Genomic DNA, 103,050 nt, shown 5'->3' with positions numbered 1-103,050 from the left:
GTACTTCCCTCCGCGAATGTCCCCCGGCCTGCGGCCTCCTCCTTGATTTCGCTGCGGGAAGCACCCGGTGGCCTGGGCACAAGGCACGCTGCGGGTGCTCGCCGATCAACGACTGCACTGAACACGCTCACGCCGATGGGGCGCCTTGCGCAGCGAAATCAAGGAGGAGGGCGAAGCCCGGGGGACATTCGCGGAGCAAGGTGCCCCGTCGGCGGGAGCGTCGCCCTGAAGGCGCCCGAACTCCTGGCTAGAACTTAGGGTTTACCCCTGCGTACCGGTACGCAGTCCCGCGGCGGGGGCCCTACGGACGACAGCGCGCCCCCGGCGGACCAGACTCCCCGGCACGGCTTTCCGCGGGCTTCGCGGGGGCTGCAGCCAGAGACAAGGACCCCCCGCATGACCGCCATTGCCAGCAGCAGCACGAGCGCCGGCGCTTCCAGCCCGGACGCGACCCGCGACACCACCCCCTACACCTTCGAGGAAAAGCGCAAGCGCATCTTCGCCATCTTTGCCGCTTCGTCCGGCAACCTGGTGGAGTGGTTCGACTTCTACGTCTACGCCTTCTGCGCGATCTACTTCGCGCCCTCGTTCTTCCCCAAGTCGGACCCGACGGTCCAGCTGCTGAACACCGCCGGCGTGTTCGCCGCCGGCTTCCTGATGCGCCCGATCGGCGGCTGGCTGTTCGGCCGGCTGGCCGACCGCAAGGGCCGCAAGACGTCGATGGTGACCTCGGTCGTCATGATGTGCGTCGGCTCGCTGGTCATTGCCTGCCTGCCCACCTACGCGCAGATCGGCGCCTGGGCGCCCGCGCTGCTGCTGGCCGCGCGCCTGCTGCAGGGCCTGTCGGTCGGCGGCGAGTACGGCACCACCGCCACCTACATGAGCGAAGTGGCGATGCGCGGCCAGCGCGGCTTCTTCTCGTCGTTCCAGTACGTCACGCTGATCGGCGGCCAGCTGCTGGCCGTGGTGGCCGTGGTGGTGCTGCAGCAGCTGCTCACCGAGGCCGAGCTCAAGGCCTGGGGCTGGCGCATTCCCTTCGTGCTGGGCGCCCTGGCCGCCGTCGTGGCGCTGATGCTGCGCCGCACGCTGACCGAAACGGCCAGCACCAAGACCCGCGCCGCCAAGGGCGCCGGCAGCGTCGCGGAACTGTTCAAGCACCACAAGCGCGCCTTCCTCGTGGTGCTGGGCTACACGGCCGGCGGCTCGCTGATCTTCTACACCTTCACCACCTACATGCAGAAGTACCTGGTGAACTCGGCCGGCATGTCGATCAAGACGGCCAGCAACGTGATGACGGCGTGCCTCTTCCTGTACATGTGCATGCAGCCGCTGTTCGGCGCGCTGTCGGACCGCATCGGCCGGCGCAGCAACATGCTGCTGTTCGGCGCCCTGGGCGCGCTGATGACGGTGCCCGTGCTGAGCAACCTGCAAAGCGTGAGCAGCCCGCTGATGGCCGGCGTGCTGATCACGCTGGCCCTGGCGGTGGTGAGCTTCTACACCTCGATCAGCGGCATCGTGAAGGCCGAGATGTTCCCGCCCGAAGTGCGCGCGCTGGGCGTGGGCCTGTCGTACGCGGTGGGCAATGCCATCTTCGGCGGCAGCGCCGAGTACGTGGCGCTGGGCCTGAAGTCGATCGGCCACGAGTCGTATTTCTACTGGTACGTGACGGCGATGATGGGCGTGGCCTTCCTGGTCAGCCTGCTGCTGCCGAAGCAGGCCACCTACCTGCACAACGACAAGTAAGCGCAGCGGCGCTTCATCAACGAACCCGGCCTTGCGCCGGGTTTTTTACGTGCGTTGCAACGCGCGCGTGACCATGTCGTTGGGCGCCAGCCGCAGCAGGTGCGGCAGCAGGCCCAGGGCGCGATCGCGTTCGCCCGCATGCAGCAGGCCGTTGGCGCACACCGAGAGCGTGTCGGCCAGCTCGGGGTGGTCGGGCGCGGTCTTCAGCAGGATGCGGCAGAGCTTGTCGGCGTCGCCGAACTGGCGGATGCGCGCGAAGCGGCGCGCCAGCCGGGCCATGTCGTCGGGCTTCAGGCGCACGCCCGGCTTGGCCTGGTCGAGGTAGGTCGTGAAGCTGGCGTGCTGCAGCGCCAGCGTGTCGGCGTCGGTGGCGGGCAGGCGGAAGATGCGGCGCGCGGCCTGGTGGAAGTCGTCGCTCGCGGGCTGCAGGCGCGCGGTGTGGAACCAGGCGCGCAGCGTGTCGGTGTCGCCGGGGCGCAGGGCGGCGGCGGCGCGCCATTCAACGCACGCGGGCTCGAACTTCATGGCCGCCGACAGCTTGCGCGCGGCGGCCACGTGCTGGTCGAAGCGGTGGTCGTCGGTCACCATTTCCGACTTCACCGTCTCGGGCGTCTTCACGCGGCCCAGCCACATGGCGCCGGCCATCAGCGCCGCGCCCGTCAGCAGGCCGCCCAGGTGGGCCATGTAGGCGATGCCCTGGCCGCCGATCCAGTGCTGCACCAGCTCGTTGGCGATCCAGGCCGGCAGCAAGAGCAGGGCGGGCGCCGTGACGTAGTTGAAATAGAAGAACAGCTGGTAGAAGAAGCGGATGCGCCGCAGCCGGTACATCACGGCGTACATGCCCATCAGCGCCGAGATCGCGCCCGAGGCCCCCAGCCCGTAGCCGCCCTTGCCCGCATAGGCCCAGCCGGCCAGCAGCGCGGAGCCCACGCCGCCCAGCAGGTAGAAGCTCAGGTAGGTGCCGCGCCCCAGCGCCAGCTCGACCGAGAAGCCGAACAGGAAGAGGAACAGCATGTTGCCCAGCAGGTGGCCCGTGCTGCCGTGCAGGAAGGTGGCGGTGAGCCAGGTCCAGGGCTTGAACTCGGCGTCCTTGCCGTAGTCCTGCGACCAGCGCGCGGTGAACGGCGCGGGCAGCATCGCCTCGTACTGGCGGCGGTCGCGCTGCCATTCGTCGAAGCGCGGGTTCGCGGGCGTCACGACCTGGTCGGCGCGCAGTTTCTTCAGGAAGGGCTGGTCGTTCTGCAGGCCTTCGAGCAACTGCGGGTAGGCCTCTTCATGCGCCAGCATGCGGCGCGCCAGCTTGCCGCGCTTGGGGTCGGTTTTTTCGAGCCACTCGACGAAGGGCGGCAGCTCCAGTTCGGGCAGCACGCTCTGCACGTAGAACTGCGCCGCGCGCTCGCGGCCGTTTTCTTCGCTGCGCTGCGGCCCCCAGAACACGAGCATGTTCAGGAGGATCAGCAGCACCGTCATCCACGGCGGGTTGCGCCAGCTCGGCTTGTTTTCGAGCGGGATGGCGTAGAACATGAAGCGCGGCCCTCGTGGATGTGGCCGCGGGCCTCAGCCCAGGCGGGCGCGGTGGCGGGCGACTTGCGCTTTGACCTGCACGGGCGCGGTGCCGCCCAGCACGTTGCGGGCGTTGAGCGAGCCGCGCAGGCTCAGCACGTCGTACACGTCCTTCTCGATGTTCGGATTGAACTGCTGCAGCACCGACAGCGGCAGCTCCGACAGGTCGACCTGGTGCGAGGTGGCGGCCTTCACGGCGTGGGCCACGGTCTCGTGCGCGTCGCGGAAGGGCAGGCCCTTCTTCACGAGGTAGTCGGCCAGGTCGGTGGCGGTGGCGTAGCCGCGCAGCGCGGCGGCTTCCATGGCCTGCGGCTTCACGGTGATGCCGCCGATCATCTCGGCAAAGATGCGCAGGGTGTCCTTGAGCGTGTCGACGGTGTCGAACAGCGGCTCCTTGTCTTCCTGGTTGTCCTTGTTGTAGGCCAGCGGCTGGCCCTTCATGAGCGTGATGAGCGCCATCAGGTGGCCGACCACGCGGCCGGTCTTGCCGCGCGCCAGCTCGGGCACGTCGGGGTTCTTCTTCTGCGGCATGATCGACGAGCCGGTGGTGAAGCGGTCGGCGATGTTGATGAAGCCGAAGTTCTGGCTCATCCAGATGATGAGCTCTTCGCTCAGGCGGCTCACGTGCACCATGCACAGGCTGGCGGCGGCGGTGAACTCGATCGCGAAGTCGCGGTCGCTCACGGCGTCCAGGCTGTTCTGGCAGACGCTGTCCATCTTCAGGGTGCGCGCCACGAGCTCGCGGTCCAGCGGGTAGCTGGTGCCGGCCAGGGCGGCGGCGCCCAGCGGCAGGCGGTTGACGCGCTTGCGCACCTCGCCCATGCGCTCGGCGTCGCGGCTGAACATTTCCACGTAGGCCAGCATGTGGTGGCCGAAGCTCACGGGCTGGGCCACCTGCAGGTGGGTGAAGCCGGGCAGGATCACCTCGACGTTCTTCTCGGCGATGTCGACCAGCGCCTTCTGCAGCTCGACCAGCAGGTCGCCGATGAGGTCGATCTCGCCGCGCAGCCACAGGCGCACGTCGGTGGCGACCTGGTCGTTGCGGCTGCGGCCGGTGTGCAGGCGCTTGCCGGCGTCGCCGACCAGCTGGGTCAGGCGGGCCTCGATGTTCAGGTGCACGTCTTCGAGGTCGAGCTTCCATTCGAAGCTGCCGGCCTCGATCTCGCCGCGGATCTGCGCCATGCCGCGCTCGATGGCGGCGTGGTCCTGCACGCTGATGATGCCCTGGGCCGCGAGCATGCCGGCGTGCGCCAGCGAGCCCTCGATGTCGGCTTGCCACAGGCGCTTGTCGAAGAAGACGCTGGAGGTGTAGCGCTTCACCAGGTCGCTCATCGGTTCGGAGAACAGGGCCGACCAGGCTTCGGATTTCTTGTCGAGTTGGTTTTGGGTCATGGGAGCCGTCCAGGAAGGCAATAATGGGTTGGTCACCCGATGGATCTGATGTCTGCGATGCGCAACCCGGCGATTTTATCGGCCAGCTCCCCCTCCACGTCCGCTTCGTCCCCGGAACGTGCGCGCGCGCCTGTGCGCGGCGGCCCGGCGCTGTTCGACGCCTGCCAGATCGGCGTGGTGCTGCGCACCGTGGTGTTCGTCGAGGCGGTGGTGGCGGTGGCCACGCTGTTCGTGGTCGGCACCTTCGGCGAATGGCTGGTGCAGGCGGCCACGGTGACCGGCGGCGCGCTGCCCGCCACGCTGCTGTGGCTGGTGGCGGCCTGCGGGCTCAAGAAGCAATTGCGGCGCCTGCCGCCCCCGGGGCAGTACGCCGCGGGCGCCGTGCTGGGCGCCGTGGCCTCTCTTTATGGCTGCGGCCTGCTGCGCCTGACGGGCGTGATCGCCAGCGCCCCCTGGCTGGCCAGCGCGCTGGCCGGCGCGCTGTTCGCGGGGTTGGTGATGGCGGCGATGGTGCTGCGCGCGCGCGGCCAGACGCCGGCCGCCACCACGGCCCGGCTCGAAGAGCTGCAGTCGCGCATCCGCCCGCACTTCCTGTTCAACACGCTCAACAGCGCCATCGCGCTGGTGCGCGAGGAGCCGGCCAAGGCCGAGACCATGCTCGAAGACCTGGCCGAGCTGTTCCGCCAGGCGCTCACCGTGCCCGGCGAATCGGGCACGCTGGCCGACGAGATCGCGCTGGCCGAGCGCTATCTGGCCATCGAGCAGGTGCGCTTCGGCGAGCGCCTGCGCATCCGCTGGGACCTCGATGCCGCTGCCAGCGACGCGCGCCTGCCGCCGCTCCTGCTGCAGCCGCTGGTCGAGAACGCCATCAAGCACGGCGTGGAGCCCAGCCCCGAGGGCGGCAAGCTGCGCATCCGCACCGAGCGGCGCGGCGGCATGGTCGTGATCGAGGTGGTCAACAGCCTGCCGCCGCTGCGCTGGGCCGACGAGCCGCTGCCGCGCGGCCACGGCATCGCCCTGGACAACGTGCGCGAGCGGCTGCGCCTGCTGCACGACATGCAGATGCAGTTCAGCGCCGGCATGGACCAGAAGAACTACCGCGTACGCATTGCCATCCCCGCCGAATCATGAGCCTCAAGACCCTGATCGTTGACGACGAAGCCCTGGCCCGCTCGCGCCTGCGCACGCTGCTGCGCGACTGCACCTCGCCCGCCGCCGAGGTGACGGCCGAGGCCGCGCAGGGCGAGGAGGCGCTGGCGCACCTGGCCGCGATGGACCTCGACCTGGTGCTGCTCGACGTGCACATGCCCGGCATCGACGGCATCGAGGTGGCGCGCGCGCTGCGCCACCGGCCCGACGCGCCGGCCGTGGTGTTCGTGACGGCGCATGCGAGCCATGCGGTCACCGCCTTCGAGCTGGAAGCGGTCGACTACCTCACCAAGCCCGTGCGCGCCGAGCGGCTGCAGCAGGCGCTGCAGAAGGTCGAACGCTTCCTGAAGGAGCGCCGCGCCACCCAGCCGGCCCCCGAGGCCACTCCCGAGTGCGTGCTGATCCAGGACCGGGGCCGCGCCGAGCGCGTGCCACTGTCCGAGGTGCTGTACCTCAAGTCCGAATACAAGTACCTCACGGTGCGCACCGCCACGCGCAGCCACATCCTCGATGGCTCGCTGAACGATTTCGAGGAGCGCTACCCGAACCGCTTCCTGCGCGTGCACCGCAATGCGCTGGTGGCGCGCTCGGCCATCCGCGCGCTCGAGCGCTACGACGACGGCGAGGACGCTGATGGCTGGGCGCTGCGGCTCGATTCGGTGCCCGAGCCCGTGGCGGTGTCGCGCCGCCAGCTGGCCGCGGTGCGCGAGATGCTGAAGGAATCGCGATGACCGACGACACCCCGGCCGGCCCGAAGCCGGCGCCTGAACGGCCGGTGGCTGCGGATGAGCCGCCGCCTGCGCCTGCACCCGCTCCGGCGCCGCCGCCGCCGGTCGAACCCGTCGAGCCCGCTGCGCCGGTCGAGGCGAGCGCGACCGCCGAAGAGGCCACCTCCGCCCTGCGCAGGCGCTTCGTGCTGCACATGCCGGTCGACGTGCGCAGCGCCTCGCTCGTGGTGCTGGCCGTGCTCGCCAGCGTCTTCGCGCTGCGCTGGGGCCAGGCCGTGTTCGTGCCGCTGATGCTGAGCCTGCTGCTGAACTACGCGCTGTCGCCGCTGGTCGAGCGCCTGCACCGCTGGTACGTGCCGCGCTGGATCGGCGCGGCGGCGATCCTGCTGGGCCTGTTCGGCGGGCTCGGGTGGACGGGCTATTCGCTCTCGGGCAGCGCCTCGCAGCTGCTCGACTCGCTGCCGGTCGCCGCGCAGAAGCTCGGCCAGGCCATGCGCCGCGATAAGAACGCCAGCGCCACGCCGCTGGACAGCGTGCAGCAGGCCGCCGCGCAGCTCGAGAAGGCGGCCGAGGAAAACTCCGCGCGCGTCGCCTCGCGCAAGGGCGTGGCGCGCGTCGTGATCGAGCGGCCGGGCTTCAACGTGCGCGACTACCTGGTGAGCGGCACGGTCGGCCTGCTCAACGCCATGGGGCAGCTCACGCTGGTGGCCTTCCTCACCTACTTCGCGCTGTGCTCGGGCGACACCTTCCGGCGCAAGCTCATCAAGATCACCGGGCCCAGCCTGCAGAAGAAGAAGGTCACGGTGCACGTGCTGGACGACATCACGCGCAACATCGAACGCTACCTGCTGGTGCAGATTTTGGTGAGCGGGCTGGTGGGGCTGACCACCGGCCTGGCGTTCTGGCTGCTCGGCGTGGAGAACGCGGCCGTGTGGGGAATCATCGCGGCCGTCACCAACCTCATTCCGTACATCGGCTCGGTGATCGTGCTGGTGGCGGCGGGGCTCATGGCCTTCCTGCAGTTCAGCAGCATCGAGATGGCGCTGCTGGTGGGCGGCGTCTCGCTGGCCATCCACACGGTGGTCGGCAACCTGCTGATGCCCTGGCTCACCAGCCGCACCAGCCGCATGAACCCGGTGGCGGTGTTCGTGGGCGTGATCTTTTGGGGCTGGCTGTGGGGCATCTGGGGCCTGCTGCTGGGCATCCCGATCACCATGGTCATCAAGTCGATCTGCGACCGGGTGGAAGACCTGCAGCCGATCGGCGAACTGCTCGGCGAATAAACCGGCCCTTCAAACCCTTCAGGAGGGGGCATCGTCCGATGCTGTAAATTATTGCGAATCAATTCGCAATAATTAAATGCCCGACGTTTCATCCGCTTCCTTGCCACCCGGGGCCGGCGCCCCGGCCCGGCTGCTCTCCATCGACGCGCTGCGCGGCCTCGTGATCCTGTTCATGCTGTTGGACCACGTGCGCGAGACCTTCTACCTGCACCACCAGGTGCCCGACCCGATGCTCGTGGCGCAGACGCCGCCGGCGCTGTTCTTCGGCCGCCTGCTGGCGCACCTGTGCGCGCCGGTGTTCGTGTTCCTGACCGGGCTGTCGGCCTTTCTCTATGGTGCGAAGCAGGCGGACGGCCGCGCGGCGGCGTCCTCGTTCCTGTGGAAACGGGGCCTGTTCCTCGTGTTGCTGGAGGTCACGGTCGTCAACTTTGCGTGGACCTTCCAGTTCCCGCTGGCCACCGTGTTCCTGCAGGTGATCTGGGTGATCGGGCTGTCGATGCTGGCGTTGTCGGCGCTGGTGTGGCTGCCGCGCCGGGCGCTGGTCGTGTTGGGCGTGGTGCTGGTGGCGGGGCACAACCTGCTCGACGGCGTGCACTTTCCCGTCGGCCATGTGCTGCACGTGCCCTGGGCCGTGCTGCATGACCGGGGCTGGATCGAGGTGTCCGACGCCTTGAGGCTGCGCACGTCGTACCCGCTGCTGCCGTGGATCGGCGTGATCGCGCTGGGCTATGTCGCCGGGCCGTGGTTCCTGCCCGGCGCCGATGCGCCGCAGCGCCAGCGGCGGCTGCTCGCGTGGGCCGTGGGCCTGCTCATTGGCTTCGTGGTGCTGCGCGCACTCAATGCCTACGGCGACAAGCCCTGGGCAGCAGGCGACAGCGCGCTGACGACCGTGATGGCCTTCCTCAACGTCACGAAGTACCCGCCGTCCTTGCTGTTCATCGCGCTGACGCTCGGCGCGGGGCTGTGGCTGCTGCGCCTGTTCGAGCGCCGGCAGGGCGCGGCCTGGCTCGCACCGCTGGCCGTGTTCGGCGCGGCGCCCATGTTCTTCTACGTGCTGCACCTGTACGTGCTCAAGTTCCTCTACCTGGGGGCCGAGGCGGTCTGGGGCCCCAATCAGGGCCGCTTGTTCGGCTTCGACGCCGTCTGGATGGTGTGGCTGGTCACCGGGGTGCTGGCCTTTGCGCTGTATCCGGCGGTGCGCGCCTTCGCCGCCCTGAAGGCACGGCGCCGCGACATCGCGTGGCTCAAGTACCTGTGAAGGGCCGGCGATGAAGCGGGTCTGCGGCGCGGCCCTCGCGATGCTGGGCACGTCCGCCCTCGCGGCCGAAGGTGGCGGCTTCGTCGAGGACACGCGCTGGCGCGTGCTCCAGCGCAGCGTGTACGAGCACCGGAGCTACCTGCACGGCGATCGCAGCAACGGCGGGCGCAATGCCTCGCTGCCCCGGGCGCGGCGCAGCGACTACGCGCAGGAGTGGGGCTACGGCGTCATGGGCACCCTCGCGTCCGGCTTCACGCCGGGCTGGATCGGCTTCGGCGTGGACGCGCATGCCTCGCTCGCGCGCAGCCTCGACGGCGACGATCTGCGCGTCGGCAAGATCCGCATGCTGCCGGTGGACGGCGCGGGCTACGCGCAGCACGGCATCGCGCGCGGCGGCGTGGCGCTGAAGGCGCGCATCTCCGCCACCGTGCTGACGGTGGGTGAGCAACGCGTCAAGACGGCGGTCTTCAGCGCGTCCGATTCCCGCCTGCTGCCCGAGACCATGCGCGGCTGGCTGCTGACGAGCCGCGAGTTCGACACGCTCACGCTGCAGGCCGGCCGCTTCACCGGGTCGACCGACCGCCATGCGCGCGGCACGAACCACCCGTTGATCGTCAATTACCTCGACCCGAAGTCACCGCGCGGCGACGTGTTCGACTTTGCCGGCGGCACCTGGAAGGGCAGCGCTTCGCTGTCGCTCACGGCCTATGTCGCACGCCTGAAGGACACCTGGCGCACCGGCTACCTGGGCGCCCAGTACACGGTGCCGCTCCCGGAGAAACGCGCACTGTCCTTCGACCTGCAGGTGTACCGCAGCAAGGACACGGGCCGTGCGCTGGCCGGCCCGGTGGACAACACCACCGCGAGCCTCATGACCAGCTACGCCCACGGCCCCCACCGTGTGGGCCTGGGCTGGCAGAAGGTCGCGGGCGACACGCCGTTCGACTACGTGACGCGCGGCGCCGTCTGGCTCGGCAATGCGGCGCAGCTGTCCGACTTCAATGCGCCGCACGAGCGGTCGTGGCAGCTGCGGTACGAAGTGGATGCCGCGCGTTGGGGAGCGCCCGGGTTGAGCCTGGGCGCGGCCTACATCCGCGGCAGTGGCATCGACGGCAGCCGGGTGCCGCCGCGCGGAGGCTACGCATGGCTGGGCTACGGGCAGGGCGGCCGGCACTGGGAGCGCGACCTGTGGCTGCGCTACACGGTCCAGCAAGGCAGCGCCAAGGGCCTGGCCCTTCTGCTGCGCTACGGCGAGCACCGCAACAACAAGGCGCAGGCCGAACTCAACACGCGCCAGATCCGCGTCGCGCTGGAGTACCCGATCGGCAACGACTGAGCGGGCGGCGCTGTCAGGGGGCCGTGACGGGCAGCTTCTTCACGAAGGTCGCGGCGGGGTCGAGCGGCTGGCCGTCGCGCGTGCGCAGGTCGATTGGCGCTACCGGCTCACCGTTTTCGCGCTCCAGCAGCACCGAATGCGGCTCGCCGGGCGCGAACAGGTTCGCCTCGCCCCAGTGCCGCAGGCCGACCACCACGGGAAACAGGCCGCGGCCCTTGGCCGTCAGCGCGTACTCCTGGTAGAGCGAGCCGTCCGAGGCCGGCACGAGGTCGAACACGCCTTCCTGCACCAGCCACTTCAGCCGGTCGGCCAGGATGTTCTTGGCCACGCCCAGGCTCTGCTGGAACTCGCCGAAGCGCCGCATGCCGTCGAAGGCGTCGCGCACGATCAGCAGCGACCACTGGTCGCCGACGATCTCGAGCGCGCGCGCCATCGGGCAGGCGTCGAACCTCAGACTTTTTCTCCTGGCCATCGTGTGTTTCCTGTGCGTCCCTGGGATGGCGGGATTAGACCGTAGCGTTGGATTGGTTGCAAATTAAAACCGATGCGACTAGCATCCGAATGGTTTTAATTTGAAACCTGAAATGGCCATGACTGTCCCAGCAAACATTCCCTCCGGCGGCGACGCCGTGCCCGGCTTGCGCGCCAGCCCCGTGCGCGTGGCCGTCGTGCAGTTCGACCCGCAGGTCGGCGTCGAGAACCTCGCGCGCAACGCCGCTGCCGTGCGCCAACAGCTCGAAGCTGCGGTGGCCGGCGGCGCGCAGCTCATCGTGCTGCCCGAGCTGGCGACCACCGGCTACTGCTTCAGCGGCCGCGCCGAGGCCTTCGCCCACGCCGAGCCCGTGCCGCACGGCCCCACCGTGCAGGGCTGGGTCACGTTCGCGGCACAGCACGGCGTGTACCTCGTCGGCTGCCTGGCCGAGCAGGACGGCATGCAGCTGTTCGACACCGCCGTGCTCGTCGGCCCCGAGGGCTACATCGGCCGCTACCGCAAGACGCACCTGTGGAACAACGAGAAGCTGTGGTTCACGCCCGGCAACGAGGGCTACCCGGTGTTCGAGACGAAGATCGGCCGCATCGGCCTGCTCGTGTGCTGGGACATCTGGTTTCCCGAAGCGCCGCGCATCGTGGCGCAGCAGGGCGCCGACATCATCTGCGTGCCCACGGGCTGGGTCTGGACGCCGCCACCGCTGTACGACGCCAGCGGCGTGTGCATGGCGGCCTACCTGACGATGACGGCTGCGCACGCCAACAACGTCTTCATCGCCACCGCCGACCGCGTGGGCCGCGAGCGCGGCACGGGCTTCATGGGCAACTCGCTGATCGCGGGCACCAACGGCTGGCCGATGGGGCGCATCGCCGGGCCCGAGGAAGAGACCATCCTCTATGCCGACGTCGACCTGGGCGCCGCGCGTTCGGCGCCGATCTGGACGCCGCTCAACGACCTGCACCGCGACCGGCGAACCGATCTGTACGACGCGATGCTGGGCTATCGCGGGGCGCAGGCACTGCCGCGCTAAGGCGGGCAAAACGGACGATCATCCACGGCCCGAGCAGCGCCCCGAGCCCGACCGAGCTCCACGCCGCGACCCACGCGTACGTGCTGCCGAAGCCGAACCGCGCCTGCCCCCAGTCGAGCGCCAGCCCGAACACCCACGGGCTGAGCGCGCCCGCGCCGAAGCCCATCACCGAGCGCACCGAGAACGCCACGCCGAGCCGGCGCGGCGCCACCACGTCGGCCAGCGCGGTCGAGTAGACCGACGAATCGGCGATGGCCAGCAGGTTGTACAGCGCCGCCATCGCGGCCAGCGCCCACAGCGGGCAGGTCCACATCCAGCCGAAGGCGAACGACAGGCTCAGGCTCGCGAGGGTGGCGACCATCATCACGCGCGCGCGGCCCAGCCGGTCGGAGGCCGCGCCGCCCACCACGCTGCCGAACACGCTCACGAGGTGCGCGAACGCCGCCAGCGCGATGCCCGCGGCCGGCCACGCGGTCGCGCCGCCGCGGGACGAGGCCATGAGGTAGGCGGGCAGCCAGGCCCACAGCGCCATGAGTTCCCAGCAGTGGAAGGCGTAGGCCCAGTTGCCGGCCATCGCGGGCCGGTCGCGCACGGTCGCGTTCAGCGCCTGCAGCACGCCTTCGCGCGGCGCGCCGGCGACCCGTGGCGCAGGCGGTGCCATGCGTCGCAGTGCGAGCTGGGCCAGCAGCACGCCCATCACCGTGCAGCCCGCCGCCACCAGCAGCCCGGTGCGCCAGTGCGCCACCACGCTGAACCCCGCCACGACGGCGAGCGACAGCGCATAGCCCATCGACGCCGCGCCGAGGAAGAGGCCCATCGCGCGCCCGCGCACCGCCGGCCCGGCGTTGAGCGACAGCAGCTGCAGCCCCGGCGTGTACGAGGCGCCCGCACACAGGCCTGCCAGGCCGTACAGCAGCAGGGCCGAACGGTGGTCGTGTGCGAAGAGGGCGAAGGCCAGCGAGGCGGCCGCGCCGATCGCGCCGCCGACCGCGAAGATGCGGTGCGGGCCGAAGCGGTCGGCCAGCAGGCCCACGGCGAACAGCGAGCTCATGTAGCCCACGTGCCAGGCGCTCTGGATCGAGCCAGCCTGCGCGGCCGTCATCTGCCAGTCGTCGCGCATGAACGGCAGCACGCCCGAGTAGGCGGTGACGATCATTCCCTGCAGCAGCCGGCTCGCGCACAGCAGCGCGAGCCATCCGCGCTGCGGCACCGCCGGGGTGAGGTCAGCGCAGTGCACGCTGCATCAGCACGGTGTCGACCCACTGGCCGAACTTGAAGCCGACGTGGCGCAGCACGCCGACCGTCTCGAAGCCCAGGCGCGCGTGCAGCCGCTGCGAGCCCGCGTTGCCGCTGTGGCCGATGCACGCGACCATCTGCGTGAAGCCGGCCTCGGTGCAGCGGTGGATCACCGCCTGCAGCAGCGCCGTGCCGATGCCGTGGCCGTGCATGTCGGGCGCGACGTAGATCGAGTCTTCCACCGTGTGCCGGTAGGCCGAGCGCGCGCGGTAGGGGGCGGCGTAGGCGTAGCCGGCGACCTCGCCATTCTTCAGCGCCACGAGGTAGGGCAGGCCGCGTTCCTGCACGTCGATGCGGCGCGCCTGCATCTGCGCGACGCCGGGCACTTCTTCTTCGAACGAGCACAGGTCGTGCTGCACGTAGTGGCTGTAGATGGCCTGCACGCGGGTCATGTGGTGGGGCTCGGCATCGGCGATGTCGAGCGTGGCGAGAGCGAGGGTGGGAGAGGACATGGGTCGATCTTGACGAGCCAGGATCGATAAGTGAAGCTTGGTCAACCTATGCAGCGCATAAGGAATACTTTGGAAAAGAACCTCAACCTCGACCAGCTCGCCACCTTCGCCCTGGTGATCGACACCGGCAGCTTCTCCGCCGCGGCCGACCGGCTCGGCCTGTCGCAGCCGGCCGTGAGCCTGCAGGTACGCCAGCTCGAACGACGGCTGGCCGTGCGGCTCATCGAGCGCGTCGGCAAGCGCGCGCGGGCCACGCCGGCTGGTGCGGAACTGCTGCGCCATGTGCCGCAGATCGAGGCCGCGGTCGAGAACGCCGTCGACGCGGTGGCCGACCACGCGCGCGGCGTCACGGGCCGCGTGCGGCTGGGCACGGGCGCCACGGCCTGCCTGTATTTCTTGCCGGCAGTGCTGCGCCAGTTGCGCGAGGAATTCCCCGCGCTCAGCGTGGTGGTGAGCACCGGCAACACCGACGAGCACGTGCGCAAGGTGGAAGACAACAGCATCGACCTCGCACTGGTCACGCTGCCCGCGGCCGGGCGTTCGCTGAGCGTGATCCCCGTGTGCGACGACGAGTTCGTCGCCATCGGCCGCGCCGACCTCGCGCCGCTCAAGGCCCGCGTCACGCCGGCCGACCTCGCGACGCTGCCGCTGGTGCTGTTCGAGCCCGCGGCCAACACGCGCAAGCTGGTCGATCGCTGGTTCGCGGCCGAGGGCCTGCAGCCGCAGCCCGTGATGGAGCTGGGCAGCGTCGAGGCGATGAAGGAGATGGTGGCCGCGGGGCTGGGCTACGGCCTGGTGCCCGGCATGTCGATGGCGGGGCGCGGCGCCCACCCGGCGCTGAAGGCCAGCCGCCTGGCCCCGCGCATGCACCGCACGCTGGCGGTGGTGATCCGTCGCGACAAGCCGCTCAACAAGGCGCTGCGCACGGTGCTCGAGGCGATCGTGGGGGCCGGGAAAAACCCCGGCCCGCCGCTAGGAGTCCTTACTCTGGAATGGCCGCCAGCGGCGCCGCGCCGCCGCGTGCGCGGCCCAGCGTGCCGACGATGAGCGCGGCGATCAGCACCAGCACGCCGCTGAGCACCATCGTGGGCGAGATGCCGCGGCTGTCGACCATCAGGCCGCCGATCAGCGCGCCCGAGGCGATCGCCACCTGGAAGCCCGTCACCAGCAGGGCCTGGCCGGCTTCCTGCGCGTCGGGCACGGCTTCCATCATCCAGCCGGTGAGCGCCACCGGGATCAGGCCGAAGGCCACGCCCCAGATCACCACCACCACCGCGCCGGCCACCATGCCGGTGCCGATCAGCGTCGACAGCAGCAGCGCCGTGGCGAGCATCAGCGCCGCGAGCAGGGTGGTGCCGCGCACGCTGCGCGCCACCAGGCTGCCGCCGAGGAAGGTGCCGATGAAGCCCACTGCGCCGTAGACCAGCAGCAGCGTCGAGACCGCGTTGGCCTGCAGGCCGAACACCTGCTGCAGCAGCGGCTTCAGGTAGGTGTAGGCCGCGAAGTGACCGGCGATGAAGAACAGCACCGCGAGCAGGCCGACCTGCGCCATGCGGCGCGTGAGCGGCGTGAGCAGGTCGCGCGCACCGATGGCGCGTTGCGGCGGAATCGCGGGAAGCAGCCACAGCTGCACCAGCAGCACGGCCGCGGCCAGCGCGCCGGTCACGGCGAACGAGGCGCGCCAGCCGAACATCGTGCCCAGCCACGAGCCCGCGGGCACGCCGAGCACCGTGGCGGCCGACACGCCGGCCAGCACCAGCGACATGGCGCGTGCCTTCGAGGCGTCGGGCACCAACTGCGTGGCGGCGGCGGGCGCGAAGGTCCAGAAGCCGCCCACGGCCAGGCCGAGCATCAGGCGCGCGACCAGCATGGTCGTGAAGTTGGGCGCGAACGCGGCCAGCAGGTTCGAGGCGATCAAGAGCAGCGTGAGCGCGATCAGCACCGTGCGCCGGTCGAGCCGGCCCGAGGCGACGATCAGCGCCGGCCCGGCGAAGGCGGCGAGCACGCCGGGCATGGTGATCATCAGGCCGGCCGTGCCGTCCGACACGTTCAGGCCGCGCGCGATGTCGGTGAGCAGGCCGATGGGCATGAACTCGGTCGACACCATCGCGAAGGTGCCGACGGCGATGGAGCCGACCGCGAGCCACGCGGAGCGGGTGGGGGCGGCCACGGCGTCGCGCGCGGGCGCCGCCAGGTCGTCGATGCAGGGGGTGCTGCCGGAAGAATTCATCATGGAGATGCAGTCCTTGAACGCATCGGCGATGAAGGCGCCAATGCCGGTGAGGGGGCATTGGAGTGTGCGAGCCGGCCGCCTTGCGACCAAGGGGCGGTGGAGCAGTAGACAGTTTCCCTGCGGCGAACAATCGACCCCCTTGGTGACTGAAGCCATCCGGGGCGGCGGCGATGGCGCCTTTCGCCATCACCGTTTCTTGGAGTTGCCGAGACTAAGTGTGGGCAGGGCGCAACTGCAGCGCCTGTCCGTCGGCCACGAACGATTCGTCGACCAGCACGCGAAAGGCCGTGCCCTGCACGAACTTCGGCTGCGCGACGGCCGGCGAGAGAAATTCGATGTCGAGCGAGACCGGCGTGCCGCGCGCGAGCGATGTGCCCTGCGGCACGCGCCAGCGCGCCGAGAAGCCTTCGGTATCGAGCACCAGCGCGCCGCGGTACTCGCCGGGGCCCAGCGGCACGTCCTGCGCCGGCACGGAGGGGCGGCGGAAGGTGAGTTCCACGGCCAGGTGCGGCGTGAACTCGGGCAGCGCGTCGAAGCCTGCGGGCGGCGCCTGCTTCGGCGTGCGGCGCGGCAGCTTGCCGATGAGCCACCCGATCACGTTGCCGATGATCGGCACCCACAGCACCATCAGCAGCGTGGCGATGTCGCGCGTGGTGGTGCCGGGCGCCGCGTAGTGCCGCACGACGCCGCCGCCCACGGCCACGCACAGGAGGATCAGGACGATGACGCGTCGGCGGAACTGGATTTTGGTCATGAATGCGCGGGGTGAAAGCGGGTCCGGACCATAACCTACGCCGTCATCTGCCCCTTGCCTGCCGCTTGAGCGACCCGCAGCACCGCATCCGCCGGCAGCGCCTGCCAGTCGATCCATTCGCCCACCGCCACATGGTGCGTGGGCGCGGCGGCGCCTTCGACGGTGCCCCATTGCAGCGTCAGCCGGTGCGTGCCGAGCCGCAGCGCGAGCTCGAAGCCCGGCCAGTGCGCAGGCACATGCGGCGTCATCGACAACTGCCTGCCCTTCACGTTCAGGCCCAGCAAGGTCTCGACGGCCGCGCGGTGCAGCCATGCGGCCGAGCCGGTGTACCAGCTCCAGCCGCCCCGGCCCACATACGGCGCGGCGCCATAGACGTCGCCCGCCATCACATAGGGCTCCAGCTCGTAGACCGGACCGCGCGCGGGGTGCTGCGAACGGTGGGCCGGACTCAGGCCTTCGAAGCTTTGCCACGCCGCTTCATGGTCGCCCTGCAGCGCCTGCGCCATCAGCGCCCACACGGCGCCGTGCGAGTACTGGCCGCCGTTCTCGCGCACGCCCGGCGGGTAGGCCTGGATGTAGCCTGGGTTGTGGGTCGACTGGGCAAAAGGCGGCGCCAGCAGCCGCAGCAGGCCGGCTGGCTCGTCGTGCAGGTGCTTGCCGATGGCGGCCATGGCCGGGCCGGTGTGGGCCGCGTCCGAGGCGCCCGAGAGCACCGACCAGGCCTGCGCGATCAGGTCGATGCGGCACTCGCTGTTGATGGAGGAGCCCAGCGGCGCGCCGTTGTCGAAGAAGGCGCGGCGGAACCAGGCGCCGTCCCAGCCGGCGTCGTGCAGCGCGGCGATCCAGCCCGTGCGTGCTTCGGTCCAGCGCGCGGCGCGTTCGTGTTCGCCGCGCGCTTGCGCGAGGGGCGCGAAGCGCTCGACCACGCTGCACAGGAACCACGCGAGCCACACCGATTCGCCGCGGCCCTCGTGGCCGACGCGGTTCATGCCGTCGTTCCAGTCGCCGGTGCCCATCAGCGGCAGGCCGTGCACGCCGGTCTTCAGGCTGCGGTCGATGGCGCGCGCGCCATGGTCGAACACGGTGGCCATGCGGCCGCTGTTCTGCGGTGCGTAGTAGGCGTCTTCGGCGCCCTCGGGAATGCCGGGGCCTTCGATGAAGCCGACCATCTCGTCGAGCAGCGAGGCGTCGCCCGTCACCTCGACGTAGTGCGCCGACGCGTAGGGCAGCCACAGCAGGTCGTCCGAGAAATGCGTGCGCACGCCGGCGCCGCCGGGCATGTGCCACCAGTGCTGCACGTCGCCTTCGGGGAACTGGCGCGCCGCGTTCACGAGGATCTGCGCGCGCAGGCGCGGCGGGTCGGTGAGCGCGAAAGCCATCGCGTCCTGCAGCTGGTCGCGAAAGCCGAAGGCGCCGCCGGCCTGGTAGAAGCCGGCCTTCGACCAGAGCCGGCACGCCAGCGTCTGGTACACGAGCCAGCGGTTGACCAGCGCATCGAACAGCGGGTCGGGCGTGCGCACCTGCAGGCGGCCCAGCAGCTCGTCCCAGAAGCCGCGCACCTGCGCCAGCGCCTCCGGCACGTCGCGCTGCCGCCAGCGGCGCGCAAGCTCGAGCGCCGCGTCGGCATTGCCCGCGTGGCCCAGCACGAAGCTGAAGCGCGCGGTTTCGCCCGCCGCCACGACGAACTCGCCGCCAATCGCCGCACAGGCATCGAGCCCGCTGCCGGCGCGCCGTGCCAGCGTGTTGGGCACCTCGACGATGCCGCGGCCGGCGAAGAACTCGCTGCGGTCGCAGGTCCATTGCGTGGCCCCGGTCGTCGCGCCCTGCAGGCCTGCGAGCAGCAGGAAAGCCGCGCTGCCGCCGAAGCCCGCGCTCGATTCGCGCTGCTGGCCGAACACGGCCGGCTGGTCTTCGGGCTTCCAGCAATGCACGGTGCGCCGTTCGCCGCGCGCAGCGCCCAGTTGCCACTCGACCATCGCGAGCGCGCGCAGGCGGCGCTGGCCGGCGCCTTCGTTGCGCACGCGCACATGCACCAGCTTGACGGCCTCGTCGCGGTCCGCGAAGAAGGTGGTTTCGAGTGCGAGGCCGCCGTGGCGGCACTCGAAGACGGTGTAGCCCTGGCCGTGCCGCACGCGGTGGTGGGTGGCGCCATCGCTGCCACCGGCGGGCGTGAGCGGCAGCATCTCGCGCGTCGCGACGTCCTGCAGCAGGTAGTGCTCGAAGGCCGGGTCCTGCACGGGGTCGTTCGACCACGGCGTGACCTGGTGCATGCGGCTGTTGCCGGCCCAGGTGTAGCCGGTGCCCCACTCGGACACCTGGAAGCCGAAGGTGGCGTTGGCGATCACGTTGATCCACGGGCGCGGCGTGCGGCGGTCGGGGCTGACCTCGAAGCGGAACTCGCCGCTCTCGGCGTCGAAGTCGCCGGTGGGGGCTGTGTGGGTCGACGAGGTTGCCTGCCGGTTCAACAGCGGCGTGCGGTGCTGAACCGGTGCGCTGCTGTCGTCGGCGATCGTCGGGCTGCGTGCCTCATGCAGCGCCGCCACCTGCACTTCGAGCGCGCGGCCGTCGGCCGTGAACACCACGCGCGCCAGGCTGGAGAGCGCGGCCTTTTCCGACGGCACCACGTCCTGGTCGCGCAAGAGGTAGAAGCCGGCGGTGTCGTTGCGCGGAAAGCTGTTCTGCGTCTGCTGTGCGACGCGCGTGCGCAGCATCTCGATCTCGCGCTGCAGCGGCATGAGGTACGAGTTGGGTTCGCTGTTGAGCACCACCAGGTCGCAGGCCACGCCGCCGAAGCCCCACCACGGCTGCGCGCGCAGCAGCGTGTTGATCAGGCCCATGCCGTTCATCGAGTGGATGTAGACCAGCACGATGGGCTTGTCGCCCGAGATGCCGAAGCGCCAGATCTGGCGCAGGTCGATCAGCCCGCGGTCGCGCATCACGCGCGGCGTGGTGTAGGTGAGGATGGTCGTCAGGTCCTGCAGCGCCAGGTTCTGCGCGGGCGCGATGCTCAGGTCGCGCAGCCGCACCTGCGCCAGCGTGGCCGCCATGCGGGTGGCGCGCTCCACGTGCATGGGCTGCAGATAGCGGTCGATGCAGGGCATCAGCGCCTCGATGCTTTCGTCGGCGGCGGTGGCGAAGCTCAGGCGCGCGGTGGTGCCCGGCGCGATCGACAGGCGCACGCGCAAGCAGGCGATGGGGTCCAGGCCGTTCACCGGCTTGCCTTGGGCCGTGAGCGGTTGCCTGTCGAGCGCAGGGTCGGCCAGCGTGCGGTTGCGGCCGATGAAGGCGCGCCGGTCGGTCATGCAGTCGATCGACAGCACGTTGGCATCGACCGAGGCCACGAAGTGCACCGCGGCCACCACGGCATCGCCATGCAGGCGCGGCTTGCGCGACAGCAGCAGCGCGCGCCACGTGGGCTCCCAGCGCGACTCGACGAACAGGTTGGCAAAGGCCGGATGTGCCTCGTCGGCCTTGGGGTTCGACAGCACCGGCTCGAAGTACGAGACGAGTTCGAGCGTGCGCGTTTCGTCGCCCGAGTTGTGCAGCGTGATGTGGCGCAGCTCGGTGTCGTCCTCGGGGCTGATGAGCACCGTGGTGCGCACCTGCAGGCCGGGGCCGGTCGCATCGAACTGCACCTGGTCGGCCAGGAAGCGGGTGCGGTAGTGCCAGTCGACACCGGGCGCGGGCAGGGCGGTGAGCGAGGTGAGCTCGGCTTTCCCTTCGTCGCGTACATAGAAGAAAGTGCCGTAGCTGTCGCGCAGCGGATCGTCGCGCCAGCGCGTCACGTTGAACGAACGCCAGCGGCTCACGCCCGCGCCGTTGGCCCGCAGCGCCACCGTGTAGCGGCCGTTCGACAGCAGGTGCGTGGGCTGGAAGCCCGGCCCCGTCGGATCGACCACGCGCGGCTGGAACAGCGGCGCCAGCTCGGCCTGGCTGGGCTCGGGCGGCGTGCGCGGGTCGGCGCTGCCGATGATCTGGCGTGGCGTGCGCTCGTGCAGCAGCGACTCGTGCGCCTGCACCAGCGCGGCGCTGCCGAACCAGCGGCGCGGCGCGTCGCCGCGCAGCACGTTGCACAGCGCCACCAGCGACATGCCCTGGTGGTGCGCCATGAAGTTGCGCACCACGGTGAAGTCCTGGCCCTCGGCCTGGCGCGAGGTGGTGAAGTCGATCGCGTCGTGAAAACCGAACTCGCCGCGCGCGCCGAGCGATTCGAGCAACTCGAGGTTGCGCACCGCCGCTTCGGGCGCGAACGGCGCGGCCATGAGGCTGGCGTAGGGCGCCACCACGCGGTCGGTCGGCGGCGTGCGCCGCAGCGCCAGGCGCGGCACGCCGAAGGGCGAGTACTGGTACGCCAGCGAATGGTCTTGCGCGAAGTAGGCCGACTCGGACACGCCCCACGGCATGTTCTGCGCGCGGCCGAAGGCCTGCTGCTCGGCGATGGCCGCGGCGTTGGCCACCTGCAGCAGGCCATCGGTGGGCTCGGTCATCACGAGCGCGGGCATGAGGTACTCGAACATCGAGCCCGACCACGACTTCAGGCTGGGCTGGAAGCCCACCAGAAGGAACGGCCGGCCCAGCGCCATCCAGTGGCGGCGCGGCACGTCGCCCTTGGCAATCGCCAGGAAGCTCAACAGGCGCGACTCGGAAGCCAGCAGGTCGTAGTAGCTCGCGTCGAGCACGTTCTCCTCGACGCGCAGGCCGATGTGGAACAGGTGGCGCTTGGCGTCGTAGAGGCCGCTGAAATCCATGCCGTCGTGCAGCGCGCCGCAGCGTCGGGCCAGTGCTTCCAGTGCGGGGGCTTCGTGGGGCTGGCAGCTTGCTTCCGATGCGAAGGCGCGGCAAGCCTGCGCCACGGCCACGAGGTGGCCCGCGAAGTTGCCGCTGTCCACGCTGGACACATAGTCGGGCGGCAGCGGCTTGAGCGTCTGCGTGTCGTACCAGTTGAACAGGTGGCCGTTGTGCTTGTGCATGCGGTCGACGGTGTCGAGCGTGGCCGTGAGGCGCGCCAGCAGGGCTTGTGTGTCGATCCAGCCGAACTCGCGCGCGCAACAGGTGGCCAGCAGGTACATGCCGATGTTGGTCGGCGAGGTGCGGTGCGCGAGGGTCGGCTGCGGTTCGAGCTGCAGGTTGTCGGGCGGCAGGTGGTGGTCGTCCGGGCCGACCACGTGCTCGAAGAAGCGCCAGGTGTCGTGCGCCAGCGTCTCGAGGTAGCTGCGTTGCGCGGGCGCGAGCGGGTCTTCGGCCTGCGCGTCGACACGGCTGCCCCACCAGGCCGCGATGGGCGCCAGCGACCAGAGCACGAAGAGCAGGGGGCCGAGCACCGGCCAGGCGCTCCAGTTGGCGAGCACGGCCAGCACCAGGCACACCGCGCTGCTGAGGGCCGCGCTGCGCACGAAGGGCTTCAGGCGCTGGCTCGATTGCGCCTGCGCCTGGTCGGCCGTCGTCCACTGCAGCAGGTGCCTGCGGCTCACGACCAGCCTCCAGGTGGCGAGGAAGGCCGCGTCGAGCAGCAGGCGCGTCTGCGCCGCCAGCTGCACGAACTGCCAGGCCGCGCCGGCCAGGGCGCGCAGCAGCTCGACCGCGCCCGCGTCGAAGAAGTGGCGCAGCTCGATGGCGCGCCGTGTCGGCACCAGGCCGGCCAGCGCGCCCAGCAAGGGGCCCAGCGTGAGCGCCGCACCGACGGCGGCCAGCGCCCAGCCCAGCGGCATGGCCTGCGTGAAGATCACCAGCACCAGCAGCGCGAAAGACGCCGGCACCACCAGCGACCGGCGCAGGTTGTCGCTCATCTTCCAAAGGCCCAGCGCGTCGATGCCGAAACGGCGCGCGCGCCACATCAGCGGCAGCAGCTGCCAGTCGCCGCGCACCCAGCGGTGCACGCGCGAGGCGGCCACGCCGGCATGGTGCGGATGGTCTTCGACCAGCACCACGTCGCTGACCATCGCGCAGCGCGCGACGCTGCCTTCGAGCAGGTCGTGGCTCAGCACGGCGCTGTCGGGCAGGCGGTCGTTCAGCGTGGCGTGCACGGCGCGCACGTTGAGCAAGCCCTTGCCGGTGAAGGAGCCGCTGCCGAACACGTCCTGGTAGATGTCGGAGGCGCCGCTGCCGTAGGGGTCGAGCCCGCACTGCCCGGCGAACACCCAGTGGAAGAAGGAGCGCTCGCTGCGCATCGGGAACGGCGTGACGATGCGCGGCTGAAGAATGCCGAAGCCCGCGACCACGCGCCGGCTCGGCATGTCGATCTCGGGCGCGTTCAGCGGATGCGCGGCAATGGACACGAGGTCGCGCAGCGCGCCGGGCGGCAGGCCCGTGTCGCTGTCGAGCGTCAACACATAGGGCGTGCGGCCGGGCGCGAGCTGCTGGCCCGGTGCGAGCGGCAGAAAGCCGCTGGCGTCGCCGCTGGCCAGCAGGCGCATCAGCATTTCGAGCTTGCCGCGCTTGCGCTCCCAGCCCATCCAGCGCTGCTCGGTCTCGCTCCAGCTGCGCGGACGGTGCAGCAGCAGGAAGCGCGGCGCGGTGCCATCTGCTGGCGGGTACTTGGCGTTGAGCGCTGCGATGCGTTGCTGGGCGTCGTCGAGCAAGGGCGCGTCGTCGGGCATCGCCGCTTGCGACGCGTCGGCCCAGTCGGTCAGCAGCGCGAACTGCGCGTGCGTCTCGCGGTTGGCGAGCCAGTGCAGTTCGAGCCGGTGTGCGAGCCTGGCGTTGTTCGCGGTCGAGCCCAGCATCGTGGGCATGACGACGAGCGCGCGGTGCCGTTCGGGAATGCCGTTCGCAAAATCGAGGCGTGGCAGGGCCTGCACACGCACCGACTCCGCCATGATGCGTTGCGCCAGCGCAATCAGCGCTTCGGACAGCGGCCACGCGAGCAGCAGCAACGCCGCGACCGTGGTCCAGTCGCCGCGATGCGGCAGGCTGTGCACCACGGCCGCCAGCAGCAGCGCCGTGCCGAGGGCGACGGACCCCACGTAGACAGGCAGGCGCCAGCCGCGATGGCTGCGCGCGGGCCGCGTGCTTGCGGTGCGTGTGGCTTGGCCCGGCGTTGCGTTCGCCTGCAGCGATGCGATCAGCGCGGGCCGGCCCTGGCCGAAGAGGTAATAGCCCGCAGTGCCGTCGGCGCGGTCGGTCTCGGCACCGGCTTCGTCGGCCGGCGCGCCCCCCGCCAGCGTGACCACGGCCTGCGCCACTTCGCGCTCGGGCCGTTCGGTGCTGCGCGCCACCTGCTCCATCGCATGCGTGATCTGCTGGCGCGTGAGTTCGCTCTCGTTCGCGAAGCTCGGCAGTTCGCGCAGCACGCGCAGCGAGCGGCTCACCGGTTCGATGAGGTCGCTCCATTCGACCTGGCCGATCATGCGCAGGGTCGTGATGATGTTGCCGACCGTGAGGTTGGCCGCGGCCTGCGCGTTCTGCGCGTCGCCGATCAGCGCCGGGCCGTTGGGGCAGTGCTGTTCGGTCCAGCGCACCAGCGCGGGCATGTCGTCGCCGTGCTCGACGGGCAGGCGCTGCCACAGCTGGGTGAGGTAGCTGTCCTGCAGGCCGTGGCTCTGCAGTGCGCGGTAGAGCACGTCGAGGTCTTGCACCGAGAGGTGCGGCGCCGCGTCCCAGGCCGCATGCGCGATCTCGCGCGCGACCTTGTTCTCGGCAATGCGCTCGGCCACGCGGCGCAGGTTTTCGAGCAGCACCACGCGCAGGGTGGTGGGCAGCGCCCACAGCTCGCCGAGCATGAGCTCGTCGATGTCCTGGTAGGCGTTGAGGAAGGCCGTGAACAGCGTCTTGTTGAGCACGCTGTCGGTGTGCGCCACATAGGCCCACGCAATGCCGTACACGCGCGGCAGCCCCGCCAGCGGCGGCGTGACGAGCTTGGGCAGGCGCGCGTAGTAGCTGCGCGGCACGCCGTCATGGATCTGCTGGAGCTGCGCCTCGACGAGGTGGAAGTTGTCGAGCAGCCATTCGGCCGCCGGCGACACATAGCGCCCGCTCAGCGAGATCAGCGCGATGTAGTCGAAGGCGGCGCGCAGCGACTCGAGGTTTTCGTCGACCCGCGGAAAGAAGGGCGCGCCTTCGCGCGCGCGGTGGTGTTCGTCTTCCACCACCTGGGCACGGGCCAGGCTGTGGCCGTGCTGTTCGAAACGTTGGGCGCCGAAGAGTTCGGCGCGAATCGGGAGGGCTACCGGGTCGTGCGGACCGAGCAGAAGGGTCCGGGCGTAGTGACTGAGCCCTTGGAGGCGGTCGACGACGGCAGCGGCGCTCAAGTGACCGCGAACAGGCCGATGCCCAACACCACGGCCACGCAGGCCATCGTGACAATGCGGCCCGCAGCGAGCGCGCGCACACGTTGCATGTGGCTTCGCAGCGAGAACCATCGCCCGTGGGCACGTGCACAGTGGTGCATGTGGGAAGCCAGGGCTTCGAAATCGCTGCCGACGAAATCGATCTGAGAATGGGAAAGGGACTGCGGGACGGACATTGCAACGGGCTCCTGTGAAACGACTTCGAGCTGCCGCGCGATTGCGAGAACTGTGAACGTGTCCCGACCGTACCCTTTTAAATGACCTTACAGGTACCTCATTGCCGACAGCGCACGTAGGAAAGGGCGCACAAGGCGCCCTTTGTCCATGGAGGCTGTGTGCAGGTCAGCCCGTGTTGCGCAGCCCCGCCGCCACCCCGTTGATCGAGATGTGGATGCCGCGCTGCAGCCGCTCGCCGCCGTCGCCCGCGCGGTAGCGCCGCATCAGCTCGACCTGCAGGTGGTGCAGCGGGTCGATGTAGGGGAAGCGGTGGCGCACCGAGCGCTGCATCTCGGCATTGCCCTCGAGCCGCTGCTTGGCGCCCGTGATGAGCGTGAGCGCGTCCGAGGTGCGTTGCCATTCGGCCTCGATCATCGAGAACACCTTCTGGCGCAGCTTGCGATCGGTGACCAGCTCGGCATAGCGCGAGGCCAGCGCGAGGTCGCTCTTGGCCAGCACCATGTCCATGTTCGACAGCAGCGTGCGAAAGAACGGCCACTGCACGTACATGCGCTGCAGCAGCGCCTGGCGTTCCTTCTTGCCCGCGGCGGTGCCGGCGGCGGCCAGGAACTGCTCCACGCCCGAACCGAAGCCGAACCAGCCCGGCAGCGTGAGGCGGCACTGGCCCCAGCTGAAGCTCCACGGCACGGCGCGCAGGTCGTCGATCTTGTGGCTCGGGTTGCGCGAGGCGGGGCGAGAGCCGATGTTGAGTTCGGCGATCTCGCGGATCGGCGTGGAGCCGAAGAAGTAGTCGCCGAAGCCCGGGGTCTCGTACACCAGCTTGCGGTACGCGGCCATGCTCGCGGTCGAGAGTTCGCCCGCGGCCGACAGGAAGTTCGCCGGTGCCGACTTGCCCTGCGGCAGCAGCGTGGCCTCGAGCGTGGCGGCCACCAGCGTCTCCAGGTTGCGCCGGCCGATCTCGCGGTTGGCGTACTTCGAACCGATCACTTCGCCCTGCTCGGTGAGGCGGATCTGGCCGCGCACCGTGCCCGGCGGCTGCGCCAGGATGGCCTGGTAGCTCGGGCCGCCGCCGCGTCCCACCGTGCCGCCGCGGCCATGGAACATGCGCAGGCGGATCGGGTTCTTTTTCTTCTTGTTCAGCTCGTCGAACAGCGACACCAGCGCGATGCCCGCGCGGTACAGCTCCCAGTTGCTGGTGAAGATGCCGCCGTCCTTGTTGCTGTCGGAGTAGCCGAGCATGACGTCCTGCTCGGCGCCCGAGCGTTCGATGAGCGCCTGGATGTTCGGCAGCGCGTAGAAGGCGCGCACGATGGGCGCGGCGTTGCGCAGGTCTTCGATGGTCTCGAACAGCGGCACCACGATGAGGTCGCAGGTCGCGTTGCTGTCCATCGCACCGCGCAGCAGGCCCACTTCCTTTTGCAGCAGCAGCGCTTCGAGCAGGTCGCTCACCGTTTCGGTGTGGCTGATGATGTAGTGGCGGATGGCCGCCGCGCCGTAGCGCGCACGCGCGGTGCGTGCGGCCGCGAAGATGGCCAGCTCGCTTCGGGCGAGCGGCGAGTAGTCGGCATCGGGCACGCGCAGCGGACGCGCGTCGTCGAGCAGCTTGAGCAGCAGCGTCTGCTTGGCCTCTTCGGCCAGCGACGCATACGAGGGCTCGATGCGCGCGGTGGCCAGCAGCTCGGCGATCACGGCCTCGTGCTTGTCGGAGCTCTGGCGCAGGTCGACCGTGGCCAGGTGGAAGCCGAACACTTCCACCGCGCGGATCAGCGGGCGCAGGCGCGGCGCAGCGAGCACGGTGCCGTGCTTCTCGACCAGCGATTCCTCGATGGTGCGCAGCTCGGCCAGGAATTCCTCGGCGTTCGCATACGGGTTCTGCGGCGCGACCGCATGGCGCGCGGCCTCGCCGCCGCTGAGCTCGCGCAGCGTGGCCGCCAGGCGCGCGTACACGCCGGTGAGGGCGCGGCGGTAGGGCTCGTCCTTGCGGTGCTCATTGGTGTCGGGCGAACGCTCGGCCAGTGCCTGCATCTCGACCGACACATCGACCAGCGTGGCCGACAGCGACAGCTCGCCGCCCAGGTAGTGCACCTCGGTGAGGTAGTGGCGCAGCGCGAGTTCCGACTGGCGGCTCAGCGCGTACTCGAGCGTTTCGGCCGTGACGTTGGGGTTGCCGTCGCGGTCGCCGCCGATCCACTGGCCCATGCGCAGGAAGGGCGCGACCGAGGGCGTCTGCCCGCCTTGCACCAGCGCCTTCTCGAGGTCGGCGTACACGCGCGGGATCTCGCGCAGGAAGGTGGCTTCGTAGTAGCTCAGCGCGTTCTCGATCTCGTCGGCCACCGTGAGCTTGGAGAAGCGCAGGATGCGCGTCTGCCAGATCTGCGTGACGCGGATGCGCACCTGGGTTTCGTTGTCGGCCAGCTCGATGGGCGAGAGCGCGTCTTTTCCGCCCGCGTAGGCGTTCTGGCGCAGCTTGATCTCGTCGCGCGTGGTCAGCAGCAGGGCGATGGCGCGCTCGGCGTCGAGGATGCTCTTGCGCTGCACTTCGGTCGGGTGCGCCGTGAGCACGGGCGACACGTAGCTGTGGGCCAGCGAGGCGACGATCTCGTCGGGCTTGATGCCGGCCTTGCGGATGCGGGCCAGGGCGGTCTGCAGGTCGCCGTCGGCCTGCACGCCTTCGCGCTCGGCCTCGGTGCGGCGGCGGATCTGGTGGCGGTCTTCGGCCAGGTTGGCCAGGTGGCTGAAGTAGGTGAAGGCGCGGATCACGCGCACCGTTTCGGCGGCGCTCAGGCCCTTGAGCAGGTTCTTCAGCGCGCGGTCGGCGGCATGGTCGGCGTCGCGTCGGAACGACACCGACAGGGTGCGGATCTTCTCGACCAGCGCGTAGGTTTCGTCGCCCTCCTGCTCCCGGATCACGTCGCCGAGGATTCGGCCCAACAGCCGGATGTCGTCGATCAATGGCTGGTCTTCGGTCTGGCGGCGCTTGGCGGGAGATGCAGGAGTCTTGCTGGCTTTCATTCGATGTTGTTCCTGGGGACTTGAATGGACGCGCCGCCTCCGTTGCTGCGGCGCAACATGCTAGCATTCCAGAGGTCAGAAACCATGTACTTTTTTGGGAGCGATCTTGAGCAACATCGTGATCGCCACGCGCGAAAGCCGGCTGGCCCTGTGGCAGGCCGAACACGTGCAAACGCTTTTGCAAGAACGAGGCCACAGCGTCAGCCTGCTGGGCATGACGACCCGCGGTGACCAGATCCTGGACCGCACGCTGAGCAAGGTCGGCGGCAAGGGCCTCTTCGTCAAGGAACTCGAAGCCGCGCTCGAAGACGGGCGCGCCGACATCGCCGTGCATTCGCTCAAGGATGTGCCGATGGAGCTGCCCGAGGGCTTCACGCTGGCCTGCGTGCTGGAGCGCGAAGACCCGCGCGACGCGCTGGTGTCGCCGCGCTACGCCTCGCTCGACGCACTGCCGCAGGGCGCGGTGGTCGGCACCTCGAGCCTGCGCCGCGTGGTGCTGCTGCGCGCGCAGCGGCCCGACCTGCGCATCGAACCGCTGCGCGGCAACCTCGACACCCGCCTGCGCAAGCTCGACGAAGGCCACTACGACGCCATCGTGCTGGCGGCGGCCGGGCTCAAGCGGCTGGGTCTCGAAGACCGCATCCGCGTCGCCTTCGACCCCGACACCATGCTGCCCGCCGCAGGGCAGGGCGCCCTCGGCATCGAGGTGCGTGCCGACCGCCAGGATCTCATCGACCTGCTGGCGCCGCTGGCCCACAAGGGCGACTGGCTCAGCACCACCGCCGAGCGCGCCGTGAGCCGCGCGATGGGCGGCAGCTGTTCCATGCCGCTCGCGGCCCATGCGCGCCGCCAGCCCGACGGCACGCTGCGCATCGATGCCGCCTGGGGCGACCCGGAAGGCGATGCGCCGCTGGTGCGCGTGCACGCGCAGGCCGAGGCCGGCGACTTCGCGGGGGCCGATGCCCTCGGCCAGCACGCCGCCTGGTTGCTGCGCGACGCCGGTGCCCACTGATCACGGTGGGCGCCGAGCGATGCGCGCGGGGCCTGTCATCGTCACGCGGCCGGCGCACGAAGCGGCGGCGTGGGTTCGCGATTTCCAGTCGGCCGGTCTCGAGGCCGTGGCGCTGCCGCTGATCGCCATTGCGCCTGCGCTCGAGGTGGAACCGCTGCGCGCCGCCTGGGCGCGGCTCGCGGACTACGCGGCGCTGATGTTCGTGAGCGCCACCGCCGTCGATCACTTCTTCCAGCACCGGGGCACCTCGACCCTCGCCGGTTGCCGCTTCTGGGCCACCGGCCCCGGCACCGAGCGCGCGCTGCTGCGCGCCGGCGTGCCGCCCGCCGCCATCGACGCCCCACCACCCGGCGCCACGCGCTTCGACTCCGAGGCGCTGTGGGCGCTGGCCCACGGGCAGGTGTCGCCGGGCGTGCGCGTGCTCATCGTGCGCGGTGGCGACGAAGCCGGCCAGCCGGCCGGGCGCCAATGGCTGGCCCGCGAGATCGACGCCGCCGGCGGCGTGCGCGACACCGTCGTCGCCTACCGGCGCCTGGCGCCCGCGCTCGACGAGGCGCAGCGCCGCATCGCGACCGAAGCCGCAGGCGGACACGGCGTCTGGCTCTTCAGCAGCTCGGAAGCCATCGGCAACCTGCAGCGCGCCATGCCGGGCACCTCGTGGCAGGCCGCGTGCGCCATCGCCACCCATGCACGCATCGGCGAAGCCGCGCAGGCCGCGGGTTTCGGGGCGTTGCGTGTCTGCACACCCCTGCGGGAAGCGCTGATCGCGTCGATAGAATCCTTCGCATGAGCGCCGCGTCCCCGTCCGACGACCTTTCTCCCCCTTCCGCCGCCCCGGTGCAGGTGCCCGCCACGGTGGCGCCGCACCAGACGCCCGCCGCCCAGGCGGCCGCGGCCACCCTGCTGGCACGCATCGGCATGGGCCTCGTGGCCCTCGTGGCGCTGATCGCGCTGCTGTCGACCATCGCGTTGTGGCAGAAGGTCGGCGGCATGAAGGAACAGCTTGCGCGCCAGAGCGCCGAGGCCACCGCCCAGTCGATGGAAGCGCGCACGCTGGCCCGCCAGGCCAGCGACACGGTGCGCGATGCCGCCGCCCGCGTGGCGCTCATCGAGACCCGCGTGGCCGAAGTCGCGCTGCAGCGCTCGCAGCTCGAAGAACTCATTCAAAGCCTCTCGCGTTCGCGCGACGAGAACCTGGTGATCGACATCGAATCCGCTGTGCGCCTCGCGCTGCAGCAGGCGCAGGTCACTGGCAGCCTCGAGCCGCTGCTCGCCGCGCTCAAGGCCGGCGACCTGCGCATCGCACGCGCCGCGCAACCGCGGCTCGCGCCCGTGCAGCGCGCCATGCAGCGCGATGCCGACCGCCTGCGCAGCAGTGCCAGCACCGACAGCGCCGAAGCCCTGCAGAAGCTCGACGAACTGGTGCGCAGCGTGGACGACCTGCCCACGCTCAATGCGGTGGCCGTTCGCGGCAACGGCGTCAACGCCTGGCGTCCCGAACCCATTCCCGCCGATGCGCCCTGGTGGCAGCGTGTGCTGCTGACCATCCGCGGCGAGGCCCGTTCGCTGGTGCGCGTGGGCCGCATCGAGAGCCCCGAGGCCGTGCTGCTGGCGCCTGAGCAGTCGTACTTCCTGCGCGAGAATCTCAAGCTCAAGCTGCTCAACGCGCGGCTGTCGCTGTTGTCGCGCCAGATGGATGCCGCGCGTGGCGAACTGGGCCAGGTGACCGCGTCGCTCAACCGCTATTTCGATCCGGCCTCGCGCCGCACGCAGGCCGCGGCCACGCAGCTGCAGCAACTGCAGCAGCTCGTGCGCAGCACGGAGCCGGTGCGCATCGACGACACGCTGGCCGCGCTGACCACCGCGGCCGCAGGGCGCTGATCCGCTCATGCGCGCTGCAATCTGGCTCCTCGCGCTGTTCGCCGTCGCCGCGGCGGTGGCGCTCTTCGCCGGCAACAACCAGGGCACGATCACCGTGTTCTGGCCGCCGTGGCGGGTCGATCTCTCGCTGAACCTCGTGCTCGTGATCCTGCTGCTGACCTTCGTGCTGCTGCACGTCGCGTTGCGCGCGCTCGCGGCGCTGTTCTCGCTGCCCACGCAGGCGCGCCACTGGCGGCTGCAGCAGAAGGAACGCATGCTGCACTCCGCCTTGCTCGATGCGATGGTGCAGCTGATTGCCGGCCGCTTCTCGCGCGCACGCAAGGCCGCGCAGGCTGCGCTCACGCAAGAAAAGACACTGGCCGCGCTCGGCGCCGACCTGCCGCAGGCGCAGCAGGTGCGGGTGCTGTCGCACCTGCTGGCCGCCGAAAGCGCGCAGGCCCTGCAGGACAAGGCGGCGCGCGATGCGCACCTGCAACAGGCCCTCAACGAAAGCGCCGACCGCACCGTGCTCGCGAGCCCGGAAACCCGCGAGGGCGTGCAGCTGCGCGCCGCCCGCTGGGCGCTCGACGACCGCGACCCCACGGCCGCACTCGCACGGCTCGAAGAACTGCCACAAGGCGCACAGCGCCGCACGCTGGCGCTGCGGCTGAGGCTCAAGGCCGCGCGGCAGGACCGTCGCACGGTCGAGGCGCTCGACACCGCGCGCCTGCTGGCCAAGCACCGGGCCTTCTCCGACGCGGCGGCGCAAAGCATCGTGCGCGGCCTCGCGACCGAGCTGCTGACCGGCGCGCACGATCCGGCGCAGCTGCTGCGTGCGTGGTCTGAACTCGATTCCGCCGAACGGCAGATGCCCGAAGTGGCGATCCACGCGGCCCAGCGCATGGTCGCGCTGCGTGGCGACCTGGCGCTGGCACGCGGCTGGCTGCTGCCGGCTTGGGAGCGGATGGTGGCGAACCCGCGCGGCCTCGGCGACGGGCTGCGCGTGAAGCTCACGCGCGCACTCGAAGCGGGGCTCGACTCGGTGGATGCCGACTGGCTCGCACGCATCGAAAGCGCGCAGCGCAACAACCCGCGCGACCCGAACCTGCAGTACCTCGCCGGCATGGCCTGCATGAAGCGTCAGCTGTGGGGCAAGGCCCAGCAGCTGCTCACGCAGGCCGGGCTCGGCCTGCAGGACCCCGACCTCTACCGGCGCGCCTGGCTCGCGCTGGCCCAGCTGGCCGAGGCGCGCGAAGACCACGCGCAGGCGGCCGACGCGTGGAAGCGCGCGGCGCAGGTCGACAGCACGCCCTGAGCGTTGCCTCGGTCCGCCGGCTTCAAGAGCACGCGGATTCCTTGGCGGTCGCCAGGCCCGTCGTTCGCACCGACGACTTGCCATTGCCGAAGATCAGCAGGCTGAGGCCGGCCAGCACCCACACCCCGATCCCGCCGTAGAGCATCACCCAGCCGAAGCTGTGCACCAGCGCCGCATGCACGGCGGCGCCCGACGGGTCGGCCTGCGCCAGCGCTGGGAACTGCTCGGGCAGTGAGGCGAAGCTGCCCGCCGCGACTTTCTCGGCCAGCGCGCGCAGCTGCTCTGCATCGAGCGATGCCGACAGGGCGCTCTTCAGATGCGAGTGAATCCCTTCGAGCAGCAGGAACCCCATCAGCGCAATGTTGATGGCCAGCGTGATCAGCCGCGCGCTCATGTCCATGCCCGAGGCCATGCCCGCGCGCGCGCTCGACACCGAACCGGTGGTGGTGTTGGTCACGGGCGTGTTCGTCAGCCCCAGCCCGATGCCGGCCAGCAGGCAGCCGGGCAGCAGCGTGAGCCAGCTCGCATGCGCCATGCCGCTGCCCCAGCGCATCGCGATGAAACCGAGCCCGATCACGAACAGCCCCGCCGGAATGACCACGCCGGGCCGGTAGCGCATCGACAGCCGCTCGGCCAGCGGCGGCAGCACCAGCGTGGGCAGCGTGTAGGCCAGCAGCGCCGAGCCGGCCGTGACGGCGTCGTAGCCCAGGCCGCTCTGGAAGTAGATCGGCAGGTAGATCATGAACGGCCAGAAGCTGAAGTTCATGCCGATGGAGCCGACGATCGAGCCCGAGAAATTGCGGATGCGGAACACCGAGAAGTCGAACATCGGGTGCGGGTTGATCTTTTCCACCCACACGAAGACCGCGAAGCAGGCCAGCGTCGCGACGAGGATGCCCACGGCCATGGGGCTCGCGAAGCCCAGGCCCGGCCCCTGCGTGATGAAGTACGTGAGGCCGAACACCGCGAGCGACAGCGTGACGATGCCCGGCAGGTCGAGTCGCTTCGCGTCGGGGTCGCTGGACTCTTCCACGCTGCCCATCACGAGTGCCAGCGCCACCACGGCCAGCGGCACATGGACCAGGAACACCCAGTGCCAGCTCGACAGCGCCACGATCGCGCCGCCGACGATCGGCCCGAAGCCTAGCCCCATGCCGAACACCACGCCCCAGATGGCGAAGGCCTTGCTGCGTTCCTTGCCTTCCTGGAACTGGTGCGACAGCACCGCGAGCTGGCAGATCAACATCGCGCCACCGGCCAGGCCCTGCAGGAAGCGGCTGACGATCAGCACCGGCGCGTTACCCGCGATGCCGCAGGCCAGCGAGGTGGCGCCGAACAGCACCACGCCGACGATCAGCACGCGCTTGCGGCCGTAGCGGTCGGCCAGCGTGCCGGCGGCCATCAGCACCGTGGTGCAGGCGATGGTGTAGGCGTTCATGATCCACTGCATGTCGCTGAAGTCGCCATGCAGTGATTTTTCGAGCGTGGGAAGAATGACCGGCACGCTGGAGATTTCCAGGCCGAACATCAGGGCAATCAGGCAGACCGCGGACAGGGCGATCCGGTTCTTGCCGGCAGGGGAGAGGGACATCGGACGGTTTCCAAAAAGGCAGAGCGGCCGATTCTGGTGAAACCCTCTTCATGATGGAAATGATTTGATTTCCTAGAATTCATTAGAAAACATCATTTATCCAGGATCGCCATGGACTTCGACCCCACGCTGTTGCGCGCCTTCGTGGCCGTCAAGGAAACCGGCGGCTTCACGCGCGCCGCCGAGCGCCTGCACCTGACCCAGTCGGCCATCAGCCACCAGATCCGCAAGCTCGAGGAGCAGGTGGGCCGGCCGCTGCTGCACCGCACGACGCGCCGCCTCACGGTGACGGAGGACGGAGAAGATTTCCTGCGCTACGCGACGCAGATTCTGGACACGCTCGATGCCATGACGCGGCGCTTCCAGCCCTCGCCGATCTCGGGTGTGGTGCGCTTCGGCGTGCCGGACAACTTCATGGGCGACCGCCTGCCGCCGCTGCTTTCGCAGTTCGCGCGCGGGTTTCCGGCGGTGCGCATGGAGGTCTGCGTGAGCATGCACACCGACTTGCGCGCAGCCATCCGCGCCGGCGAGCTCGACCTCGCGGTCGTGATGTCGCCGCCCGACGTGGTGGAGGGCACCTGCCTGCGGCGCACGCAGCTGGTGTGGGCCGCGGCCGAGGCCTTCGAGGCGCCGAAGGGCGCATCGCTGCCGCTGGCCTTCTTTCCGAAGCCGTGCGTCAACCGGCAGGTGGCCGGGTCGGCGCTCGACCTCGCGTCGTCGCTCGACTGGCACGTGGTCTTCACCTCGGCCAGCCCACAGGGCATTCGCGCGGCGGTGCTGGCGGGGCTGGCGGTGACGGTGCTCACGCGCGAAGAGGTGGAGCCGGGCATGAAGATCGTCGACGGCCGCTACGGCCTGCCGCCGCTGCCGAGCGTGAACTTCTCGCTGATCTGGAGCGAGAACGGCAAGACGCCGTGTGCCTGCCGCTTCGGGCAACTGATCCTGGAGATGCCGGACCTGCCCGGCGTCGAGGCGCTGCCGCAGCAGGCCTGAACTCCGAAGCAAAAAAAACGGCGCCACGAAGGCGCCGTTTCATTTGCGAGGAGGCAGGGCTCAGAGCGAGCGCTGCTGTTCCTGCGGCTGCTGTTGCTGTTCGAACGGCAGCGACATCGAACCGAGGTCGCGGCGGGTTTCGACCAGCACCAGCGGACCTTCGTCGAGCACGATCACCGGCGGGCGTTCGCGCGGCACGTGCACCGGCTTCGGCTCGGCGGCGATCGCGGCGCGCGCCTGCGCGATGCGCTCGGCATCCGAGTTGACCCACTGCAGGCCCGAGCTTTCGGCGATCTGCGCGAGTTCGTTCAGCGGCAGTTCGAAGGCCTGCACCTTGGGCAGTGCGCGGCCGTTGCCGGCGGGCGCTGCTACCGCTGCGGGCTTGGCCGCGGCTTCGACCACGATGGGCGCTGCTGCGACAGGTGCCGGTGCGGGCGCAGCGGGGCGCTCGAAGCGCGGCTGCTCCTGCACCTGCGGTGCGGGTTCGCGCACTTCGACAGCGGTGGCCACCACAGCCACGGCAGCGGCTTCCGCCACCAGCGGCAGTTGCTGCTGGGGCTGGCGCTCGGCCTGGCCTTCGGCAGCAGCCACGGCGCCTTCGGCGACCGGTGCGGCTTCCACGCCGTTGGCTTCGTTGCCACCGTTGCCGGCGTCGTCACGCGGACCGCGTTCGCGGCGGTCACGGCCGTAACGGTCACGCGAACGGCCGCGGCGCTCTTCGCCTTCGCGGCGCGGGGCTTGCTGCTCGTTGCCTTCGTTGTTGTTGCCTTCCTCGGCATCGCCAGCGGCAGCCGATTCGGCCACGCGTGCGTCGCCTTCGTTGGCTGCAGGTGCGTCGTTGCGGCGCTCGCGGCGGCCGTCGTTGCGCTCGCCGCGCGGGCCGCGCGACTCGTCGCCACGGCCGTTGCGGGGCTGGCGCTCGCCGTCGCCGGCGGGTGCTGCTTCATCGCGCGGCTGTTGCTGCTGCGCGTCGCCGTTGCGCTCACCGCGCTCGTTGCGTTCGCCGCCACGTTCACCACGCTCGCCACGTTCACGGCGCTCGCCGCGGGCGCGCGGTGCGCGTTCCGCTGCGGCATTGCCGTTCTCGTCGCCGCCGGGTGCCGGCTGCTGTTGCTGCGCATCGAGGTTCAGGTTGCCGTCGAGCAGGGCTTCGGCCGGCGCGTTGCGGCCTTCGCCACCTTCGCGACGCTCGCCGCGACCGCCACGGCGCTGTTCGCCGTCGCGCGGGGCGCGTGCTTCGCGCGGTTCGCGTTGCTCGCGTGCCGGGTTGGTGCTGTCGTTGCGCTGCTCGGTGTTGCGAGCCTCGCCGCGGCGTTCACCGCCTTCACGGCGCTCGCCGCCGCGTCCGCCACGGCGGTCGCCGTCGCGTCCACCCGAGCGGCCGCCGCCTTCGCCACGGCCTTCGCCGCCGCGTCCGCCGCGGCGCTGTTCGCCGTCGGCGCCGCGCGCACCGCGCGTTTCGCCGTCACGGCCCGGGCGACCGCCTTCGCGGCGGGGCTTCGGTGCTTCGACCGGAATGGCGCTGGGGGCCGGTGCCGGTGCGGGCGCCGGCGAGGCGCCGCCGAAGAAGCTCTTGATCCAGGCCATGAAGCCGGTCTGTGCCGGGGCCGGAGCGACCACTACGGGCGGGGCCACCGGCGCGGGAGCAGGCGCAGCGCGCACCGCTTCGGGCTTGGGCGGCACCACCGGTGCGGGTGCGTCGGGCAGCACGCCCTTGATGACCGGCGTCTGCTTGTTGGTGGGTTCTTGCGAACGGCGCGTGACCGAGGTCGGGTCTTCGATCTCGTCGGCCATCTTGTAGCTGGCTTCGATGTGATCGAGGCGCGGATCGTCGTGCTTCAGGCGCTCGAGCTTGTAGTTCGGCGTTTCGAGCGTCTTGTTGGGCACCATCAGCACGGTGACGCGCTGCTTGAGCTCGATCTTGGCGATTTCGGGGCGCTTTTCGTTCAGCAGGAACGAAGCGACTTCCACGGGCACCTGCACATGCACGGCGGCCGTGTTGTCCTTCATGGACTCTTCCTGAATGATGCGCAGGATCTGCAGCGCGCTCGATTCGGTGTCGCGGATGTGGCCCGAGCCGCCGCAACGGGGGCAGGGGATCGACGAACCTTCGGACAGCGCCGGCTTCAGGCGCTGGCGGCTCATTTCCATCAGGCCGAACTTGCTGATCGAACCGAACTGCACGCGGGCGCGGTCCTGGCGCAGCGCGTCGCGCAGGCGGCTTTCGACTTCGCGGCGGTTCTTCGACTCGTCCATGTCGATGAAGTCGATGACGATCAGGCCGCCCAGGTCGCGCAGGCGCATCTGGCGGGCCACTTCGTCGGCGGCTTCGAGGTTGGTGCGGGTGGCGGTTTCTTCGATGTCGCCGCCCTTGATGGCGCGGGCCGAATTCACGTCGACGGACACCAGTGCTTCGGTGTGGTCGATCACGATGGCGCCGCCCGAGGGCAGCTGCACGGTGCGGGCGTAGGCCGACTCGATCTGGTGCTCGATCTGGAAGCGGCTGAACAGGGCCGCGTCGTCGCGGTAGCGCTTCACGCGGGCGGCATGCTCGGGCATGACGTGCGCCATGAATTGCTGCGCCTGGTCGTAGATGTCGTCGGTGTCGATCAGGATGTCGCCGATGTCGTGATTGAAGTAATCACGGATGGCGCGGATGACGAGCGACGATTCTTGATAAATCAGGAAGGCGCCCTTGCCGCCCTTGGCCGCGCCGTCGATGGCGGTCCACAGCTTGAGCAGGTAGTTCAGGTCCCACTGGAGTTCGGGCGCCGAGCGGCCGATGCCGGCGGTGCGCGCGATGATGCTCATGCCCTTCGGGTACTCGAGCTGGTCCATCGCCTCCTTGAGTTCGGCGCGGTCGTCGCCCTCGATGCGGCGCGACACGCCACCGCCACGGGGGTTGTTGGGCATCAGCACGACATAGCGGCCGGCCAGCGAGATGAAGGTGGTGAGGGCGGCGCCCTTGTTGCCGCGTTCTTCCTTTTCGACCTGGACGGTGAGTTCCTGGCCTTCACGGATCACGTCCTGGATGCGGGCCTGGCTGGCCGACACGCCTTCGGCGAAGTACTGCTTGGAGATTTCCTTGAACGGCAGGAAGCCGTGGCGGTCTTCGCCGTAGTCGACGAAACAGGCTTCGAGCGACGGCTCGACGCGGGTCACGACCGCCTTGTAGATGTTGCCCTTGCGCTGTTCGCGCCCTTCGATTTCGATTTCGTAGTCGAGCAGTTTCTGCCCGTCGACGATGGCCAGGCGGCGTTCTTCGGCCTGCGTGGCATTGATCAGCATCCGCTTCATGATGCGTTGTCCTTATATGTATCGTTCTACCGGCTCATGACGAGCCAACGATGCACGGACGACGCCCGCGAAACCAGGGAATTGCCGCTTGGCCCCGGATGCTGTGACTGCCGCGCCAGGCGCGAGCAGGCCTCTCGAGCGTCAGCTCAAGAAGACAGCCGGGGTGGGGGCGCGTGGATGGGCGCGAGCCAGATTCGGTGTTGGGTGGCTGCCTTTTTGACAGCCGGTTGCGCAAGGGTGGCGCGCACTGCGGGCGATTCAATGCCTGAGGCGACTGGTCGAAACCAGGTCGACCAGCGCAGGCATATTTGAATCAGCAGCATCAACACAACAAGGGACTCGCTTCGATCCGCCTGCAGCTTGGAAGCTGCAGGCTGGGTATTCCGTATCGGTGTTTCGTGGGTGTCGGCTTGACTTGGGTGCCTGGCCTGCCACTTTGCGCGATTGCGCGGGGTTTGCGGGCTGGACGCCAAAGCGGCATCGACCTCACAGCATGGTCGTCAGTGCTCTAAACTTCTGTCTAATCAAGCACTTACACGACCGCGCTGGTGAAAAACATTATAGGTGCGAAGAAAAGCCCCGCGGGGGCTCCAAATCCCGCGGATCGACCCGCGGGCGCCGACACCGGCACGCCGCACGCCGCCATCCACTTCCTGACCGTCGACGCCGAATCCGCCGGGCAGCGGCTCGACAACTTCCTGTTTCGCCATCTGAAAGGCGTGCCGAAGACGCACGTCTACCGGATCATCCGGTCGGGCGAGGTGCGCATCAACAAAGGCCGCGCCCAGGCCGAAACCCGGATCGAAGACGGTGACCTGGTCCGGATTCCGCCGGTCCGCATATCGCCGCGCGCCGAAGAGGGCGCCACGCCGCCGGCGCCGGCGCGCGAATTCCCGGTGTTGCTAGAAGACGAGGCCGTGCTGGCCATCGACAAGCCCGCCGGTGTCGCGGTGCACGGCGGCAGCGGCGTGAGCTTTGGCGTGATCGAACAATTGCGCACGGCGCGCCCGGGCGCCAAGTTCCTGGAACTGGTGCACCGGCTCGACCGCGAAACCTCCGGCATCCTGCTGGTCGCCAAGAAGCGCAGCGCACTGGTGGCATTGCAGGACCAGTTTCGCGAGCGCGAAACCGGCAAGACCTACCTGGCGCTGGTCGAAGGCGACTGGCCCGCCAACAAGAAGGTGCTCGACGCGCCGCTCGCCAAGTACCTGCTGCCCGACGGCTCGGGGGCCGGCGCGGGCGAACGCCGCGTGCGCGTGGTCGCCAAGGACCACCCCGACGCCATGCGGGCCGTCACGCTGGTGCGCGTGCTGGCCCGCCTCAGCCTGCCGGGCGACGCCACGCCGCTGTCATTGCTGGCGGTGACCATCAAGACCGGGCGCACCCACCAGATCCGTGTGCACCTGGCCTCGGCCGGGCATCCGATTGCCGGCGACGACAAATATGGCGAGTCCGATCGGCAGCGCGCCTTGCACAAACTCGGCCTCAAGCGCATGTTCCTGCATGCGTGGCGGCTGCAATTCAACCACCCGGCCAGCGGCGAGCGCATTGCGCTGCAGGCCGGACTGCCGCCCGAGCTGCATGCGCTGATGTCGCGTGCGGCGCTCGAGGCGATGGCGCAACACCCCACCCCCACGGCCCATGACTGATTCTTCCGCCCGCCCTGCACGTTCCCCGCGCTTCGACCTGATCGCCTTCGACTGGGACGGCACGCTCTACGACTCCACCCGCCTGATCGTGCGCTGCATCCAGGCGGCCGTGGTCGATGTCGGCGGTGCCAAGCCCAGCGAGGACGATGCCGCCTGGGTGATCGGCCTGGGCCTGGCCGAGGCGCTCGCGCGCGCGGCGCCCGACGTGCCCAAGGAAAAGTACCCCGAGCTCGGCGCCCGCTACCGCTACCACTTCCTGCAGCACCAGGACGACCTCGTGCTGTTCGACGGCGTGCTGCCCATGCTTGATGCGCTGCGCACGCGCGGCCACAAGCTGGCCGTGGCCACGGGCAAGTCGCGCCGCGGCCTCAACGAGGCCCTGAAGACGGTGGCGCTGCGCGACCGCTTCGACGCCTCGCGCACCGCCGACGAAACCTTCGGCAAGCCGCATCCGCGCATGCTGCTCGAACTCATGGAAGAGCTCGACGTGCCGGCCGAGCGCACGCTGATGATCGGCGACACCACGCACGACCTGCAGCTGGCGCAGAACGCCGGCTGCGCCAGCGTGGGTGTGGGCTTCGGCGCGCATGCGTCGTCGACCTTCGACGAATTCAAGCCGCTGTACGTGGCGCAGTCGATCGCCGAGCTGCAGGCTTGGCTGCTCGACAACGCCTGAGGGCCAAGGCATGAGCGACTCGCGCATCCCGCTGTGCAATGCCTCGGACCTGGTCGAGGGTGGCAACGCCGTGCCCTTCGACGTGGTCCACGGCGGCGAAACCTGCCGCGCCTTCGCGGTGCGCTTCGAGGGCCTGCCGCATGCGTACCTCAACCGCTGCAGCCATGTGGCGATGGAGATGGACTTCCAGCCCGACCGCTTCTTCGACGACAGCGGCCAGTGGCTGCTGTGCGCCACCCATGGCGCCGTCTACAAGCCCGACACCGGCGAATGCGCGGGCGGACCGTGTCGCGGCGGGCTCGTGAAGATCGCGCTGAGTGAAGAAGACGGCGTGGTGCACTGGCATACTGACTGGAACCTCCAACCTCTTTCCTTCTGACATGACCGATCCGAACCGCAGGGAACCCCAGGGTTTCGAACCGCTGGAGCCGGCCGTCCCCCTCACGACATCCCAAGACAGCCCCCGCACCATGGCCCAAGACCCCACGCAGCGCCCCGGGTGGGAGCGCGCCACGCTCGAGAAACTCGCGTTCGCCTCCCTGAATGAGCAGAAGGCCACGCGCCGCTGGAAGACCTTCGTGCGCCTGGGCTGGCTGGCCTTCTTCGTGTTCCTGGCCTGGTTCGCGTTCTCGCGCAGCACGCCCAGCACCGCCAAGACCACGGCCCACACGGCCGTCGTCGAGATCAAGGGCGAGATCGCCAACGGCGGCGATGCCAGCGCCGAGTTCGTGATCGCCGCCATGAAGACGGCCTTCGAGGACGAGGGCGCCAAGGGCGTGGTGCTGCTGATCAACTCGCCCGGCGGCAGCCCGGTGCAGGCCGGCATCATCAACGACGAGATCAAGCGCCTGAAGGCCAAGCACAAGAAGCCGGTCTACGCGGTGGTCGAGGAAACCTGCGCCTCGGCGGCGTACTACATCGCCGCGGCCGCCGACAAGATCTTCGTCGACAAGGCCAGCATCGTCGGCAGCATCGGCGTGCTGATGGACGGCTTCGGCTTCACCGGCGTGATGGAAAAGGTCGGCGTCGAGCGCCGCCTGCTGACGGCCGGTGAAAACAAGGGCTTCCTCGATCCGTTCAGCCCGATGAACGACGCGCAACGCGCGCATGCGCAGTCGATGCTCAACCAGATCCACACGCAGTTCATCAACGTGGTGAAGACCGGCCGCGGCGACCGCCTCAAGCTCGACACCCCGGGTCTGTTCAGCGGCCTGTTCTGGAGCGGCGAGCAGGCCGTCGAGTTCGGCCTGGCCGACCAGCTGGGCAACGTCGACTTCGTGGCACGCGAGGTGATCAAGGCCGAGGAAGTCATCGACTACACGCGCCGCGACAACGTGGCCGAGAAGCTGGCCAAGAAGTTCGGCGCCGCCATGGGCGCGGCCTCGGTGAGTGCGCTGAAGACCTCGCCGGCGCTGCGCTGAGCGCGGCTTTTGTCAGGCGGCGCTGCTGCCGCCGCTGCCGGTGAACCGGGCCGAGGCTGCCAGCGCGGCGGCAAAGGCCACCACCACATAGAGCGCGGCGGTCAGCGAGCTGACCCGCGCCAGCAGGCCGATCACCGCGGGCCCTGCCATGAACCCCAGGTACGCGATGGCCGACACGGCGGCAATGCCGTTGGCAGGCGCCACGCCCGGCACGCGGGCCGAGGCGCCGAACAGGATCGGCACCACATTCGCGAAACCAACGCCGACGCCTGCGAAACCCAGCAAGGCGAGCCAGGGCAGGTCGGTCAGCAGCACCAGCGTCATCGCCCCCGCCGCGAGCAGACCGCTGCCGCGCAGCAAGGCCGTGGGTGAGAAGCGGGCGCGCATCGCGTCGCCACCGAAACGCGCAGCCGCCATCGCGGCGGAAAAGCTCGCATAGGCCAGCGCGGCCTGCTGCTGCGGGCTGCCCAGTTCTTGCTGCATGTAGAGCACGCTCCAGTCGTAGATGGCGCCCTCGGCGATCAGCCCCAGCGCGGCCAGCACGCCGAGCACCGCGAGCACGCCGCGCGGCAGACGAAAGCTATGGTCCGTTGCGGCCGCGCCGTCGGCGGGTGCGGCCGGCGTGGGCAGCATGCGCGTGGCTGCGATCGCGACCACGCCGATCATCACCACGGCCACCGTCCACAAGTGGGTCTGCGGCGCCATGCCGGCGGCCAGTGCCGCGCTGCCGCTCGCGGCGCCGACCATGCCGCCGAGGCTGAACATGCCGTGCATGCCGCTCATCAACGGTTGGCCACCGCGCAGTTCGAGCTGCGCGGCCTCGGTGTTGATCGCCACATCGAACACGCTGGTGACCAGGCCGAACACCGCCAGCAGGCCCAGCAGCGCGGCATAGCCGGGCATCGCGATCAGGCCGGCGATCAGCAGTGCGTAGACGCAGCCGCACAGCGCGGCCATGCGGCGCGGGCCGTGGCGGCCGATCCAGCGACCGGCGCTCGTCAGCCCAACCATTGCTCCAGCGCCCGCCGCAAGCATGGCGAGCCCGAGCTGCGCCTCGTCGATGGCGTAGTGCGCCTTGACCGTCGGCACATGCACGCCCCAGGTCGCGAAGATGAAGCCCGACGCGAAGAACTGGGCGCGCGACGCCCAGCGCGTACCGGCTGTGACGCCCGGCCCCACCGTCAGCGCCCGATGGCGAACACGGCGGGCAGGCGCTCGTCGGTCGTGGCCTGCGGCTTGGCGGCGCGCCAGGCCTTCACCGTCTCGCTGCGCACCTGCGCGGTGGCGAGCGTCAGGCCGCGCGCGACGGCGAGCCGGGTGTTGTGCTGCAGCGTCTGCACCAGCGCCTGCAGCAGGGCGGCGTTGCGGTACGGCGTTTCGATGAAGAGCTGCGTCTGGCCGGTCTTGAGTGCGAGCGTCTCGAGCTCGCGGATGCGCGCCTGGCGTTCGCCGCCATCCTGCGGCAGGTAGCCGACGAAGGCGAAGTTCTGTCCGTTCAGGCCGCTTGCTGCGAGGGCCAACAGCAAAGACACCGGTCCGGTGAGCGGCACGACGGTGATGCCCAGGTCGTGCGCGGCGCGCGCCACCGACGAGCCGGGGTCGGCCACGGCGGGCATGCCGGCTTCGCTCAGCAGGCCGACGTCGTGGCCTGCGAGCGCGGCAGCCAGCAGCGGGCGGGCGTCGAACTGGCCGGCGTGGTCGCCTTTCTTGTGCACTTCGCGCGGCAGTTCCTGGATGTCCTGGGCCTGCAGCGGCGCGGCCAGTGGCACGACGGCATCGATGCGCTTCAGGTAGGCGCGGGCCGACTTGGCGTTCTCGCAGATCCAGTGCGTGATGCCGGCGGCGGCCTGCAGCGTGCCCAGCGGCAGGGCGTCCTGCAGCGGGGCCTGGAGATCGCAGCCGAAATCGAGCGGCGCGGGGACGAGGTAGAGCTTGCCTTTGGCGGTCACAGCAGGTCGACCCCCGCGGCGCGCAGCATCCGGCAGGTGCGGATCAGGGGCAGGCCGACCAGCGCGGTCGGATCGTCGCTGTCGATGGCGTCGAGCAGCGCGATGCCGAAGCCCTCGCTCTTGGCGCTGCCGGCGCAGTCGTAGGGCTGTTCCGCTAATAGATAGCGCTCGATGGCGGCGTCCGAGAGGTCGCGGAACACCACGCGCACGGGGGCGATGTCGCGCTGGACGAAGCCCGTCGCATGGCAGACGACGGCCACGGCGGTCTGAAAGATCAGCGTCTGGCCGCGCATGCGGCGCAGCTGGGCGGTGGCCCGTGCGTGGTCGCCGGGCTTGCCGAGCGCTTCGCCCGCCAGGTCGGCGACCTGGTCGGAGCCGATCACCACCGCCTCAGGAAAGCGCGCGGCCACGGCATTGGCCTTTTCCAGCGCCAGGCGCTCGGCCAGCGCGCGGGGCGTCTCGCCTTCGAGCGGGGTTTCGTCGACTTCGGGGGCGTGCACCTCGAAGGGCAAATGGAGGCGGGTGAGCAGTTCGCGCCGGTAGCGCGAGGTCGAGGCGAGGATCACGGTGCGTTGCATGCAGCGATTGTGCGTGAGCGACCGGACCCGACCGGCTCGACGGGTTGCTCGCCTGGGAGGCCGGCCGGCGCGCTAGACTGGGACGGATGAAGAGAGAATTTGCCCCCGAAAGGCTCAATGTGCCCGCGTTCACCGCGGCGGCTGCCACGCTGGATGGTGCCGATCCGGTCCCGGGTTTCGCACGCCTGGTCGCCGAACTGGCGACGCCGGCCACCGATGCCGTGGTCCGCTGGGAAGCGACCGGCGAAGAGCGCCCCGGCGCCGACGGCAAGGCAACGCCCTGGCTGCATCTGGACGTCGAAACCACCGTGCCGCTGGTCTGCCAGCGCTGCCTGTCGCCGGTCGATACCGAACTGTTCGTGGACCGCTGGTTCCGTTTCGTGGCCGACGAGGCCACGGCCGAGGCGGAAGACGAGGAATCCGACGAAGACTTGCTGGTCGTCAGCCGCGACTTCGACCTGCGCGGGCTGATCGAGGACGAATTGCTGATGGAAATCCCCGTCATGCCGGTCCACGACGTGTGCCCGACGCCGGTGCGCCTGTCGTCCAGCGACGACGATTTCCAGGCGGCCGAAGAGGCCAAGCCGAACCCCTTCGCCGTGCTCGGTGCGTTGCGTCCGCGCAAGCCCGAAGAGGGCAAGTAGCCCTTTCTCTCTGGCTGGGCTATAATCATGGGCTTCGCGCGCGCCGCCGTGAGCAGCAATGCATACAAGGCAAAGGCAGAACGTGGCATTCCATGCATGCCGCCGGAGCTTTCGCCTCATTGCCACCGCTTGAGCCCGCATCCAGTCACCCACCTAACCGTCCAGGAGCCATCATGGCCGTCCAGCAAAACAAGAAGTCGCCTTCCAAGCGCGGCATGCACCGTTCCCACAACGCCCTGGGCGTGCCCGGCATCGCTGTCGAGCCCACCACCGGCGAAACGCACCTGCGCCACCACATCAGCCCGAACGGTTTCTACCGCGGCCGTCAGGTGCTCAAGAACAAGTCCGAAGCCTGATCTCGAATCCCAAGGCCAAGGCCCGAAGCTACTTTTGCTGTAGCGTCGGGCCTTTGTTTTGATGGCTGCGCCTTTTTCTCCCGAACTCACTGCTGCGCCCGCCGCAATCACGCTCGCCGTGGATTGCATGGGGGGTGATCATGGGCCGCGTGTCACGCTCGCGGCCTGCCGCGCGTTTCTCGAGCGGCACAGCGAAGCCTCGTTGCTGCTCGTCGGTGCACCGGCCGCATTGGCGGGGTTCGCCGACCATCCGCGCGCCCGCATCGTGCCGGCCAGCGAAGTGGTCGGTATGGACGATCCCATCGAAATCGCCCTGCGCAAGAAGAAGGACTCTTCGATGCGCGTCGCGATCCAGCAGGTCAAGGATGGTGCAGCGCAAGCGGCCATATCTGCCGGCAACACGGGCGCATTGATGGCGATCGCACGCTATCTTCTCAAAACGCTCGACGGCATCGACCGTCCGGCCATCGCGCCGCAGCTGCCCAATGTGAAGGGCGGGGCGACCACCGTGCTCGATCTCGGTGCGAACGTCGATTGCGACGCCGAAGACCTGCTCCAGTTCGCCGTGCTGGGCTCCGCGCTCGTTTCGGCATTGACCGGCAACGAATCGCCTTCGGTCGGCTTGCTCAATATTGGTGAAGAAGCCATCAAGGGCAGCGAAACCATCAAGAAGGCCAGTCAACTGCTGCGTGCAGCTGCCAACTCCAAGGATCTGAACTTCTACGGCAACGTCGAAGGGAACGACATTTTCAAGGGTACGACCGACATCGTCGTGTGCGACGGATTTGTCGGCAATGTGGCGCTGAAGGCCAGTGAAGGCGTTGCGTCGATGATCGGCGAGTTCATTCGCGTCGAGTTCTCGCGAAACATTCTCACGAAACTGGTGGCTATTGTTGCTTATCCGGTTTTAAAAGCGTTCAAAGGTCGTCTGGATCACCGTCGCTACAACGGTGCGGCCTTGCTGGGTCTGCGCGGGCTGGTGTTCAAGAGCCATGGCTCGGCCGACGAAGTGGCTTTCGGCCATGCGTTGGATCGCGCTTATGATGCCGCTCGCAACAACCTGCTCGATCGCGTGCGGGCCCGCATCGCCCACGCCGCGCCTTTGCTCGCGCGGCAGGAGTCGGCGGCGCCGGCCGACGCGACAGCCCTTCACGCTTGATGACCCCTTTTTCGCGCATTACCGGCACCGGCAGCTACCTGCCCCCCCGCCGCGTCACCAATGACGACCTTGCCAAGGATCTGGCGACACGCGGCATCGAAACTTCCGATCAGTGGATCGTCGAGCGCACCGGCATTCACGCGCGCCACTTCGCGGCGCCCGATGTCAGCAGCAGCGATCTCGGCCTCGAAGCCGCGAAGCATGCACTGGAAGCCGCCGGCCGCAAGGCGAGCGACGTCGACCTGATCATCGTCGCGACCTCGACGCCGGACATGGTGTTCCCGTCGTCGGCCGCGATCCTCCAGCATAAGCTCGGCATTGCCGGCTGCCCGGCCTTCGACGTCCAGGCGGTCTGCAGCGGTTTCGTCTACGCACTGACGGTGGCCGACGCGATGATCCGCACGGGCACCGCGCGCTGCGCGCTGGTGATCGGCGCCGAAGTGTTCTCCCGCATCCTCGACTTCAACGACCGCACCACCTGTGTGCTGTTCGGCGACGGCGCGGGCGCGGTGGTGCTCGAGGCTTCCGACGAACCTGGCATTCTGGCCAGCGACCTGCATGCGGACGGCAAGCACGTCGGCATCCTGTGCGTACCCGGCCATGTGTCGGGTGGCAACGTGCTCGGCACGCCGCTGCTGCACATGGACGGCCAGGCCGTCTTCAAGCTGGCGGTCCGCGTGCTCGAAGACGCCGCGCGCGCCACGCTCGCCAAGGCCGGCAAGACCGAGGCCGACATCGACTGGCTGATCCCGCACCAGGCCAACATCCGCATCATGGAAGGCACAGCCAAGAAGCTGAAGCTGCCGCGCGAAAAGCTGGTCGTCACGGTGCACGAGCACGGCAACACCTCGGCCGCCTCGATCCCGCTGGCGCTCGACGAAGCCGTGCGCTCGGGCAAGGTGAAGAAGGGTGAGACCCTCATGCTGGAAGGCGTGGGCGGTGGCTTCACCTGGGGCGCGGTGCTATTGAATCTGTAGTGCGTCGCGGCGCCCCGAAGCGGGCGTCGGCGCGGTGACGAAGAAACAACAATGAAATCCTTTGCTTTTGTCTTTCCGGGTCAGGGCTCGCAGGCGGTCGGCATGCTCGACGCCTGGGGCGATCACCCGGCCGTGGTCGAGACCTTGCGCGAAGCCTCCGAAGCGCTGGGCGAAGACATCGGCGTGCTGATCAAGAACGGCCCCAAGGAAGAACTGGCGCTCACCACCAACACGCAGCCCGTGATGCTGGTGGCCGGCGTGGCCGCATGGCGCGCCTGGCTGGCCGAGGGCGGTGCCACGCCGTCCGTGGTGGCCGGCCATTCGCTGGGTGAGTATTCGGCGCTGGTGGCCTCGGGCGTGCTCACGCTCTCGCAGGCCGCGCCGCTGGTGCGTTTCCGCGCGCAGGCCATGCAGCAGGCCGTGCCGGTCGGCGTCGGCGCGATGGCGGCGATCCTCGGCATGGCGTCCGACAAGGTGGTCGCCGGCTGCGCCGAAGCCACCGCCACGTTCGGCCCCGGCAGCGCCGAAGTGGTCGAGGCCGTGAACTTCAACGATCCGATGCAGACCGTGATCGCCGGCAGCAAGGCCGCGGTCGACAAGGCCTGCGAGCTGCTGAAGGCCAACGGCGCCAAGCGCGCATTGCCGCTGCCGGTGTCGGCGCCGTTCCATTCGAGCCTGATGAAGCCCGCGGCCGAAGCCCTGCGCGAGAAGCTCGCGAGCGTGGCGTTGGCTGCGCCGCAGATTCCGGTGCTCAACAACATCGACGTGGCCGTCGAGACCGATGCCGACCGCATCCGCGACGCCCTGGTGCGCCAGGCCGCCGGTCCGGTGCGCTGGGTCGAGAGCGTTCAGGCCTTGAAACTGCGCGGTGCAACCGCCATCATCGAGTGCGGTCCCGGCAAGGTGCTGGCCGGCATGGTGAAGCGCATCGCCCCCGAACTGGAAGCCGCGTCGGTGTACGACCCGGCCACCCTCGCGGACGTCCGACAATCGCTCGCCGGCTGAACGCCGCCAGGCCCCGATACTTTTTCTCTTTTATGAGCACTCCCAAATTCGAAGGCCAGGTCGCCCTGGTCACCGGCGCAACGCGCGGCATCGGCGCTGCCATTGCACTCGAACTCGCGCAGCGCGGCCTGAAGGTCGTGGGCACCGGCACCACCGACGACGGCGCTGCCAAGATCACACAGGCGCTGAGCGCGTTCGACGGCCGCGGCCGTGCGCTCGACGTGAACGACGGCGCTGCCGTCGAAGCCCTGATCGACGAGATCGTGCAGGCTTACGGCGCGATCCATGTGCTGGTCAACAACGCCGGCATCACGCGCGACACGCTCGCCATGCGCATGAAGGATGACGACTGGGATGCGGTGCTCGACACCAACCTCAAGGCCGTCTTCCGTCTCTCGCGCGCGGTGATCCGCCCGATGATGAAGCAGCGCTATGGCCGCATCATCAGCATCACGAGCGTGGTGGGCGCGTCCGGCAATGCCGGCCAGGCCAACTACGCGGCCGCCAAGGCCGGCGTGTCGGGCATGACCCGTGCGCTGGCCCGCGAACTCGGCAGCCGCAACATCACGGTCAACTGTGTCGCGCCGGGCTTCATCGAAACCGACATGACGGCCAGCCTGCCGGAAGCCCAGCAACAGGCGCTGCTCTCGCAGATCCCGCTGGGCCACCTGGGCAAGCCGGCCGACATCGCGCATGCGGTGGCCTACCTCGCATCGCCGCAGGCCTCGTACGTGACGGGGCAGGAGCTGCACGTCAACGGCGGCATGCACATGTAGCCGAAAGGCGCAATCTTTTTCCGTACCGGAGCGCGGGGCAAATGCCACGGGCCGCCCGGCTAAAATCCACCAGTTACCTACAACCCTTAGAGGGAATCAAATGAGCGATATCGAAGCACGTGTCAAGAAAATCATCGCCGAGCAACTCGGCGTGGAAGAGTCCCAAGTGACGAACGAAAAGGCTTTCGTGGCCGACCTCGGCGCTGACTCGCTCGACACGGTCGAACTCGTGATGGCACTCGAAGACGAGTTCGGCATCGAGATCCCGGACGAAGACGCCGAGAAGATCACGACGGTGCAGAACGCCGTCGACTACGCCACCAAGAATCAAAAGGCCTGATCGGCCAGCTGACACTGCAACGACGGCCGGCGGCTCTTTTTTCAACCGCCCGCGCCGCTCGGCAGCTGTCCAGCGCTTCCAGAAAGGTTTGCCGGCATGACCAAACGCCGCGTCGTCGTGACCGGACTCGGTTGCATCGCTCCTGTCGGAAACACCGCAACCGAATCCTGGACCAACCTGTTGGCCGGGAAGTCGGGCATTGCGAACATCACCGCGTTCGATGCAAGCGCCTTCGCCTGCAAGTTCGCCGGTGAGGTCAAGGGTTTCGACATCACCCAATACATCTCGGAGAAAGAAGCGCGTCACATGGACCGCTTCATTCATCTGGGTCTCGCCGCCGCCATCCAGGCGGTGCAGGACAGCGGACTGCCGACCGGCGAAGCGCTGTCCTATGAAAAGGCCGTGCGCATCGGCTGCAACATCGGCTCGGGCATCGGCGGTCTGCCGATGATCGAACAGACGCACGGCGAGTACGCGAGCCGTGGCCCGCGCCGCATTTCGCCGTTCTTCGTGCCGGCGTCGATCATCAACATGATCTCGGGCCATGTCTCGATCAAGTACGGCTTCAAGGGCCCGAACATCGCAGTGGTTACCGCCTGCACCACCGGCCTGCATGCCATCGGCACGTCGGCACGCATGATCGAGTACGGCGATGCCGACGTCATGATCGCGGGCGGCGCCGAATCGACCATCTCTCCGCTCGGCATCGGCGGCTTCACCGCGCCTCGCGCGCTGAGCACCCGCAACGACGATCCCGCCACGGCCTCGCGCCCGTGGGACAAGGACCGCGACGGCTTCGTGCTGGGCGAAGGCGCCGGCGTGCTTGTGCTCGAGGAGTACGAACACGCCAAGGCGCGCGGCGCCAAGATCTACGCTGAGGTTTCAGGCTTCGGCATGACCGGCGACGCGTACCACATGACCGCTCCCGACGTCGACGGCCCGCGCCGTTCGATGGCGATGGCGCTGGCCAATGCGGGTGTTAATGCCGACGAGGTCCAGTACCTGAACGCGCACGGCACCTCGACGCTGATCGGTGACCTCAACGAGACCAATGCGGTCAAGCTGGCTTTCGGCGATCACGCGAAGAAGCTCGTCGTCAATTCGACCAAGTCCATGACCGGCCACCTGCTGGGCGGCGCGGGCGGCATCGAATCGGTGTTCACGGTGCTCGCGCTGCATCACCAGAAGAGCCCGCCGACGATCAACATCTTCAACCAGGATCCGGAGTGCGATCTCGACTACTGCGCCAACGAGGCGCGCGATCTGAAGATCGATGTCGCGGTCAAGAACAACTTCGGCTTCGGCGGCACCAACGGCACGCTGGTGTTCAAGCGCGCTTGAGCGTCGCTCTCCCATGCACAGCGCACCGTCGGTGACCTATCCGGTGGGGCGCACCCGCGGCGCGACCCGGATTCTTCTGGCCCTTTGGACTCTGGGCGTCTGCTGCGCCGGCGCGGCCTGCTATCTGTTCGATAGCAATGGCTGGCGCCAGTTGTTGCTGCTGCTCAGCGTCGTCTTTTCCGGTGTCGCCGCGGGCTTTGGCCTGCGGCGGGACGGTGCAGCCACGTTGCACTTCGATGGATTGCACTGGTCGCTGACCGGTGCCGATCCGACGCGCGGCGTGCTCGCCGCGCGCGCCGTGGTGGCGCTCGATTTCCAGTCGCTGTTGCTGGTCCGCCTGGCCGAACCCGGCCGCGCGGCCCGCTGGGTCTGGCTCGAGCAGCGGGCCATGCCCGAGCGCTGGCGCGACGTGCGCCGCGCGGTCTATGCGCGGCCCCCGGCGGCCGAGCCGGCCGGCGATCCCTGGCGCGCGACCGCTCCGGCCGACGCGCCCTGACCCGTTTCGATGACCACTTCTTTGCCTCCCGTGCCTCCGGAGTCCGCGCTGCCCGATGAGGCGGCGCAGGCGTCGCGCCCGGGTGAGGTCGATTTCCAGCTGGTCCAGCGCACCGTCGCGGGCGACCAGAAGGCGTTCGAGCTGCTGGTCATCAAGTACCAGCGCCGCATCGAACGGCTGATCGGGCGCATGGTGCGCGATGTCGACCTGATCGAGGACATCGCCCAGGAAACCTTCATCCGCGCCTACCGCGCGCTGCACCAGTTCCGCGGCGAGGCCCAGTTCTACACCTGGCTGTACCGGATCGCCGTGAACACCGCCAAGAAGGCGCTGGTGGACATGAAGCGCGATCCGACCGTCTCCGAAAGCGCACTGCGTTCGTCCTCGGACGACGAAGATGAAACTTACCGTCCTGGAAACGAACCAACCAGCGATGAAACCCCCGAATCGGTCATGGCGGCGAACGAAATCGCCAGTGCCGTCGAGGCTGCCATGGAAGCGCTCCCGACCGAGTTGCGCCAGGCGGTCACGCTGCGCGAGATCGAGGGGATGAGTTACGAAGAGATTGCCGAGGTCATGGATTGCCCGATCGGCACGGTGCGCTCGCGTATTTTCCGGGCGCGCGAGGCCATTTCGGCCAGGGTCAAGCCGCTGCTGGACAACCAGTCCGGCAAGCGTTGGTAGATCAGCAGGTGAATGACATGAATCAGACGATGACGGTTCGGGAACAGGTGTCCGCGCTGGCGGACGGCCATTTGCAGGGCGAGGCGTTCGCGCGTGCGATCGAATCCGTCTGCGCCGAGGAAGACTCGCGCGACGCCTGGCACGCGTACCACGTGGTGGGCGACGTGCTGCGCTCGTCGGCGCATTCGCGCTGCAGCGACACCTCGGCCTTCCTGGCGCGTTTCCAGCAGCGGCTGGCGCAAGAGCCGGTCGTGGCGGCGCCGCCTGCGGCCGTGGCACCGCTGGCCGCCGTGCCGGCTGCGATGCCCGTGCGGCAACGCGCCGAGGCGGCCAACGAGCCGGTGTTCCGCTGGAAGCTGGTGGCGGGCGCCGCGTCGTTGATGGCCGTGGCGGCCATCAGCTGGACGCTGGTCGGCAACGGTGCCGCGGTGCCGAACGGCGGTGCCCAACTGGCCGCGGTGCAGCCGCCCGTGGCGAACTCGGTGCTGGCGGCCGCGGCCGGTGGCAGCGAGCTGCCGGGCAACGGCGCCCTGACGCCGACCCGTGTGCTGGTCGGCAGCGGCAATCCGCAGGTCATGCTGCGCGATCCGCGCCTTGACCAGCTGCTCGAAGCCCACCAGCAGGCCGGTGGTGCATCGCAAATGCCGTCCGGTTTCCTGCGCAACGCCACCTTCGAGGGCCCCACGCGCTGATTGCGCGACCGTCGCCGCCTGCAATGACCGTTGTTCACATGCCGATTTCCGCACGCACCCTGGTGCTCGCGTTTGCTGTTCTTTGCCTGGGGCAGATGGCCACCGCGCAGACCCGCTACGGTGCGGCGAACACGAAGAGCGTGCCCTCGGCGCAGACCGACGAACCGCCGGCCATGGGCGTGACCGAGTGGCTGCAGCGCATGCATGCGGGCGCGCGGCAGCGCAGCTACGTGGGCACCTTCGTGGTGTCGGCTCCGGGCGGCGACCTGTCGAGCGCGCGCATCTGGCATGTGCGCGACGGCGATCACCAGCTGGAGCGCATCGAAGCGCTGTCGGGCCCGCCGCGCTCGACCTTCCGGCGCAACCGCAACGTGATGACCTTCCTGCCCGAGGCGAAGGTCGTGAAGGTCGAGAAGCGCGAGAACCTCGACCTCTTCCCCAATCTGCCCGACAAGCCCGATTCGTCGGTGGGCGACTACTACGACGTGCGCGCCATCGGCAAGGACCGCGTCGCGGGCTTCGACGCCGACGTGGTGCAGCTGGTGCCGCGCGACGGCCTGCGCTTCGGCTACCGCATCTGGAGCGAACGCCGCTCCGGCCTCGTGGTGAAGCTCCAGACCGTCGACAGCGACACCCGCGTGGTCGAGCAGTCGGCGTTCTCCGAGCTGCAGCTCGATGCGCCCGTGAAGGCGCAGGCACTGGCGCAGATGATGGCCAACACGAGCGGCTACCGCATCGAGAAGCTCGAACTCGAGCGCAGCACCGCGCAGGACGAAGGCTGGATGCTGCGCACACCCGTGGCCGGATTCAAGCCCCGAAGCTTCTTCCGACGCCCCGCGCTGCCCGCCGGCGACGGCAAGCCGCCCAAGCCCGAGGCGACCACCGTCCAGTGGACCTTCTCCGATGGCCTGGCGACGGTCTCGCTCTTCATCGAACGCTACGATCCCACGCGCACGCCGGGCGACGGCGTGCTGACCATCGGCGCCACCAACGCGATCCGCCGGCGACTGCCCGCACCGGCCAGCGACTGGTGGCTGACCGCGGTCGGCGAGGTGCCGCAGCAGACGCTCAATGCCTTTGCCCAGAGCCTCGCGCGCACGCGCTGACGGGCGATGGGCTGACGCCGTGCAGGCGTTCGGGCTGAACCAAGCCGGCGCCGGGTACTCATAGCCTCTGTCGTTATTTGCAGCTCTGTTCTTTTGGAAAGACAACCGATGATGTTCAAAGTCGAGGGACACAAGCTTCGTTCCGGTCTGCTGGCCTTTGCGCTGGCGCTGACGGCCGGCGCCACTTTCCTGCCGGTCGAGTCGGTGCATGCGCAGACGCGCACGCTGCCCGACTTCACCGACCTGGTCGATCAGGTCGGTCCGTCCGTGGTCAACATCCGCACCGTCGAGAAGGTCGCGCAGCGCGGCGGCGGCAACGGCGAGATGGACGAGGAGATGCAGGAGTTCTTCCGCCGCTTCTTCGGCCAGCCGCTGCCGGGCACGCCGCGCCAGGGGCCGCGCCCGAACCGTCCGCAGCAGGAAGAAGAGCGTCCGCGCGGTGTGGGCTCGGGCTTCATCCTGACGGGCGACGGCTACGTCATGACCAACGCACACGTGGTGGAAGACGCCTCCGAGGTGCTGGTCACGCTGCCCGACAAGCGCGAGTTCAAGGCCAAGATCATCGGTGCCGACAAGCGCACCGACGTGGCCGTGGTGAAGATCGAGGCCACGGGCCTGCCCGCGGTGAAGGTGGGCGACATCTCCAAGCTGCGCGTGGGCGAGTGGGTGATGGCGATCGGTTCGCCCTTCGGCCTGGAGAACACCGTCACGGCCGGCATCGTGAGCGCCAAGCAGCGCGACACGGGTGAGTACCTGCCGTTCATCCAGACCGACGTGGCCATCAACCCCGGCAACTCGGGCGGCCCGCTGATCAACATGCGCGGCGAAGTGGTGGGCATCAACAGCCAGATCTATTCGCGCTCGGGCGGCTTCATGGGCATCTCGTTCTCGATCCCGATCGACGAGGCGATCCGCGTCAGCGAGCAGCTGCGCACCTCGGGGCGCGTCTCGCGCGGCCGCATCGGCGTGCAGATCGACCAGGTCACCAAGGACGTGGCCGAGGCCATCGGCCTGGGCAAGGCGCAGGGCGCGCTGGTGCGCGGCGTCGAAGCCGGGTCGCCGGGCGAGAAGGCCGGCGTGGAGCCGGGCGACGTCATCACCAAGTTCGACGGCAAGGCCATCGAGAAACCGAGCGACCTGCCGCGCCTCGTGGGCAACACCAAGCCGGGCACCAAGAGCACGTTGACCGTGTTCCGCCGCGGCAGCTCGCGCGACCTCAGCGTGACCATCGCCGAGATCGAGCCGGACAAGCCCGCCAAGCGCGCGACCGACCGCGACGAGCCGGCTGCGAAGCCGTCCGCCTCCGCGGCCCTCAAGTCGCTGGGCCTCGCGGTCAGCGACCTCAGCGATGCGCAGAAGAAAGAGCTCAAGCTGAAGGGCGGCGTGAAGGTTGATGCCGCCAACGACGCCGCGGCGCGGGCCGGCCTGCGCGAGGGTGACGTCATCCTGGCGGTGGGCAATCTCGAGGTGGCGAATGCCCGCGAATTCGAGGCGGCGGTCGCCAAGGCGGACAAGGCCAAGTCGCTCAGCGTGCTCTACCGCCGAGGCGACTGGGCGCAGTACGCCTTGATCCGACCCGCACGCTGATACGGCGGCGGCGTCAAGTGGCCCCACCCGGCAGTCGGGTTTGGGGCCATTTTTTCGAGGTCTTTACGACGCTTCGGCGCCGGCCTCTAAAAAAATCCGAGGCCTCGAAAACACCAAGATTTGTTTGCGATCACTAACTTATAAAAGGGCTAAGGACGAATTTCGGTAGAATAGACAGCTCCTGGCGGCCAGTCAGCGCATAAAGAGGGCGATGGCCTTCACGATGCGAGATGTCACACAGCCGTCCACCGGTGCTCCACAGATCGCCCACAAGTTGTTCAGCTACTGCTCCACCGATCCTGTTGATAAGTTGTGAGTATCTTTGATGTTGTGGACCTGCAACGAGCCCTTTGGACCCTGTTCCCGGATGTACGTGCTTCCCTTTTTGCCTACAATGAAGTTCCAACTACTGCAGTTGCCATTGCTTGTTGGTTCAGGGCGCGTCTCCAGAAGACGCGCCCTTTTTTCTTGGCCCCGCCCCTCGGCGCCCGAGCCAATTCAAGTACTTAAGCGTTCCCGTTGATGAATCACATCAGAAATTTTTCGATCATTGCGCACATCGATCATGGCAAGTCGACGCTCGCAGACCGTTTGATCCAACGTTGCGGCGGCCTCGCGGAACGCGAAATGGAAGCGCAGGTGCTCGACTCGATGGACATCGAAAAAGAGCGTGGGATAACCATCAAGGCGCAGACCGCCGCGCTGCACTACAAGGCACGCGATGGACAGGTCTACAACCTCAATCTGATCGACACGCCGGGCCACGTCGACTTCTCGTACGAAGTGAGCCGCTCGCTGTCGGCATGTGAAGGCGCATTGCTCGTTGTCGACGCATCGCAAGGCGTCGAAGCGCAGACGGTGGCCAACTGCTACACCGCGCTCGACCTCGGCGTCGAAGTGATCCCGGTGCTCAACAAGATCGATCTGCCGAATGCAGACCTCGACAACGCGCGCACCGAAATCGAAGACGTGATCGGCATCGACGCGACCGACGCGATTCCGTGCTCCGCAAAAACCGGCGTCGGCATCGACGACATCCTCGAGACCATCGTCGCGCGCATGCCCGCACCGCGCGGCAATCCCGACGGCCCGCTGCGCGCGATGATCATCGACAGCTGGTTCGACCCGTACGTCGGCGTCGTGATGCTGGTGCGCGTGGTCGACGGTCGCCTCGTGAAGGGCGAGCGCATCAAGATGATGGCCTCGGGCGCGATGTACAACGCCGACAGCATCGGCGTCTTCACGCCCGCCAACGAGTCGCGCGCGTCGCTCGAAGCCGGCGAGGTGGGCTACATCATCGCGGGCATCAAGGAACTGCAGGCGGCCAAGGTCGGCGACACGGTCACGCTGATCCGGCCCGGCACCGGTGGCGCCGCCGCCACGGCCACCGAGGCGCTGCCCGGCTTCAAGGAAATCCAGCCGCAGGTGTTCGCGGGCCTGTACCCGACCGAAGCCAGCGAGTACGACTCGCTGCGCGATGCGCTCGAGAAGCTCAAGCTCAACGATTCGTCGCTGCGCTACGAACCCGAAGTGAGCCAGGCGCTGGGCTTCGGCTTCCGCTGCGGCTTCCTGGGCCTGCTGCACATGGAGATCGTGCAGGAGCGCCTGGAACGCGAGTTCGACCAGGACCTGATCACGACCGCGCCCAGCGTGGTCTACCAGGTGGTGCGCAACGACGGCGAAGTGATCATGGTGGAGAACCCGTCCAAGATGCCCGACGTCGGCAAGATGGCGGAGATCCGCGAGCCGATCGTCACCGTGCATCTGTACATGCCGCAGGAATACGTCGGCTCCGTCATGACGCTGGCCAACCAGAAGCGTGGCGTGCAGCTGAACATGGCCTACCACGGCCGCCAGGTCATGCTGACCTACGAGATGCCGCTGGGCGAGATCGTGCTCGACTTCTTCGACAAGCTGAAGTCGGTGAGCCGCGGCTACGCCTCCATGGACTACGAGTTCAAGGAGTACCGTGCGTCCGACGTGGTGAAGGTCGACATCCTGCTCAATGGCGACAAGGTCGATGCGCTGTCGATCATCGTGCACCGCAGCCAGTCGCAGTACCGCGGCCGGGCGGTGGTGTCGAAGATGCGCGAGATCATTTCGCGCCAGATGTACGACGTGGCGATCCAGGCGGCCATCGGGGTCACGATCATTGCGCGTGAGACAATCAAGGCACTTCGCAAGAACGTGCTCGCCAAGTGCTACGGCGGCGACATCTCCCGCAAGAAGAAGCTGCTCGAGAAGCAGAAGGCGGGCAAGAAAAGAATGAAGCAGATCGGTTCCGTCGAAGTCCCGCAAGAGGCCTTCCTCGCGATTCTGCAAGTCGAAGACTGATCACCACGAACATGGCATACCTCACCACCCTGGTTCTCGCGGCGTTCGCCAGCTACGTCGGCGCCTGGTATTTCGGCGCGCTCGAAGGCAACTTCGCGCTGCTGCTGTTCGTGGCCACGGTGGTCACCGGGGTCTACTGGCTGGCCGAACGCTTCTACTTCCTGCCGCAGCGCGAACGCGCCGCCGCCACGCTCGAGAGCTCCATCGCTGAACGCAACACGCGGCTGGCGGGGCAGGGCATCACCCAGGTCGACACCACCGACGCCAAGGCCAGCGAGCGCCTGCTGATGCAGCCCTGGTGGCTCGACTGGACCGCGGGCCTGTTCCCGGTGATCCTGGTGGTGTTCCTGCTGCGCTCGTTCCTGTACGAGCCCTTCAAGATTCCCTCGGGCTCGATGATGCCCACGCTGCTGACCGGCGACCTGATCCTGGTCAACAAGTTCACCTACGGCCTGCGCCTGCCGGTCGTCAACACCAAGCTCACCGACGGCACGCCGCTGGCGCGCGGCGACGTGGTGGTGTTCCGCTACCCGCCCAAGCCCAGCATGGACTACATCAAGCGCGTGGTCGGCATCCCGGGCGACGAGGTGGCCTACCTGAACAAGAAGCTCACGATCAACGGCCAGCCGGTGGGCAAGGCCCCGATCGCCGACTACCTCGATGGCGAGTCGATGCGCATCCTGAAGCAATTCGACGAAGACCTCGGCGGCAAGCAGCACAAGATCCTCAACGACGAGAACGCCCCCGCCTTCGTGCCGGGTGCCAGCGACTTCCCGTTCCGCGAGAACTGCCGTTACTCGGTCGAGGGCGTGGTGTGCAAGGTGCCCGAAGGCAACTACTTCATGATGGGCGACAACCGCGATAATTCGGCCGATTCCCGTTTCTGGGGATTCGTACCGGACAAGAACATCGTGGGCAGGGCCTTCTTCGTCTGGATGAACTTCGGCGATCTCGGTCGCATCGGTCCGTTTCAATAATTAATCAACAGTCAACGTTACTGTTCGAGGGGTAAGAGGGCATGAGAACCAACAGTCGGTCCGTCCGTGGCAGTGCCGCGCACCAGCGCGGCATCTCGTTCATCGGCCTGGTGTTCGTCGCGGCGGTGCTGGGCTGCGTGGGCGTTGTCGTCGCGCAGGTCATTCCGACGCTGATCGAATGGCAGGCCATCGACAAGGCCGCCAACAAGGCCAAGGAAGGCGCCACGGTGCCCGAGATCCGCGCGATCTTCGACCGCGCCCAGGCCATCGACGACTTCAAGTCGGTCAGCGGCCGGGACCTCGAGATCAAGAAGGTGGGCGACAAGGTCGTCGTGTCGTATGCGTACGAGCGCGAGATCCCCCTGTTCGGGCCGGCCTACCTGACGCTCAAATACAAGGGCGCGTCCCGCTGACCGCGGTGTCGAACAAGAAGGTGGACGGCAGCCTCGTCGCGCTGCAGGCGCGCCTTCAGTACACGTTCTCGGACCCGCGCCTGCTCCAGCTCGCGCTCACGCACCGCAGTTTCTCGGCCGACCACAACGAGCGCCTCGAGTTTCTCGGCGACTCGGTGCTGAACCTGGCCGTCTCGCACCTGCTGTACATCCGCCTCTCGGAACTGCCCGAGGGCGACCTGTCGCGCGTGCGGGCCAACCTGGTCAAGCAGGACACGCTGCACCGGCTCGCGCTGGGGCTGGCGCTGTCGCCGCTGCTGCGCCTGGGCGAAGGCGAGGCCCGCTCGGGCGGCCCGAACCGGCCCTCCATCCTGGCCGACGCGCTCGAAGCGCTGATCGGCGCGGTCTACCTGGACGCCGGCTTTGCCGCCGCGCAGGCGCTGGTGCACCGGCTCTACGAGGCGGTCGAGATCAATCCGCGCATGGAAGCCGCCGCGAAAGACCCGAAGACCGAATTGCAGGAATGGCTGCAGGGCCACAAAATGAAGCTGCCGGTGTACCGCGTGGCAGCGACGCTGGGTGCAGCGCACAAGCAGACCTTCGATGTCGAGTGCGAGGTGCCCGAGCTGGGCCTTCGCGAGCGCGGCATCGGCGGCTCGCGCCGTGCCGGCGAGCAAGCTGCCGCGGCCGCCATGTTGATCCGGCTCAAGGCACGCGGCGCCGCGTGAAATCAGAATGAACGATGTAACCAATCCCGCAGCGGGACCCGAAGACACCGCAGGCGACACGCCTGCCACCGGGCCGCAGCACTGCGGCCTGATCGCCATCGTCGGCAAGCCCAATGTGGGCAAGTCGACGCTGCTCAATGCGCTGGTCGGCCAGAAGATCAGCATCACCTCGCGCAAGGCGCAGACCACGCGCCACCGCATCACCGGCATGCGCACGCTGGGCGCCACGCAGTTCGTGTTCGTCGACACGCCGGGTTTCCAGACCCTGCATGCCAACGCGCTGAACAAGTCGCTCAACAAGACCGTGCAGGGCGCGGTCGGCGACGTCGACCTGATCCTGTTCATGGTCGAGGCCGGCAGTTTCACGCCGGCCGACGAGCGCGTGCTCAAGCTGCTGGGCAAGGGCATCCCCACGGTGCTGCTGGCCAACAAGCTGGACAACGTGCACCGCCGCGGCGACATCGCGCCCTGGCTGCAGACGATGCAGGCCAAGCACAGCTTCGCCGAATTCGTGCCGATGTCGGCCAAGAACGCGAAGGACGTCGAGCGCCTGTTCGGCATCTGCGAAAAATACCTGCCCGAGCAGCCCTGGTTCTACGACGAGGACGAGCTCACCGACCGCAGCGAGAAATTCCTCGCCGGCGAACTGGTGCGCGAAAAGCTCTTCCGCCTCACGGGCGACGAGCTGCCCTACACCTCGACCGTCATCATCGACAAGTTCGAGGAAGAGCCGCCCCAGAAGAAGGGCCAGAAGCGCCTGCTGCGCATCGCCGCCACCATCGTGGTCGAGCGCGACGGTCACAAGGCCATGGTGATCGGCGACAAGGGCGAGCGCATCAAGCGCATCGGCATGGAAACCCGCGTCGAGCTCGAGAAGCTGGCCGACGCCAAGGTGTTCCTCGAGCTGTGGGTGAAGGTGCGCTCCGGCTGGGCCGACGACGAAGCTCGCGTGCGTTCCTTCGGCTACGAATGAAGTGGCCGCCGCTCATCGCGTTTCGCATGAACCGGCTTACGTGCTCCATCGCTACGACTGGAGCGAGTCGAGCCTGATCCTCGAGGTCTTCACCCGCCACCACGGACGCATCGCGCTCGTGGCCAAGGGGGCGAAGCGGCCGAGTTCCAATTTCCGTCCCGTGCTGCTGCCGCTGCAGCCGCTGCAGCTGAACTACGGCGGCGACGCCGAGATCCGCACGCTCAAGGGCGCCGAATGGATGGGCGGCCACGTCATGCCGACCGGCGAGGCGTTGCTCTCGGGCTACTACGTCAACGAACTGCTGCTGCGCCTGCTGGCGCGCGACGACGCGCACGAGGCGCTGTTCGACGCCTACGCCGGCGTGGTGCAGGTGCTGGCCGGCGACCACGCGGGCGCCCAGGCCGCGACGCAGGCCGCCGCGCTGCGCGCCTTCGAGCTGCTGCTGCTGCGTTCGGTCGGCCTGCTGCCCTCGCTCGACGTGCAGACGCTCACCCTGGAGCCGCTGGCGGCCCGCACGCGCTACACCCTCGTGCCCGAAGCCGGCCTGCGCCAGGCGGCCAAGGACGAGGCCGCGCTGGCCGCTGCCGACTGGCAGGTGCTGCAGAGCGTGCTCGACGACCGCACGCCGTTCACCGCCACCCTGCGCGAGGTCGCGACGATGAACGCCGGCAGCAACAGTGCCCTGCGCAACCAGCTGCGGGCCTTGCTCAACTACCATTGCGGCGTGACCACGCTGCGCACGCGGCAAATGATGAGAGATCTGCAAGCACTATGAGCACTTCTTCGGGCGATGCCGGTACCACGGCCCTGTCAGTCAATCTCAACAAGGTCGCCTTGGTGCGCAACACGCGCCACCTCGGCATCCCGAGCGTGGTGGGCGCCGCCCAGGCCTGCCTGGCGGCGGGCGCACAGGGCATCACCGTGCACCCGCGCCCCGACGCGCGCCACATCCGCGCGCACGACGTGAGCGACCTGTCGGAACTGCTCGCCAAGGACTGGCCGGGCATCGAGTTCAACATCGAAGGCAACCCCTTCCACAACCTGATGGACTTCGTGCGCGACCTGAAGCCGCACCAGGCCACCTTCGTGCCCGACAGCGAGACCCAGTCGACCAGCGACCACGGCTGGAGCTTCCCCGAGGACGCCGAGCGCCTGCGCCCGCTGGTCGCCGAAGCCAAGGCGCTGGGCGTGCGCGTGAGCCTGTTCATGGACCCGATCCCCGAGATGATGGCCGCCGTCAAGGCCGTGGGCGCCGACCGCGTCGAGCTCTACACCGAGGGCTACGCTGCCTCGCGCGGCACGCCGCAGGAAGCCGCCGTGCTCGCGCGCTACGTGGCCGCGGCGCAGGCCGCCCATGCGGCGGGCCTGGGCGTCAATGCCGGCCACGACCTGAGCCGCGACAACCTCACGCCGTTCCTGCGTGCCGTGCGCGGCGTGCACGAGGTGTCGATCGGTCATGCCTTCGTCGCCGATGCGCTCGAACTCGGGTACGCCGCCACCACGCGCGACTACCTGCGCTGCATCGCCGACGCCGCATGATCTACGGCATCGGGACCGACATCTGCGACGTGCGCCGCATCGCGGCCACCTTCGAGCGCCAGGGCGAGCGCTTCGCCCGCCGGGTGCTGAGCGACGCCGAGTTCGCCATCTGGCAGGCCCGCGCCGCGCGCTGGCCCAAGCGCGGCCTGAGTTATCTGGCCACGCGCTTTTCCGCCAAGGAAGCCTTCAGCAAGGCCATCGGCCTGGGCATGCGCATGCCGATGAGCTGGCGCCTGTGCGAGATCGCCAACCTGCGCAGCGGCAAGCCGGTGATCGTGCTGCACGGCGAGCTCAAAGACTGGTTCGAGGCGCAGGGCTTGACGGCGCACGTGACCGTCACCGACGAAACCGAGTACGCCGCCAGCTTCGTGGTGGTGGAAAAGGCCTGAAGACTCCCGGCGGCCACGCCGACCGACCGATAGACACCGAGACATGACCGACCTGAACCACGCGCCGCTCCTCATCGATGTGGCCGGCACCGAACTCACCGCCGCCGACCGCCGGCGCCTCGCGAACCCGCATGTGGGCGGCGTGATCCACTTCACCCGCAACTGGCAGGACCGCGCGCAGATGACCGCGCTGAACGCCGAAATCAAGGCGATCCGGCCCGATCTGCTGATCTGCGTCGACCACGAAGGCGGCCGGGTGCAGCGCTTTCGCACCGACGGCTTCACGCGGCTACCCTCGATGCGCAGCCTGGGCGAACTGTGGATGCGCGATGCCCTGCGCGCCACGCAGGTCGCCACTGCGGCCGGACAGGTGCTGGCCGGCGAACTGCGCGCCTGCGGCGTCGACTTCAGCTTCGCGCCGGTGCTCGACCTGGACTACGGCGGCAGCAGCGTGATCGGCGACCGCAGCTTCCACCGCGACCCGCGCGTGGTCGCGCTGCTCGCCAAGAGCGTGATGCACGGCATGCTTCAGATGGGCATGCGCAACTGCGGCAAGCACTTTCCGGGGCATGGTTTCGTGCAGGCCGATTCGCACGTCGAGATCCCGGTCGACCGGCGCAGCCTCAAGGCCATCCTGGCCGACGACGCGCGGCCCTACGACTGGCTGGGCGGCACGCTCGCGGCCGTGATGCCGGCGCACGTGATCTACCCGAAGGTCGACAAGCGGCCGGCGGGCTTCTCCGAAAAATGGTTGAAGGACATCCTGCGCCAGCGCTTTGCGTTCGACGGCGCGGTGTTCAGCGACGACCTGAGCATGGAGGCCGGTCGCTACATCGACGGCCAGCTGCTGAGCTACACCGACGCCGTGCTGGCGGCGCTTGCGGCGGGTTGCGACCTGGCGCTGCTGTGCAACCAGAGCATCGGTGAGGGCCGGCCGCTGGACGAGATGCTCGACGGCTTCACCGCCGCGGCGGCCGATGGTCGCTGGCAGGGCGATGCGGCCAGCGAGGCGCGGCGCCGGTCGCTGCTGCCGGGCGACGAAGCGCTGGGTTGGCAGGCGCTCAAGGCCTCGGCGCGCTACGTGCAGGCGCAACGCCTGCTGGCCGGCGCTCAGTCGCGGAAGGGCCGCACCGGCAGCTGATTCGCCGCGGGGCCGAGCAACGCGGCCACCTCGGGCGTCTCGAACAGCGACTCCAGCCAGAGCTTGTCGGCCAGGCCGGCCTGGAAGAACACCTGCAGCAGCCGCAGGGTTTCGGTGCGCAGCGCGCGCGTCAGCATTTCAGCGTCGATTCGCGGCATGCCGGCGGGCGCGGCGCAGGCGTGCGCCACGGTGCGCAGCAGCTGTTCGGCGAAGTCGCGCTGCGGCGGCCACAGGTGCGCGTAGAGCTGGGCGATGAGGTCGATGTCTTCCACACGGCTGCGCGGCAGCAGGTGACGCAGCACCGCGCGCCGCGCGCGCATGGCGAGCGAGGCGGCCTGCGCGAGGTCGGCCGGCGGCGCGACCGGTGCCGCGCGGTGCAGCAGCTCGGGAATGACCGCGAAGCGCGCACCGGCCACGATGCAGCGGCACAGCATCTGCAGCGCATCGTGGACAGCGAACTCGGGGTCGTGGCGCACGCCGGTGCGTTCCAGGAAGCCGCGGCGCACCAGGCAGGCCGACAGCCGCAGCGGCTCGGGGCCCAGCGCTTCGGCCACGATCTCGTCGTGCCGCTGGGCGTATTTCAGCGGTCCGGCGGGCGTCTCGCTCCAGCAACCGACGATGTCCAGGTCCGGGCAGGCGGCGAGCAGCGCGGCCTGCCGCTGCAGGCGGCCGGGCAGGGCGCGGTCGCCCGCATCGGCGAAGACGACGTGCTCGCCGGTGGTTTGTGCGAGCGCGAGGTTGCGCAAGGTGGCGCGGTCGCAGGGCACGGGCAGCGCGATCCAGCGCAGGTCGGGGGCGATGGCGCGCGCCTCGCTTTCGACCGCTGCGGGCAGGCCTGCCGCCACCACGACCAGTTCCAGCGCCACGTCGGCTTGTGTCGTCCAGTCGCGCAGGTCCTGCAGCCAATCATCACCGCTGCCGTCGGGTGTCAGGCAGACCGTCACGCGCGGCATCGCCACGGGCGGAACGCGGTCGGGCTGCTGGGCGCGCCAGGCGAAGTAGCGTTCGAGCGCGGGGCCGATGTCCGGCGGCGCGAAGGCCCGCTCGAGCGTGTCGAGCCCGTCGCGTTCGAGCTGCGCGCGGCGCGGCGCATCGGCGACCAGCGCGACCACGGTGTCGACCAGCTGGTCGTAGGGCACGCCCACCACCGCATCGCGGAAGGCGGGGTCGATCTCGCTGTCGGGGTAGAGCTCGCAGACCACGGCCTTGCGATGGCGCAGCAGGATCGACAGCCGCGGCGTCTCGACCACGCGGGACGCTTCCCAGTTGTGCAGGTTCAGCATGACCTTGGCGCGGCGCATGCGGTCTTCGCGCTCGGCCTGGGTCCAGAACCCGCCGCGCGTCATCTCGAGGCGCAGGCCGCGCGCCATCAGCGCTTCAAGCACGTCGATCCGGCGCTGCGTGAACGAGCCGAAGAAGCAGACGTCGATGTCGCGCTCCTCCTCGGGCAGGACTTCCGACAACGGCAGGATGCGGGCCGCGTCGGGCTCCCAGCCCAGCGGCACGTAGTCGGCGTTCTGGTAGCCGAGCTCGCGGTGGCGATGGAAGTTGGTCTTGCTGTACTCCCACAGGTAGCAGCGCGGGAGCAGGTCGAGGTAACGGTCGTTCCAGGCATGCGAGCCTTTGACCATCGGCTCGAAGTTGACGACGATGCAGTTCGGGTGAAGCGGCGCGATGCCCTCCCAGGGGGTGTCCCAGAAGAAGAACAGGATGTTGATCGCGCTGGGATCGACGTTCGCCGGCGTGTAGCTCGTCGGGTAGCCCAGCCGCTCGGCCGCCAGGCGATAGGTCCGCACGATGTCGCCGCAGACCGCGTCTTCGGACAGGGACGTGAAGTGCAGCCGTGGCAGGGTCATGGCGATAACTGTACCGGGTCAGTCCGCGGCCGGCGCACCCACCGCCGCGGGCCACAGCGGCGCGCCGCCCGCCTCCAGGTGCGTCAGGTACAGGCGCAGCTCGAACTCGAAGCGGTGGTACTCGGGCTCCATGTGCGTGCACAGCGCGTAGAAGGGCTTGTCGTGGTTCTTCTCCCGCGTGTGGGCCAGTTCGTGCACGAGGATCATGCGCAGCCATTCGAGCGGCACGGTCTTGAACAGGCTGGCCACGCGGATCTCGCGCTTGGTCTTGAGCTTGCTGCCCTGCACGCGCGCGATGGTGGTGTGGGTGCCCAACGCATGGCGCACCACGTGCAGCTTGTTGTCGAACACCGCCTTGGCCAGCGGCTCGGCCTTGCGCATGTACTCGCCCTTGAGCTCGCAGGCGTAGTCGTACAGCGCGCGGTCGGTGCGGATGTCGTGCAGGCCGGCGTAGCGTCCGCGCAGCAGGGCGCCGAGCTTGTCAGCTGCCATCAGCTCGCTCACCTGCGCCAGCAGCGCGGGCGGGTACGCGGACAGGTACTTCATCTGCGACTCACCCCGCCGTGCGCGCCGAATAGGCGAGACCGGCCGCCACGCCGCCGAGCAGGTCTCCCTCGATCAGCGGCACGCCGGCGAAGCTCGCGCGCAGCGCGCGCTGGAACGGGCGCAGGGCCGACGAGCCGCCGGTGAGGTAGATGGCGTCGAGGTCGCCGCTGCGCAGGCCGGCGCGCTTCACGCAGGCGTGAGCGCAGGCCACCACGTTCTCCAGCGGCGCCGCGAGCTGCTGCGCCATGTCGGCCGGCGTCAGCGCGGAAGCCAGCCCCGCCTCGATGCACGACAGGTCGATCTGCACCTCGGCGTCGCTGACCGAGCCGTTGATCTTGGCCTGCTCGACCTCGCTGGCGATGCGGTGGCCGTGGCGCTCCTCGAGCACCGTCATCAGGCGGTCGTGCAGCTGGCGGTCGCTGTAGCTGGTGCGCAGCTCGCGCGCCTGGCGCACGGCCTTCGGGGCGTAGAGCCAGTTGATCAGGTGCCAGGACGACAGCTCGAAGAACACCTTGCTGGGCACCTCGCGCCCGCTCGGGCCGAGGTGGCGCAGCCCGAGCAGCGGCATCACGCGCTCCAGGTTCAGGCGCTGGTCGAAGTCGGTGCCGCCGATGTGCACGCCGCTGGTGGCCAGCACGTCGTCGGCGCGGTCGGCGCGCGCCATGCGCTCGGGGCCCAGGCGCACCACGGTGAAGTCGGAGGTGCCGCCGCCGATGTCGACGATCAGGATCAGCGATTCGCGCGTGACGCGCTGCTCGTAGTCGAAGGCCGCCGCAATGGGCTCGTACTGGAAGGACACGTCGCGCAGGCCGGCCGCGCGGGCGGCGTGGCGCATGCTTTCCTCGGCGCGCTGGTCGCGCTTGGCGTCGTCGTCGACGAAATGCACCGGGCGGCCGATGACCACGCGTTCGGGGCGCTGGCCCAGCTCGCGTTCGGCGCGCGTCACCAGCTCGTGCAGGAAGCGCGCGATGATGTCCTCGAAGCTGACCAGCCCGTCGTAGACGGCGGTTTTTTCCTGCATCAGCGGGCTGCCGAGCAGGCTCTTGAGCGAGCGCATGAGCCGGCCTTCGACGCCGGACAGGTACAGCGCGATGGCGTCGCGGCCGAAGTGCGTGCTGCGGTCCTCGGCGTTGAAGAAGAGGGCGGTCGGCAGGGTGGTGGCGCTGCCCTCGATGGGAAGCAGGCGCGCGGCCTCGCCGGGGGAGGCAAAGGAAACCGCGGAATTCGAAGTGCCGAAATCGATGCCGATGGCCGGGGTGCGTAAGGGATTCATTCAAGCAGGAAATCGGAGGGCCCAAGAGTGTAGAGGGTCGGCCGGAGCGCGCGATAGACTGCGCCCCAATGACCACCCCACCCGGACGCCGTCGATGCCGCTGTGCCTGACCTTTTTCGACCGGCTCGACGAGCCGGTGCTGCGCAACCACAGCCACTATTGCCGCCGTTTCGGCTACCCCCATGCCTGGGTGGAGAGCGAGCGTGCCGGGCATCCCGCGCTGCGCGACTGCGCGAAGTACGCCGAGATGCTGCGCCGTCTGCGCGGCCTCGACGAAGGCGACTGGCTGCTCTTTCTCGACGGCGATTCGGTGGTGTTCCACCCGGTGGCTGTCGAAACGCTCCTGGAAGGCCGCGACCTGCTCGTGGTGGACGGGCCCAAGGGCCTGCCGTTGTGCAACCTGATGATCCTGCGCAACACGGCGGCCAACCGCGCGCTGCTGCATGCGCTCATCCGGGCGACGAGCCAGGTGGTGGCGCGCGTCACGCCCCGCCTCGACGCCGCGGCGCTGCTGCGTCCGGCCGGCATGCTGCCGTGCAACGGGCTCATCGGCGACTGCTACGTGAACGTCTCGTGGCGCATCGCGAACTGGTTCACCGCCCGCATCTTCGTGGTGCACCTGGCGCCCCTGGTGGAGCTGGATGCCGAAGGTCGCGTGCTGGACGAGCTGCTGCACGACGCGAACCTGCAGCGCCTGCTGGTGCGCCGGGTGAACGCGGCGCTGATCGACGGCGAGCCCGTGTTGCCGCCGCCGGCCTATCCGGCGATCTCGGAAGACGTGTACTCATGCGTCAACCCGCAGGCGCCCATTGCCTTCGTCACGCTCTACACGCACCACATCAACGACTACGCGCGCGTGTCGGAGCACAACGTGCGGCGCTACTGCGAGCGGCACGGGTACGGCTACCACGTCTACCGCGCCATTCCGGACGAGCTCGATCCGTCGATCAGCGGCGCCTGGGTGAAGAGCTGGCTCGTGAAGCGGCATCTCGCGCAGCACCAGTGGGTGGTCTGGATCGACGCCGACACGCTGTTCGTCAACCAGACCCAACGCATCGAGCCGCTGCTCGAAGGCCGCGACCTGCTGTTCGCCAAGGACATCGGCGCGTGGGACGTCAACTCGGGCGTGATGGGGTTCCGCCACACCGAGCGCAACCTCGAACTGCTCACGCAATTGTGGGAGCGCATCACCGGCGTCGACGACAAGTCGACCGTGTACGCCAGCCAGGGCGACCAGTACTACACGAACGTGGTGCTGGGCGAACACGGCCTGATCGGCGACGCGGTCGTGACCGACCTGCTGAGCATCAACACGCCGCCGCACCTGGCGGGCGACGACAGCCTGCTGGTGCACTTCGTGGGGCTCGGGGAGCCCTACCGGTCGGTGTACATGGCGGACGTCGACGCGCGCTCCAAGCGCCTGGGCTGAGCGGGCGGCGCACGCCGCGCTTCAACCGCCGAAGGTGTAGGTCGTCGGGTAGCTGTTCGACGCCATCTCGCGCTCGCTGTCGTCGCGGAAGTCGCCGTGGTGCGGGCTGAGCAGGTAGAGGTTGCGATCGGCGCACAGCCGCGCCAGGTCGTCGGCCGATGCGACCTGCAGCGAGAGCCCGCCCAGCGTCAGCACCAGGGGGAAGGGCTCTGCCTGGTGGCGCTCGTAGATGCCGCGGCCTTCGCCGAGGTAGTCGAGCCGGTGGTCGATCACGCGAAAGCCCGTCTGGTAGAACATCTTGCGGGCATCGAAGTCCGTGAAGAAGCGCAGGTGCGTGAAGTCGAGCAGGCCCCAGTGGGTGTAGCGCCAATGCCCGCGCATGGCGTCGTACAGCATCGGCAGGTTGGACGCGTTCGGCAGGCTGACCAATATCTGCGCATCCGGCGCGACGATGCGCTTCAGGCCGCTGAGCAGCTGCCACGGATTGACGAGGTGCTCGAGCACGTCGAACAGGCACACGAGGTCGAAGGGGCGCGTGAGGCCCATCGCGGCGAAGTCGACGGTTTCCACGTCCTGCTCGACGACCTTGTCGAAATGTTCGCGCGCCACCTGCGCCGCCGAGGCGTTGAACTCGCAGCCCCAGAGTTCGCAGCCGGGGTGGCGCCGGCGCAGTTCGTGGCCCACGCCACCGGAGCCGCAACCGATGTCGAGGGCGACCGTGGGAGGACGCTGGATCATGTCCAGGCACTCGGGCCTGGGGTTGAACGGGTAGACGTATTCCTTCTTGTCGCGGTCTTGCCAGAGAAAGTCGGTCACGGACAGCGTCCCCGTCGGGTGGGTCAGCCTTCCCGGCGCAGCGCCGGGAACAGGATCACGTCGCGGATGCTCGGCGAATCGGTCAGCAGCATCATCAGGCGGTCGATGCCGATGCCGCAGCCGCCGGTGGGTGGCATGCCGTATTCGAGGGCGCGCACGAAGTCGTGGTCGTAGAACATGGCTTCGTCGTCGCCGCTGTCCTTGGCGGCCACCTGCGCGTTGAAGCGCGCGGCCTGGTCTTCGGCGTCGTTCAGCTCGCTGAAGCCGTTGCCGAATTCGCGGCCGGTGATGTACAGCTCGAAACGCTCGGTGACCTCGGGGCGCTCGTCGTTGGCGCGTGCCAGCGGCGAGATCTCGGTCGGGTGCTCCATGATGAAGGTCGGCTGCCAGAGCTTCTCTTCCACGGTCTCCTCGAAGTACATCACCTGCAGGCTGGCGAGGCTGCGCTGCGAGAGCTTGTCTTTTTCTTCGCTCAGGCCGAGCTTGCGCAGGGCGTTGATGAGCCAGGCGCTGTCGTCCACGCCATCACCCGCATCGGTGTGCTTGAGGATCGCTTCGCGGATCGTCAGGCGCTCGAAGGGCTGCGTGAGGTCGACGGCCTTGCCGCCATAGGTGAGCTGCTGCGTGCCCACGGCCTGGTCGGCGATGGTGCGGATCAGCGTCTCGGTGAAGTCCATGAGGTCGCGGTAGTTCCAGTAGGCCGCGTAGAACTCCATCATCGTGAACTCGGGGTTGTGCCGCACCGAGATGCCCTCGTTGCGGTAGCTCCGGTTGATCTCGAACACGCGCTCGAAGCCGCCGACGATCAGGCGCTTCAAGTACAGCTCGGGCGCGATGCGCAGGAACATCTCCTGGTCGAGCGCGTTGTGGTGCGTCTTGAACGGCTTGGCGTTCGCGCCGCCCGGAATGGGGTGCAGCATGGGCGTCTCGACTTCGAGGAAGTCGTTGGCCACCATGAACTCGCGCAGGGCGCTCACGGCCTTGCTGCGCGCGGTGAAGCGCACGCGGGCCGACTCGTCGGTGATCAGGTCGACATAGCGCTGGCGGTACTTCTGCTCCTGGTCGGCCATGCCGTGGAACTTGTCGGGCAGCGGGCGCAGGCTCTTGGTGAGCAGGCGCAGGCGGCTGACCTTGATCGACAGCTCGCCGGTTTTGGTCTTCATGAGCGTGCCTTCGGCACCGAGGATGTCGCCGAGGTCCCAGCGCTTGAAGTCGGCGTACGCCTCTTCACCGATGGCGTCGCGCGTCACGTACAGCTGGATGCGGCCAGTGGCGTCCTGCACGGTCGCGAAGCTGGCCTTGCCCATCACGCGCTTGAGCATCATGCGGCCGGCCACGCTGACGGCGACGGCCTGTGCTTCGAGCGCCTCGGGCTCGGTGCCGCCATGCTGCTCGACCAGCGCCGCGGCGCGGTGGCCGGGTTTGAAGTCGTTCGGGAACGCGACCCCCTTGCCTTCGGTCTGCGCCGTGCGCAGCAGCTTGAGCTTTTCGCGGCGTTCGACGATGAGCTGGTTGTCGTCGGCCGTGGACGTGGGAGAAGAGGAGGGCAGTTGTTCGTCGGACATGGGAGGCGTGTGGGGGCGCAGCAAGAAGAGGGAGGGTGTGCGCGGGCCGTGCATTTTAGCCCATCGGCCTTGAGCGGAATCGGCCTGAAGCGCCCGTCAGTTCTGTGAGGGTTGCTATCAAAAGTGGAGCTTAACCCTCAACGTTTTCAGCCGTTCGGCGGTGTCTCGGCGTCTGGCGTGCCCGCGTGGCGGTGCGTGATCCGTTGGGCGTCGTGCTGCATCACCAGCGTGCGCAGGCGATCCGGGTAGCCCATGTAGTGCAGCATGAAGCTGTCGCCGTCGTACAGCGCGGGGTGCGAATTGAAGGACACGCCGTCGGAACGCGGCATGGCCGCGGGGCCCCCCGCCTCGGCCCAGGCGGCGACGAAGAAGGCCTGGTCGCCGCCCGAGGCGTAGACACCGCGCTTGTCCTGCACGGCGTCGATCAGCGCTTGCACGCGCTCCAGGTAGGCGATGCAGGCCGGCGTGTTCGAGAACACCATGAAGCCGCTGTTGAATTCGTAGCCCGACACGTCGCGCGCCAGCGCCACCGGCCGGCCACGCAGCAGGGACACGAGCGGCCGTGCGCGGTCGTGGATGAGGATGTCGGCATCGACCCACGCGACCTGCTCGTGTTCGGCCAGGTGCTTGAGCAGCAGCCGGGGCTTGATCCAGTTGCCGGCCACCCGGCCCCGGAGCTCGGCGGGCAGGTCGCGGTAGACGTGGTGGGTGTAGCCGTGGTGGTCGGCGTACGCGGCGATGTTGCGTTCCGACAGCGTGGCGTAGCCGGCGATGTTGGGCGTGTAGCTGGTCAGCAAGGCGACGGGGCGGCCGGGGTTGCGCACTTCATAGTCCGGCTGGCCCGTGGGGGCTGGCGGCAGGTCGTCGTAGAGCTGGCCGTCGCGCGCGAGCACTGCGTTCAGGTGCGCGACGAAGAGGCCCCGCACCCGCATGTCCTGGACATCGATGTGGACCGCGGGATTGAACGAGAGCACGAAGGCCGAGACCTCCGGCAGGTAGTGGCCGAAGCGGGCGAACAGCAGGTTGGGGTAGTGCCGGCCGTCGATGAGCTGGTGGTGCGGATGGGCCGCAAGGCCTTCGAGCTCCCGGTGTGCCCAACGGTCGGTGCCTGCGTCGGGCGCGATGCGCAGGCGTTCGAGCACTTGGGCCACCAGGGCCGTCGCCTCGGGGCCCGCACGCAGCATGAAGCAGTTGCCCTCGGGGCGGCGGTGGTGCTCGTTCTCGGCGATCCAGTGCGCTGCGTCGCCGATCACGGCGGGTGCCGGCAGGGGCGCGAGAAAGGCCGCGTCGTCGTCCGCGAAGACCAGCAGCGTGCCGTCGGGCGCATCGGCCAGCGCGGCGCTCACCACGCTGTACTTGTAGACCAGCAGCGTGCGCGCGCTGTTGTGCGGTGTGCCGATGGCGTGCAGGCGGTGCGTGTAGCCCCAGCGGGCGCAGTAGGCGCGGTGGTTGTCCGCGAAGGCCTCAGCGCCCGCGCGCAGCAGGATCGAATGGAAGCGGACCGGCGCCGGGCTCATCTCGCGGCGGACCGTGTCTAGTCGGTGATGCCGGTGCGCGCCAGCAGATCGCTCACCAGCTCCAGGCGCATCAGCGGGCTGTCGAGTTCCATCAGGCGCTGCTTGAGTTCCAGCTGCATCGGCACCAGCTCGCACCAGCGGTTGGCCACCCAGCCGCAGTCGTCGAGGCGGTAGGGCGTGCCGATCGGCAGGCGGACGGTGTCGCCCTGCGCGTGGCGGCGCTCTTCGAGGGTGTCGATCAGGCGGCGCAGCGCGGTGGCGGTGTGGCGCAGGTCGTCGGGAATTTCGAGGTCGACGTCGTCGGCGACGGCTTCGACCTCGGCGATCCACAGGCCGTGCTTCTGCAGCTCGCTGCTGCGCACGCGAAAGCGCTGCGTGCCGACGCATTCGATCTGCAGCAGGCCGCTTTGCGGCGCGTCGAAGGTGCGGATGTCGGCGAGCGTGCCGACGGCGGCAAAGCTCTCGGCTTCGGCGCCGGCCTTGCGCACTTCGGCGCCGCTGGTCAGGCTGACGACCCCGAACGGGGTGCCGGCCTTGCGGCACTTGCCGACCATGTCGAGGTAGCGGACCTCGAAGACACGCAGCGGCAGCAGGCCGCCGGGAAACAGAACCGTACCGAGCGGAAAGAGAGGAATGCGCACGTTGAAAAGGCCGGGCCCGTCGCCGCGGTCAGCTGGGTTGAAGGATCAGGTTGAGGACGGTCGCGTGCTCGGGCCGCAGTATCCCCTGCATCTGGAACGCGTGGCGCGCGTGGTTGAGCAGGTTCAGGATCGACTGCTGGCACTCGCCGGCGCTCTGGCCCCAGCGCGTGTCGACCTCGGACAGGGCGCTGTGCGCCGCGCGATGCAGGTCGACCAGGTGGGCCAGCGTCTGGGGCATGTCGCCGGGGTTGCGGTACAGCGTGAGCAGCTGTTCGCACTCGCGGCCCCGCAGGCGCGGGAAGACCAGCGGCAGCAGGCGCCGGTAGATGCGGTCCTTCGAGGCATAGAGCCGGTCGCGCGGCAAGGTGCGGGAGGTCATGCCCGGGTGGATGCGGTAGCGCGTCAGCGGCTCGGGCAGGTTCGCGAAGCGCGCGCCGTGCAGCATGCAGTCGACCCAGAACCCGAGGTCGTCGACGGCGTAGAGGTTGGGGTCGAACTGCAGCCCGTGGGTGCGGTAGAAGTCCAGCCGCCCGGTCGTGCTCTGGTTCGCGAGGTAGTCGTAGCCTTCGACCATGCGGGCCTTGATCGTCGCGTCGTCCAGCGGCAGGCCGGTGACGCCGGCCTGGTCCTGGAAGTGCTCGAGCTGGCTGCCGACGACGGTGACCGACGGGTTGCTTTCCAGGAACGCGACCTGCTTGGCGAAGCGGTCCGGCGTGGCGCAGTCGTCGTGGTCGACGCGTGCCAGGTAGGTGCCCCGGGCCATCGCCATCGCGAGGTTCATGTTGGCCGGCAGGCCGACGTTGCAGGCGTTGCGGTGCCGCCGGATGCGCGGGTCGTCGAAGGCGGCCAGGCGCTCCCAGGTGCCGTCGGTGCTGGCGTCGTCCATGACCAGCAGCTCGAAGTCGGTGAAGGTCTGTGCCTGCAGCGACTGCAGCGTCTCGATGAGGAACTCGCCGCTGTTGAAGGTGGGGAGCACGACGCTGAGCAAAGGCATGGGGTTCCGTAGGGCGGTGTGGCCGGGGGCGAGGCTTGTGGTCCAGAATCGGAGCAGTCGCGCGCGTGCGCACCTCCCTGCCCATCCGACATGTTGTACCAGATACCCTCGTTTCTTCTCGACGTGATCGTCGGCCTGCTCGGCGGCGCCTGCCTGCTGCGCCTGTACATGCAGTACCACCGCGTGCCCTTCGGCAATCCGCTGGGGCGCTTCGTGTTCGCCATCACCGACTGGATCGTGCTGCCGCTGCGGCGCATCGTGCCCGCGGTGAAGCGCTGGGACCTCGCGAGCCTGATCGCGGCCTGGCTGCTGGTGATGCTCAAGTTCCTGGTGCTGTGGCTGCTGGCTGGCAGCCTGGCGCGGATCACGGCGCTGCCGCTGGTGTCGCTGGTCGGCCTGTTGCAGCTGGCGGTGTCGGGCCTGACGGCGCTGCTGGTGGTGTACGCGGTGCTGTCGTGGATTCCGGGCGCCTCGCCGATGCTGCTCGACCTGATCTCGCGCCTGGCCGAGCCGCTGGTGCGGCCCTTCCGCCGCTTCATTCCGCTGATCGGCGGCGTCGACCTGTCGCCGCTGGCCGCCATCGTGGTGCTGCAGGTGGTGGCGATCGTGCTGGGCAACCTGCTGGTCTTCGCGTTCCGGCTCGGCGCCTGACGCGTCGGGGTACCCCAGACAGCAAAACGCCCGCACCGCCTTCACGGCGTGCGGGCGTAGAGGCCGAGGCCCGAAGCGATCAGAGCACCGCGTCGGCCGGCTGGCGCAGCAGCATGGCCAGCGTGCTGGCGATGGTCTTGCGCAGTTCGCGGCGGTCGCTGATGAAGTCGATCGCGCCCTTGGTCTGCAGGAACTCGGCGCGCTGGAAGCCTTCGGGCAGGGTCACGCGCACGGTCGACTCGATCACGCGCGGGCCGGCAAAGCCGATCAGCGCCTTGGGCTCGGCGATCACCACGTCGCCCACGAAGGCGAAGCCGGCGCTCACGCCGCCCATGGTCGGGTCGGTCAGCACGCTGATGTAGGGCAGGCCCTTCTTCGCCAGGCGCGTGAGCGCGGCGTTGGTCTTGGCCATCTGCATCAGCGAGAGCAGGCCTTCCTGCATGCGCGCGCCGCCGGTGGCGGTGAAGCACACGAAGGGCACCTTCTGCTCGATGGCGGTCTCGACGCCGCGCACGAAGCGCTCGCCGACCACGCTGCCCATGGAACCGCCCATGAACTCGAACTCGAAGCAGGCCACGACCACGCTGATGCTGTGGACCGAGCCGCCCATGACGACCAGCGCGTCGGTCTCGCCGGTGTTCTCCAGCGCTTCTTTCAGGCGCTCGGGGTACTTGCGGCTGTCCTTGAACTTCAGGGCGTCGACCGGCAGCACTTCCTGGCCGACTTCGTAGCGGCCTTCGGCGTCCAGGAATGCATCGAGCCGGGCGCGGGCGCCGATGCGGTGGTGGTGGCTGCAGCTCGGGCAGACGTTCTGGTTGTGCTCGAGGTCGGTCTTGTACAGAACGGTCTCGCAGGCCGGGCATTTGATCCACAGGCCCTCGGGCACCTGGCGGCGCTCGGACGGGTCGGTTTGTGCGATCTTGGCGGGTAGCAGTTTTTCAAGCCAGCTCATGGGGGCTCCTTGTGAGGGCAGTGATTATCGACCAGCCGCGTTCTTGGCCGTGGCGGCCGGCAGGGCGTCGAGCGCCTCCCGGATGCCGGCCAGGAATTCGCGCACCGTGGGTACCACGTTCTCGCGCGGCTGGTCTTCGATGAGTTGAATGATCTTCGTGCCGATGACCACGGCGTCCGCTGCCGAGCCGATGGCCTGCGCCGTGCGCGCGTCGCGGATGCCGAAGCCCACGCCGACCGGAATGCTCACGTGCTCGCGGATGCGCGGGATCATGCGCCCGACCGCCTCGGTGTCGAGGTGGCCAGCGCCGGTCACGCCCTTGAGCGACACGTAGTACACGTAGCCGCTCGCGATGCGCGCCACCTGCGCCATGCGCTCGGCGGTGCTGGTGGGGGCCAGCAGGAAGATCAGGTCGATGCCGGCGGCCTTCAGGTCGGCGGCGAAGTCCTCGCATTCCTCGGGCGGGTAGTCGACGACCAGCAGGCCGTCGACGCCGGCCGCGGCCGCGTCGCGGATGAAGGCCTTCTTGCCGTGCACGAGGTCGTAGCGCTCGACCGGGTTGGCGTAGCCCATGAGCACGACCGGCGTGGTCGTGTCTTTGGCGCGGAACGCGGCCACCATGGCGAGCACCTGCTTCATGCCCACGCCCAGTGCCAGCGCGGCCTCGCCGGCCTTCTGGATCACGGGGCCGTCGGCCATCGGGTCGGAAAAAGGCACGCCCAGCTCGATCACGTCGGCACCCGCCTCGACCATGCCGTGCATGAGCTCGGGCGTGATGTCGGCGAAGGGGAAGCCGGCGGTGACGTAAGGAATCAGCGCGCGACGGCCTTGCGCCTGCAGGGCCTGGAACTTGGCGGCAATGCGGCTCATCACTTGCCTCCCTTCACGCTCAGACCGCGCATCGAGGGCCGGTCGTAGAAGTCGACACCCGACAGGTCGGCGACGGTGCCGATGTCCTTGTCGCCGCGGCCCGAGAGGTTCACGAGGATCGACTGGTCGGGGCGCATGGTCTTGGCGAGCTTCAGGGCGTAGGCCATGGCGTGGCTGGATTCGAGCGCGGGAATGATGCCCTCCGTGCGGCACAGGTAGTGGAAGGCTTCGAGCGCCTCGACGTCGGTGATGCCGACGTACTCGGCGCGGCCGATGTCGGCCAGGTAGGCGTGCTCGGGGCCCACGCCCGGGTAGTCGAGGCCCGCGCTGACGCTGTGCGTCTCGGTGATCTGGCCGTCGTCGTTCTGCAGCAGGTAGGTGCGGTTGCCGTGCAGCACGCCGGGGCTGCCGCGCAGGATCGAGGCGGCGTGCTTGCCGCTGTCCAGGCCTTCGCCGGCGGCTTCCACGCCGATGAGGCGCGTGCCGGCGAACGGAATGTAGGGGTGGAAGATGCCGATCGCGTTGCTGCCGCCGCCCACGCAGGCGACCACCACGTCGGGCTGCCTGCCCTCGGCTTCACCGGTGATGCCGTCGGCCGCGAGCATGGCGGGCATCTGCGCGATGCACTCGGTGCCGATCACGCTCTGGAAGTCGCGCACCATCGTCGGGTAGGGGTGCGGGCCCGCCACCGTGCCGATGATGTAGAAGGTGTTTTCGACGTTGGTGACCCAGTCGCGCATGGCCTCGTTGAGCGCGTCCTTCAGCGTCTTGCTGCCGGATTCGACGGGCACCACGGTCGCGCCCAGCAGGTTCATGCGGTAGACGTTGGGGCTTTGGCGCTTCACGTCCTGGCTGCCCATGTAGACCACGCATTCGAGGCCGTAGCGCGCGCAGATGGTGGCCGTGGCCACGCCGTGCTGGCCGGCGCCGGTCTCGGCGATGACGCGGGGCTTGCCCATGCGGCGCGCGAGCATCGCTTGGCCGATCACGTTGTTGATCTTGTGGGCGCCGGTGTGGTTCAAGTCTTCGCGCTTCAGGTAGATCTGCGCGCCGCCCATTTCGCGGCTGGTGCGCGCGGCGTGGTAGATCGGCGAGGGGCGGCCGACGAAGTGCTTCAGCTCGTAGTGGAACTCGGCCAGGAAGGCCGGGTCGTCCTTGAACTTCGCATACGCGTCGCGCAGCTCGTTGATCGCGTGGGTGAGCGTTTCGCTCGCGAAGGTGCCGCCGTAGGGGCCGAAGTGGCCGCTGGCGTCGGGTTGCTGGTAGTCCTGGAATTGGCTTTGCATGGTTCTCGATCGATGGGCCGCAGCCCGAATGCGATCGGGTGCGGCGGCTAACTGGAGAAGGACGAAGCGTCGGCTGCCGAGGCTTTGACAGTGTTCGCCGCATCTGCGGCTCTCACGGCGGCGACGAATGCCCGGATCTTTCCGGCGTCCTTGAGGCCCTTGTGCCCGGGACCGTCGATTTCGACGCCCGAACTCACATCAACGGACAGCGTCTTGCAGCGCGTCCGCAGGCTGTGAATGCCATCGCTCACGTTTGCAGGTGTGAGCCCACCACTCAAGACGAGGTGAGCGTCGACGGCGGGTGGAAGAAGTGACCAATCGAAAGCCTTGCCGCCTCCGCCATAACCTTCGACATGGGCGTCGAGCAGGATGGCCTGGGCGTGGGAGTAATCGGACGCGTATTTTACGAGGTCGAAGCCGGCTCCGGCTGCGCCGAGCGGAATGCGGGCGGCGCGGAGGTAGCGGAAGCGGCCGTGGTCGGTGGATTCTTCGCACTGCGCAGGCGTCTCTTCGCCGTGAAATTGCGCCATGGCGCCCGGCACACGGGCCAGCGATGCTATGACTTCGGGAGCATCCGCATTCACGAACAGCAGCACGGGCGTGATGAAGGGCGGCAGGCGCGAGGCCAGCTCGGCGGCGCGCTCGGCGGTCACGGCGCGCGGGCTCTTCGGGTAGAGCACGAAACCGATCGCGTCGGCGCCAGCCTCGACCGCCGCGTCCACGTCGGCCTCACGCGTGAGGCCACAGATCTTGATGCGCGTGCGTGGGGCGAGAGGAGCAGGGGATGTCATGGCGGGCCATCATACGAAGCCCGCTCGCCCTGGAACGTGGCCTCGGCCGGCAGACCCCACTTGGCGTCGTACAACGGGCCGAGAAAGTACAGGCCGTCGGCGGAGAAGGTGGGCGCGGCCACCTTGCGGCTGCGCGCCTCGAGCACCTCGGTGATCCATTCGGGCCGCTCGTCGCCGCGGCCGATGCGCACCAGGCTGCCCATCAGGTTGCGGATCATGTGGTGCAGGAAGGCGTCGGCCTCGAACTCGAAGTGCCAGCGGCAGCGCTCGCCGTCGCCCACGCGCGTGATCTCGAGGCGCCGCAGGTCCTTGACCGGCGAGAGGGCCTGGCAGGCGGAGGCGCGGAACGAGCTGAAGTCGTGCCGGCCGACCAGCAGGGCCGCCGCGGCGCGCATCGCGTTGCCGTCGAGCGGGTACATCGACCAGCCGACCCGGCCCGCATCGAGGCTGGGCCGCACGGGCGACTGCGAGAGCACGTAGACGTAGCGGCGCGCCAGGGCGCTGGCGCGGCAATGGAATTCGTCGGGCACCGGGTGCGCCCACTGCACCGCGATGTCGTCGGGCAGGTAGCGGTTGGTGCCGCGCATCCAGGAGAACGGATCGCGTTCGATGTCGGTGTCGAAGTGCACCACCTGCATCAGCCCGTGCACACCGGCGTCGGTGCGGCCGGCGCACAGCGTGGTGACCCTGCTGCCGGCGGGCAGCCCGGCGAACTTCGCGAGGGCCGCTTCGAGCTTGTCCTGTACCGTGCGGCCCGAGCGCTGGCTCTGCCAGCCCTCGTATGCCTGGCCGTTGTAGCGGATGCCGAGTGCCAGCCTCACGAAGCGATCAGAAGGGCAGTCGGCAACCGGCTCAGCGCAGTTCGGCGAGCAGCTGCTTGGCTTGCGACTTGAGGTCGCCGGCGCTCTCGGCTTCGACTTCCTCGACCAGCGAGCGCGCGCCTTCGACGTCGCCGATGGCCTGCAGTTCGCGGGCCAGCGAGAGCTTCACGGCGTGCGGGTTGTCGTCACCGTCGTCGTCCAGGGCGGACGGCGAGGTGGCCACGGCCGCAGAGCGCGGTGCTTCGGCGGCGGCGGAGCGGGCCGGCAGGCCGGCGAGGGCGCTCATGTCGAACTCGATGAAGCCTGAATCGGCGGGCAGCGTGTCGCGCAGCATGGCCGGGCGGGTGTTGTGCTCCGCGTCGTTGAGCGATGAGGGGCGCGTGTGGGCGGTCAGGGCGCCGGGCGCCGTGTCGAAGTCGTTTTCGAGATCGACAGGCGCTGCGGCGTGGCCGTTGCTCAGCGGGGCCGGTGCGGCCGTCGGCGCGTAGACCGACTTCGGCAGGCTGGCACCCACCGGAGCAGGTGCCGGTGCGGGCGGCTGGGTCAGGTCGAGGTCGAAGTCCAGCGGCGCGACCGAGGGCATGAAGGCCGGCGGCGCCGACGCCACGGGCGGTGCGGCCGGGGGCGGCGGTGCCACGACGGCTGCTGCGACTGCGGCAGCCGGCTTGGCGGCGGCGGCCAGCGCGCCGGCGAATGCGGCGGTTTCGGCCTGGCTGGCGCCTCGCGCGGTGCCCGTGCCCGATTCGTACAGTGGGTTGCCCGGGTCGAGGTCCTTGCCCATGTCGACCACGCGGTTCCATTCGGAGCCCGCGCCGTTGGTCAGCTTGTGCACTTCGGTGGCGAGGCCGTCGAAGGCGCGCACGTCGCGGCGCTTGGCGTGGATTTCGAGCAGCTTCAGGTGGATCGCGGTGCGGTCCGGGTTCAGGCGCAGCGCTTCACGCAGGATTTCCTCGGCCTGCAGGTCGCGGCCGTAGGCGAGGTAGACGTCGGCTTCGGCGACCGGGTCGACATCGCCCGCATCGAGCTGGCTCGGCGAGTACGACAGCGACGACACGGTGGAGTCGCCGCGGTTCTTGGTGTCGACCGATTCGCCGCCGCTGGCGCCGAAGAACGAGTCCTTGGGAATGCGGCTCTCGAGGAACACGCTCTCGCTCATCTCTTCGCGGCGGCGGCCCAGCACGCGGTACAGCAGGAAGCCGACCAGCAGCGCGATCAGTGCGGCGCCGGCGAGCATCAGCGGGTTGTCGAGCAGCTCCTCGAGGAAGCTGCGCTCCGGCGGGGGCGGCGGCGGTGCCGCCTTGACCACGGGCTTGGGTGCGACGATGGGCGCGGCGGCGGCTGCAGCGCTGGCTGCGGCTGCCACGGGCAGGGCGGCTGCGTCGGTGGCCGACGGGGCGGCGGCTGCGGCGGGCGCTGCAGCAGAGGCCGCGGCGACGGGGGCCGTTGCAGCGGGAGCGGTTGGTGCGGCTGCCGGCGCCGGCGCCGGCGTTGCCGGTGTGGTGGCTGCAGCGGCGGGGGCCGCGGCGGGCGCAGGAGCGGCCGCGACCGCTGGCGTCGGCGTCGTGGCACCGGTCAGCGGTGCGGGAACGGCGATGCCGGGCGTGGTGGCCGGCGCTGCGGGCGCTGCGGCGGCAGCGGGCGATCCGGTGCCCGTGCCGGTGCCGGCCTTGAGCTTGTTCAGCTCGTTGATGTTTTTCGTGAGTTCGGCGACGCGGTTGCTGCTGTCCTGCGCTTGGCGGGCCTGCGCGACCTTTTCATCGGCGGCGCGCGCGGCGGCGTTGCCTTGCGACACCGTGAGCTTATCGGGTGCGCTGGCGGCGGCATTGCGGTCTTCCACGCTGGCCTGCAGCTTGCCCGAGGCCTGGCGGCTCGCGGCGGCCACGTTGGTGGTCGGGGCGTTTTCGGCGAGGCGCTGGCGGTAGCTGCCGAAGTCGCGGCTTTGCGCGGTGATCGTGCGGCGTGCGTCGGCGGCCGGAACGGCGCTCGCTGCGGCAGCGTTCGGCAGGTCGAGCACGGCACCGGCCTTCATCCGGTTGACGTTGCCGCCGACGAAGGCGTCGGGGTTGGCGTTCAGCAGCGCGACCAGCATCTGGTCGAGCGAGACGTCGGCGGGCTTGTGGGCGGAGGCGATCTTGCCGGCGGTGTCGCCACGGCGCACCGTGACCTGCTCGCCACTGCCGCCGCTGGGGGCGGCGACGGCGGCACGTGCCGGCGCGGGAGCCGGTGCGGCCGCAGGGGCCGGCGCAGCCGCAGCGGGTGCGGGCGTTGCAGCCACTGCAGGCGCGGGTTCGCGGCGCACGCGCGGGGCGGGCGCGGGGCGCTCGACCGGCGTGGCGATCTGCGGCGCGATGGGCGCGACCGGTGCGGCTGCCGCCTGGCGCGTGGCCGGCGGATCGAGCAGCACGGTGTAGTCGCGCACGATGCGGCCCGAGGCGCCATTGGCTTCGAGCAGCAGGTCGATGAAGGGGTCGTTGAGCGGGCGGTTGCCGGCCAGGCGCACGACGTACTGGCCGCCGGCGCGGCGCTGCAGCGTGGCTTTCACGTCGCCGAGGGCCGCGTTGTACGGGATGCCTGCGTTCTTGAAGGCTTCGGCCGTGGCGATGTTGATCTTCAGGCCTTCCGCCTCATTGGCGGCCATTTCGGTGACATCGATCTCGGCGCGCAGCGGTTCGCCCAGTGCCGACTGCACCCGCAGCGGTCCCAGCGCGAAGGCGCTGGCGTCGGCGCTGGCCAGTCCCAGCGTCAGGGCCGCAGCGGCACCCAGGATGGAAAGGCGCCAGCCATTCGACGGCAGGGCGGGGCGGGCGGCCGAAGGGCGGGCCGCGGGCAACAGATGTCTTGTCATGCTGATAGGGGCGGCTCAGGCCCTGAATTTGTAAGAGGACGTTAGCATCATCACCATGCACTGACAAGGCAATGCGCCTGATCTACCCAGTGCGCGCATACTTCCGATGACATCCTGTGTTGCCTTTCGGCAACATTTTTGTATTTCAAGGCCCTGAGCTGCCCGCATCAGGCTTCGAGCAGGATGCGCAGCATGCGGCGCAGCGGTTCGGCCGCGCCCCACAGCAGCTGGTCGCCGATGGTGAAGGCGCCGACGTACTCGGGGCCCATCGCCAGCTTGCGGATGCGGCCGACCGGGATGTCCATGGTGCCGGTCACGGCCACCGGCGTCAGGTCCTTCACGGTGGCTTCGCGCGTGTTCGGCACGACCTTGGCCCAGGGGTTGTCGGCGGCGATCATCGCTTCGATGTCGGCCACCGGCACGTCCTTCTTGAGCTTGAAGGTCAGGGCCTGGCTGTGGCAGCGCATCGCGCCGATGCGCACGCAGAAGCCGTCCACCGGCGTGGCGGCGGTGCCGAAGCCCGCGCCCTGGCCGAGGATCTTGTTGGTCTCGGCGCCGCCCTTCCACTCTTCCTTGGACATGCCGTCGCCCAGGTCCTTGTCGATCCAGGGGATCAGCGAGCCGCCCAGCGGGGCGCCGAAGTTGGCGATTTCGGAGGCGCTCAGGTTCTGCTGCTTGTGCAGCACCTTGCGGTCGATCTCGAGGATGGCCGACTTCGGGTCGTCGAGCAGCGCGCGCACTTCGGCGTTCAGGGTGCCGAACTGGGTCAGCAGCTCGCGCATGTGCTGCGCGCCGCCGCCCGAGGCTGCCTGGTAGGTCATGCTGGTCATCCACTCGACCAGGCCGGCCTTGTAGAGGGCGCCCACGCCCATGAGCATGCAGCTGACGGTGCAGTTGCCGCCGACCCAGTTCTTGCCGCCCTTGGCGAGCGCGTTCTGGATCACGGGCAGGTTGACGGGGTCGAGCACGATGATCGCGTCATCGTTCATGCGCAGCGTGGAGGCCGCGTCGATCCAGTGGCCGTTCCAGCCGGCGGCGCGCAGCTTGGGGAAGACCTCGCTGGTGTAGTCGCCGCCCTGGCAGGTGATGACGATGTCGCACTTCTTCAGTGCCTCGATGTCGTTCGCATCCTTGAGCGTGGTCTCGTTCTTGGCCATCGCCGGGGCCTTGCCGCCCGCGTTCGAGGTCGAGAAGAAGACCGGCTCGATGAGGCCGAAGTCGCCTTCGGCCTGCATGCGGTCCATGAGGACCGAGCCGACCATGCCGCGCCAGCCCACGAGGCCGACCAGAGGTTGCTTGGATGCGTTCGCCATTTCAGTTTGCCCTTAGTGAAGAAAGAAAAAATCAGTCTTTTTTGCCCCCGACTCGTCGGCCGGGGGAGGGCGTGACGAAGCGGGCTGCGGTTAGCCGGTAATCGTCTTTTTGGTGATGGCTGCTACGACCGCGTCGCCCATTTCGCGGGTGCCGACGCGCTTCGTGCCTTCGGACCAGATGTCGCCCGTGCGCAGCCCGGAGGCGAGCACGTGCTTGACCGCCGACTCGATACGGTCGGCAGCTTCGGGCTGGTTGAGGGAGAAGCGGAGCATCATGGCAGCGGACAGGATTGTAGCCAAAGGATTGGCAACCCCTTTGCCAGCAATGTCGGGGGCGCTGCCGTGGCTGGGCTCGTACAGGCCCTGGTTGCTCGCATTGAGCGAGGCCGAGGGCAGCATGCCGATGGAGCCGGTGAGCATCGCGGCCTCGTCCGAGAGGATGTCGCCGAACATGTTGCCGGTGACGACCACGTCGAACTTCTTGGGCGCCTTCACGAGCTGCATGGCCGCGTTGTCGACATACATGTGGTCGAGTTCGACGTCCGGATATTCCTTGCCGACCTCGGTCACGATGTCCTTCCAGAACTGGAAGGTCTCGAGCACGTTGGCCTTGTCCACGCTGGTCACGCGCTTGCTGCGCTTGCGGGCGGCCTCGAAGGCCACGCGGGCGATGCGCTCGACCTCGGGGCGCGAGTAGCGCATCGTGTCGAAGGCTTCCTCGGCGCCCGGGAAGTGGCCGTCGGTGGCAATGCGGCGTCCGCGCGGCTGGCCGAAGTAGATGTCGCCGGTCAGCTCGCGGATGATGAGGATGTCCAGGCCCGCGATCAGCTCGGGCTTGAGGCTCGAGGCGCCCACCAGCTGCTCGTAGCAGATGGCCGGGCGGAAGTTGGCGAACAGGCCCAGGTTCTTGCGCAGCCCCAGGATGGCCTGCTCGGGCCGCAGCGGGCGGTCGAGCTTGTCGTACTTCCAGTCGCCGACGGCGCCGAACAGCACCGCATCGGCGTCCTTGGCGAGCTTGAGCGTCGCTTCGGGCAGCGGATGGCCGTGCGCCTCGTAGGCCGCGCCGCCGACCAGGGCCGATTCCATCTCGAACTTCAGGTCGAGGACTTCGAGCACCCTGACGGCTTCCGCCACGATTTCGGTGCCGATGCCGTCACCCGGGAGAACTGCGATTTTCATAAGTTGGTCTGAGGTTTTTTCTTGAAAACGGAAATGCCGCCGATCACGAGATCATCGTGTGCGCGAGCCAGGGCTTTTGTGCCAGGCGCTCGGTCTCGAAGGCCTTGATCTTGTCCTTGTGGCGCAGCGTCAGGCCGATGTCGTCCAGCCCGTTGATCAGGCAGTACTTGCGGAAGGCCTGCACGTCGAACGCGAACTCCTGGCCGTCGGGCTTCACGACCACCTGGCGTTCCAGGTCGATGGTCAGCGTGTAGCCCGGGAAGGCGAAGGCCTCGTCGAACAGCTGCGAGACCTGCGACTCGGGTAGCACGATCGGCAGCAGGCCGTTCTTGAAGCTGTTGTTGAAGAAGATGTCGGCGTAGCTCGGCGCAATGATCGCGCGAAAGCCGTACTGGTCGAGGGCCCACGGCGCGTGCTCGCGCGACGAGCCGCAGCCGAAGTTCTTGCGCGCCAGCAGCACCGAGGCGCCGGCGTAACGGGGCTGGTTCAGCACGAAGTCGGGGTTCGGCTTGCGGCTGGCCGGGTCCTGGCCCGGAAAGCCGGCGTCCAGGTAGCGCCACTCGTCGAACAGGTTCACGCCGAAGCCGGTCTTCTTGATCGACTTGAGGAACTGCTTGGGAATGATCGCGTCGGTGTCGACGTTCTCGCGGTCCATGGGGGCCACGAGGCCCTTGTGCACGGTGAATTTCTGCATGTGAATCTCTCTGGGTTCAGGCGAACGTACGGACGTCCACGAAATGGCCGTGCACGGCGGCAGCGGCGGCCATCGCGGGGCTCACGAGGTGGGTGCGGCCACCCGCGCCCTGGCGGCCTTCGAAGTTGCGGTTGCTGGTCGATGCACAGCGCTCGCCGGGCTCGAGCCGGTCGGCGTTCATCGCCAGGCACATCGAGCAGCCGGGCTCGCGCCATTCGAAGCCCGCGGCCTTGAAGATCACATCGAGGCCTTCGCGCTCGGCCTGTTCCTTCACCACGCCCGAACCGGGCACGACCATCGCGAGCTTCACGTTCTTCGCGACCTTCTGGCCGAGCTTCTTCACCACGGCGGCGGCTTCGCGCATGTCCTCGATGCGGCTGTTGGTGCACGAGCCGATGAACACCTTGTCGATGAAGATGTCGTTCATGGCCTTGTTGGGCTCCAGGCCCATGTAGACCAGCGCGCGCTCGATGGCGCCGCGCTTGCTCGCATCCTTTTCCTTGTCGGGATCGGGCACGCGGCCGTTGATCTCGACCACCATCTCGGGCGAGGTGCCCCAGGTGACCTGCGGCTGGATCTGCGCGGCGTCGAGCTCGACCACGGCGTCGAAGGTCGCGCCGGGGTCGGACTGCAGCGTGCGCCAGTAGCTCACGGCCTGGTCCCATTCGACGCCGGTGGGCGCGAGCGGGCGGCCCTTCACGTAGGCGATGGTCTTTTCGTCGACCGCCACCAGCCCGGCGCGCGCGCCGGCCTCGATGGCCATGTTGCAGACCGTCATGCGGCCTTCCATGCTCAGGTCGCGAATCGCCGAGCCGGCGAATTCGATCGTGTAGCCCGTGCCGCCGGCGGTGCCGATCTTGCCGATGATGGCCAGCACGATGTCCTTGGCCGTGCAGCCCAGCGGCAGCTTGCCTTCGACCTTCACGAGCATGTTCTTGGCCTTCTTGCCCAGCAGCGTCTGCGTGGCCATCACGTGCTCGACCTCGCTGGTGCCGATGCCGTGCGCGAGTGCGCCGAACGCGCCGTGCGTGGAGGTGTGCGAGTCGCCGCAGACCACCGTCATGCCCGGCAGCGTCGCGCCGCTTTCCGGGCCGATCACGTGCACGATGCCCTGGCGCTTGCTCAGGAACGGGAAGAACGCGGCGGCGCCGAACTCGGCGATGTTGTGGTCCAGCGTGGTGACCTGCTCCTTGCTGGTCGGGTCGGCAATGCCTTCGTAGCCGCGCTCCCAGCCGGTGGTCGGCGTGTTGTGGTCGGCGGTGGCCACGACCGAGCTGATGCGCCACAGCTTGCGGCCGGCCTCGCGCAGGCCTTCGAAGGCTTGCGGGCTGGTCACTTCGTGCACCAGGTGGCGGTCGATGTAGAGGATCGCGGTGCCGTCTTCCTCGGTGTGGACGACGTGTTCGTCCCAGATCTTGTCGTAGAGCGTGCGTGCCATGTCGGTCTCTTCTTTCGTGGGGAAATGGATTGTCTGTCGACGCGGTCTAGGCCGCGAGTCGTTCGGTGGCGTCGGCCGAATCGGCCGCCGCGTGCAGGTGGTTCACCAGCGTGCGCGCCGCCACCGGCAGGGTGGAGAAGTCGCGCGCGACCAGGCGGATCTCGCGCGCCGCCCAGGCGTCGTTGAGCGTCACGCTCACGAGGCCGCGGCCGATGCCGTTGTGCATGAGTTCGAAGGCGCGCTGCGGCATCACGCCGATGCCCAGGCCGTTGTCGATCATCCGGCACATGGCGTCCAGGCCCGTGACGTGGATGCGCAGCTTCACGCTGCGGCCGGCGCTCAGCGCCGCTTCGTGCATCGCCACGTAGATCGAGCTGTTGGTGTGCAGGCCGACGTGGTCGAAGGCCAGCGAGTCGACGAAGTCGATCGCGTCCTGCGCGGCCAGCGCGTGCCCCTCGGGAACGATCAGCGCGAGGCGGTCGTGCCGGTACGAAAGGCTCTGCAACTCGCCCGCGCCGCCGGCCACATGGCACACGCCGAGGTCGGCCGCACCTTCCTGCACCGCGCGGATCACTTCGCTGCTCAGGTGCTCCTCGAGGTCGATCTTGATGGCCTCGTGCGCGCGCGAGAACACGCCCAGGTCTTCCGGCAGGAACTGCACGATGGCCGAGATGTTGGCGTGCACCCGCACGTGCCCGCGCACGCCGTCGGCGTATTCGCTGAGCTCGCCCTGCATCTTCTCGAGGCTGTAGAGCACCGAGCGGGCGTGGTGCAGCAGGCTTTCGCCGGCCGGCGTGAGGTCGACGCCGCGCGCATGGCGGTAGAGCAGGGCGGTGCCGAGCGTGGCCTCCAGGTCGGACAGCCGCTTGCTCACGGCCGAGGCCGCGATGAACTCGCGCTCCGCCGCGCGCCCGATGCTGCCCAGCTCGCACACGGCCACGAACAGCTGCAGCGACGTGAGGTCGATGCGGCGGGCAAAGTTGCGTTCGGACGTGCTCATGGGGGCTTGGGCATCGCGTTTGGCGATGAGTTTGCTATTTTCTTCCTGTTTTGAAGCCATTGCCATCGCGATGCGCGATGACCTCGCTGCCGGCTGGCGAGGAGGGGCATGCCGAACGGGCAATAAAAAAGCTGCCCGGAGGCAGCTTTTTCAGGGAGCGGAGGTTCCGCAGCCGGTCGATCAGCGGGCCGAGATCGGCTTCACGTCACGCTTGGGCGAGCCTTCGAACAGCTGGCGCGGGCGGCCGATCTTGTACTCGGGGTCGCCGATCATTTCGTTCAGCTGGGCGATCCAGCCGACCGTGCGGGCCAGCGCGAAGATCGCGGTGAACAGCGGCACCGGGATGCCGATGGCGCGCTGCACGATGCCCGAGTAGAAGTCGACGTTCGGGTAGAGCTTGCGCGACACGAAGTACTCGTCTTCCAGGGCGATCTTCTCGAGTTCCTTGGCGAGCTTGAACAGCGGGTCGTTTTCCAGGCCCAGCTCGGTCAGCACTTCGTTGCAGGTTTCCTGCATGAGCTTGGCGCGCGGGTCGTAGTTCTTGTACACGCGATGGCCGAAGCCCATCAGCTTGACGTTCGAGTTCTTGTCCTTGACCTTCTTGATGAACTCGCCGATCTTTTCCACGCCGCCTTCGCGCTGGATGTCGTACAGCATGTTCAGCGCCGCTTCGTTGGCACCGCCGTGGGCCGGGCCCCACAGGCAGGCGACGCCGGCTGCAATGGCTGCGAAGGGGTTCGTACCCGACGAGCCGCACAGGCGCACCGTCGAGGTCGAGGCGTTCTGCTCGTGGTCTGCGTGCAGGATGAAGATGCGGTCGAGCGCGCGCTCGAGCACCGGGTTCACCTTGTACTCTTCGCACGGCGTGGCGAACATCATGTGCAGGAAGTTGCCTGCATAGCTGAGTTCGTTCTTCGGGTACATGTACGGCTGGCCGACGGTGTACTTGTAGGCCATGGCCACGAGCGTGGGCATCTTCGCGATCAGGCGGATCGCGGCGATCTCGCGGTGCTCGGGATTGTTGATGTCCGTGCTGTCGTGATAGAAGGCCGACAGGGCGCCCACGAGGCCGGTCATGATGGCCATCGGGTGGGCATCACGGCGGAAGCCGCGCAGGAAGAACTGCATCTGCTCGTTGACCATCGTGTGGTTCGTCACGAGCTTGGTGAAGCTGGCCTTCTTGCCTGCGTCCGGCAGCTCGCCGTACAGCAGCAGGTGGCAGGTTTCCATGAAGTCGCAGTTGGTCGCGAGCTGCTCGATGGGGTAGCCGCGGTACAGCAGCTCGCCCTTGTCACCGTCGATGTAGGTGATGGCCGACTGGCAGGCGGCGGTCGACATGAAGCCCGGGTCGTACGTGAACATGCCGGTCTGTGCATACAGCTTGCGGATGTCGATCACGTCAGGGCCGATGGTGCCCTTGTAGATCGGCAGTTCGACGTTGTCGCCGCCATTGCTGAACGACAGCGTGGCCTTGGTATCGGATGCTTTCATTTCGGTTTACTTTCAGAGGTGGATTCAGGACGAAGGAGAAAAAATGGCAGGACGCTGAGCGCCGTCGGTACGCATCAGCTGCAGCAATGCGACCACCTCGGCCCCGGCCCATGCGGGCTCGGGCTCCTTTCTGCACAGCAGCAGGTCGAGGAGGTCGTTGTCCGACAGGTCCATCAATGTCTCCATCGCTCCCGCTTGACCGACGGTCATGTGGGATTCGTGCCGCTCGAAGAAGCGGGCGATGAACAGGTCGTTCTCCAGCAGGCCGCGCCGGCAACGCCACTTGAGCTTGCTCAGCGCGCGTTCGCCGAGCAGCGTATCGGGGGCGTTGGCGGGGGTCGACATAAGTAAGGCTTCTCGGAAAAACCGTCAGATGGCGCGACGCACCATCAGTTCCTTGATCTTGCCGATGGCCTTGGTCGGGTTCAGGCTCTTCGGGCACACGTCGACGCAGTTCATGATCGTGTGGCAGCGGAACAGGCGGTACGGGTCTTCCAGGTTGTCCAGGCGCTCGGCGGTGGCTTCGTCGCGGCTGTCGGCGATGAAGCGGTAGGCCTGCAGCAGGCCGGCCGGGCCGACGAACTTGTCGGGGTTCCACCAGAAGCTCGGGCAGCTCGTGGAGCAGCTCGCGCACAGGATGCACTCGTACAGGCCGTCGAGCTCTTCACGCTCTTCGGGCGACTGCAGGCGTTCCTTCTCGGGCGGCACGGTGTCGTTCTGCAGGTACGGCTTGATCGAGTTGTACTGCTTGAAAAACTGGGTCATGTCGACGATCAGGTCGCGGATGACGGGCAGGCCCGGCAGCGGCTTGAGCACGACGGTGCCCTTGAGCGTGTTCATGTTGGTCAGGCAGGCCAGACCGTTCTTGCCGTTGATGTTCATCGCGTCGGAGCCGCAGACGCCTTCGCGGCACGAGCGGCGGAACGACAGCGTCGGGTCTTGCGCCTTGAGCTTCATCAGGGCGTCCAGCAGCATGCGTTCATGGCCGTCGAGTTCGACCTCGACCGTCTGCATGTAGGGCTTGGCGTCCTTGTCCGGGTCGTAGCGGTAGATCTGGAATGTGCGCTTCATCGTATGGACCTTGTAAATATTCTTAGAACGTGCGGACCTTGGGCGGCACGGATGCCACCGTCAGCGGCTGCAGCTTGACGGGCTTGTACGAGAGGCGGTTGTCCGCGCTGTACCAGAGCGTGTGCTTCATCCAGTTGGCGTCGTCGCGGCCCAGCGGTGCGACCGGGTCGTCCGCGGGACGCTCGTAGTCTTCCACCGTGTGGGCGCCGCGGCATTCCTTGCGGGCGGCGGCCGAGACCATGGTGGCCTGCGCCACTTCGATCAGGTTGTCGACTTCCAGTGCTTCGATGCGGGCGGTGTTGAACACCTTGGACTTGTCCTTCAGGCCGATCGACTTGACGCGCTCGCGCACGGCGGCGATCTTGACCACGCCTTCGTCCATCGAGGCCTGCTTGCGGAACACGGCGGCGTGCTGCTGCATGACGGCGCGGATCTCGCCGGCCACGTCCTGGGCGTATTCGCCGCCGGTGGAGGCTTCGAGTTCGTTCAGGCGCTGCAGGGTGCGGTCGGCCGCATCCTTGGGCAGTTCCTTGTGTTCCTTGAGCTTGTCGTTGAACTCGACGATGTGGTTGCCGGCCGCGCGGCCGAACACCAGCAGGTCGAGCAGCGAGTTGGTGCCCAGGCGGTTGGCGCCGTGCACGCTCACGCAGGAGCATTCGCCCACCGCGTACAGGCCGTTCACTACGGCGCTGTTGTCTTCACCCTTCTGGATGACGACCTGGCCGTTGATGTTCGTCGGGATGCCGCCCATCTGGTAGTGGATGGTGGGCACCACGGGAATCGGTTCCTTGGTGACGTCGACGTTGGCGAAGTTGATGCCGATCTCGTAGACCGACGGCAGCCGCTTGTGGATGGTGTCGGCACCCAGGTGGTCCAGCTTCATGTGGATGTAGTCCTTGTTGGGACCACAGCCACGGCCTTCCTTGATTTCCTGGTCCATCGAGCGCGACACGAAGTCGCGCGGTGCCAGGTCCTTCAGGGTGGGCGCGTAGCGCTCCATGAAGCGTTCGCCGTTGCTGTTCAGCAGGATGGCGCCTTCGCCGCGGCAGCCTTCGGTCAGCAGCACGCCCGCGCCGGCCACGCCGGTGGGGTGGAACTGCCAGAACTCCATGTCCTGCAGCGGGATGCCCGAACGTGCGGCCATACCCAGGCCGTCGCCGGTGTTGATGAACGCGTTGGTGGACGCACCGAAGATGCGGCCTGCGCCGCCGGTGGCCAGCAGCACGGTCTTGGCCTGCAGGATGTGCAGGTCGCCGGTTTCCATTTCGAGGGCCGTGACGCCGACCACGTCGCCTTCGTTGTCGCGGATGAGGTCGAGCGCCATCCATTCGACGAAGAACTGGGTGCGGGCTTCCACGTTCTTCTGGTAGAGCGTGTGCAGCATCGCGTGGCCGGTGCGGTCGGCCGCGGCGCAGGCGCGTTGCACGGCCTTCTCGCCGTAGTTGGCGGTGTGGCCGCCGAACGGACGCTGGTAGATCGTGCCGTCGGGGTTGCGGTCGAAGGGCATGCCGAAGTGTTCGAGCTCGTACACGACCTTCGGGGCTTCACGGCACATGAACTCGATCGCGTCCTGGTCGCCGAGCCAGTCGGAACCCTTGATCGTGTCGTAGAAGTGGTAGTGCCAGTTGTCCTCGCTCATGTTGCCGAGCGAGGCGCCCACGCCGCCCTGGGCCGCGACGGTGTGCGAACGGGTCGGAAACACCTTGGAGAGCACGGCCACGTTGAGGCCGGCACGGGCGAGTTGCAGCGAGGCGCGCATGCCGGAGCCGCCGGCACCGACGATGACGACGTCGAACTTGCGCTTGGTGATGTTTTCTTTTGTGTAGGTCATGGTGGGTCAGATCTTCCAAAGCACTTGAATGGCCCAACCCGCACAACCGACAAGCCAGACGATGGTGAAAACTTGCAGCACGAGGCGGATGGCGACAGGCTGGACGTAGTCCATCCACACGTCGCGCATGCCGACCCACACGTGATAGAGCAGGGCAACGATCACGGAGAAGGTCAGGACCTTCATCCACTGTGCGGCGAAGATGCCGGCCCACAGGTCGTAACCGATGGGGCCGCGCGAGAAGATCAGCTGCGCGAGCAGGATGATCGTGAACAGCGCCATCAGGGCGCCGGTGATGCGCTGGCTGAGCCAGTCGCGCAGACCGTAGTGCGCGCCGACGACGATGCGCTTGGAGCCGTAATTCACAGACATGGGTGGCTCCTTCTCAGTACAGGCCGAACAGCTTGGCGCCAAGCACCAGCGTGAGGATGATGCTCGCAGCCAGCGTGAAGATGGCCGAGCTGTGACCGAATTCCTTCGTCACGGCGGAGTGGCTCACGTCCATCCAGAGGTGACGCAGGCCGGCGATGAAGTGGTGCAGGTAGGCCCAGATGAGGGCCAGTGCGACGAGCTTGAAGAACCATCCCGGAGCGAAGCCGACGCCGATGTTGAAAGCAGACTTGAATTTCGCGAACGAATAGTCAGATGACAGCGAGGTGTCGAACATCCAGATGATGAAGGGCATCAGCAGGAACATCAGCACACCGCTCACGCGGTGCAGGATCGACACGATGCCGGCCGGCGGCAGCCGGTAGGTCGTGAGATCGGTGAAGGCGTTGATGTTCCGGAATTCGCGACGCGGCGGCCGGGGGGGAGTTGCAAGCTCTGTCATAGGGAGATGGCTTTCGTGGCTTTGTGACTTGTTGGCTTGTTCTGAGAGCGAACGCTTTTGTTTCTTCTGCGGAATGCAAACAACGCAAAATTCTATTGCAATGCACCATCGCGCATCGGACGCACAGGAGTCAACGCACTGCGGCAGTCGGATGCTCGGGGCTCGAGGTCGCGTTGCGCGGGCTGAGTGTGCGCGTTTGTGCCCGCGCGGGCGAGGTTCTTCGGCGCCATCGGATCAGCCCAGCTGGTTGCGGTAGTGGTGGGTGTCGGTGCGGTACAGGCCGCGGCGCAGTTCCATCGGCATGTCGTGGTACGTGTGCGCCACGCGCTCCACGCTGAGCAGCGGCATCTGCAGCGGCACGTCGAGCAGCTGCGCCTGTTCGGCATCGGGCAGCACGGCGCGGATCTTTTCTTCGGCGCGCACCATGCGCACGCCGAATTCGGTTTCGAACATCGCGTACATCGGGCCGGGCCAGGCGCGCAGCCGGTCGGCCGTGAGGCCCTTGAAGGGCGCGCCGGGCAGCCAGAGGTCTTCGAGGATGGTCGGCACGCCGCCATAGGCGAGCACGCGGCGCACCTGCAGCACGGCGTCGCCGGTGCGCAGGCTCAGCGCGCGCGCCACGTCGGCCGAGGCGCGCAGGCGCTTGCAGTCGACGATGGTGCGCTCGGCCGGGCCTTCGGCGCTCGGGCTGCCGGCGTCGGGTACGAGCTTGAGAAAACGGTACTGCACATGCTGTTCGGCATGCGTGGCCACGAAGGTGCCCTTGCCCTGGCGGCGCACCACCAGGTTTTCGGCCGCCAGCTCGTCGATCGCCTTGCGCACCGTGCCCTGGCTCACGCGGTAGCGCACGGCCAGATCCATCTCGCTGGGGATGGGCTCGCCCGGCTTCCACTCGCCGGCCTGCAGGCTCTGCAGGATCAGGGTCTTGATCTGCTGGTAGAGCGGACTGAAGGACGGCGTCGTGGGCTCGTCGAGGGTGGAGGGCGTGTTCATGGCAGCGGTGGGGTGCGCCGTGGCGGACCCCCAGAGGATATCTTATATAAGACATAAGACGGCCTTTGTCGAATCGGCTTAAAATGCGGCCCGGTCCCGCGCCGCGGGAAAGCTTCCCCCCCGCTGGACCGCGGCGCCCCACGAGAGCGCTAACCCGTTTCACCACCTTCTGGAGTCTTCCCATGAGCAAAAAGCCTGTCCGCGTTGCCGTTACCGGTGCCGCCGGTCAAATCGGTTACGCCCTGTTGTTCCGTATCGCTTCCGGCGAAATGCTCGGCAAAGACCAGCCGGTCATCCTGCAACTGCTCGAAATCCCCGACGAGAAGGCCCAGAAGGCGCTCAAGGGCGTGATGATGGAGCTCGACGACTGCGCCTTCCCGCTGCTGGCCGGCATGGAAGCCCACGGCGACCCGATGACCGCCTTCAAGGACGCCGACTACGCCCTGCTGGTCGGTTCGCGCCCCCGCGGCCCCGGCATGGAACGTGCCGAGCTGCTGGCCGTCAACGGCGCCATCTTCACGGCACAGGGCAAGGCACTGAACGCTGTCGCTTCGCGCAACGTGAAGGTGCTGGTCGTCGGCAACCCCGCCAACACCAACGCCTACATCGCCATGAAGTCGGCACCGGACCTGCCGCGCAAGAACTTCACCGCCATGCTGCGCCTGGACCACAACCGCGCTGCCAGCCAGATCGCCGCCAAGACCGGCAAGGCCGTGGCCGACATCGAGAAGCTCACCGTCTGGGGCAACCACTCGCCCACGATGTACGCCGACTACCGCTTTGCGACCATCAACGGCGAAAGCGTCGCCAAGATGATCAACGACCAGGAATGGAACGCCAACACCTTCCTGCCGACCGTCGGCAAGCGCGGCGCGGCCATCATCGAAGCCCGCGGCCTGTCGTCGGCTGCCTCGGCCGCCAACGCCGCCATCGACCACATGCGCGACTGGGCCCTGGGCACCAACGGCAAGTGGGTCACGATGGGCATCCCGTCGGACGGCCAGTACGGCATTCCGAAGGACGTGATGTTCGGCTTCCCGGTCACCTGCGAAAACGGTGAGTACAAGCTGGTCGAAGGCCTCGAGATCGACGCATTCAGCCAGGAACGCATCAACAAGACGCTCGAAGAGCTCGAAGGCGAACGCGCCGGCGTCGCCCACCTGCTGTAAGTCAAGCAAGCCGCCCGCATGCTCGACTGGAACCCCGCGCTCTACCGTCGCTACGAGGACGAGCGCACCCGGCCCGCACAGGAACTCCTGGCGCGGGTCCCGCTTGCCGAGGCCGCCCATGTGGTCGACCTCGGATGCGGACCGGGCAATTCCACTGAGCTGCTGGCACATCGGTTCCCCTCAGCGCAAGTCACGGGCACCGACAACTCCGAAGCCATGCTGGTCAGCGCGCGCGAGCGCCTGCCGGCGGCGCGCTTCGAGTTGAGCGACATCGCGACCTGGGCGCAGCGTGAAACAGAAGCGCCCGATCTCATTTATGCCAACGCGTCCCTGCAATGGGTGCCGGATCACGAGACGCTGATCGCCCGCCTGTTCGACGCGCTGGCCCCGGGCGGCGTGCTCGCCGTCCAGATGCCCGACAACCGCCAGGAGCCCACGCACCGCCTGATGCGCGCGGTGGCGGCCGAAGCGCCCTGGGCCGAGCCCATCGGCGACGCCGACAAGCTGCGCACCTTGCTGCTGCCGCTCGGCGGCTACTACGACCTCTTGGCCGCGCGTGCGGCCCATGTCGATGTCTGGCACACCATCTACCAGCACCCGATGGCCAACGCCGCGGCCATCGTCGAATGGGTGCGCGGCACGGGCCTGAAGCCTTTTGTCGACCGCCTGCCGCCCGACCTGCAGGCGAGCTACCTCGCCGAATACGAACGCCGGGTGGACGAGGCCTACCCGGTGCGCACCGACGGCAAGCGCCTGCTCGCCTTCCCGCGCATGTTCATCGTGGCGCACAAGAAAAAAGACGCATGACCACCAAGAACGCCGCCCATCCCGCGGACGTGCTGCTCGGCGCACAGGCCGGCGCCGTGACCTTGCCGGTGTGCGACCACTACAGCGGCGTCGAAGCCCGCATGAAGAAGAGCCTCGCGCTCCAGGCCGAGATGGCGCAGGAGTTCGGCGCCTGCGTGTTCGATGTCACCCTCGACTGCGAAGACGGCGCCCCGGTCGGCGGCGAAGCGGAGCATGCCGCGCTCGTCACCGAGCTCGCGCTGGCCGCCCAGCCCGGCATGCGCGTCGGCGTGCGCGTGCACCCGGTCGACCACCCGGCCTTTGCCGGCGACGTGGTCACCATCGCCGGACGCGCCGGCCATCGGCTGAGCCACCTCATGGTGCCCAAGGTCGAATCCGTGGCCGATGTGTGTCAGGCTGTTGCCGCACTGGACGCCGCCGATGCCGGCGCGCTGCCGCTGCACGTGCTCATCGAATCGCCGCTGGCGGTGCACAACGCCTTCGAGATCGCCGCGCACCCGCGCGTGCAGTCGCTGAGCTTCGGCCTCATGGATTTCGTGTCGGCGCATGCCGGCGCCATTCCCGCCGACGGCATGGGCGCGGCGGGGCAGTTCAGCCATCCGTTGGTCGTGCGTGCCAAGCTGGCATTGGCGTCGGCCGCGCATGCCTACGGCAAGGTGCCTTCGCACTGCGTGGTCACCGAGTTCAATGACATGGATGCGATGCGCCTGGCGGCCCGCAAGGCGGCCACCGAATTCGGCTACACGCGCATGTGGAGCATCCACCCGAACCAGATCCGGCCGATCCTCGAGGCCTTCGCGCCCGACGAGGCGCAGATTCAAATTGCCACAAAAATCATTACAAAAGCCGCAGACGCGGATTGGGCACCGACACAAATTGATGGCACATTGCACGACCGCGCGAGCTACCGCCACTTCTGGCAGGTCCTGACGCGCGCCCACGCAACAGGGCGCGCGTTGCCCTCCGAGGCGAAAGCCTGGTTTGCATCGCGGTCTCCTGAAACCCACTGAATCAGCCTGAAGGAACCCCGCTCATGAAGAAAATTGCACTGATCGCCGCCGTTGCGCTGGCCCTGCCTTTCGCCGCCGTGGCGCAGAACGCCACCGCCACCAAGCCGGCCGCGGCCAAGGCCGAAGCCAAGAAGACCCCGCCGAAGCGCCAGGTGACCCGCAAGGCGGCCAAGGCTGTCGAAGAGGTCACGCCGATCGCCGACGACACCAACATCGTGCTGTCCGAGTCCGACCTGGCCGTGGCGCAACGCGTGTCCATCGGCAAGGCGCAGTGCGAACTCGGCGCCGACGTGACCGTCACGCCCGACGAGAAGAAGCCCGGCTTCTTCACCGTGACCACCAAGGGCCTGAAGTACCGCATGCACCCGGTCGAAAGCCGCACCGGCGCCATCCGCCTCGAAGACCCGCGTGCCGGCGCCATGTGGCTCCAGCTGGGCAACAAGTCGATGCTGATGAATCAGAAGGCCGGCCTGCGCATTGCCGACGAATGCCAGACCGCCGCCCAGGTCGCCTTTGCCGACGAGATGAAGAAGAACCCGCCGAAGGCCCTTTTCGAAGGTGCCGACGCAGCCAAGAAGTAAGAAGAGCACCGAACCCGGGGTGCGGCGCGGCTCTTGCTTGGCCGCTTGAGACCGCAGCGCACGCCCGATAGCCTAGTTTCCGGAGAAAAGAAGATGTTGCAAGCCTACGTTGATCATGTTGCCGAACGCGCCGCGCTTGGTATCCCGCCGCTGCCCCTGAGCGCGAAGCAGACCGCCGAAGCGATCGAGCTCCTGAAGAGCGCGAACGCCAAGGACGGCGCCTTCCTGCTGGACCTGCTCACCTACCGTGTGCCCGCCGGCGTCGACGACGCCGCCAAGGTCAAGGCGAGCTACCTCGCGGCCGTGGCCCACGGCACCGAGAAGAACGCGTTCATCTCGCGCGCCCGCGCCACTGAACTGCTCGGCACCATGCTCGGCGGCTACAACATCAGCCCCATGATCGACCTGCTGGACGACGCCGAAGTCGGCGCCGTCGCAGCCGAAGGCCTGAAGAAGACCCTGCTGATGTTCGACCAGTTCCACGACGTCAAGGAAAAGGCCGACAAGGGCAACGCCCACGCCAAGGGCGTGCTGCAAAGCTGGGCCGATGCCGAGTGGTTCACCAGCCGCCCCGAAGTGCCGCAGAGCATCACCGTCAGCATCTTCAAGGTCGCTGGCGAAATCAACACCGACGACCTGTCGCCCGCTCCTGATGCGACGACGCGTCCCGACATTCCGATGCACGCCCTGGCGATGCACAAGAACGCCCGTCCCGGCATCGTCCCTGAAGAAGACGGCAAGCGCGGCCCGGTGAAGTTCATCGAAGACCTGCGCGCGCGCGGCCACCTCGTGGCCTACGCCGGTGACGTGGTCGGCACGGGTTCGTCGCGCAAGAGCGCCACCAACTCGGTGCTGTGGTTCACCGGCGAAGACATTCCCTTCGTGCCGAACAAGCGTTTCGGCGGCGTCTGCCTCGGCGGCAAGATCGCTCCCATCTTCTACAACACGATGGAAGACTCGGGCGCACTGCCCATCGAGCTCGACGTGACGCAGATGAACATGGGCGACGTGGTCGAGCTGCGTCCCTACGAAGGCAAGGCCCTGAAGGACGGCAAGGTCATCGCCGAATTCCAGGTCAAGAGCGACGTGCTGTTCGACGAAGTGCGCGCCGGCGGCCGCATTCCGCTGATCATCGGCCGCGGCCTCACGGCCAAGGCGCGCGAGGCGCTGGGCCTGCCGGTCTCCACGCTGTTCCGCCTGCCGCAAAGCCCGGTCGACACCAAGAAGGGCTTCTCGCTCGCACAGAAGATGGTCGGCCGCGCCTGCGGCCTGCCCGAAGGCCAGGGCGTGCGCCCGGGCACGTACTGCGAGCCCAAGATGACCTCGGTCGGCTCGCAGGACACCACCGGCCCGATGACCCGCGACGAGCTGAAGGACCTGGCCTGCCTGGGCTTCTCGGCCGACCTCGTCATGCAGTCGTTCTGCCACACGGCGGCGTACCCGAAGAAGGTCGACGTCAAGATGCACCACGAACTGCCCGAGTTCATGGCCAACCGCGGCGGCGTCTCGCTGCGTCCGGGCGACGGCGTGATCCACAGCTGGCTCAACCGCCTGCTGACGCCCGACACCGTGGGCACGGGCGGCGACAGCCACACCCGTTTCCCCATCGGCATCAGCTTCCCCGCGGGCTCCGGCCTCGTGGCCTTCGCGGCCGCCACCGGCGTGATGCCGCTGGACATGCCCGAATCGGTGCTCGTGCGCTTCAAGGGCAAGATGCAGCCCGGCGTCACGCTGCGTGACCTAGTCAACGCGATTCCGCTGTACGCCATCAAGTCGGGCCTGCTGACCGTGGCCAAGCAAGGCAAGAAGAACATCTTCTCGGGCCGCATCCTCGAGATCGAAGGCCTGCCCGACCTGAAGGTGGAGCAAGCCTTCGAGCTGAGCGACGCCTCGGCCGAACGCTCGGCCGCCGGTTGCACGGTGCACCTGAACAAGGAACCGATCCAGGAGTACATCAACAGCAACATCACGCTGATGAAGTGGATGATTGCCGAAGGCTACGCCGACGCCCGCACGCTGGCACGCCGCATCGCCGCGCAGGAAGCCTGGCTCAAGGACCCGCAGCTGCTCAAGGGTGACGCCGACGCCGAGTACGCGGCCGTCATCGAGATCGACCTGGCCGAGATCCACGAGCCCATCGTGGCCTGCCCGAACGACCCGGACGACGTGAAGACGCTGAGCGACGTGGCCGGTGCCACCATCGACGAAGTGTTCATCGGCTCGTGCATGACCAACATCGGCCACTTCCGCGCCGCGTCGAAGCTGCTCGAAGGCAAGCGCGACATCCCGGTCAAGCTGTGGATCGCACCGCCGACCAAGATGGACGCACAGCAGCTCACCGAAGAAGGCCACTACGGCGTGTTCGGCAACGCGGGCGCGCGCACCGAAATGCCGGGCTGCTCGCTGTGCATGGGCAACCAGGCACAGGTGCGCGAAGGCGCGACGGTGATGTCGACCAGCACCCGCAACTTCCCGAACCGCCTGGGCAAGAACACGAACGTGTACCTGGGCTCGGCCGAACTGGCCGCCATCTGCTCGCGCCTGGGTCGCATCCCGACCCGCGAGGAGTACATGGCCGCCACGGGCGTGATCGATGCGTCCAGCGCGCAGATCTACCAGTACCTGAACTTCGACAAGATCGAGGACTACAAGGGCGTGGCGGACACGGTCACGGCCTGAGGGTCTTTGTAGCCGGCGAGCGATTTGCCGGCCCCATGAAAAAGCCCCGCTTCGGCGGGGCTTTTTCATGGGCGTTCGCTGTCGGTGTCAGCCCGGCGGCGGATTCGGCTTCAGGTGTTCCTGGCCCTTCAGCACCATCGCCATCCCGGCGGGGCCGCCCACCGCGTAGGGCAGCGAGGCCTGCAGCGAATGGGCGAAATCGCCGCGGTACAGCTTGGCGCCCTGGTGGGTCAGGTTCGAGTTGGCGTCGATGTAGATCGATTCGCCCAGCCCTGACCACAGCCGGCAGAAGCCGTAGTCTTCCGACAGGTAGCGCCGCGTGATCGGGTCGACCATCACGTCGAAGAAGCGGTAGTGCAGTCCGCGGTCGGCTTCGCCGATGCTGTCGGGCACGTACTGCAGGTCGGGATAGGCGGCCATGAGCCGCTCGAACACGCCGCGCCGGATCGCCATGAAGCCCGTGGGCGCCTCGGTCATCTTCATGAAACCGTCGGGCTGCACCTCGAGCTCGATCTGCGATGCGCCTTCTTCGGCCTTGGCATTGACCGTGTAGCGCGTGAACGCGGCCTCGAACTGCTGCTGCGTGGTGCCGGCCGCCACGCCGCCGGCTGGCCAGTCTTCGCGCTTGAGCGGGTAGACGCCGGCGGCGATGTCGTAGCCCGACAGCAGCAGGCGGAACGCTGCCTCGGCCGAGAAGCCGATGTCCGCGTCGATCCAGAACAGGTGGGTCCACTCGGTGCTGGCCAGGAACTGGGCCACGCAGTTGTTGCGCGCGCGTGTGACCAGGCTCTCGCCCTGGTGCATCAGCACCTGCACCTTCATGCCGGCACGCTCGGCGCTCACGGTGAAGTTCAGCAGCGACGCCACGTAGTTCTGGAAGAACTTGCCGTCGTGGCTCGGCGTCACGATCACGGGATAGAAGTGCCGGAGTTCGGACGGATCGAGCATGCGAGGGGGCTCCGTGGGGCGAGGGTCTGGCTAGCGGGCAGGGCGCTGCATCAGGCCCTGCAGCAGGATGTCGTAGGTCTGCGTGGCCACTGCGTCGCCGGGCAGGTAGCGCGCGATCAACGCGCGTTGCCGGTCGCGGTAGGCCTGGGCCTGGGCGTCGTGCCCGTCGATGGCCTCGAGCACGCGGGCGCTGCCCGCGGCCACGTCGTTTTCTGCGTAGTAGTAGCCCAGGTCCGCGCACAGGTGGGCGTTGTGCACCAGCGGATAGCCCTGCCAGCAGGTCTCGAGGTAGAAGTAGTTGAGCGGGTTCTCCCATTGGTGGGAGACCACGATGTCGGTGTTCTGCGCCAGGAACACCGGGGTTTCGTGCCGGCCCAGGAAGACCGCCTTGTGCTGGCGCACCAGGTCGAGCTGGTTCATCAGCGTGATGAACTCCATGCTGTCCTTGGCCATGCGCTCCACGTTCGTGACCTGCAGCAGCGCGATCGCGTCGGGGCGGGTGCGGTACGCCAGCTCGGCGATCAGGATCGGGTAGACGCAGAACTTCACCACGTTGATGTTCGGCTCCATCACGCTGAGCCGCCGCGGGCCGCTGCGCGGCTGGTAGGCGCCGCCGTCGGGCAGGGCGCGGGCACGCTCTTGCAGGAACACCGGGCTCCAGACGAAAGGCACGGCGCGCGCCTCGGCGCGGCGCAGCACCTCGAAGTAGGGCTGGCTGATGTGGGCCACCTGCGGAACCATCCAGATGTCGTCGTAGCGCTGGTTGATGAACAGGTTGCGGCCCCACAGCGGCTTGCCGAACAGCATCGACTCCATCGCGTGCACGTACTCGAAGCCGCAGCAGTACGACACCAGCCGCGCGCCGCGACGCTTGAGGTGGTCGGTCTGGTCGGCGTCGATCTGGCCGCCCAGCTCGATCAGCACGTCCACGCTGTCCTTGGCCGCCTCGAAGGTCACGGTCGGCCAGCGGGCCTGGTCCCAGGGCAGGGCGGGGGTGATGGGG

89 protein-coding genes are annotated in these 103,050 nt (G+C 68.4%); 46 read left to right on the top strand and 43 right to left on the bottom strand.

The annotated features are described in order from the left end of the window. Nucleotides 1-396: 396 nt before the first annotated feature. Nucleotides 397-1,743, top strand: coding sequence for an MFS family transporter (locus tag AC3WQR_RS16015; RefSeq protein ID WP_070062216.1), 1,347 nt, complete (start codon nt 397-399; stop codon nt 1,741-1,743). A gap of 45 nt (nt 1,744-1,788) precedes the next feature. Here AC3WQR_RS16015 and AC3WQR_RS16010 read toward each other — a convergent pair whose 3' ends face one another. Further along, nucleotides 1,789-3,267 (bottom strand): rhomboid family intramembrane serine protease, encoded by a 1,479-nt coding sequence (locus tag AC3WQR_RS16010; RefSeq protein ID WP_492742732.1) that lies wholly within the window; start codon nt 3,265-3,267, stop codon nt 1,789-1,791. 33 nt (nt 3,268-3,300) lie between these two features. Then, on the bottom strand, nt 3,301-4,698 hold the full coding sequence (argH, locus tag AC3WQR_RS16005) for an argininosuccinate lyase (protein WP_492742731.1): 1,398 nt from the start codon (nt 4,696-4,698) through the stop codon (nt 3,301-3,303). Nucleotides 4,699-4,755: 57 nt separating this feature from the next. Here argH and AC3WQR_RS16000 point away from each other — a divergent pair, with 57 nt between their 5' ends. From AC3WQR_RS16000 to AC3WQR_RS15980, 5 genes are all read left to right on the top strand, one after another. Further along, the gene (locus AC3WQR_RS16000) at nt 4,756-5,829 is read left to right on the top strand and encodes a sensor histidine kinase (protein WP_095747705.1); all 1,074 of its coding nucleotides are present in this window, start codon (nt 4,756-4,758) and stop codon (nt 5,827-5,829) included. Next, complete coding sequence (locus tag AC3WQR_RS15995) at nt 5,826-6,578, top strand: LytR/AlgR family response regulator transcription factor (protein WP_492742730.1); 753 nt, start codon at nt 5,826-5,828, stop codon at nt 6,576-6,578. Before AC3WQR_RS16000 ends, AC3WQR_RS15995 begins: the two co-directional genes overlap by 4 nt. Then, the gene (locus tag AC3WQR_RS15990; RefSeq protein ID WP_492742728.1) at nt 6,575-7,858 is read left to right on the top strand and encodes an AI-2E family transporter; all 1,284 of its coding nucleotides are present in this window, start codon (nt 6,575-6,577) and stop codon (nt 7,856-7,858) included. Before AC3WQR_RS15995 ends, AC3WQR_RS15990 begins: the two co-directional genes overlap by 4 nt. A gap of 76 nt (nt 7,859-7,934) precedes the next feature. Next, entirely contained in the window at nt 7,935-9,116 is a 1,182-nt protein-coding gene (locus AC3WQR_RS15985) for an acetyltransferase domain-containing protein (protein WP_492742726.1), read from the top strand. A gap of 10 nt (nt 9,117-9,126) precedes the next feature. After that, complete coding sequence (locus AC3WQR_RS15980; RefSeq protein WP_492742724.1) at nt 9,127-10,452, top strand: OprD family outer membrane porin; 1,326 nt, start codon at nt 9,127-9,129, stop codon at nt 10,450-10,452. A gap of 13 nt (nt 10,453-10,465) precedes the next feature. Here AC3WQR_RS15980 and AC3WQR_RS15975 read toward each other — a convergent pair whose 3' ends face one another. Then, nucleotides 10,466-10,924, bottom strand: a complete 459-nt coding sequence (locus AC3WQR_RS15975; protein WP_095746483.1) for a winged helix-turn-helix transcriptional regulator — start codon at nt 10,922-10,924, stop codon at nt 10,466-10,468. Between the two features lie 118 nt (nt 10,925-11,042). Between AC3WQR_RS15975 and AC3WQR_RS15970 the strand changes: the two genes are divergently transcribed. Next, the gene (locus tag AC3WQR_RS15970) at nt 11,043-11,972 is read left to right on the top strand and encodes a nitrilase family protein (RefSeq protein WP_492742722.1); all 930 of its coding nucleotides are present in this window, start codon (nt 11,043-11,045) and stop codon (nt 11,970-11,972) included. Here the strand turns inward: AC3WQR_RS15970 and AC3WQR_RS15965 are convergent. Together AC3WQR_RS15965 and AC3WQR_RS15960 are read right to left on the bottom strand one after the other, a co-directional pair. Beyond that, nucleotides 11,890-13,209: an MFS transporter gene (locus AC3WQR_RS15965; RefSeq protein WP_492742720.1), complete on the bottom strand. Its 1,320-nt coding sequence runs from the start codon at nt 13,207-13,209 to the stop codon at nt 11,890-11,892. The genes AC3WQR_RS15970 and AC3WQR_RS15965 overlap by 83 nt on opposite strands. Beyond that, nucleotides 13,196-13,720 (bottom strand): GNAT family N-acetyltransferase, encoded by a 525-nt coding sequence (locus AC3WQR_RS15960; protein WP_492742718.1) that lies wholly within the window; start codon nt 13,718-13,720, stop codon nt 13,196-13,198. The genes AC3WQR_RS15965 and AC3WQR_RS15960 overlap by 14 nt, the downstream gene beginning before the upstream one ends. A 48-nt stretch (nt 13,721-13,768) precedes the next feature. Between AC3WQR_RS15960 and AC3WQR_RS15955 the strand changes: the two genes are divergently transcribed. Next, the gene (locus AC3WQR_RS15955; protein WP_492742717.1) at nt 13,769-14,767 is read left to right on the top strand and encodes a LysR family transcriptional regulator; all 999 of its coding nucleotides are present in this window, start codon (nt 13,769-13,771) and stop codon (nt 14,765-14,767) included. Here the strand turns inward: AC3WQR_RS15955 and AC3WQR_RS15950 are convergent. From AC3WQR_RS15950 to ppc, 5 genes are all read right to left on the bottom strand, one after another. Then, nucleotides 14,703-15,953, bottom strand: coding sequence for an MFS transporter (locus AC3WQR_RS15950; protein WP_095949588.1), 1,251 nt, complete (start codon nt 15,951-15,953; stop codon nt 14,703-14,705). The genes AC3WQR_RS15955 and AC3WQR_RS15950 overlap by 65 nt on opposite strands. Nucleotides 15,954-16,164: 211 nt before the next feature. Continuing rightward, nucleotides 16,165-16,707, bottom strand: a complete 543-nt coding sequence (locus AC3WQR_RS15945; protein ID WP_492742715.1) for a hypothetical protein — start codon at nt 16,705-16,707, stop codon at nt 16,165-16,167. Nucleotides 16,708-16,742: 35 nt separating this feature from the next. Continuing rightward, nucleotides 16,743-24,953 (bottom strand): glycoside hydrolase family 94 protein, encoded by an 8,211-nt coding sequence (locus tag AC3WQR_RS15940; RefSeq protein WP_492742713.1) that lies wholly within the window; start codon nt 24,951-24,953, stop codon nt 16,743-16,745. Continuing rightward, on the bottom strand, nt 24,950-25,168 hold the full coding sequence (locus AC3WQR_RS15935) for a hypothetical protein (protein WP_062474298.1): 219 nt from the start codon (nt 25,166-25,168) through the stop codon (nt 24,950-24,952). Before AC3WQR_RS15935 ends, AC3WQR_RS15940 begins: the two co-directional genes overlap by 4 nt. Nucleotides 25,169-25,334: 166 nt before the next feature. Further along, complete coding sequence (gene ppc / locus AC3WQR_RS15930) at nt 25,335-28,181, bottom strand: phosphoenolpyruvate carboxylase (RefSeq protein ID WP_307586635.1); 2,847 nt, start codon at nt 28,179-28,181, stop codon at nt 25,335-25,337. Between the two features lie 106 nt (nt 28,182-28,287). On the opposite strand from ppc, the gene hemC reads away from it, so the two are divergent. Genes hemC through AC3WQR_RS15910 form a run of 4 tightly spaced genes read left to right on the top strand, consistent with a single transcriptional unit; the run spans nt 28,288 to nt 32,368 of the window. Beyond that, nucleotides 28,288-29,193 (top strand): hydroxymethylbilane synthase, encoded by a 906-nt coding sequence (gene hemC / locus AC3WQR_RS15925; RefSeq protein ID WP_369629824.1) that lies wholly within the window; start codon nt 28,288-28,290, stop codon nt 29,191-29,193. A gap of 19 nt (nt 29,194-29,212) precedes the next feature. Then, on the top strand, nt 29,213-29,983 hold the full coding sequence (locus AC3WQR_RS15920; RefSeq protein ID WP_369629823.1) for a uroporphyrinogen-III synthase: 771 nt from the start codon (nt 29,213-29,215) through the stop codon (nt 29,981-29,983). Continuing rightward, nucleotides 29,980-31,074, top strand: a complete 1,095-nt coding sequence (locus tag AC3WQR_RS15915) for a uroporphyrinogen-III C-methyltransferase (protein WP_095949583.1) — start codon at nt 29,980-29,982, stop codon at nt 31,072-31,074. Before AC3WQR_RS15920 ends, AC3WQR_RS15915 begins: the two co-directional genes overlap by 4 nt. 7 nt (nt 31,075-31,081) lie before the next feature. Then, nucleotides 31,082-32,368, top strand: coding sequence for a heme biosynthesis protein HemY (locus AC3WQR_RS15910; protein WP_492742710.1), 1,287 nt, complete (start codon nt 31,082-31,084; stop codon nt 32,366-32,368). Nucleotides 32,369-32,390: 22 nt separating this feature from the next. On the opposite strand, the gene AC3WQR_RS15905 is transcribed toward AC3WQR_RS15910, so the two are convergent. Beyond that, the gene (locus AC3WQR_RS15905; RefSeq protein WP_492742708.1) at nt 32,391-33,959 is read right to left on the bottom strand and encodes an MFS transporter; all 1,569 of its coding nucleotides are present in this window, start codon (nt 33,957-33,959) and stop codon (nt 32,391-32,393) included. A gap of 111 nt (nt 33,960-34,070) precedes the next feature. Between AC3WQR_RS15905 and AC3WQR_RS15900 the strand changes: the two genes are divergently transcribed. Next, nucleotides 34,071-34,952 carry a LysR family transcriptional regulator gene (locus AC3WQR_RS15900; protein WP_492697203.1) on the top strand — a complete coding sequence of 294 codons (882 nt, stop codon included), beginning with the start codon at nt 34,071-34,073 and terminating at the stop codon, nt 34,950-34,952. Nucleotides 34,953-35,012: 60 nt separating this feature from the next. On the opposite strand, the gene AC3WQR_RS15895 is transcribed toward AC3WQR_RS15900, so the two are convergent. Next, nucleotides 35,013-38,249 (bottom strand): Rne/Rng family ribonuclease, encoded by a 3,237-nt coding sequence (locus tag AC3WQR_RS15895; RefSeq protein WP_492742706.1) that lies wholly within the window; start codon nt 38,247-38,249, stop codon nt 35,013-35,015. Nucleotides 38,250-38,797: 548 nt separating this feature from the next. Between AC3WQR_RS15895 and AC3WQR_RS15890 the strand changes: the two genes are divergently transcribed. The 4 genes from AC3WQR_RS15890 to AC3WQR_RS15875 are packed head-to-tail and all read left to right on the top strand — an operon-like array spanning nt 38,798 to nt 41,995. After that, nucleotides 38,798-39,898 carry an RluA family pseudouridine synthase gene (locus tag AC3WQR_RS15890; protein ID WP_062475576.1) on the top strand — a complete coding sequence of 367 codons (1,101 nt, stop codon included), beginning with the start codon at nt 38,798-38,800 and terminating at the stop codon, nt 39,896-39,898. Next, a complete protein-coding gene (locus tag AC3WQR_RS15885) occupies nt 39,891-40,574 on the top strand; it encodes an HAD family hydrolase (RefSeq protein ID WP_492742705.1) in 684 nt (227 codons plus the stop codon). The genes AC3WQR_RS15890 and AC3WQR_RS15885 overlap by 8 nt, the downstream gene beginning before the upstream one ends. A 10-nt stretch (nt 40,575-40,584) precedes the next feature. Continuing rightward, on the top strand, nt 40,585-40,953 hold the full coding sequence (locus AC3WQR_RS15880; protein WP_070062237.1) for a Rieske (2Fe-2S) protein: 369 nt from the start codon (nt 40,585-40,587) through the stop codon (nt 40,951-40,953). 1 nt (nt 40,954) lies between these two features. Continuing rightward, nucleotides 40,955-41,995: a S49 family peptidase gene (locus AC3WQR_RS15875; RefSeq protein ID WP_056572114.1), complete on the top strand. Its 1,041-nt coding sequence runs from the start codon at nt 40,955-40,957 to the stop codon at nt 41,993-41,995. Between the two features lie 12 nt (nt 41,996-42,007). Here AC3WQR_RS15875 and AC3WQR_RS15870 read toward each other — a convergent pair whose 3' ends face one another. From AC3WQR_RS15870 to AC3WQR_RS15860, 3 genes are read right to left on the bottom strand one after another with little or no spacing between them, the layout of a single operon-like run. Beyond that, nucleotides 42,008-43,174 (bottom strand): MFS transporter, encoded by a 1,167-nt coding sequence (locus tag AC3WQR_RS15870; RefSeq protein ID WP_492742703.1) that lies wholly within the window; start codon nt 43,172-43,174, stop codon nt 42,008-42,010. A gap of 2 nt (nt 43,175-43,176) precedes the next feature. Further along, nucleotides 43,177-43,944, bottom strand: coding sequence for an SAM-dependent methyltransferase (locus tag AC3WQR_RS15865; protein ID WP_492742701.1), 768 nt, complete (start codon nt 43,942-43,944; stop codon nt 43,177-43,179). Then, on the bottom strand, nt 43,941-44,522 hold the full coding sequence (locus AC3WQR_RS15860; RefSeq protein WP_492742700.1) for a Maf family protein: 582 nt from the start codon (nt 44,520-44,522) through the stop codon (nt 43,941-43,943). Before AC3WQR_RS15860 ends, AC3WQR_RS15865 begins: the two co-directional genes overlap by 4 nt. An 86-nt stretch (nt 44,523-44,608) precedes the next feature. On the opposite strand from AC3WQR_RS15860, the gene AC3WQR_RS15855 reads away from it, so the two are divergent. The 22 genes from AC3WQR_RS15855 to nagZ all read left to right on the top strand — a co-directional run bounded on the left by AC3WQR_RS15855 (nt 44,609) and on the right by nagZ (nt 64,158). Further along, a complete protein-coding gene (locus AC3WQR_RS15855) occupies nt 44,609-45,166 on the top strand; it encodes a YceD family protein (RefSeq protein WP_095746469.1) in 558 nt (185 codons plus the stop codon). Between the two features lie 173 nt (nt 45,167-45,339). After that, nucleotides 45,340-45,522 carry a 50S ribosomal protein L32 gene (gene rpmF, locus AC3WQR_RS15850; protein ID WP_057592299.1) on the top strand — a complete coding sequence of 61 codons (183 nt, stop codon included), beginning with the start codon at nt 45,340-45,342 and terminating at the stop codon, nt 45,520-45,522. A 61-nt stretch (nt 45,523-45,583) separates the two neighbouring features. Beyond that, nucleotides 45,584-46,681 carry a phosphate acyltransferase PlsX gene (gene plsX, locus AC3WQR_RS15845; protein WP_492684631.1) on the top strand — a complete coding sequence of 366 codons (1,098 nt, stop codon included), beginning with the start codon at nt 45,584-45,586 and terminating at the stop codon, nt 46,679-46,681. Beyond that, on the top strand, nt 46,681-47,658 hold the full coding sequence (locus AC3WQR_RS15840) for a beta-ketoacyl-ACP synthase III (protein WP_070062242.1): 978 nt from the start codon (nt 46,681-46,683) through the stop codon (nt 47,656-47,658). The genes plsX and AC3WQR_RS15840 overlap by 1 nt, the downstream gene beginning before the upstream one ends. A gap of 51 nt (nt 47,659-47,709) precedes the next feature. Next, the gene (gene fabD, locus AC3WQR_RS15835; RefSeq protein ID WP_492742698.1) at nt 47,710-48,663 is read left to right on the top strand and encodes an ACP S-malonyltransferase; all 954 of its coding nucleotides are present in this window, start codon (nt 47,710-47,712) and stop codon (nt 48,661-48,663) included. Between the two features lie 32 nt (nt 48,664-48,695). Further along, nucleotides 48,696-49,439, top strand: coding sequence for a 3-oxoacyl-ACP reductase FabG (fabG, locus tag AC3WQR_RS15830; RefSeq protein ID WP_062475549.1), 744 nt, complete (start codon nt 48,696-48,698; stop codon nt 49,437-49,439). A gap of 100 nt (nt 49,440-49,539) precedes the next feature. After that, a complete protein-coding gene (gene acpP / locus AC3WQR_RS15825) occupies nt 49,540-49,779 on the top strand; it encodes an acyl carrier protein (RefSeq protein WP_007830471.1) in 240 nt (79 codons plus the stop codon). 96 nt (nt 49,780-49,875) lie between these two features. Continuing rightward, on the top strand, nt 49,876-51,120 hold the full coding sequence (gene fabF / locus AC3WQR_RS15820) for a beta-ketoacyl-ACP synthase II (protein ID WP_062475546.1): 1,245 nt from the start codon (nt 49,876-49,878) through the stop codon (nt 51,118-51,120). A gap of 13 nt (nt 51,121-51,133) precedes the next feature. Beyond that, nucleotides 51,134-51,616, top strand: coding sequence for a hypothetical protein (locus AC3WQR_RS15815; protein ID WP_492742696.1), 483 nt, complete (start codon nt 51,134-51,136; stop codon nt 51,614-51,616). Between the two features lie 9 nt (nt 51,617-51,625). Then, nucleotides 51,626-52,300, top strand: a complete 675-nt coding sequence (rpoE, locus tag AC3WQR_RS15810) for an RNA polymerase sigma factor RpoE (protein WP_492742694.1) — start codon at nt 51,626-51,628, stop codon at nt 52,298-52,300. A gap of 17 nt (nt 52,301-52,317) precedes the next feature. Continuing rightward, entirely contained in the window at nt 52,318-52,992 is a 675-nt protein-coding gene (locus tag AC3WQR_RS15805; protein WP_492742692.1) for a sigma-E factor negative regulatory protein, read from the top strand. Nucleotides 52,993-53,030: 38 nt separating this feature from the next. Beyond that, complete coding sequence (locus AC3WQR_RS15800) at nt 53,031-54,098, top strand: MucB/RseB C-terminal domain-containing protein (RefSeq protein WP_235926396.1); 1,068 nt, start codon at nt 53,031-53,033, stop codon at nt 54,096-54,098. Nucleotides 54,099-54,206: 108 nt separating this feature from the next. Next, nucleotides 54,207-55,685 (top strand): DegQ family serine endoprotease, encoded by a 1,479-nt coding sequence (locus tag AC3WQR_RS15795; RefSeq protein WP_062475536.1) that lies wholly within the window; start codon nt 54,207-54,209, stop codon nt 55,683-55,685. 522 nt (nt 55,686-56,207) lie between these two features. Then, complete coding sequence (gene lepA, locus AC3WQR_RS15790; protein WP_139702429.1) at nt 56,208-58,019, top strand: translation elongation factor 4; 1,812 nt, start codon at nt 56,208-56,210, stop codon at nt 58,017-58,019. An 11-nt stretch (nt 58,020-58,030) separates the two neighbouring features. Beyond that, on the top strand, nt 58,031-58,996 hold the full coding sequence (lepB, locus tag AC3WQR_RS15785) for a signal peptidase I (protein ID WP_062475534.1): 966 nt from the start codon (nt 58,031-58,033) through the stop codon (nt 58,994-58,996). Nucleotides 58,997-59,037: 41 nt separating this feature from the next. Beyond that, nucleotides 59,038-59,409, top strand: a complete 372-nt coding sequence (locus AC3WQR_RS15780; RefSeq protein WP_062475531.1) for a DUF4845 domain-containing protein — start codon at nt 59,038-59,040, stop codon at nt 59,407-59,409. A gap of 20 nt (nt 59,410-59,429) precedes the next feature. After that, a complete protein-coding gene (gene rnc / locus AC3WQR_RS15775) occupies nt 59,430-60,116 on the top strand; it encodes a ribonuclease III (protein WP_056572447.1) in 687 nt (228 codons plus the stop codon). 7 nt (nt 60,117-60,123) lie between these two features. Further along, nucleotides 60,124-61,089, top strand: a complete 966-nt coding sequence (era, locus tag AC3WQR_RS15770) for a GTPase Era (protein WP_492742689.1) — start codon at nt 60,124-60,126, stop codon at nt 61,087-61,089. A gap of 1 nt (nt 61,090) precedes the next feature. Then, nucleotides 61,091-61,864: a DNA repair protein RecO gene (recO, locus tag AC3WQR_RS15765; protein WP_390341920.1), complete on the top strand. Its 774-nt coding sequence runs from the start codon at nt 61,091-61,093 to the stop codon at nt 61,862-61,864. Beyond that, nucleotides 61,861-62,628 (top strand): pyridoxine 5'-phosphate synthase, encoded by a 768-nt coding sequence (locus AC3WQR_RS15760; protein ID WP_390341922.1) that lies wholly within the window; start codon nt 61,861-61,863, stop codon nt 62,626-62,628. The genes recO and AC3WQR_RS15760 overlap by 4 nt, the downstream gene beginning before the upstream one ends. Beyond that, on the top strand, nt 62,625-63,017 hold the full coding sequence (gene acpS, locus AC3WQR_RS15755) for a holo-ACP synthase (RefSeq protein WP_056572075.1): 393 nt from the start codon (nt 62,625-62,627) through the stop codon (nt 63,015-63,017). The genes AC3WQR_RS15760 and acpS overlap by 4 nt, the downstream gene beginning before the upstream one ends. 43 nt (nt 63,018-63,060) lie before the next feature. Further along, a complete protein-coding gene (nagZ, locus tag AC3WQR_RS15750; RefSeq protein ID WP_390341924.1) occupies nt 63,061-64,158 on the top strand; it encodes a beta-N-acetylhexosaminidase in 1,098 nt (365 codons plus the stop codon). Here nagZ and AC3WQR_RS15745 read toward each other — a convergent pair. The 3 genes from AC3WQR_RS15745 to AC3WQR_RS15735 are packed head-to-tail and all read right to left on the bottom strand — an operon-like array spanning nt 64,128 to nt 67,833. Next, a complete protein-coding gene (locus tag AC3WQR_RS15745; RefSeq protein ID WP_492742686.1) occupies nt 64,128-66,014 on the bottom strand; it encodes a glycosyltransferase family A protein in 1,887 nt (628 codons plus the stop codon). The genes nagZ and AC3WQR_RS15745 overlap by 31 nt on opposite strands. An 18-nt stretch (nt 66,015-66,032) precedes the next feature. Beyond that, the gene (locus AC3WQR_RS15740) at nt 66,033-66,560 is read right to left on the bottom strand and encodes a YgjP-like metallopeptidase domain-containing protein (protein WP_492742684.1); all 528 of its coding nucleotides are present in this window, start codon (nt 66,558-66,560) and stop codon (nt 66,033-66,035) included. Between the two features lie 7 nt (nt 66,561-66,567). Continuing rightward, on the bottom strand, nt 66,568-67,833 hold the full coding sequence (locus AC3WQR_RS15735) for an Hsp70 family protein (protein ID WP_492742682.1): 1,266 nt from the start codon (nt 67,831-67,833) through the stop codon (nt 66,568-66,570). 94 nt (nt 67,834-67,927) lie between these two features. Between AC3WQR_RS15735 and AC3WQR_RS15730 the strand changes: the two genes are divergently transcribed. Next, entirely contained in the window at nt 67,928-69,262 is a 1,335-nt protein-coding gene (locus AC3WQR_RS15730) for a glycosyltransferase family protein (RefSeq protein WP_095746458.1), read from the top strand. A gap of 21 nt (nt 69,263-69,283) precedes the next feature. Here AC3WQR_RS15730 and AC3WQR_RS15725 read toward each other — a convergent pair whose 3' ends face one another. The 5 genes from AC3WQR_RS15725 to AC3WQR_RS15705 all read right to left on the bottom strand — a co-directional run bounded on the left by AC3WQR_RS15725 (nt 69,284) and on the right by AC3WQR_RS15705 (nt 74,795). After that, nucleotides 69,284-70,078 carry a class I SAM-dependent methyltransferase gene (locus tag AC3WQR_RS15725; RefSeq protein WP_062475502.1) on the bottom strand — a complete coding sequence of 265 codons (795 nt, stop codon included), beginning with the start codon at nt 70,076-70,078 and terminating at the stop codon, nt 69,284-69,286. Nucleotides 70,079-70,101: 23 nt separating this feature from the next. Next, nucleotides 70,102-71,643 (bottom strand): lysine--tRNA ligase, encoded by a 1,542-nt coding sequence (gene lysS / locus AC3WQR_RS15720; RefSeq protein ID WP_492742679.1) that lies wholly within the window; start codon nt 71,641-71,643, stop codon nt 70,102-70,104. Between the two features lie 146 nt (nt 71,644-71,789). Beyond that, complete coding sequence (locus tag AC3WQR_RS15715) at nt 71,790-73,160, bottom strand: hypothetical protein (protein ID WP_492742678.1); 1,371 nt, start codon at nt 73,158-73,160, stop codon at nt 71,790-71,792. Nucleotides 73,161-73,177: 17 nt separating this feature from the next. After that, complete coding sequence (locus AC3WQR_RS15710) at nt 73,178-73,801, bottom strand: LON peptidase substrate-binding domain-containing protein (protein ID WP_492742676.1); 624 nt, start codon at nt 73,799-73,801, stop codon at nt 73,178-73,180. A gap of 28 nt (nt 73,802-73,829) precedes the next feature. Then, the gene (locus AC3WQR_RS15705) at nt 73,830-74,795 is read right to left on the bottom strand and encodes a glycosyltransferase family 2 protein (protein WP_492742674.1); all 966 of its coding nucleotides are present in this window, start codon (nt 74,793-74,795) and stop codon (nt 73,830-73,832) included. Nucleotides 74,796-74,885: 90 nt separating this feature from the next. Here AC3WQR_RS15705 and AC3WQR_RS15700 point away from each other — a divergent pair, with 90 nt between their 5' ends. Then, complete coding sequence (locus tag AC3WQR_RS15700) at nt 74,886-75,446, top strand: YggT family protein (protein ID WP_056572059.1); 561 nt, start codon at nt 74,886-74,888, stop codon at nt 75,444-75,446. A 79-nt stretch (nt 75,447-75,525) separates the two neighbouring features. Here AC3WQR_RS15700 and accD read toward each other — a convergent pair whose 3' ends face one another. The 18 genes from accD to AC3WQR_RS15610 form a co-directional block, all read right to left on the bottom strand. Further along, complete coding sequence (accD, locus tag AC3WQR_RS15695; RefSeq protein WP_062475492.1) at nt 75,526-76,398, bottom strand: acetyl-CoA carboxylase, carboxyltransferase subunit beta; 873 nt, start codon at nt 76,396-76,398, stop codon at nt 75,526-75,528. A gap of 24 nt (nt 76,399-76,422) precedes the next feature. Then, nucleotides 76,423-77,268, bottom strand: coding sequence for a tryptophan synthase subunit alpha (gene trpA / locus AC3WQR_RS15690; RefSeq protein ID WP_492742673.1), 846 nt, complete (start codon nt 77,266-77,268; stop codon nt 76,423-76,425). Beyond that, nucleotides 77,268-78,554, bottom strand: a complete 1,287-nt coding sequence (gene trpB, locus AC3WQR_RS15685; RefSeq protein WP_487848984.1) for a tryptophan synthase subunit beta — start codon at nt 78,552-78,554, stop codon at nt 77,268-77,270. The genes trpA and trpB overlap by 1 nt, the downstream gene beginning before the upstream one ends. Before the next feature lie 47 nt (nt 78,555-78,601). Beyond that, entirely contained in the window at nt 78,602-79,345 is a 744-nt protein-coding gene (locus AC3WQR_RS15680) for a phosphoribosylanthranilate isomerase (protein ID WP_492742671.1), read from the bottom strand. After that, entirely contained in the window at nt 79,342-80,166 is an 825-nt protein-coding gene (gene truA, locus AC3WQR_RS15675; RefSeq protein ID WP_492742669.1) for a tRNA pseudouridine(38-40) synthase TruA, read from the bottom strand. Before truA ends, AC3WQR_RS15680 begins: the two co-directional genes overlap by 4 nt. Before the next feature lie 31 nt (nt 80,167-80,197). Beyond that, a complete protein-coding gene (locus AC3WQR_RS15670; protein ID WP_492742667.1) occupies nt 80,198-83,011 on the bottom strand; it encodes a FimV/HubP family polar landmark protein in 2,814 nt (937 codons plus the stop codon). Between the two features lie 167 nt (nt 83,012-83,178). Beyond that, on the bottom strand, nt 83,179-84,324 hold the full coding sequence (asd, locus tag AC3WQR_RS15665; protein WP_062479697.1) for an aspartate-semialdehyde dehydrogenase: 1,146 nt from the start codon (nt 84,322-84,324) through the stop codon (nt 83,179-83,181). Nucleotides 84,325-84,414: 90 nt separating this feature from the next. Further along, complete coding sequence (leuB, locus tag AC3WQR_RS15660) at nt 84,415-85,503, bottom strand: 3-isopropylmalate dehydrogenase (RefSeq protein ID WP_159275653.1); 1,089 nt, start codon at nt 85,501-85,503, stop codon at nt 84,415-84,417. 43 nt (nt 85,504-85,546) lie between these two features. Further along, on the bottom strand, nt 85,547-86,197 hold the full coding sequence (gene leuD / locus AC3WQR_RS15655) for a 3-isopropylmalate dehydratase small subunit (RefSeq protein ID WP_062479700.1): 651 nt from the start codon (nt 86,195-86,197) through the stop codon (nt 85,547-85,549). A gap of 16 nt (nt 86,198-86,213) precedes the next feature. Then, nucleotides 86,214-87,635, bottom strand: a complete 1,422-nt coding sequence (gene leuC, locus AC3WQR_RS15650) for a 3-isopropylmalate dehydratase large subunit (RefSeq protein WP_492742665.1) — start codon at nt 87,633-87,635, stop codon at nt 86,214-86,216. Between the two features lie 46 nt (nt 87,636-87,681). Next, on the bottom strand, nt 87,682-88,635 hold the full coding sequence (locus AC3WQR_RS15645) for a LysR family transcriptional regulator (protein ID WP_139702445.1): 954 nt from the start codon (nt 88,633-88,635) through the stop codon (nt 87,682-87,684). Nucleotides 88,636-88,815: 180 nt separating this feature from the next. Further along, nucleotides 88,816-90,126, bottom strand: a complete 1,311-nt coding sequence (gene gltA, locus AC3WQR_RS15640) for a citrate synthase (protein ID WP_062479703.1) — start codon at nt 90,124-90,126, stop codon at nt 88,816-88,818. Between the two features lie 24 nt (nt 90,127-90,150). Continuing rightward, entirely contained in the window at nt 90,151-90,471 is a 321-nt protein-coding gene (locus AC3WQR_RS15635; RefSeq protein ID WP_062479704.1) for an FAD assembly factor SdhE, read from the bottom strand. A 24-nt stretch (nt 90,472-90,495) separates the two neighbouring features. Beyond that, nucleotides 90,496-91,197: a succinate dehydrogenase iron-sulfur subunit gene (locus AC3WQR_RS15630; protein ID WP_062479706.1), complete on the bottom strand. Its 702-nt coding sequence runs from the start codon at nt 91,195-91,197 to the stop codon at nt 90,496-90,498. A 22-nt stretch (nt 91,198-91,219) separates the two neighbouring features. Beyond that, nucleotides 91,220-93,028 (bottom strand): succinate dehydrogenase flavoprotein subunit, encoded by a 1,809-nt coding sequence (gene sdhA, locus AC3WQR_RS15625; protein ID WP_095949551.1) that lies wholly within the window; start codon nt 93,026-93,028, stop codon nt 91,220-91,222. 6 nt (nt 93,029-93,034) lie between these two features. After that, complete coding sequence (sdhD, locus tag AC3WQR_RS15620; RefSeq protein ID WP_062479708.1) at nt 93,035-93,400, bottom strand: succinate dehydrogenase, hydrophobic membrane anchor protein; 366 nt, start codon at nt 93,398-93,400, stop codon at nt 93,035-93,037. A gap of 13 nt (nt 93,401-93,413) precedes the next feature. Beyond that, nucleotides 93,414-93,860, bottom strand: a complete 447-nt coding sequence (gene sdhC, locus AC3WQR_RS15615) for a succinate dehydrogenase, cytochrome b556 subunit (RefSeq protein WP_159273217.1) — start codon at nt 93,858-93,860, stop codon at nt 93,414-93,416. 234 nt (nt 93,861-94,094) lie between these two features. Further along, nucleotides 94,095-94,853: a GntR family transcriptional regulator gene (locus AC3WQR_RS15610; RefSeq protein ID WP_070062271.1), complete on the bottom strand. Its 759-nt coding sequence runs from the start codon at nt 94,851-94,853 to the stop codon at nt 94,095-94,097. A 182-nt stretch (nt 94,854-95,035) separates the two neighbouring features. On the opposite strand from AC3WQR_RS15610, the gene AC3WQR_RS15605 reads away from it, so the two are divergent. The 5 genes from AC3WQR_RS15605 to AC3WQR_RS15585 all read left to right on the top strand — a co-directional run bounded on the left by AC3WQR_RS15605 (nt 95,036) and on the right by AC3WQR_RS15585 (nt 101,099). After that, nucleotides 95,036-96,022: a malate dehydrogenase gene (locus AC3WQR_RS15605; protein ID WP_042578072.1), complete on the top strand. Its 987-nt coding sequence runs from the start codon at nt 95,036-95,038 to the stop codon at nt 96,020-96,022. Between the two features lie 18 nt (nt 96,023-96,040). Then, nucleotides 96,041-96,829, top strand: coding sequence for a trans-aconitate 2-methyltransferase (gene tam, locus AC3WQR_RS15600; RefSeq protein ID WP_492742662.1), 789 nt, complete (start codon nt 96,041-96,043; stop codon nt 96,827-96,829). Further along, nucleotides 96,826-97,839 (top strand): HpcH/HpaI aldolase/citrate lyase family protein, encoded by a 1,014-nt coding sequence (locus tag AC3WQR_RS15595; RefSeq protein WP_492742661.1) that lies wholly within the window; start codon nt 96,826-96,828, stop codon nt 97,837-97,839. The genes tam and AC3WQR_RS15595 overlap by 4 nt, the downstream gene beginning before the upstream one ends. A gap of 23 nt (nt 97,840-97,862) precedes the next feature. Next, nucleotides 97,863-98,420 carry a hypothetical protein gene (locus AC3WQR_RS15590; protein WP_062479718.1) on the top strand — a complete coding sequence of 186 codons (558 nt, stop codon included), beginning with the start codon at nt 97,863-97,865 and terminating at the stop codon, nt 98,418-98,420. A 93-nt stretch (nt 98,421-98,513) separates the two neighbouring features. Further along, the gene (locus tag AC3WQR_RS15585; protein ID WP_307586708.1) at nt 98,514-101,099 is read left to right on the top strand and encodes a bifunctional aconitate hydratase 2/2-methylisocitrate dehydratase; all 2,586 of its coding nucleotides are present in this window, start codon (nt 98,514-98,516) and stop codon (nt 101,097-101,099) included. 87 nt (nt 101,100-101,186) lie between these two features. Here the strand turns inward: AC3WQR_RS15585 and AC3WQR_RS15580 are convergent, their stop codons facing one another. After that, nucleotides 101,187-102,047 carry a hypothetical protein gene (locus tag AC3WQR_RS15580; protein WP_492742659.1) on the bottom strand — a complete coding sequence of 287 codons (861 nt, stop codon included), beginning with the start codon at nt 102,045-102,047 and terminating at the stop codon, nt 101,187-101,189. A gap of 30 nt (nt 102,048-102,077) precedes the next feature. Then, the coding region (locus tag AC3WQR_RS15575; protein WP_492742657.1) for a DUF2827 family protein at nt 102,078-103,050 on the bottom strand (973 nt) is incomplete at its 5' end.

It is taken from the genome of Variovorax sp. FW305-3-2-15-B-LB1 (assembly GCF_058787635.1).
This window is presented reverse-complemented; position numbering and strand designations above follow the sequence as displayed.

Coding starts and splice junctions, on each gene's coding strand:
- AC3WQR_RS16015 (WP_070062216.1), top strand. CDS start 397: ATGACCGCCATTGCCAGCAGCAGCACGAGCGCCGGCGCTTCCAGCCCG.
- AC3WQR_RS16010 (WP_492742732.1), bottom strand. CDS start 3,267: ATGTTCTACGCCATCCCGCTCGAAAACAAGCCGAGCTGGCGCAACCCG.
- argH (WP_492742731.1), bottom strand. CDS start 4,698: ATGACCCAAAACCAACTCGACAAGAAATCCGAAGCCTGGTCGGCCCTG.
- AC3WQR_RS16000 (WP_095747705.1), top strand. CDS start 4,756: ATGCGCAACCCGGCGATTTTATCGGCCAGCTCCCCCTCCACGTCCGCT.
- AC3WQR_RS15995 (WP_492742730.1), top strand. CDS start 5,826: ATGAGCCTCAAGACCCTGATCGTTGACGACGAAGCCCTGGCCCGCTCG.
- AC3WQR_RS15990 (WP_492742728.1), top strand. CDS start 6,575: ATGACCGACGACACCCCGGCCGGCCCGAAGCCGGCGCCTGAACGGCCG.
- AC3WQR_RS15985 (WP_492742726.1), top strand. CDS start 7,935: ATGCCCGACGTTTCATCCGCTTCCTTGCCACCCGGGGCCGGCGCCCCG.
- AC3WQR_RS15980 (WP_492742724.1), top strand. CDS start 9,127: ATGAAGCGGGTCTGCGGCGCGGCCCTCGCGATGCTGGGCACGTCCGCC.
- AC3WQR_RS15975 (WP_095746483.1), bottom strand. CDS start 10,924: ATGGCCAGGAGAAAAAGTCTGAGGTTCGACGCCTGCCCGATGGCGCGC.
- AC3WQR_RS15970 (WP_492742722.1), top strand. CDS start 11,043: ATGACTGTCCCAGCAAACATTCCCTCCGGCGGCGACGCCGTGCCCGGC.
- AC3WQR_RS15960 (WP_492742718.1), bottom strand. CDS start 13,720: ATGTCCTCTCCCACCCTCGCTCTCGCCACGCTCGACATCGCCGATGCC.
- AC3WQR_RS15955 (WP_492742717.1), top strand. CDS start 13,769: ATGCAGCGCATAAGGAATACTTTGGAAAAGAACCTCAACCTCGACCAG.
- AC3WQR_RS15950 (WP_095949588.1), bottom strand. CDS start 15,953: ATGATGAATTCTTCCGGCAGCACCCCCTGCATCGACGACCTGGCGGCG.
- AC3WQR_RS15945 (WP_492742715.1), bottom strand. CDS start 16,707: ATGACCAAAATCCAGTTCCGCCGACGCGTCATCGTCCTGATCCTCCTG.
- AC3WQR_RS15935 (WP_062474298.1), bottom strand. CDS start 25,168: ATGTCCGTCCCGCAGTCCCTTTCCCATTCTCAGATCGATTTCGTCGGC.
- ppc (WP_307586635.1), bottom strand. CDS start 28,181: ATGAAAGCCAGCAAGACTCCTGCATCTCCCGCCAAGCGCCGCCAGACC.
- AC3WQR_RS15920 (WP_369629823.1), top strand. CDS start 29,213: ATGCGCGCGGGGCCTGTCATCGTCACGCGGCCGGCGCACGAAGCGGCG.
- AC3WQR_RS15915 (WP_095949583.1), top strand. CDS start 29,980: ATGAGCGCCGCGTCCCCGTCCGACGACCTTTCTCCCCCTTCCGCCGCC.
- AC3WQR_RS15910 (WP_492742710.1), top strand. CDS start 31,082: ATGCGCGCTGCAATCTGGCTCCTCGCGCTGTTCGCCGTCGCCGCGGCG.
- AC3WQR_RS15905 (WP_492742708.1), bottom strand. CDS start 33,959: ATGTCCCTCTCCCCTGCCGGCAAGAACCGGATCGCCCTGTCCGCGGTC.
- AC3WQR_RS15900 (WP_492697203.1), top strand. CDS start 34,071: ATGGACTTCGACCCCACGCTGTTGCGCGCCTTCGTGGCCGTCAAGGAA.
- AC3WQR_RS15895 (WP_492742706.1), bottom strand. CDS start 38,249: ATGAAGCGGATGCTGATCAATGCCACGCAGGCCGAAGAACGCCGCCTG.
- AC3WQR_RS15885 (WP_492742705.1), top strand. CDS start 39,891: ATGACTGATTCTTCCGCCCGCCCTGCACGTTCCCCGCGCTTCGACCTG.
- AC3WQR_RS15880 (WP_070062237.1), top strand. CDS start 40,585: ATGAGCGACTCGCGCATCCCGCTGTGCAATGCCTCGGACCTGGTCGAG.
- AC3WQR_RS15875 (WP_056572114.1), top strand. CDS start 40,955: ATGACCGATCCGAACCGCAGGGAACCCCAGGGTTTCGAACCGCTGGAG.
- AC3WQR_RS15860 (WP_492742700.1), bottom strand. CDS start 44,522: ATGCAACGCACCGTGATCCTCGCCTCGACCTCGCGCTACCGGCGCGAA.
- AC3WQR_RS15855 (WP_095746469.1), top strand. CDS start 44,609: ATGAAGAGAGAATTTGCCCCCGAAAGGCTCAATGTGCCCGCGTTCACC.
- rpmF (WP_057592299.1), top strand. CDS start 45,340: ATGGCCGTCCAGCAAAACAAGAAGTCGCCTTCCAAGCGCGGCATGCAC.
- plsX (WP_492684631.1), top strand. CDS start 45,584: ATGGCTGCGCCTTTTTCTCCCGAACTCACTGCTGCGCCCGCCGCAATC.
- AC3WQR_RS15840 (WP_070062242.1), top strand. CDS start 46,681: ATGACCCCTTTTTCGCGCATTACCGGCACCGGCAGCTACCTGCCCCCC.
- fabD (WP_492742698.1), top strand. CDS start 47,710: ATGAAATCCTTTGCTTTTGTCTTTCCGGGTCAGGGCTCGCAGGCGGTC.
- fabG (WP_062475549.1), top strand. CDS start 48,696: ATGAGCACTCCCAAATTCGAAGGCCAGGTCGCCCTGGTCACCGGCGCA.
- acpP (WP_007830471.1), top strand. CDS start 49,540: ATGAGCGATATCGAAGCACGTGTCAAGAAAATCATCGCCGAGCAACTC.
- fabF (WP_062475546.1), top strand. CDS start 49,876: ATGACCAAACGCCGCGTCGTCGTGACCGGACTCGGTTGCATCGCTCCT.
- AC3WQR_RS15815 (WP_492742696.1), top strand. CDS start 51,134: ATGCACAGCGCACCGTCGGTGACCTATCCGGTGGGGCGCACCCGCGGC.
- rpoE (WP_492742694.1), top strand. CDS start 51,626: ATGACCACTTCTTTGCCTCCCGTGCCTCCGGAGTCCGCGCTGCCCGAT.
- AC3WQR_RS15805 (WP_492742692.1), top strand. CDS start 52,318: ATGAATCAGACGATGACGGTTCGGGAACAGGTGTCCGCGCTGGCGGAC.
- AC3WQR_RS15800 (WP_235926396.1), top strand. CDS start 53,031: ATGCCGATTTCCGCACGCACCCTGGTGCTCGCGTTTGCTGTTCTTTGC.
- AC3WQR_RS15795 (WP_062475536.1), top strand. CDS start 54,207: ATGATGTTCAAAGTCGAGGGACACAAGCTTCGTTCCGGTCTGCTGGCC.
- lepA (WP_139702429.1), top strand. CDS start 56,208: ATGAATCACATCAGAAATTTTTCGATCATTGCGCACATCGATCATGGC.
- lepB (WP_062475534.1), top strand. CDS start 58,031: ATGGCATACCTCACCACCCTGGTTCTCGCGGCGTTCGCCAGCTACGTC.
- AC3WQR_RS15780 (WP_062475531.1), top strand. CDS start 59,038: ATGAGAACCAACAGTCGGTCCGTCCGTGGCAGTGCCGCGCACCAGCGC.
- era (WP_492742689.1), top strand. CDS start 60,124: ATGAACGATGTAACCAATCCCGCAGCGGGACCCGAAGACACCGCAGGC.
- AC3WQR_RS15760 (WP_390341922.1), top strand. CDS start 61,861: ATGAGCACTTCTTCGGGCGATGCCGGTACCACGGCCCTGTCAGTCAAT.
- acpS (WP_056572075.1), top strand. CDS start 62,625: ATGATCTACGGCATCGGGACCGACATCTGCGACGTGCGCCGCATCGCG.
- nagZ (WP_390341924.1), top strand. CDS start 63,061: ATGACCGACCTGAACCACGCGCCGCTCCTCATCGATGTGGCCGGCACC.
- AC3WQR_RS15745 (WP_492742686.1), bottom strand. CDS start 66,014: ATGACCCTGCCACGGCTGCACTTCACGTCCCTGTCCGAAGACGCGGTC.
- AC3WQR_RS15740 (WP_492742684.1), bottom strand. CDS start 66,560: ATGAAGTACCTGTCCGCGTACCCGCCCGCGCTGCTGGCGCAGGTGAGC.
- AC3WQR_RS15735 (WP_492742682.1), bottom strand. CDS start 67,833: ATGAATCCCTTACGCACCCCGGCCATCGGCATCGATTTCGGCACTTCG.
- AC3WQR_RS15730 (WP_095746458.1), top strand. CDS start 67,928: ATGCCGCTGTGCCTGACCTTTTTCGACCGGCTCGACGAGCCGGTGCTG.
- lysS (WP_492742679.1), bottom strand. CDS start 71,643: ATGTCCGACGAACAACTGCCCTCCTCTTCTCCCACGTCCACGGCCGAC.
- AC3WQR_RS15715 (WP_492742678.1), bottom strand. CDS start 73,160: ATGAGCCCGGCGCCGGTCCGCTTCCATTCGATCCTGCTGCGCGCGGGC.
- AC3WQR_RS15705 (WP_492742674.1), bottom strand. CDS start 74,795: ATGCCTTTGCTCAGCGTCGTGCTCCCCACCTTCAACAGCGGCGAGTTC.
- AC3WQR_RS15700 (WP_056572059.1), top strand. CDS start 74,886: ATGTTGTACCAGATACCCTCGTTTCTTCTCGACGTGATCGTCGGCCTG.
- accD (WP_062475492.1), bottom strand. CDS start 76,398: ATGAGCTGGCTTGAAAAACTGCTACCCGCCAAGATCGCACAAACCGAC.
- trpA (WP_492742673.1), bottom strand. CDS start 77,268: ATGAGCCGCATTGCCGCCAAGTTCCAGGCCCTGCAGGCGCAAGGCCGT.
- trpB (WP_487848984.1), bottom strand. CDS start 78,554: ATGCAAAGCCAATTCCAGGACTACCAGCAACCCGACGCCAGCGGCCAC.
- AC3WQR_RS15680 (WP_492742671.1), bottom strand. CDS start 79,345: ATGACATCCCCTGCTCCTCTCGCCCCACGCACGCGCATCAAGATCTGT.
- AC3WQR_RS15670 (WP_492742667.1), bottom strand. CDS start 83,011: ATGACAAGACATCTGTTGCCCGCGGCCCGCCCTTCGGCCGCCCGCCCC.
- asd (WP_062479697.1), bottom strand. CDS start 84,324: ATGGCGAACGCATCCAAGCAACCTCTGGTCGGCCTCGTGGGCTGGCGC.
- leuB (WP_159275653.1), bottom strand. CDS start 85,503: ATGAAAATCGCAGTTCTCCCGGGTGACGGCATCGGCACCGAAATCGTG.
- leuD (WP_062479700.1), bottom strand. CDS start 86,197: ATGCAGAAATTCACCGTGCACAAGGGCCTCGTGGCCCCCATGGACCGC.
- leuC (WP_492742665.1), bottom strand. CDS start 87,635: ATGGCACGCACGCTCTACGACAAGATCTGGGACGAACACGTCGTCCAC.
- AC3WQR_RS15645 (WP_139702445.1), bottom strand. CDS start 88,635: ATGAGCACGTCCGAACGCAACTTTGCCCGCCGCATCGACCTCACGTCG.
- gltA (WP_062479703.1), bottom strand. CDS start 90,126: ATGAAAGCATCCGATACCAAGGCCACGCTGTCGTTCAGCAATGGCGGC.
- AC3WQR_RS15635 (WP_062479704.1), bottom strand. CDS start 90,471: ATGTCGACCCCCGCCAACGCCCCCGATACGCTGCTCGGCGAACGCGCG.
- AC3WQR_RS15630 (WP_062479706.1), bottom strand. CDS start 91,197: ATGAAGCGCACATTCCAGATCTACCGCTACGACCCGGACAAGGACGCC.
- sdhA (WP_095949551.1), bottom strand. CDS start 93,028: ATGACCTACACAAAAGAAAACATCACCAAGCGCAAGTTCGACGTCGTC.
- sdhD (WP_062479708.1), bottom strand. CDS start 93,400: ATGTCTGTGAATTACGGCTCCAAGCGCATCGTCGTCGGCGCGCACTAC.
- sdhC (WP_159273217.1), bottom strand. CDS start 93,860: ATGACAGAGCTTGCAACTCCCCCCCGGCCGCCGCGTCGCGAATTCCGG.
- AC3WQR_RS15610 (WP_070062271.1), bottom strand. CDS start 94,853: ATGAACACGCCCTCCACCCTCGACGAGCCCACGACGCCGTCCTTCAGT.
- AC3WQR_RS15605 (WP_042578072.1), top strand. CDS start 95,036: ATGAGCAAAAAGCCTGTCCGCGTTGCCGTTACCGGTGCCGCCGGTCAA.
- tam (WP_492742662.1), top strand. CDS start 96,041: ATGCTCGACTGGAACCCCGCGCTCTACCGTCGCTACGAGGACGAGCGC.
- AC3WQR_RS15595 (WP_492742661.1), top strand. CDS start 96,826: ATGACCACCAAGAACGCCGCCCATCCCGCGGACGTGCTGCTCGGCGCA.
- AC3WQR_RS15590 (WP_062479718.1), top strand. CDS start 97,863: ATGAAGAAAATTGCACTGATCGCCGCCGTTGCGCTGGCCCTGCCTTTC.
- AC3WQR_RS15585 (WP_307586708.1), top strand. CDS start 98,514: ATGTTGCAAGCCTACGTTGATCATGTTGCCGAACGCGCCGCGCTTGGT.
- AC3WQR_RS15580 (WP_492742659.1), bottom strand. CDS start 102,047: ATGCTCGATCCGTCCGAACTCCGGCACTTCTATCCCGTGATCGTGACG.